The sequence below is a fragment of the Nostoc sp. genome (genome assembly GCF_036917235.1).
GTDB lineage: Bacteria > Cyanobacteriota > Cyanobacteriia > Cyanobacteriales > Nostocaceae > Nostoc.
Map to the genome: position 1 here is coordinate 1 of NZ_JBALDU010000022.1, position 108732 is coordinate 108732.

Here is a 108732-nt window from a genome sequence, read left to right on the forward strand (position 1 = left end):
GGGTCGGGCACTAGAGGCGGTGGATCTCAATACAATTTCACCGCCCCAATCACTGCTGATACTCCTGCCAACTTAAAAACGAAGGTGACAGGTGTAATTGAAGCTAAAAAAGGTTCTGTTGGCGGTGCATACGGTCGCATCTGGTTTGAACCAGAAGATTACCCTTACGCAGCTAGTGGCGAATAATGCTTAACTTGTCTACTCCAGCTATTTGGTATCCTGGGCAGACTGATGAAGACATCCAGGAAGAAATAGATTTGATGATGGTCAGGGCAAAGTATACAGCGTCCTTTATCAAAGGTGAGATTCACGCCGATACTTTCCTTGATTTCTTGGATGAGGCAGGACACGACGTTTTCGATTTAGCTCAACAGTGGAATTTAGGCAATGACATTACAAGTTGACCTCAAAGCTGCCGGAGCGTGGGAACTCACCTACTACCAAAAGCACACAGGCAACTTGAATAACCGCCGCATTCGAGTGCCAATTCTTGAGCCGATTGAATTGCCTTACTTGACGGATAAACATTTATTTTTGGTCGGAGCAACGTCGAGTAAAGCTAAACCCAGTTGGCTCAGAGCCGGGTACTTTTATCAACAAATTGATGGGATTCAAATCAACGACACCATCATTTTTGAGGGATTGGGGGCAGTTCCCAGCACTGAGGTAGACTACACTCGCCGGATGATTAAGCTCAATGCCATTGAGCTTGTCCAATTTCCCAAAATCTCAGACAATTTTCGCCTGCGATTTGAAGCACTCCCTTGGATTGAAGAAATTACCCTTGGGATTTGGGAGTACACAGGCACTGAATCCGACTCAACAGAAGAATTAATTCAGACTGTTAGAGCCAAACTCGAAACTATTGAATTCAAGATTGATAACTTATTATGACGACATTGAGCTTTTCAGCTTTATCTGAAAAATTAGCCGCGGGTGCAATTGAGTTTGTTGGGAATAATCAAGTAAAACTCAATTTCAATTTAGCAACAGCCGATAATTTAACGCTTAATACTTCCTGCGTTAAAGGTATTGTCAAACTGATGCAAGCCTTATCTGCACTTACCGAGCAAGTGAATGAATCAAGGATTGCTGTTAACCTTCCACCGATTCAATTTGCATCTCAGCAAATAACAGGTACACCAGAAGCACCAGAGTTTGAATTTACAGTGCGAGTCAAAGTTGACACGGCATTATTTGTTGATAATCTTGATGACCCCACTGATTAATTATGATTAACAATTCCTCTAACACGATTGAGGTTGCTAAATTTAGCAATTGCCTTCATGGGGACAAAGATTTGACCGCTACTGTTGGCGACACAGTTTTAAATGCCAACAGTAACAGGCAGTATGCAGCTTTTATCAACAATTCTTCTTCTGACATCACTTTGATTTTGGGTGACAAATCTAAAGGTGCTATTGGTAGAGGAATTATTTTAAAGCCCAGAGGAAGCTACGAAATAAATCAGTCAAATCTTTACATAGGTAAAGTATCAGCTATTTCCGCTAATAACTGTAAATTAACTTTCACGGAGTGTATTGAATAATGGGTTTATATAATCCGGCAGCAGTAACAGTTGTCCAGCCGACCAGCGGAACCTCAACACCTACTACTGTCGGTTCTAGCACAGATAGCGATACAATCTTAGCTGCCAATTCCAACCGCAAAGGTGCAACGATTTGGAATAACAGCACCGCTACTCTATATTTAGAATTTGGTGCAACAGCCACAACGAGCGCTTTTACCGCCAAGCTATTAGCAGGTGGATATTATGAAGTGCCATTTCATTACACTGGCGTAATTAGTGGTATTTGGTCAGCGGCTAATGGCAACGCTTTAGTTCGGGAGTTGACCTAGTGCCTTTATTCAATCCAGAATTTTCGGAATTATTACTTCCTACTAGTTTTACTCACTGGCATGATGAAAGTTTTGTTGAGGCGGGCGGACAGATAGAAACTGACACAAATGCTGGACTTGCTTATGGAGCGGAAATTTATCAAAATCCTGCTGCACTTAATGATAGCTTCAGTTTTCGCAAGTTACTAACAGCCGGAAGTTACAATCTTTCTGTACTAACTGTTTTGACTTCTAGTGTCGGAAAGTTAAAGTTGGAAATTGATGGAATTTTGGCTTTTGATGATATGGATCTCTATAGTTCATCTGTTGTCCTGAACGGAATACTTCAAAGAACTATTACCATCCCCACTGATGGGTTACATGAGTTTAAGTTTACTGTGTTTTCAAAGAATGCAGCCTCTAGTAATTACTATTTTTCTGGTCGGAAAATCTGGGCGAGAAAAATATAATCTCAACTCAAATAAATGTCTACCACTTCGTCAACAATAGCCATTACCAATTCTTCTAGCTCCCCAGGAATAACAATAACTCTTGAGACTACAGGAATATTTTTAGGGATTCTTGTTAGTGCTTCGGTTTTGGGAGGCGTGGCGGTCAACGTCATTAGTAAAATGAATCGAATTTCTTCTTCAATCTCTCAGATTGAGGAAGCTTTAAAAGTTTATGCCGGCAATGCTGAAAAAATCAGAGACTTAGATAAAAAATTTGATTTACACATCCAGGAATACATAAATCGGAAAGATGTTGTACAGATGGTTCTTGGTCAGTTAGATCAGAAAATTAATCATAAGTTTAGACGGCTTCTTTTCTACACGCGCGACGTTCAGCAGTTCTTACAGCGCGATACTGCTTTTAAGATCCGTGAATATGAAGAGACGACCCAGCAAGACGAATAACTCATTGGGGATTCAGGGTAACTGAAACTTTTATGGAGCTCTAGACAAATTCGAGATTCGCTCTAACAAGTTAATCTGGGGAGCTAATCTGGGAAATCTAGGGAGTTAATCTGGGGAGTGGGGATTCCAAGCAGCAAAAGCTAAAGCACCCCAACCTGCGAGAAAGGCTGTGCCGCCTAGTGGTGCGATCGCTCCTAAGGATTTAATACCGGTTAAGCTAAGGGCGTACAAGCTACCTGAGAAAATAGCAATGCCAATGATAAACAGCCATCCACTGGCTACAAGTGTGGGTTGAGGGGACTCGGTACGACTAATTAGTATGGCTACTAGAAAAAGTGCAAGAGCATGATACATTTGGTAACGAGCGCCAGTTTCAAAAATTTCTAGCGTAGGCGTAGCCCGCCGTAGGCATCGCTCACTAATCTTTTCCCGCAAGGCATGGGAAGCAAAAGCACCAGCAGCAACCGACAAACCGCCTAAAATGGCAGCTACGCTCAAAAAAATCTGCGTCATTAGACCTAGCCGTAAGTTGGTAAAGTAGTCATTAGTCATTGGTCATTAGTAAATAACAAATGACAAAGGACGAAGGACAAAGGACAAATGACCAATGACAATTAAACATCAAAATGATATGATACAGCCCCTTCTTCGTTCACCTTAAAGTTTGCATTGAATTCTTTAGCTTTTTCATCTAAATATTGTCTGGCGTGGGCTGCGGGTAGTTGTGACTGGATGGCAAAGCCTAAAACAGTTACGCGCCCATTATTTTCTTGTAGCATCTCATAAAAAATCGATTGCAGGCGATCGCTAACTTGTTGATTAATCGCCTTTTTCTCCTGCCGACTTTGACGGTACAATCCCAATGTTAACCACGTGCCCAGTGTTAGGGTAGGGACACCAAAAATTAGACCACCAACAGCAGCATTATTATCTTCATAAGTAGCATTCGGTGCATTAAACTCATACTCCCCCGTGGGTATTATGATGGCTTTACTTGTAGCAAATTTTTCTAAGGTCGCTGTTGCTGATAGAGTTACAAACATGAATCCGAGTGTCAGTAGCCAACCGGCAGCTAATTTTTCAGCAGTTTTCATAGTTTCACTTCAGATTTACACTTTGCTAGCGATTTTAACCTGACTTTCATAAAGGTTCCAATATATCAATCTACTCCCAGCGACAGTTTTTTAGCTTTTACACAATATTTTTTCAGGACTTACGCAACTGGCACAATGCGATGCCTGCGGTGGTCACTGAGCTTTGTCGAAGTGCGGGCTACGCCTACGCTAGTTGATAGTACATCAGCCAATATTTACCGCTCTGATGGAGGTGCAAACTGTGCAAATACCTCTGCCCCTGTTAGGTTCTTGGTTTCATTGGCAAAACAGTAATATTTGGGCTTTTCATCAATGAATATCTGATGATCGAAAACAAGACCTTGACAGCTATCGAATAGTCCAACGGGTATGAAATATTGGTTACTTTGTTTCAATTTGTAAAATAGATGGCTACCACACTTCTTACAGAATCCACGCTCTGCCCATTCTGAAGATTGATAAACTCCGATATTTTCTTCACCAGAGAAGCTAACATCACTTTCACACTCAACTACTAACAAAGGTCCTCCACCCCAGTTGCGACACATACTACAATGACATGCTCCTACCTGATTACTCATACGGGTTGTAGAAACGTTTACTACTCCACACAGGCAGCTACCTTTTGCAATGCTCACATTAGACATATTTTTTTCTCCGCTCCTACAAATGCGCTCCAATTTTAGATTCTTTTTTGTTTCATACTGGAAGTATCTGCACTATTCATTCCAGAGTCTGATACAACTAATCTAGCCGTTTCTTGACACTGATTAAAATCAGCATTGATGTTACATCTCCAATTTAAAAATATGGAGTTTTGTGTTTATCGCGTAGAGTCTAACTCGATGGATGGGCTGAGGTACAAAGCCCATCTACCGTGCTTGAGTGCAAATGTCTTATTTCTGTTTGCAGCTTGCGGTAAGTTCTACATTGTAGAAAGTCCCTGGTTTGGGATTAATTGAACGCAACTCCTGGATAAAAGCATTGAATTTGGTATTGCTTATGCCGAAGCCAGCTTCAGCACAAGCAGATAAACCTCCTTCGATGGGAATAGGAGATCCGACCCTGGGACTATATACAATGAATTTATCGACGGTGCTAGTGCCGACTGCAAACCCGATAACCTGGCGAATTGTTCGCAAAGCGGCATTATCTAAGGGACCACCAATACTGCCAATACTGATATTAACTGCACGACTTTCAGCAAAGGCCGGTGTACTAATCGACAATACTGCCCCGACAATCATGAAACAGGTGAACTTCTTCATTTTCCTCTCCTCCAAAAAATTGAAAAACTAATAATTAGGTTTCGACATGGATCAAGTACATCAGAGACTTTGCCATGTAAGGTTTTTAGACACTAGTACCGCAAGGCGGAATTCAAAATTCAAAATGAATACAGCGCAAGAGTTTCGTTGATTTGGAATAGGTGGTTGATTTACGCCGTGTTCTACTAGGGTGTGTGTAAACTACAAAATCTATGATTCTGAACTTTTGCGGATTACTTCAGCATTAAGTCTTTCGTTTTCTGAAAAATGTTAATTTCTTAAAAATTCTTTATAAATTTGTATCTGCGCTTCCCACCTTTCTAGAAGACGCGATTAATCGCGTCTCTACTCGTTTGGCTCAGACCTTAGTGTAATTTTTGATTACTTTAGCTAAATCTGGCACTGCTTCTTCTACGTGTTTTTTGGCTGACCCGCGAAGTTTTTCATAGGTTCCTCGCACGATTTGGCGGTTTGAGTTCTTGACTCTCGCATCGGTAACACCTAGTAGTGCATCTGCTGTATTAGAGCGATTCGCACTCAGATATTCAACTGGGTCGCCTTTCTCTACGCCTTGACTCCAGATGGGATCGAGAGCTGTAAAACATTGCGGTAATATCTGCTCAACGACATAGGGAATATACCCTGGCTTAACCCCCTTCAAAGCAGCAAAGGCAGTTTTCAAAGCGATGCCGCTCATGCCTGACTTGGATGCAAGCTGGCCTTCAATCATGTTGCAACAATCATCTATGACCATAGCCTTTTTGGTCGGGTTCAAAAGTCCGTCGCTAAGTCCCATTTCACTTTTCCTTATCTAAGTACTTAATTCTATTCGACTAATTTTTTTAGCAAGCAGGAAATTACAGAAAATGGTATCAGAGTTAGAGGATGTTGTGGATAAGCTGATACGCTTTGAACCTGCATAGTTGAGAAGAGGCAGGGGGCAGAGGGGCATGAGGAAAAGACCTCTTACTGCTGCCGTGAATCAGAGCGGAACATGGGTCTGAAGTCCATCCATTTATTAAGAAGTGGCTACGGGAAGCTAGCGCAACAGGTGGGGTTAATCCCTTTTCTGTTTTGTCCCCCCTGCCCCTCTGCCCCTCTGCCCCTCTGCCCCTCTGCTCCCTACCCCCTGCCTCTTTTAAAAGGGTTACTCTACACTTTGCTAGGAGACTGAATGGCAAAAGTTAAGTTATCCCATCCTCCTGAGACCTAAATTGCGTCTCTGGCTGACTTGAGCCAGCTGGTAGAGCTTCATGTCTAGTTCCCGAAGCTCCTGGAGAATCTGGAGGATTTGAACCTCCTCGCTTCCCAGGTAATATAGCCTGAGCTAAACTCTTAACCAAAATATACAAAATTGGCACTAAGAACAAACTCAAGAACGTCGAAAGCATCAACCCCCCAAACAGCGCTGTTCCTAAAGACCAACGGCTGCTGGCTCCAGCCCCTTGAGAAATCACCAGAGGCAAAAATCCTAACAGTGCGGCAAAGGATGTCATTAAGATCGGTCGTAGACGTTCTTGCCCCGCTTTCACCGCCGCCCGCGTGTAGCTCATGCCCTGCTCGTGCAGTTGATTGGCAAATTCCACGACTAGAATCGCGTTCTTGGCAGCTAGACCAATCAAAGTTACCAAACCTACCTGGCAATAGATATCATCCACTACTTTCGGGAAGAGGCTGCCTGCCATGAAAATATTGGAACGCAGCCAAATCGCTGTCATTGCTCCCAAGACTGCTAGGGGAACTGTCAGCAAAATAATAATTGGGTCAATGTAGCTTTCATACTGAGCTGACAGCACCAAAAAGACAATAACGATCGCTAAGGCAAAAATCAAGCCTGTAGCTCCCCCAGATGTTTTCTCTTGGAGATAAGTCCCTGTCCACTCATAACCAAACCCTTGAGGTAAGTTCTCTGCTGCAAGTTGCTCCATTGCTTTAATCGCCTGTCCAGAGCTAGCACCGGGAGCCGGAGCGCCCTGTACTTTGATTGACCTGTACAAGTTGTAATGCGAGATGGTTTTTGGCCCGACAAAGGGAGTAATTTTCACCAAACTGCTCAACGGAATCATCGCCCCACTGGCAGAGCGAACATACAGCTTGCCAATATCATCTGGATTCGAGCGGAACACTCCATCTGCTTGGACATATACGCGATACTGTCGCTGTCCCTGCACGAAGTTATTCACATATTGCGACCCCAAGTAAGTTTGCAACGCTCCAAAGATGTCGTTGATCTCCACATTGAGAGCTTTGGCTTGGTTGCGGTTTACCTGAATGTCAAATTGGGGAGTATCTGCGGTGAACTGAGTGAAGACTCCTTGGAGAACAGGGCTTTTACGTGCTGCCCCAATCACTTTTTGAGCAGCCTCAATTAGGGTTTCAATCGGCGCACTTCCGGTTTTGTCTTGAATGATAAACTCAAAACCACCTGTGCTACTTAATCCTCTCACTGGAGGAGCATTCACTGCGATCGCTCTGGCTTCTGTAATTGTAGAGAGCTTTGCGTTCAATCTCTGAAGTATGCCATAAACAGATTGAGATTCTTCAGTTCTCTCTTTCCAGGGTTTCAGGTTAGCAAAGGCAATGCCTAAATTAGAAGCATTGCCATCGAAACCAAAGCCACTGATCATAAAACTAGCTCTAACTTCGGGAGCCGATGTTACTTCTTTGACCACCTTGTCCATCACAGATTCGGTATATTTCAAAGAAACGCCATCAGGTCCCTGGACAATGACAAAGAAGTAACCCTGGTCTTCTTCTGGAATAAATCCGGTAGGTACTGCTCTGTACATCAAAACCGTTGCTAATAAACCAGTGGCAAAAACCCCAATTACAATCGGCTTGACATGGGTAAGGTAGCTAACAAACCCGACATATCGCCGCGTGAACCAGCTAAATCCCCGATTAAATTGTGTAAAAAACCAGCCTAAAGGGCCTCGTGGAGTCTGAGCAGGGCGCATAAGAATGGCTGCCATACTCGGAGAGAAGGTTAAGGCATTGAAGGTGGAGATGGCAATGGAGCAAGCAACGGTTAAAGCAAATTGTTTGTAAACAATCCCAGTAGTACCCGGAATGAATGCAACTGGAATGAATACCGCCATGAGTACAAGTGAAGTGGCAATAATTGCCCCAGTTAACTCCTTCATGGCTTCGACAGCCGCCTCAAAGGGCCTCATGCCCTGCTCTAGTTTGACTGCAACTGCCTCGACTACAATAATCGCATCATCCACGACGATCCCGATCGCGAGAACGAAACCAAATAAGGTCAGTGTATTAATTTGAAATCCTAAAACCAACAGAGCCGCACACGTCCCAATCAAGGAAACGGGGATCGCTACAGTCGGAATGATCGTGGTACGCCAGTCTTGTAAAAAGACAAAAATTACCAAGACTACTAGCACAATCGCCTCAACCAGAGTGTGCAGAACTTCTTCTAAAGAAATTTCTACAAACGGAGTGGTATCAAATGCCAACTGTGCTTTGAGTCCAGGTGGAAAACTTTTCTCTAATATTTTGATCTGTTCTTCAACAGCATGAGCAACGTTGAGGGCATTACTACCGGGAAGTTGATATATCCCCAAACCCACGGCTGCCTTGGGCGCATTTCCTGGGATGGTGAATTTGGCATCAGCCAGATAGCTCTCTGCTCCCAGTTCAACTCGACCGACATCTCTGACTTTAACTAGAATGCTGCTAGTGGGGTTATTAGTAGCGCTATTAGTGCCAGCTGGACTTACCTTCAGCACCATATCCTCAAATTCAGCTGCATCTTTAAATCGGCTGGTTGCCCGTAAAGCAAATTCAAAGCTTTGATTATCTGGTGCTGGTTCCTTACCAATCGCCCCTGCACCCACTTGAATATTTTGTTGTTGCAGGGCAGCTGTCACATCTTGTGGAGTTAGCTGATGTTGGGCAAGCTTGTTGGGATCGAGCCAGAGACGCATGGCATATTTGCGTTCCCCAAAAACCCTGGCACTTCCTACACCAGGAAGCCGTTTAATCTGATCGAAAATATATAAATCGACATAGTTACTGATAAAAATGTTGTCATACTCATTATTTTCTGAGTAAAACCCATAAACCAGCAGCAAACTGCTCGATGCCGTTTCAACAGTTACACCTGTTCGCTGGACAGTATCAGGCAATTGAGGTGAAGCAAGTCCTTCTTTATTTTGAACGTTTACTTGAGCAATATCGCTATTGACATTAGTGGGAAATGAGACAGTTATATTGCTGGAACCATCATTACCCGTATTAGAAGATATATAAGATACATCTTTAACACCATTAATTTGTCGCTCAATAATGTTGGTGACAGTATTTTCTGTTGTTTGAGCATCCGCACCAATATTGTTGGAGCTAACAGTAATTTGCACTGGGGCAAGGTCTGGTAGCTGAGAAATGGGAAGAATCGGTATACAGATGCTTCCCAGGAGCAAGATAATGAACGTGCAGACCGTCGTCAGGACTGGCCGTCTGATGAAGGTATTGACAAACATAAATCAAGGAATAAAGGAAAAGTTTCAGACTGGTTAGGAACGTAGTAGCTTTTTATTAATATAAGGATTTATTAAGGTTTAATGTCGGCGATCGCACAAGATTGGTCATTGAGTATGGTTATCAACGAAGGCAGGAGGCAGTTTTCCTCCTGCCTTCCTGCCCGGTTGTTGAGCGTAGTCGAAACACTGCCTCCTGCCTCCTGCCTCCTTCAATCCCCTTGTCCCCCTACTCTCCTAGAAAGAGAGCAGAGTTTAGTCTAATCAACTGAAAAATGCGGTAATGAATCTAAATTTCTAATTAGCTTTGCCATTACTCGGAAGATTTAACAACTGATCGTCATTAACCCAAATTGCTTGTTGAGGCACAGAAATCGAAATTCGCGCTTCATCTAAGGCAACTTTCAGGCGGCGGCGAAACTCGCGTGCTACATCCCATTGCTTCAGGGGCAGTGTTTTAATCCAGACACGAATAATCAAACCGCGATCGCCAAATTGATCTATTCCCAAAACTTGCGGTGGTTCCAAAATTTGAGACTGCCATTGCATTTCTTGATTCATCTTATCGGCAATAGTTGCAATCAACTTCAAAGCCTGTTCTGTATCGGCTTGGTAGGCAATGGGAATTGTTAAATCGGCTCGCGACCAACGACTAGAAAGATTAGCAACAACTTTAATTTCACCATTGGGAATCGTGATCAAGCGTCCTTCGGAATCTCGTAGTTGAGTCATCCGCAGATTCAGATTTTCTACTAAGCCTCCTACGTTTCCGACATTAATCACATCGCCTAAAGCATACTGGTCTTCTAGAATGATCAAAAAACCGTTAATCGCATCTTTAATTAAGTTTTGCGAGGCCAAAGACAATGCAACACCAACTAAACTAGCACCCGCTAGCAAGGGAACGATATCTATCCCCAAAGATACCAACGCTAGCAAGAAGCCTACTGCTATCCAGATAGCAGTAGTGATACTTTTAGTCACACCAGAAAATGTAGAAACTCGCAGTTGCAGCCGTGCAGAACTTTCTGGGGTAAGGAAAGCACTACTGCTAATCAGAGTGGAGGCGAAGCGGTCAATCAAGGCATAGGTCAAACGGATGGCTACATAGGTTCCCAGGCAGACGATGCCTAATCGCAAAGGAAATTGGAAAGCATTGAGAATTCCTACCTGAAACCCTCGTGTATAGGGAAATAGACCCAAAATAAAAAAGCTTCCACCTCCCCAAATTCCGGCTTGACCTAGCTGAAACAATCGTCTTTTGACTTCTTTGAGATGGTTCTTTTGCTGTTGATTGAGTTGTGTTGTAATTGGTTGATTTGCTGCTGGTGAAATTGGAGAGTTTAGCAGTTCTCTGGGGAGTTGGGAGGCGATCGGATTGACTGAATCTAAATCTTTTCGGGAACGCCGCTGCCAGCCATATAGCCCCAAACTCATAATCACCATTGCCACTCCGGTACCGGCAGCAATTTTACTTTGGTCGATTAAAGATTGAGTTTGCCTTTCTTGCTTTGCTTGTTGCAAGTCTTCTTGTAAAGATTCGGCGACTTGATTTGCCGATGTCGATATATCTACTTGTCGCAGTCCAGCATCTTCAGAAGTAACGGTCATCAGATATTGGTCGTTGACATAAATTACTGGTAATTCGTTGACTTTCCGAACTTCTACTTTGACTGGTGTTTTTGCTGGGGATTGAAAGTAATTTTGGCCAATTTTCTGCAACTTATTTTGAATATCTTCTGAACGCTCAGGAAAATTGGTTCTTGTTGCTGCTATTTGAAATAACCGACGACCATCTAAATAAATCCAGCCCGAAACAACTCTGTTATCTGAATCATTACTCACACTACTGGGAGCTTGCAATTGCGGTACAAAAGGAATCTGGGCTGTGGCTTTTGGCACAGATACAACGCCTATGGCTACTGAACTGGCGATCGCCAGAAATTGAACGCGCACTCAAACACCTCCTTAAATCGAATCTACTAGTGACTGCTTCTATAACTATCCTCCGCAATAACTTTGGGTAGATGTACCTATCTAAAGTTGAGGTTTTCCTTTTAGATGATGAAATTTTGATGTTTTTTTGTTTGTCTTCTATCTTGAGAGAGATGACAATGTACTGAGAATCAGCAGGTAAGCCGAATAAGAGTCTTGCCCTTACCAAAGATAAAACAAAAAGGAAGAACCTGGAGAGAAAGTTGACATTCCGCCGATCAAACGTCAAGCTAGTTTTGAAGACTATTGACTAGTAATTTGCTTTCATAACAAGCAAAAATCGCCAGTGGTAGAATAACCTAGTAGAGTGCGTAAAACTTACGTAACTTTTTTAATTTTTTGAGGTAACTTTTGATGACCGCAACTTCTCCCCGATTAAAGCACGAGGTTAAAGACCTCGGCCTAGCTGCCTTGGGAAGACAGCGCATTGAATGGGCTGGACGCGAAATGCCAGTTTTGCGGCAAATTCGCGATCGCTTTGCTATCGAAAAGCCCTTCGCTGGTTTACGCCTTGTAGCTTGTGCCCACATTACAACAGAAACAGCACATTTGGCGATCGCTCTGAAAGCCGGTGGTGCAGACGCGCTTTTAATTGCTAGCAATCCTTTATCAACGCAAGATGACGTAGCCGCTAGCCTCGTCGTCGATCATGAAATTCCCGTCTTTGCTCAAAAAGGCGAAGATAACGAAACTTATAACCGCCACGTCCAAATAGCTTTAGATCATCGCCCTAACATTATTGTTGATGACGGTAGCGATGTGGTTGCAACTTTGGTACAACAACGCCAACACCAAATTGCTGATTTGATTGGTAGCACCGAAGAAACCACCACTGGTATCGTGCGGTTACGCGCCATGTTTAGAGAAGGCGTACTCACCTTCCCCGCAGTCAACGTCAACGACGCTGACACCAAGCACTTCTTTGATAATCGCTATGGTACTGGGCAATCAACCCTAGATGGCATTATCCGCGCTACAAATATTTTGTTGGCTGGTAAAAACGTCGTTGTCGTCGGTTATGGCTGGTGTGGTAAAGGTACAGCCCTCCGCGCCCGTGGGATGGGTGCTAATGTCATCGTCACCGAAATCGACCCCATCAAGGCAATTGAAGCCGTAATGGATGGCTTCCGCGTTCTGCCAATGGCTGAAGCTGCACCCCAAGGTGATATATTTATCACTGTGACTGGTAACAAGCACGTCGTTCGCGGCGAACACTTCGATGTCATGAAAGATGGTGCGATCGTTTGTAACTCAGGTCACTTTGACTTGGAACTTGATTTGAAATACTTGGCTGCACAAGCTAAGGAAGTCAAAGAAGTTCGTCCTTTCACTGAAGAGTATAAGTTGAAAAATGGTAAATCAGTCGTCGTTCTCGGACAAGGACGCTTGATTAACCTAGCTGCGGCTGAAGGACACCCTAGCGCGGTAATGGATATGAGTTTTGCGAACCAAGCTTTGGCTTGTGAATTCCTGGTGAAGAACAAAGGTAAGTTGCAACCTGGTTTGCACTCAATTCCTGTTGAAGTTGATCAAGAAATTGCTCGTTTGAAATTGGAGGCTATTGGTATTAAGATTGATAGCCTAACTGCTGATCAAATTGAGTACATCAATTCTTGGACATCGGGAACTTGATACATTGATTAGTTGATTTTTTAAGGGATAGGCTTTTGGGCTTATCCCTTTTTTTGTATTTCGCGCGAAGAGGTAAAGGAAGATAGGTAATATTTTTTATACTATAATTTGCTAATACAATATATTACATCATGCTTAGAAATTTTATTATGAAACAACTTAAGCAAGCAGTCCGGCAAGCCATATCAGAAGGTAATTGGTATTGTGCACTTATAGGTGCACTAATACTACCAGATATTTGTAGCTCATTAGATAACCCTGAAATTAAGGTGGTTCAAACACGCTATGTAAACTGGTATAACAGTTATATAAAAGAAAAGTATACTGGGATTGGAGGCAGTATGATCCATTACTAATGGCATACCTATTAAACGGCTAGATGTGCAGCAATATTCACATCTATATCCAGCTTCATTAATAACTTTTTGACGAATAGATTTAGGGATAGATGACACAGCTATTACTTTACTAGTTGCTCAAAATCTGGAATAGAATAGCCTTTCCATTTTAAAAGTGCATAAGCATAGGCTTTTTTCAGCATTAAATAATCAGCACTTACTCGGAGCGATCGCAACAATAATCTATCTGATTCACTTAATTGATGATTTTGATTTTTTTGTAAAAGTTGTAAATGTAGTTCTTGTTGACTTTCTGGAACTTGAATTTGAGCAATAGTTAATAAATCCCCAATCGTTAATTCTTGCATGGCGATTAATTCCCCTTGTAATTCTAGAGGTGCATAATCAGCAGCAGGAGGAGCATTTGTTTGGTTAGTCATAATTTTTGTAGAAAATGGTTTAGGGCAATATATCAATATATCTTATATTACTATATTCTCACTCGCTTAGAACCTGACCGCCGCTTGTATCTGGCTATTCGTCAAGAAACCTACGCAGAACTATTTCAAGAACCAATTGGTAAAATATTATTAGAAAATCAACGCCTTTGTTTACTTGTCTTTGACTCAAAACGAGAGGTGGTACTGCAATGGATACCTTAGATAATTATCGCCAAATCATTCAAAAAATATTAAACGAATATGCCCAACTACCCTATGCTTATGGAGAACTAGAAAGACAACTAATTATAGACCAAACCGCCAACCATTACCTACTACTAACACTAGGCTGGGAAAATAATCATCGAGTGCATGGTTGCTTAGTCCATATTGACATTATCAACGATAAAATCTGGATTCAAAGAGACGGTACAGAATACGGTATAGCCAACGAACTTGTTAACGCTGGTATTTCTAAAAATCAAATTGTTCTCGCCTTCCAACCAGTCGATGTCAGGCAGTATACTGAATTTGCTGTTACTTAATTAAGCCTAAAAACTAAGCTTTACATAAACTTTATATACTTTTTGTGGTAAGAGATACCCCAAAAAATGAATCTAAACGTCAATTCCTTGTTCTTGTAAACTAATGGTGTCTTGAAGCGTTAGGCATAATTGTTTCTTGAAGATTTACGCCGCTGAGGTTAGCTCCCCGAATGTCGGCTCCTCTAAGGTTAGTTCCTCTGAGATTCGCCCCTGCCAAATTCGCGTCTCTAAGATTAGTCCAACTCAAGTCAGCTTGACTCAAATCAGCTTCACTTAGGTTAGCCCGCAACAAGTATGCACCACTTAGGTGAGCCTTGGTCAGATTCGCTTTGTATAAGTCAGCTTTGTAAAGATAAGCCCCTAAAATTTCTGCTTCGTACAAACTCGCCTCACTGAGGTCAGCCGCAATCAAGTTAGCTTCAATCAGGTTGGCAAAAGAGAGGTTAGCCCGCATCAACTTTGCTGCACCTAAATCGGCATCTCTCAAGTTAGCGCCTTTTAAGTCAGTGCCAATTAGATTAGCGTATGCGATCGCAGCACCTCTAAGATCCACCTGACTCAAGTCAGCTCCAATCAAATTGGCATGACTCAAATCTGCCTGCGTAAGTATAGCGCCACTCAAGTTAGCAACACTGAAGTTAGCTGCACTCAGGTTAGCTTCATTCAGCAAGGCTTTATAGAGGTTGGCACTACTGAGGTCAGCACCACTGAGGTTTGCTCGCACGAGTAAAGCATTACCCAAATCGACTTTTCTCAAATTTACCCCCTGGAGGTTTGCACCTCTAAGGTTATCGCCTTGCAAATTCGCAGCGCTGAGGTCTGGTTCAATCAGGGGATTTTTCTTTCTCCACTCAATCCATTTAACTGCACCTGCTTTGAGTAAAGTTAGATGCTCTCGATTTGCCATTTTCTCTCCTTTACTCCTGACGCCCACCCAGAGAATTTACCCGACCAGCGACACTTTCAATAGCCGTTAATGCTCCTGCTGCTCCTGCTAGAATATCCTGTTCTTGTCCACCCAAGTACAGCCGTCCAAAACTACCTACAGCTTGAACTTCTAGAATGTTAATCCTCGCTGCTTTCTCTGCTTCATTGGCAGCCAGTGCGGCATAAGCAGCAGGCTCCACTTCTAATACATACAGCGTTTGACCCGCTAGTAGTAGCTGTCCGCGGCGCGTGCGATTAATGAGTTGTGTTTGATAAGCATCGATGTTGCGGATAATCTGGCTAGAAATAACACGCGGTTTCAGACATTCCTCTCTTTTGACTCCCAGTGCCGCCAAAATAGCTTGACCAGCAGCTCTGGTTTCGCCTTGGGAGCTAGAATGAACTTCCAATAGTCCGTATAGTCGTTCAACTACCTGTACTCCCGGACGGACAGAGGCAGATTTCAGGGCTATATCCGTAATCTTATTAATTTCGATACCAGGAGAGATTTCAATCCACAGTGATGTATCTCCTGGTAATGGTAAGAAGCCTTGGGCTACTGTTCCCATATATGCTGCATGTTGAGGTTGCAGGTTGTCGAGAAATACGAAACTGCGTAATTCTATGCCCAAGATTTTGCTCTCCAGTCGTGAGGTAAAAGTTATGTATATACTGCAAGATATAAGCGCCTAACTTGACAATATAGGGTATAAAGGAGCGCAAAATCCGTTTAACGGATCTACACCCGTCTGTCAAATGGCAATTATAGAGGCTAATGGTTATTTAAAAGACCATCGTCGTCGTGGGATAAAATCTACTTTGATCGGACGACATAATTTTTGTTTAATACAGCTGCGTTGTAAACACCTTGACTCTTTTACATTACCCCAGTTTTACCCCAAATATTTCCCCAACATCTTCAATCTAATTGAACTACTGCTTCTATTTGGAGGTTTTCAAAGGCTTGACGGACTTTTTCGGCGCGATCGCCCTTCCTCCTGAACAGTGGCGATCGCGATTTTTCTGGTTTATTTATCAGGTACTGGGCAAGTCCCCTTCAGGTAAGACATTATCTATGCTGAGTACCCAAGGTATACCTTTGTCAATTGGAGAACTGACAGTAATTTTAGCTCTGTTGGCAAACTGTTTTAAGTGGTCGGCAAATTGGGGAACAGTTTTCATGATATTGCGATAACTTTTCATATTATTACAAATCACGATCAACGTCAAAACGCCACTATTGATTTGGAAATACCAATGGCAGCTCGATAACAAAATCCGTGTCATGCGATCGCAGGCCAAGAAAAAGCTTTTTTTAGTTGCTTCTTCAAGCTGTCTGAATAGTATTTCACTCAGCTTGATTGTTTGAGGTGAAGGCAAATCATCTGGATGTAGGCATGGTTGATTCATAAGTTTTTAGCAAGCTCCAAAAGTAACGAAGCTGCGGTGAAAATTGGTAATTTTGATTTTTTGCAGATTGGATATTGCAGAAAAATCAGGTTCATTAGGTTATTTTTCTTGAGTGACAATCCACAACAAGTCTAACCACAACTGGGGATAAGCTTGCTTGATATTTGAGAGAGGATCGCGCATCAAGTTATTGGCATTCAAGCAAACAACTTCAACTAGCCCCAAGTATTCTGCTACTTCTTTGAGTAGGTTTTTTTGTTCTACGACAGCACTAACTAGTCTGTCAGGGCAATAAATACCAATATATTTTGCATGGCGGATGCACGTTTTCATATTCACTCTTGTTAAGTGAGGATGAGGATTGATTATCTTCACATAACATTGGCTTAACAGTTTCCATACACGTGGGTGAGTGTGTTCAATAATTACGTTAAATTGCTGGGCTAAGTCTTCTTCTGTAATCATTACTCTCTCCATGACTTTGTTACCATCTGTTGCATACTTTGGTAAATACCTAATTGATTGTGCAAAAACTTAAAACAGCAATTATTTGCTGATGCTATGTGCATATTCACTTTAGTCAAATAGGTAATTTTTCGTCAGGGCAAAATTTACCCCAAAAAGCGAAATTGGTTGGTATGTTTTCTACTGTTTGTATTACTCGTCTATCAAGCATCAAAGCTGAAACTAATCTCTAAAACTGTATTAAATGCTACTGTTTACCAATTTAATTGGTAAAAACTTACTGCTAAATAAATGCTCTGTTTCTTGGAATTTGGGGCTTTTAAGCCAAGATAGCAGGTAAAAAGTAACCATCCGCCAAAATAATTTGCGCTTGGCAAGCAAACTGGCAATTTCTGTGATAGTCTTTTTATATGGGGAATCAAGACAGCGAAAGCACAAAAACTCGTCAAAGAGAAATGATATAAACTCCTAGACCTCACTTTCGCCTTGGCAGATGCAATATTTAAATCCGCTACGGCTTTTTGAAACTAAGAGACAAAGCCAATGAAGCAGGATAGTGACCTCCGTAATAACTTGAAGTCGATTAGAACTCGCTTAGGCATGAGCCAACAAGATTTGGCTAACATCGCTAATGTGACTCGTCAGACAATTAGTGGTGTAGAGTCGGGACTATATGCTCCTTCAGTAGCCATAACACTTCGTTTGGCCAAAGCGCTTGGCTGTCAAGTAGAGGATCTATTCTGGTTAGAGCGAGATTTACCTGAAATTGAAGCAGTTCTTGCCAAACCCGTTCCTAACGGTCAGCAACTGCGAGTTAGTGTGGCTCGTGTGGGCGGACAATGGATAGCTTATCCCTTGATTGGTAAGGATGCTTTTCGCCAAGATATGATTCCGGCTGACGGTGAAAGTACAAGCCAAACAGGGACAAATAAAGTTCGAGTCCGTCTTTTAGACGATAATCTCGACACACTTCACAACACCGTTGTGATTGCTGGTTGTGCCCCTGTGATTTCACTATGGGCAAGAGCCACCGAACGCTGGCATCCTCAACTGCGAGTCCAATATAACTTCGCCAATAGCATGGCTGCATTGCACAGTCTATGCAGAGGTGAAGCGCACATCGCTGGGATGCATCTGTACGATCCTGAAACTGGTGAGTATAATACTCCCTTTGTTCGAGATGTTCTGGCTGGTAGGGAAGCAGTTCTAATTACCCTTGGTGTCTGGGAGGAGGGACTTTTGTTGAAGTCAGGGAACCCAATGGGAATTAGAACAGTTAATGACTTAGTTGCAGGGGGCGCGACTATTGTCAACCGCGAAATCGGTTCTGGCAGTCGGATGCTTTTGGAACAAACACTCCAAAAAGAGCAGATACCGTTCGATGCTGTTCAGGGCTTTGACAATATACTCAAAACTCACCAAGATGTTGCTCAAGCTGTAGTCAGAGGAGTCGCCGATGCTGGTATGAGTACGGCATCTGTAGCTACCGCCTTTGGGCTGGGATTTATCCCTTTACATCGGTCACGATATGATTTGGTGATTCTTAAGGAATATTTAGAAGAAGCACCAGTACAGCAGTTGCTCAGTACTTTGGGACATCGGATGGTTCACTCCCAATTTGAAATTCTTGGCGGTTACGATATCAGCAAAATTGGGGAAGTTGTAGCGACTGTTTAGAGTGGATTGCAATGGTTGGTTGTGTGATTTAGGGAAACTTGGCGTAAATTTCAATCCTGCTGCAACCACTCTTTAGGTATGAGCAACCTTCTTTATGATTACAACAACTGATAATGCTCAATTCGTAATTCGGATTTCAATTTGAGTTTCCGGCTTGGAATCTGTAGCTTTCTTTTTTCCAATTGGTATTACTACCGCTAGAGAAATCATTTGAGTGAGCGGATGGTAATACTTGCAATATTCCTTGAGTGATGTCTTATTGCTCTAGCCATTAGTCGAAAAAACAATGACTAATGACCAACGAAAACTGACCACAACTTGAATATGTTCTTTCTTCGGACTCTTTTTGCTGTAGAACGAGCACCTCCAACGACGTTCTACATAAGGTCACTGCTGTAATTTTACAGCACAAGTACCTCCGGTAGGCACAAAATGCCAACGCCTCATAAACCGACAGACCCACCAAACAAACAATTACAGGATTAATCATCATGTCCGACGGAAAAATTAGACAAATTGCTTTCTACGGTAAAGGCGGTATTGGTAAATCTACTACCTCCCAAAATACCCTCGCTTCTATGGCAGAAAAGGGTCAACGCATCTTGATTGTGGGTTGTGACCCCAAAGCTGACTCTACCCGATTGATTCTGCACTGTAAAGCCCAAACCACCGTGTTGCACCTAGCTGCTGAACGGGGTGCTGTGGAAGATATCGAACTTGAAGAAGTGGTAATCACTGGCTTCCGGGATATCAGATGCGTAGAATCTGGTGGGCCAGAACCCGGTGTAGGTTGCGCCGGTCGGGGTATCATCACTGCCATCAACTTCCTGGAAGAAAACGGTGCTTACTCAGACGTAGATTTCGTATCCTACGACGTATTGGGCGACGTTGTGTGCGGTGGTTTCGCCATGCCAATTCGTGAAGGTAAAGCCCAAGAAATCTACATTGTTACCTCTGGTGAAATGATGGCGATGTTTGCAGCTAACAACATTGCTCGTGGCGTTCTCAAATATGCTCATACTGGTGGTGTACGTTTGGGTGGGCTAATTTGTAATAGCCGTCAAACTGACCGGGAAGACGAACTGATTAGCACCCTGGCAGCCAGATTGAATACCCACATGATTCACTTTGTCCCGCGTGACAATATCGTGCAACACGCCGAATTACGCCGGATGACAGTGAACGAGTACGCACCTGACAGCAAGCAAGCTAATGAATACCGCACATTAGCGGACAAGATTATCAACAATACAACTCTTACAGTTCCCACCCCCATCGAGATGGATGAGCTAGAAGATTTGTTGATTGAATTTGGCATTCTTGAAAGTGAAGAAAATGCTGCAAAAATGATTAGCCAAGCAGACGCTGCTAAAAAGCTAGAAGACGCTCAAGGCGAAGCAGTAGAAGCAGTGAAAAAAGGAAACGTAGAAATAGTTTCCGGTAGCTAAGACTCAAGTGCTAAATACAAAGTAAATATTAGGTGGGCTATTCTCGCCCACTTTCTCACCAATCTTTTAAAATGGAGGTAATCGAATAGCTAATCTTAACCTCTGAGTGTTTTATCGTCACCGTGTTAACACTAATCTACTAAAGCATACACAGCAAAATTAATACTTTAAGAGTTTAGTTCATGTTTTTTCTCCTTCTCTAATCTAGTTGATGTTTATATTTTAGGAAATGATAAATTCTCTCGATCATTCCCTTTTATTCCATGTTTTAGATACATTAATAAATGAAAGTCCTATAAAAGCCTTTGGGAATTCAGTTAACATCTAACAAATTTTACCTATTGTCACCAAACAAATGAATCCCACTCCAGAAAAAACCAACGATTCACTCAGTGACTCCAATCCCGAAGATGCTCGTCAGCAGCAGAAACTACACAAAAAAAAGTCCTCTACACAATTACCCCAACCTGGAACCACTCAAGGGAGTTGTGCTTTTGATAGTGCAATGATTACGCTAGTACCAATCACCGATGCTGCTCATGTAGTTCACGGGCCAAGTGGTTGTGCTGCCAGTATTTGGGGAAGTTACAGCAGTCTCTCTTCTAATTCGATGCTGTACAAAATACGCTTTAGCAGCGACATTGATGAGAACGATATCATCTTTGGTGGAGCCAAAAAGCTGTACAAAGGCATTTTAGAATTAACAAGACGCTACAAACCTACGGCAGTATTTGTTTACTCCACTTGCATCACTGCCTTGATTGGAGATGACATTGAAGGAGTTTGCAAAAATGCCACCGAGAAAACAGGAATACCCACTATCCCTGTACATTGTCCTGGCTTTATTGGGAACCAAAATTTGGGCAACCGTGTTGCTGGTGAAGCGCTGCTAGAACACGTTATTGGAACAGCTGAACCAGATACTAGTACACCTGATGACATCAACCTAATTGGTGAACATAACATCGCAGGTGCAATATGGAATGTTTTACCGTTATTGGAGAAATTAGGTATCAGAGTTTTGGCAAAAATTACAGGCGATGCTATCTATAAAGAAGTTTGCTATGCCCATCGTGCCAAACTTAACGTGCTGCTCTCCTCCAAAGCACTAATTAACATGGCAAAAAGCATGGAGAAAAAATATGGTATCCCCTACATTGAAGAGTCTATTTATGGCATAGAGTCAATCAATCAGTGTTTAAGAAATATTGCTGTAAAGTTGGATAATCCTGATTTGCAGGAACGTACAGAAAAGCTAATTGTAGAAGAGACTGCTGCAATAGATGAAAAACTCGCTCTGTATATTACCCGATTGCAAGGTAAGCGCATGATCCTTTCTATTGGAAGTTTCAAGAGTTGGTTGATTATCTTTGCTGCTAAAAATTTAGGGATGGAAGTTATTGCTATTCTTACTAATAAGAATACTGAGGAGGATAAAATTAGAGTCAAAAGTTTGCTGGGTCAAGATGGCATAATTCTAGAACAAAATAGTTCTGAAGAAATTTTACAGATAATTAACGAAAATCACGTTGATATGTTAATTGCTGATAAACGCCATCAAGACACTTCTCTGACTGCTAGGATTCCATTTCTAGACCTTAATACTGAACGCAACCATCCCTATGCAGGTTATATAGGAATTTTAGAGGTAGCACGAGAATTGTATGCTGCTTTTTACAATCCTGTGTGGGAACAAGTATGCCGACCAGCCCCGTGGGAAGTAGGAGTAGAGTCAGCAGGAAATTCTCAACAGGAGGAAATTTGATGGCGATTATTAGCGTTACGAGTACATCTGTTGCAGTTAATCCCCTGAAGCAAAGCCAAACTGTGGGTGCAGTTTTAGCCTTTTTGGGATTGAAGGGAATCATGCCTTTATTACATGGTTCTCAAGGCTGTACTGCTTTGACTAAGGCGGTATTGGTACAGCATTTCCGTCAGACGATTCCCCTTTCCAGTACGGCGATGACCGAAGTTGCAACCATTTTGGGTGGCGAGGAAAGAGTTGAACAAGCAATCTTGACTTTGGTGCAGAGATCCAAACCAGAAATTATCGGTCTTTGTAGCACTGGACTGGTGGAAACCAGAGGTGATGATATGGGGCGCTTTGTCAAGGAGATTCGCCACCGTCACCCAGAACTGGATTATTTACCAATTGTGCTTGTCTCTACACCAGATTTCAAAGGTACATTACAGGATGGCTTTGCTGGTGCAGTTGAGAGTATAGTCAGGGAAATTCCCCAAAAAGGCTCCAAGCAAGACCCTTGTCCCACACAAATCACTATTTTGGCGAGTTCTGCATTCACACCAGGGGATGTACAGGAAATCAAAGAGATTGTTACCTCTTTTGGACTTGTACCTATTGTTGTACCTGACCTTTCTGGTGTACTAGATGGTCATATAGAAGATTCTTCTAGTGCCATTACAGCTAATGGCACAAATGCAGCACAGTTGCGATCGCTTGGCAGTTCTGTATTCACTTTGGCACTAGGTGATAGTATGCGGGGTGGGGCGCAAATTTTGGAGCAGAGATTCAATATACCTTATGAGGTATTTGGTGAACTGACGGGATTAGCAGCAGTAGATAAATTTCTGCAAGCATTGGCGGATATCAGTGGTGTCAGCGTACCAGATAAATACCGCCGTCAACGCCGTCAGTTGCAACACGTGATGTTGGAAAATCACTTTTACTTTGGGTGCAAGCGAGTTTCTTTGGCGCTGGAACCAGATTTACTTTGGTCAACAGTTTCTTTTTTGCGATCGCTAGGAGTTGAGATTCACTCAGCAGTGACAACGACACGCTTTCCTCTGTTAGAAAAACTTCCGATTAAGAGCGTTACTATCGGCGATTTGGAAGACTTTGAGCAATTGGCGGTTGGGTCTGATTTACTAATTACCAACTCTCATGGAGTTGCGATCGCTCAACGCTTAAAAATTCCTCTCTACCGTCAAGGTATTCCCATTTTTGACTGCTTAGATCATGGTCAGTTTACCAAGGTTGGCTATCGAGGTACTATGCAACTTTTATTTGATATTGGAAACCTGTTTTTAGAGCAGGAAACAAAGGTTAAGGATTAATATTAGTTATCATGCCAATGTTTCCTTCACTGACACAGACATTTTAAATAATGATGAAAAGGTTTGTAGAGTGGTGTGTTGAGTTTTCTCCTTGGTGCAATATTCGCCAAAGTAGAAAGTATTTTTTGTTTATCGTTATGCTTACCTTGAGTGCGATCGCTACGATGATATTATCGTTACCTTTGAACGCTCAAATAAATCTGCCGTCAACGCCAAAATCGGAATTAAGGGGAGTGTGGTTAACAAATATTGATAGTGATGTGTTATTTGAGCGCGATCGCCTCAAGGGATCTTTGCAACGCCTTGACGAACTCAATTTTAACACCATATATCCGGCGGTTTGGAATTGGGGATATACATTGTATCCTAGCAAAGTTGCCCAAAAAGTTATCGGGCGATCGCTCGATCCCACGCCTGGATTGCAAGGACGAGATATCCTCAAAGAAATTGTCGATGTGGGACATCAAAAAGGGTTAACAGTGATTCCCTGGTTTGAATTTGGCTTTATGGCACCAGCGGATTCCCTATTAGCTAAAAACCGTTCCCAATGGCTCACTAGCCGCAGCGATGGTACACGGGTTGTCAAAGATGGGAATGATAATCGCGTTTGGCTAAATCCCTTTCGCCCAGAAGTGCAGCAGTTCATTCAAGATTTAATTGTTGAAATTGTTAGAAACTACAATATTGACGGTATTCAATTAGATGACCATTTTGGCTTACCATCAGAATTAGGCTACGATGCCTATACAGTGGCACTTTACAAAAAAGAACACCGTGGTAAAGCTCCCTCGAAAAACTTCAAAGATCCAGAATGGGTGAGTTGGAGAGCTAATAAAATCACCGAGTTTATGAAACGGGTATTTACAGCCATTAAAGCTACTAAAAAAGATTGCCTGGTTTCTGTTGCTCCTAATCCTCAACGTTTTTCCTACGATTTCTTTTTAGCAGACTGGCAGAAGTGGGAACGGCTGGGAATTGTTGAAGATTTAGTTTTGCAGATATATCGTGATGACTTGAATGTTTTTATCAGCGAATTAGAGTATCCAGAAGTGAAAGCAGCCAAGAGTCATATTCCAGTGAGTGTGGGTATTTTGGCTGGGTTGAAAAACAAAACCGTATCGATGCAGCAGATTCAAACACAAGTGCAAAAAATCCGCGATCGCAATTTCGCTGGAGTCTCTTTCTTTTTCTATGAAACCCTCTGGAATATGAGCAAAGAAAAGCCACAAGAGCGTCAAACTGCCTTCCAGAAAATTTTCCCCACACCAACGGCTTACCCTAATTTGCTGGCAGGTTGGAAACCGTTGAGTTAATTTTCCTAGCAATCTGTTGGTGAACACATCACTTAATTACAGTGAAGGTTCACTGACAATAATTTAAGAATTTGTCTTGAAAGGAACTAAGTTTTTTAGTAAAAAAGCAACTGATTGGAGAATACCTGTATTTTTTAATTTCAGAGTTAGTTAAATTGGTAATACTTGTATTGTGTTGGTGGGGCATTTTACTACACTGTTTATATATTCTGGGTGAGAGGGTACACGTCCATAACTTTCTTTATTTCGACAGACAATACTTATCATTTTTAGTTGCTTGTTCCCATTAATACGAACAGCAAAGACCGTTCCAACATACCACCTAACTTCAAAACCAAACATACCACCGCAGTCGTCTTGAACGGCATAGCTATAAACAGCATCAATAGTTGTTTGAGAGAAAACTTTAGTATCTGTTTCAGTATAGTATCGATAACATCTTTGTGTTCCAAAAATTGGTGGAAACGAGCCATAGTGAGTTGCTGGTTCGTCAGGAGATTTAAAAAAGGTTTTGTGCTTTAAGAAGTAGTTATTTTGAGTCTGAACTTTAGATATAATATTTTTTTCTGCTTCTTTCTCCAGTCTTGATATTTGCTTTTCCTGCACCTTATATTCATCTTCCTTCTCACACCCACCAATAAGGAAACTTAGCAAAATAATGCTAAAAAATAATAATTTTAGAGAAAGATAAATAAATGGATTACTAGAATTACAAATCGGGCTTAATTTTTCTAAGTATCGCATGTGGTTCACTTCTAACTCCTGCACAGACGCGATTAATCGCGTCTGTATTCCTAATTCAGCACTATCCTATTCCCAAACGCCCAGCCAAGCCAGGAGTTAGGGGTAGAAGCGTAGTAATCATCAAGAATAGAGCTAAAAGCCCCAAAGCGGCTCTAGCATCATCGGGTTCAGTAATTTCATTCAAGCTGGGGCGTTCTTGATCGCGTTGCAAAAAGAAAATCACGATCGCCCAGTACATGGCAATCATATTACCGAGAGACACTAACGCCAGTAAAATTAAAGTTGCTACTGTTGCTCGTCCTGCGGTTTTGCGTCCATAAATCGCCTGAACAATCCGCCCACCATCTAGTTGTCCTGCGGGCATTAAGTTCAAAGCGGTAATTACTAACCCCAACCAACCAATCACCACTAGGGGATGAACGCTTACTAAGGGTGACTGCAATGCCGAACCAAGGACAACTCGCGCCAAACTTCCCACCAAAATCGACCCTTGGAAAAACTGATTTGGCAATTGAAATAAACTACCTGGGTGGGAAAGCAGCAAGCCCGTCACCAGCATTAACAAAGAGACAATACCACCTGCGGCTGGGCCTGCCAAGGCAATATCAAATAATACCTTGCGGTTGGGCAACAGAGACTCGAAGCGAGTAATTGCACCAAAAGAGCCAATTTGCACTGCGGGTAGAAAGAATGGCCAGCTAAGGCGAATTTGGTGACGCTGTGCAAGTAACCAATGACCAATTTCGTGAGCTACTAAAATCGAAAATATTCCAGCGCCTATGGGCAAAGCTTCTTGAAACCGCCCTGGATTGCCAAAAAAATCAAAATTCAGCAGTAATCCCGCAGCTTCTAAACTTGTGGCAATGGTCGCTATCAACAGAATACCTGCAAAAGCTTTTTGCGATCGCAACATCGGCTTGGGATCGTTACGGCTGGGTAGGACAATCATCACGGGTCTACCGTCTGTGTTTTCCACTAAAAACAGACGATAGCGATCGCCAAGGCGTTGCTGTAAACTTGCAGTTAGACGGTTGTGAGTCTCTTCTGGTTCTCCCCGCAAATTGCCTTTAAAAATGGCTCCATCTTGGTAAGCGATCGTTTCTGTGGCAAAAAATGTATCGATACCAAAAATGCCTTTAATTGCATTCAAGTCATCTTCCGGTATTGGTGGAATTTCCGCTTTCAGTTCTGCGACTGCTAATTGTGGGGAATTTGCTGCAAGCGAGGAAGCAGCAGCGAGTCTTTCGGTTGCGCGTTGCTTGAGGATGTCATCTTGCCCAGCGGCGCGTAACTGTCTGCCCAAATAAACGTACAATCCGGCGGATGTCACCACCAAGAACAATATACCCGCTATATTGATGTAAATCCCTGCGGCAAACAATCCAAAAAACAGGAGCCAGGGAGTCATCAACACCACCGACTGTAACCAGGCTAAGATTCCCAGCTTACCAAAAGGTCTGGCGCGATAAAAGCCCCAGCCTAAAATGCCTAAAGCTACCAGTAGGATTGCCGCCAGGATAGAAGTTTCTGATAAAGTAAACATCTCCAAACCTTTGCTATTGAGACTAAGCCAGAACAAGTCCGGTATTGCAGATACACTTATTAATGTATAACGCCGCCTGTAATCTGCCCAAATTATCCCACTTTGTATAGAGCTATCGTGTACACACAAGTCTTTTAGAGTTACTGCCTAGCATAAGATAGGTTAATTTTTGCAGATCGATGCAACAAAGGTGCAGGTCGATGCAACAAAGGTGTAGGTTGATGCAACAAAGGTGTAGGTTGATGCAACAAAGGTGCAGGTCAATGCAACAAAGGTGCAGGTCGATGCAACAAAGGTGCAGGTCGATGCAACAAAGGTGCAGGTCGATGCAACAAAGGTGCAGGTCGATGCAACAAAGGTGCAGATCAAGAGACTTGCTTGTGTGTACACCGTAGCCTTACTACGGGGGGAGGGGCTGCTCTTGAGAAGTCACGCAGGAATTACAACTAATTTACCGGATATAATATGAGTAGATGAAGAGTTCAAACTGCATTTGAGCGAAGTGGTCTTCTAAGTCCAATAAAGAATTTCAGCATTTGGAAAGCGCCTACTAATCTCACTCTCAAAAAAGCTACGCAACGCCTTCATTATGTCTTTCTCATAAACGTACTTCGTCCCACCAAACTTATTACGCTTGACGCTGCGTTTTGCCTCATCCATCTCTAATTTTGATTGCGGATACCAAGTTTGTAACACTTCTTTTGATCCAGGTGTGAACCGATGGGAGATTAACTCAAAGGTAAGGTTACAGTCAAAATCCAGTGCCTCGTTTATCTGGTCAAACAAACAACTATAGTGCATTTGCCAGTCATCTATCGGCATAATTGGCGCGATAACCAAGCCTACTGGATAACCGCCACCGCCACGCTCTTGTGGTAACGCCAACCGTCGCAATGCATTCAGTCTGGATGCTACGGATGCCGTGCCACCTTCAAACTTACCAGAAATCGGTGCAGCATTAACGCTCATCCGACAGCGAGTATGCCCATTGTGTGGTAAGTCGAGTAATCCATCCACAGCATCAAACTTCGATACCCAACGTAGATGTGCATTGCTACGAGTGCCAAAGTAACGGATACATTCAGCAAGACTTCCAGTTAAATGCTCAATACCCAATGGATCTGTGTAGCAGCTAACTTCAAAACTTGTGGTTTTCCCCTGTTGCTCGTAGTTAGCTGAATTCTCTAATATCTGTGGTAAGTTGGCAAAAACGCGGATGACAGGTGGCCCCGACAAGCTACCAGCTAGGTAGCAGTATTGACAGTGAGCGGGACAACCTTCGGCAAGATGAAACTGCCAATCCGCAGAAGGTGGGATGGGACTCAGTTTAAAAGAACTGGGTGGTGCAGTAACCACCGCTAAGGTACGCTTGGCAATGTTGTAAGTATCCCGCTCAGATTCACCACGCAGACCCTTCAGGCGGTTTTGTGATAGTTCTTCTATTGGTAAGTTGAGTGACTGCACACGTTTAAGAATCTGCTGCCCCCAATCTTCATCTAGAGCAGCAGGTGTAAACAGTACCCGTTCAGGTATCCACAACCTTGGCGATCTTGTTTGTGTATCTGATACTGAAACTTGGTCTGTAATGGTATTCAGCAATATCGTTCTCCGTTATGAAAGTTTGCTGATTTCTGCAATTAATTTTCCAGGACTTGCTTAATTCGTCGCTCTAACAAATCAAGATCCAAACTGCCTTCATCACGGTTAATTCGGCGCACAGTGGAATTAACATTAGCTAAATTAACCAATAAATCTTGAAGAATTTCCTGCTGCTGACGGGCTTGAGTAACTTCACGTGGTTCCTGTACTAAATCACGCACGATGGTATCTTCAGCGCGAGAGGCGATAATTGGATCGTTTTGCCCTTGAACATGAACAAAGGTTCGTCGCCCTGGGCCTCGCTCCTCTTCTATTGGTATAACTGCTGTCACTTGGTCAGAACGCACATATTTGCCAAATCCCAAATGGACTAGTTCTGATGAGAGTATTTTCATATAATTGAAGCGTTATTTTTATGTCTTACTTATATTGTAAAATCTACAAAAGTGACTTGAAGCCATAGAACATACGGGTTATACCCAATTCAAGGTAGTAGTTTCCTTTCCCAATTGCTGCTTAATATCTCTATGTCAATCACGCTATTTTTACCAGCTTTCGGGCTTGTTCTGGGGTTTAATAAACTCAAGTTTTAGGTTGCAGTTCTAACCTAAGGGAGATTTTTAACATTAGTTCCTTTTTGGATATCTGCGAAATCTAACAAAGCTGCCTTTGTCCAAGCAAGAGTAAAACCCTCTACTATGATTGGAGGCAGATTATCCGGTACAGTGAAGGCTTGGGTAAATCTCTTGACAAGCTTGATTTGCCCTTGCTGAATATAAAAGGTATCTGAAACTAAATTATCATCAGTTTCTTCTTCTTCAAATAAATCTTCTTCCAATTCCATTTCATTATCAAAATTGTCGGTCATTTTTACATCTCCAATAGTGTTGAAAAATCATTGAAACCGTCTTCTTCATCCGTCAAATCTTGTGAATTAGCTAATTCATCAGGGTAAATTACTCCTTGAATGCGCTGTAAAGGTGTTAGAAATGCCCCGTAAAGTTATTGATAAATTTCCCGAATTACAGGATCGGGATGGTTGACACATTCTTCTAAAATGATTCGCATCTGCACCAGCATACTATCTCGCCCAGAATCGGGTTTATCTTCTGCTGATTTTTTAGCCCAAGCTGCATCCTAAATGAGTTGTGAAAATGCGCGATGTCCAGATCCCCGACAACTTCCGCGAAGTCGGGGATCTAATTTTTCACGAATGATTTAGGATTGCTATAAAGCGATCGCAATTCGAGGATATCTTGCCATTCGAGATCGGTAAATGGTTGGGTAACTAGTTCTATGCCAAAGTACTGTTTTGCCGTCTCTGTCAGTGTATCCACAATCTTTACAATCCAGCCATCCTGTTCCTGTGTGTTACAAAGCGAGGTATTCCACGGAGCCGGTTGTTCAAAGATTTCCTGAAATAAATCTTTGTCCGTAGACAAAATCATTGAGCCGTGTTGAAGAATGGTATTTCTTCCCTTGCGTTGGGCACTACCAATAAATTTACTTCCATCGGCTGTAACCAAGTCAGCTGCTGTTGCTGTGTTGAAGCAACTGGGATTATGAATGTAACCTCGTCCAGCAGAACCATAACTTAACTCAATACCCAAGGTTTGCCAGCCTTGGATTAAAAAGTTACAGATTTTTTCATAAGTACCCCAGCTTTTTCCAGTAATAGCTGAGGTAATCAGGGCATAGGTTAAGTTGCCTTGGTGGAGAACAGCTCTACCTCCCGTTGGACGGCGAACTAAATCGAGTGGCTGTCCCTGGTAAGTCAGATTATGCCACTCGGTAGGCCATTGTTTTTGCAGATGTCCCAAGGAGAGAGCATAGGGACACAAAGTATAAAAACGCAGCGTAGGCGGGTGCTGTCCCTTTTCACATTGCTTGAACAACCAAGCATCGATCGCCATTTGCACTGCTCCTGATGTCTGAAGCATTGGGATGAAACGCCAGGTGGATGGTGATTCCATTGCTAGTTGTTTCATCGGTTTTTTAGGAGAGGGATATTACTGGTAAGGGCCTGAGCAAGAATATGTAACTATGAACAAAGATAAACATATTTTTTCATAATTTTGATGAATAAAGGTAGTACCTAAAATTTCGTGATGACAAAATCATATAATTGATGTGCCATTTCTAATTTAGAACAAGGTGCAATTTCTACCTGATTTCCTTGACTATCTAAAAATATGGCTTGATTATTATCACTCCCAAAACCACTATCAGGTTGATCGATGGGATTAGCAACGATCGCATCTAATTTTTTATTTTGTAATTTTTCTAACGCTGGCTTGACAATATCCCCAGTTTGTGCGGCAAAACCAATTAATATTTGATGCGGCTGTTTATGTTCTGCTAATTGGGCGACTATATCCGGTACGGGTTCCAAGGGTAAAGCTTCGGGAAGCGATCGCTTGGGCAATTTCTCTGTACTATAATCTCGTGGCTTCACATCGGCCACGGCTGCTGACATGACAATGATATCAGCGTTGGGTAAACACTCTACCATGACGTGCTGCATTTCGTCTGCACTAACAACGGGAATTGCTTGTACTCCTAATGGTACATTCCAATTCGCTGGGCCATGTACCAGAGTGACATTTGCCCCTCGGTGAAATGCTGCTTGCGATAGCGCCAATCCCATTTTACCTGTAGAAGGATTACCAATAAACCTTACTGGGTCAAGATACTCTCGCGTTCCCCCGGCGCTAATTAACACTCGCTTACCTACTAAATCTCGTTTACCTTGAGTGTGTAACAACGATTGGATGTGAGCCAAAATTTCTGGAGGTTCTGCTAATCTACCAGCACCGATGCGATCGCACGCTAATAACCCTGATGCTGTATTCATCCCATGATATCGGCTATCGATCAATAGCTGTTGCCAATTTCGCTGCACTGATAGCTGTTCCCACATATCCGTATTCATTGCGGGTGCTAACAGCACGGGACAAGTAGAAGCCAGCACGGTATTTGTGAGTAAATTATCCGCCATCCCGTAGGCTAACTTGGCTAATGTATTAGCTGTCAAAGGGGCAATTACCATGACATCTGCCCATTCACCCAACTCAATATGCAACGGACGAGAGTGAGTTGGTTGCCAGAAATCATCATCTGTGTAGGCGGGATGACGAGATAGAGTGGCTATTGTCAGAGGGGTGATAAACTTTTGCGCCGAACGGGTGAGGATAACTCGGACTTCCACCCCAGTTTTAAACAGCGTCGAAACCAATTCACAGATTTTGTAGGCGGCGATACCGCCACCTACACTAATGAGAACCCTGTTCAATTTTGGATTTTGGATTTTGGATTTTGGATTTAAGGGAAATTGCATTGGTACTTTGAGATTAAGCAAGTGATACATTAACCCTGATAATCTCTGATTGTAGCCAGTTGACCCAATCTAAAATCTAAAATTTACAATCTAAAATTGCTATGCTTCATCATAGGGTTCCAAGTCTAAGAGGTAGATATAGGGTTCAACTAACTCTGGACGCTGAAATGCGATCGCTCGCAATAGATGCCAATCATTTAAACCCTCAAAAGCATTACTATAATTATCCAGTTCCAGACGTGTAGCTAGTTCTTCTACTTCTACTGCACTCATGGCAGCAATTTCTTTTTGGGAAATGCTTAGAGTTGTCATAATACTTGCCCCTCCCTTATGCAGCACTCGCCTTCAGCATGGGTTAAGTTGCGCTGAACGCAGCCACCCAATATATATTACTCATTAGAAGTCATTAAGTTCGTGAAAATTGTCAGAATTTGTACCAGAATTTATAAAAAATTTGTAATCCTGACTAAGCAATTGTATTTACAACGAAATTTCGTAGCACTTCTAACGTTTTTGGATCTATTTCATGTCCCATATCAAATTCGTGGTATTCTACTGCCACTCCTAGAGACTTGAGAGTTTCTCGTGCCTTCAAAGCAGCTTTCAGGGGCACAACTTCATCATATCTACCGTGAGTGATTAAAGTCGACGAAATCCCACTTTTAGCTGCCGTTAGCGCGTCAGGATGTAAATACCCGCTCATGACAACTAAACCTGCTAAGGGCAATTTTGAGCCGACATCTAAAGTCATTGCTCCGCCTTGAGAAAATCCACTCAAAATGGTACGTGACAAAGGTATGCCAGTGGTACTTTCTAAAGATTCCAAGAAATCTGTTAGCAGTTGCCGACTTTCTGCCAAACCTTGATACATATTTTCCCCCCGCAGATCATACCATGCCCTCCCTATCGGGGAATAGGGATAAGGATAAGGTGCATTGGGCAATACAAACTGGTAATCGGGTAAGTTGAGCAATGGTAACAAAGATGCTACATCCTCAGCATTAGCACCCCAACCATGCAAAGTGACAATTAAGCCTGTTGGGGGTTGAGAAGTTGCTGTGGGAACGGTGATAGCTTGTAAAGACAGAGGTTTACTCCTAAAATTCTACTTTTATACATAGATCCTATCTCTTCAAGGAGACTTAGTATTTTACGGCATTTGCTGCTTGCCTAAAGAATACCGACATCGTATGGTGCTAGCAAGTTAACAGCGTATATTACCTATTTGTTCTCTGCTTCATCTTCAAGCAAGATTGTATTAAGAAGATTCAATTCGCTGGATGCCATAAAGTAGCGATCGCTAAAAACAGTTTCTAATTGTGTAAAAATCCGTCTACCTGCCACAGCTACCCAAGGAAATGCTCGATAGTGAGGCACTACAGGGATAATTAAGCCTTGAGGAGTTAAAGAACGTCCTAGCGCACTTCTCCAAGCTTGGGGATCTTCTAATACTTGCTGGCGGGTATCATCTTCTGATTGTTCATTCCAGAAATGGGGATAGTCGAGGGGTAAACCTACAACTATATTTTTAGTTTTCAACGCTTGACGTGTGGAAGATTCAATCACAAATCCCTCTTGTTCTCGACTCAATAGTTTATACAGTTCGTTGGCAGGACGCTTGAGTTTTGAGGGAAATTTGAACTTCTTGCTTTCGGCAATTTCTTTTAGCGATCCTAAAAGACGACTGCTATTTTGTTTAACATCAGCTTTCCATGCTTCAAAGCTAAATATTTCTTCAGTTTGGCGATCGCTCCAATCTTCGATCCAGAAAGGGCCGATACAAGTTAGACTATTTGGTATCTGTAGCTCGTCATTGTCTAAAGATGGCAATAATCGGCTCGAAATTCTAGAAACAGTTTTGGTCAAAGCTTGTAAAGTTTGATAATTTGCATAGGATTTGGCATTTATCTCTGATGATTGACCTCTTAAGTCAAAATGTTTAAAGATGTTTGCAGTTAATAGCTCTGCTCTTTTCACAATTGCTTTTGCTTCTTGAGGGTGACTATCACTGATAAAAATTTTGGCTTCACGCAAGAAATCTAAGACATCATCAGACATTAAACGCAGCAATTCTTCATCGCCAACAGAGCCAACTGGGACAAATGCAATTCGGTTTTTATTGAGTCCGGCATCACCTTTGATGCGGGTGTGAATTGTAGAGCGCAACATTACCAGCAAAGTCAATAAATCGCTGGACTGACGCAACCATAGTCTTTTGGGATCAATATCCTCTCTTTCAATGATGAAATCATTGATTAGCATAACTAACCGTCTATCTTTGTTATCTCCAGAAACTTCCATTCCGGTTTCTGGATCTGTATACATTCCTCTACCACGGTAAATTAATTGCGCGACTTCCATTAAAGCGGCTTCGATATTAAATCGGGGAATTGCAGCTATGATGCAATCTGTTTTCGGGAAAGAAACACCTCTTGCGCCTGAAGAAGTCATGAGAAAAACTCGGACTTCATCTCGTCGTGGCGGCTTTACTAATTGCAATCGTCGATCGGGTGATACACTTTGATCCAAAACCTCCACCTGTTCTCTGTTTACCAGAGCTTCTTTACCAGTGGTTAATTTTTCCTGCAACTGACGTAGAAAAGCTTTATCCTGAGCAAAGAAAATTAACTGCTCTGCTCCCTGTTGTAACCCAGCCTTGATTTCTAAATAGGCGTTTGTTAGGGATTCCTCTTCTGATTTTTCTCGAATTGCTTGTCTAATTGTCTGCTCTGTGCCGTCACTGTTTTGACCTGGTTTAATGGGCGACAGCCTAATACTGTAGTCAATAGTGAGTTTACTGGCGGGATAGCTATTTGTCATAACGTGTAGCGTTGGGTGTTTTCTGAGGCCAATTTTTGTATGAGTACCTGTCACCCGAAAGGGCGCTTCACCTCGACTTTGACTTATTAGAACTTTATCAGGAGCGCGATCGCCTGAGTTTAAAAAGCTATCCAACACAACTTCATTGCTGAGTGAGGCATCGGCAAGAATCAGCACAATTTTAAACGGAGATTGATTTGTATCAAACGGTTGAATAAACTGTTGTTGCAACCATTCTGCTAACTTACGGACAAAGGGCGCTCCTGCACCATCACCAGCAAGTTCATCTACCATCACAACTATAGTGGGAATCCGCGCTGCAAATCCTGAACGTTCCTTTTTTCCAGGCTTAGTATCAGCTTTTTTTGCAAACAAATTATTGAAGGCATTAACTGTGGTTGATTGATCGTTGAGCGTCCGATAACCTTGGATAGCAGCAGTCATCACCAGTTGATTAACCTTGGGATTGGCTTCGAGCAATTTTCGGGCTGACTTTGCTATAGTACCCAATACACCAGGACTGTTAAGGGATTCTACGCTGTAATCCCGTTCGTTAAGACGGCGTTTAAATCGAGTCGAGCCGACTATATTGCAATCAATATCATGTTCTTGTTCTGGATTGAGAAAGAAGATATTGCTATCAGGAAGTGTGAGTTTTTCAATACCATCGATAACAACGGCACTCTCGATCAAGCGAGGTGGAAAATTGTTTTCCTGAACCTGTTGTTTATACCATTCGGGAGCCGCAACAATCAAATTTTTATTGCTGGTGATGGTTAATATCCCAGTGGGGCGATTGTTGTCTCTAGCAAGTTTGTCGGTAACATCTCGATTAATTACAACTCGCGGACTGAGATACAAAAATAAGAAACCTTGAGACTGCTGTTTGAGAAATTTCATCACAGCAGTGGTTTTACCAATACCCGGATTTCCTTCTAAAGCTAGGACGTTAATTTTACCGACTTGAGCAGAAGTTATACCAGCAAATACTGCTGCCTGGTGTAGTTGTCGCAGAGGGATTGTTGCTTTATCGGGATTGATTTCATTGATACAATCGGCAATTCGTGTAACAGGGTTGCCTCCAAAGAACTTATGTAATGCGTCGTTGTCTTCAATAGATGCGATCGCCTCAGCTTTACTAATTTCACCCATTGGGTTGTAGAAGTCCGTCACATTCTCCTGAAAAAGAAAGTGCAGATATTGCCCTGAAGCTGGTTTTTCAGCTAGATGTTGTGCTTGTTCTTTAAAAGCAGACGGTAGCGATCGCACTAACTTTCTGAACACTAAACCAATTTCCACGTCTAGATCGAGTGGCTCATCATCCTTTGAATGTTTAGCTTTGCAATATGCTTTTCCCAATGATTGCATTAACTTGGCTTTAGTATCTGGTTCAGGTTCCACACCCCAGAATTGAGCCGTAAGACTTTCAATACCATTGGATGTGACAGCGATCGCTCTAGCATGACAACTTCCTTCTAATCGCTTACGTGCGCGTAACACTTTAATCAGCTGATCGGTATATGATGATGCCTGACAGAGCTTGAATAATGGTTTATCTTGACCACTAAATGCTGAAAGAAAATTTTCCAACCTTTTAGAAAGTGAAAATTCTTCACCTTCAACCTCTGCACAAACTCTAGAGAAAACCCCCCGTGATTCCATGTAACGGGCATAGCGACTCATTTCTTCTCTATGAGAGGCTTCTTTTTGAAAATCTGCAAATTTGAGGGGTGCGTTATAGGAAAATTCCAGACAGATAATTAAGTTCTCAATTTTTTTGCGTTTTGGATCTTTTGGCTGGGAGAAGTCAGTTTTGCCATCTTTAGGCGGACTAGATTCGTTGGAAAGCCATAAAATAAAATCGGCTCTGGCTGGTTGTCCACGCTTGACTAAGTTCTCGTCTGGTTTTCCTGGTAGTTTGAAAGCTTCTTGAAATGCTTTTGCTGTCTCTTCTTTTTCTTCATCCAGTTGCATTTGCTGGTCTGGGAGTGTCAACGGACACCAAATTGCTTCTAGTTTAGGTTGTTTAATTTGACTGTGCTTGGGGTTGAGACACTCACGCATTGCTGTCCAACCTAAACCATAGCCGAGTACCAGCAGATGACGCAGCATTGTTTCCACCCATTCTTTGTTATTGGGATCTGTTATTTTGAATACTTTCACTAGTTGGTGGAAGACATCTGCATTTTTGTGAGATTGCCAAGGCTGGAGAACAGGATGATCGTTCAACAGTAAGTTTCTGTGAATCAACTGTTGTAAAACACCGCGTTTAACAGCAATTTCAAATACCTGCCCCCAAATAGAGGCTTGTTGTAGAAGGGATGATTCCATTACTTCCTGTGCAGAACTTGAGAAACGTGGGTAAGTACAGCGCGATAATTAAGTAATACCTGTCCTTTGCGGCGGGTATGAAGAACTTTGACTTCACCAGCCTCTTCAACTGTATTAGGCGATATCCAACTAAATGGATCTAGTACTGGGATCAGTTGACCTTTTTGCACACCTCGTTCAGCTTCAATAAAATGCAAGCCGCGCAGTACAGCTAGTAAGCAAGGATGAATCCGAGAGTCTGAATCAGGATTAATCAAATGCTGACGAGCGCGTTCAGTCCAGTTAATATTGCTAACTTTTCCATCCGATACTAAGAAATAAATGCAGAAACCAGATTGTAAGCGCTCTTCTGCTTGAATAGCATAAAGTGTGGCAAAAGTATAAACCGGAATTAAATTACGAAAGTAGTCTGCTCTAACAGAGCGCTGAAAATCTGAATGATCTCCTGCTTGCAAAATTTCAAATGCTGCTTCACTGTAACCGCGATCGCGCAAGCGTGTAGCCGGAAATACATCCCGCACCATTGGGTAAATGTTGATATCAGGAAACGTTTGAAAGACTTCTTCTAAAAATTCTGTAGGTATTAAAGAAGAATTGTAATCTGCGGCTCGATTAATGCGGCGATCGCCATAGGCATGAGCTAATAAAATAATGTGCTGACATCCTTGGGCTTTAAGATAACGAATTTCTTCTTGAACTAGGCGTTGCGTTTTCAGCTGTTCTGGAGAATCAAGAACATCAGACTGCATCCGTTCTCTTTTAAGTTCATAACCGATAAACGGTTCACTAACAGATGTAGCAATATAACTTTGAGTCAGAAAAAGATAAGCCTTTTCACTATCATTGGGAAAATTTCCCTCGTTACAGGGACGGCTTGCATAAGAAATTAAACCAATCTTGGGGGCTGAATGAGAATCTGGGCTACTAATGCAAAGTGGAAACGCACTTAAAAACGCCTTAAAAGTACCAGATTTTATTAAATCTTGCGTTTTTTTGGATTGTTTCACCAGATTATCTAGAATAAGTCCCTGCATTCGGATCGGGGTATCTTCACCTAGTATCGCTTCCAATGTTTGGGCGGCTGCGTAAACGTAAGCATCGCCGCTCTTGTCTTTATCATCATCTAGTTGTCTTCCTGTTTCTTGGAGTCGCAGCATTAAGGTTGTAAAGTCAACCAATTTTTCCTTCTGGCCACGTTTTTGCAATCGTGTAATGATTTGCCACAAACAGCAGTAAACTAGCACAGCAAAGGCTGTAACTGCGGCTGCATGATACTGCTTGTTTTCCTCAGATTCTCTTGTATTTGCTCGCCGTTTCACAGTTTCAACATCGTATTCCACGATGATTGCAGCTGATAATGCCCACCCAGCAAATCGAGAAGAATTTGTAGATAGCTCATAAGTCCATTGACGATCTTCTCCCTTCTGCCAAGAACGAGGAACCCAACAAACTTGGAGGAGTTTCTGTGGCAATAAACGCTTTGCCCGTAATTGACTTAGTGTATCTTTAGTTTTTAAGTCATACTCCGAAAGCTCGGCAGTAACTTTAACCGAAAATAGAGATTTTGCTGGTTGCTCACAAATTTCAATATGTTTGAACCATTCAACCTTTTCGCTAGTATTTTCTTGTGGCTCTACAAGCAACTTTCTCACACCTAATGTTGCCCCTTCTAGCCGATCCCAATTAATGATGCTGCTTTTTACACAGATGAATTGTTGTGAGGAGCGATTTTGAACTTGAGATATGACTTTTTGATTCTTGTCGCGCAATACTTCCTTCAGAGCCTTGGCAATAGACTTCATTGACTCAGAGCGTTCCTGTAATTCTTCTAAAGTCTGGCGAATAGCTTCTGTACCCTGCGATTTAAAATTTGCTAGGAGTTGATTCACCATATCTGTTAGTGATTCTTTAGTTAGCGGTTTCTCGTCCTTTTTGGGAACAACGACCGCCAAAAAGATCAGTTGAGCTAAACGACGACAAATTTCCCAAGGTTTTTGTAAGGAAGATTCATCATTACTCAGTAAATATTCTCTAATTTGATCGAGTCGTACTTCAAAAGCAGGTTTGCCTAATTCTGGATTTTGCCCATTGACTCGAAAACGATAACTTACTTCACGCTCTACTTGATTTTTAGTCTTTTGCTCGAAAATTTGAGTTTTCCACTCAGGCCAAACAGCTAGACAATAATAAAAGGTCGCTTTGCTAAGTTCATCTGCCAAGTCGAACTCAGCTGCACTACCGAAATGAGCCGTTAAATCAACCGTATAGCCTTCTTCTTTAGCAGATTCAACTAGAATGAGTATTCGATTGACATACTCTACTAAAAGTTGGTAATCTGGCTCATTACTCGATCGGGCATTTTCTGCGATCGCTTCCATAATCCGAAAGCTAATTGTCAATCGGACGCGTGACAATGCTTCGTCATCTATAAAGTTTAAAAAACGCTGGATTTGGCTATCATATCGATTTTTTTCTTCTTTCAAAGTTGCGATCGATGAATCCACATCATCTTCATCACTTTTTAGTTCGTTTTCTAAATATTCTGTGGCAGCACTGCACATTTGCTCAAAATAATCAGTATTTTCAACTCGTTCGCGCGCACAAATAACCGTCGCCACAGACTTGTTATCTTTATTATCTCCAGATTGAAATGCTAGATGTACGAGGTTGGCAGTATTGGGTATATTTTGGAAAGACGTACCTGCCTTTTTAGCAAGATGTTTGAGTTGCTTATCAGAGTCATCTAACAGCAATGTTGATAATAAGCTGTCGGAAGGCACAGCAGTATTGAGTGCTTGGTCAATAGCAGCCATTAATCTGTCTATGGCACCAGGTAACTTTGTAGCATTACCATCACTCAAACAGCCGCCAACGCGCGACCTATTACCGTATGCTGGCATGGATAAGTTTTGAATAAACCCACCGCCAGGAGCAGGTTTCAAAGCTTCTTTAAATTTAGGTTGTGCAAATAGCCGATACATAACGGCTGAAGTACTTATTCTCAGGCGTTTATTTTGCTTGTCATCAAATTCAAACAGCTGCATCCCTCTAGGGTTTAGCTGGTCAGTATTTGCCTGATTACTGCTAGGAGAAATAGCTTGAGTAAGTAGCTCTATGACTGTAGCGAGGTCAATAGACGGCTTAAGCAATCGCGGGTCAACGTTAGCGCCAGTACCTTGTGAAGGCATAATTATTTCCTTTGTAATTTTCAGTCTTACGACTGCTTCATTTGCCTGAACTTTACAGTCTCAGCAAATGGACTCTATATTTTTTCTATCTTAAATGTGTCTAATCTGTCAAGATAGGGAGATTTTACGTTTATAATACTTTTTTTAAGAATTCTTACACAAATATTTTATTTACATGATAATGTATATTTCTGAAAAGATGGAGAGGAAACTTAATGAATATAAATTTACAAACAGAAATAATGTAAATTTTAATTTTTTATAAAAAGCAACAATGGATAAAAATAATTTTGAAGCATTTACTAACTTACCAGCATTGAAAAAAAATGCTATTCAAGTCTGTGGCCAAGAATTTATTGATAGCTTGACTAAAAAAGGTATATACGCGAAAGATAGTGACTTCTGGGAAAAGGTTAATAATAAGCTAAATATTCCTGATGATGCTTATGAAAGTAAACAGGCTAGAGAACAAGCAGAAAAGGAACAACTATTGCTAGAAAAAAAAGTTAAAGAACAATCAGAAAAACAAAGATTGCTGGCAAATAAAAAAGAAATCCGTAGTAAAAACAGAAAAGATTGGAAAATTACTGTTTTTGAACTTCCAGAATCAGAGACTTTTGGCAAAAATTTTATAGCTGAGTGTACAAAAGAACCAGACTTAATAAAAACTACTTGGTTTTGCAAGAATCAAGAAGAAGCCTATAGTAGAGCTTGTAATCTTGCAGATGAATTTGAAGTCCAACAAGAAAGTTTAAGGATTTTTATGGAGCATTACGCAGTAATGAAAGATTTATATCTAATGATTATATACCTTTCGAGTGGAGATCAACATAATAGTTATCTTAATAATAATCGTGAAAACTATAAAGAAAATTTTACTGGCGTTAGCTGTTGGAATGGATTTGATTTTGCAATAATTAATGCTTTAGTGGCAGAAGGATTATTAGAACTATCAACAACTAAAAAAAGTATGGTGATGAATAAAAAAGGTATGAAAGCTGCAAGAGAGGTTTTACAAAAAATTAATATTGATGGAGTAGACAGGCTACTAGAACAGCGAGAATATCATGAAGAATATATTAATTACAAGAGTCAATTAGATATTATGGAAGAGCAAGAAGAAGAGGAATAATAGATATCATCCCGGTACAATGCCTGTTATCTGTAGCAGTCTTAATTGAGAAAGGTGATGCCAGATGATTAGTAACGCTATTATTTCTCATGGTCTTGAAGTAAACCAAGGCTTATGCAAAACTTGATTTGCTTCTCTTCTAGCCTACTTTTAAGGAATCGATCAATGGCGCGTCTAGCCCTGCTGAGTGTATCTAACAAAACTGGTATAATTGACCTAGCCCGTAGCTTGGTTGAAGAATTTGAATTTGATTTAATCAGCAGTGGGGGAACAGCCCAAGCCCTCAAAGATGCGGGACTCCCTGTCACCAAAGTTGCAGATTACACAGGTTCACCAGAAATTTTAGGTGGCCGAGTCAAAACGCTGCATCCCCGAATTCACGGCGGAATTTTGGCGCGGCGAGATTTTCCCGAAGATATTACAGATTTAGAAAATAACCAAATTCGCCCGATTGATTTAGTGGTAGTGAATCTATATCCTTTCGAGGAAACGATCGCTAAACCAGGGGTAACATTAGCTGAAGCTGTTGAACAAATTGATATCGGTGGCCCTGCTATGCTGCGGGCATCATCGAAAAACTTCGCTCATCTTGCTGTATTATGCGATCCAGCCCAGTATGACGAGTATTTACAGGAATTACGCCAAAATAACGGCGTAGCATCCCTAGAGTTTCGGCAAAAGGCAGCATTAAAAGGATTTTCGCACACTGCAAGCTACGATCGCGCGATCGCATCTTACCTCGCACAAGCACAGCAGTACACCCTTAGCGGCACACAATTACAATCTCTGCGTTACGGCGAAAACCCTCATCAACCCGCCGCCTGGTATCAAACTGGTGCTACCCCAACAGGATGGACAGCCGCAACGAAACTGCAAGGTAAAGAACTTAGTTACAATAACTTAGTTGATTTAGAGGCTGCACGCCAAATTATTGCGGAATTCACTGATACCCCAGCAGCAACGATTATCAAACATACAAATCCCTGTGGTACGGCACTCGGAAGCACTATTTCCGAAGCTTACAAAAAAGCTTTCAATGCTGATTCTACTTCTGCCTTTGGTGGTATTGTCGCCCTCAACCGTCCGATTGATGCGGCTACGGCTAGCGAGTTAACCAAAACATTTTTAGAATGCGTGGTTGCACCAAGTTATGATGCGGAAGCGCAAGAAATCCTTGCTAAGAAATCTAACGTGCGGGTTTTGACTCTACCAGATTTGAGCAGTGGTCCTAAGGATACAGTGAAAGCGATCGCAGGTGGTTTCCTTGTCCAAGCTAGTGATGATGTAATTGCTGACGCCAGTCAATGGCAAGTTGTAACTGAACGTCAACCTACACCCGACGAATTAGCCGAATTGTTGTTTGCTTGGAAAGTTTGCAAACACGTTAAATCTAATGCGATTGTTGTAACTAGCGATCGCACTACACTAGGAGTAGGTGCTGGTCAAATGAACCGTGTCGGCTCAGTTAAAATTGCCCTAAAACAAGCTGGAGAAAAAGCCAAAGGTGCAACTCTCGCCAGCGATGGATTTTTCCCCTTTGATGATTCTGTGAAAACAGCCGCAGCCGCAGGAATTACAGCCATTGTTCAACCAGGCGGAAGTTTGCGCGATAAAGATTCTATCATTGCTGCTAACGAACTGGGTTTGCTGATGGTCTTAACTGGTGTACGTCATTTTTTACACTAAATTATTGACCGTAAGGTGTACACTTGTGAAAGTGTCACATAATTTACTTGCCCTTTGATAGAAGCGGTGATATAGTAAAGTCGTGTGTGAGGAGCAAGTTATAAATAAAAAGCGTTTGGGGTGGAAACACGGCAACACTCCCAGGCGCTTTTTAATTTATCAGCAATTAGATTGCTTGTGGGATTTTAAAATGTCACTCAATATACTTGCCATTTAATAGAAGTAGTGATAATATCTATTTGTGTGTGAGGAGCAAGTTAAGAATAAAAAATGTCTGGGGTGGAAACACGGCAACACTCCCAGGCATTTTTTAATTTGTATATATAAATTATAGAAATTAACACTTCCAAAATAATTTCATATTTTTACTTCCAGTTAAAGATACGAATATTGTTAAAGTTAGTCACGTCAACTTCTACACTCTGAAGATAACTTGCTAGCTTGAAAGTTAATTAAACTACTAGCAGATAAATTTGATGTACCCAAGTCTCATATCAGAATTAAGTCAGGTTTCTCCTCTCGGCAAAAGCTGATGGAAATTGATACGAATACCTAACTGCTGCTTAATAATATCTTTTGTGAAGACTTTGCTACCTTCTGAATATGAGCTACATTCCACCCAGCACATTCTCTACTAGAGACAAGAAACGAGAGATAGAAACTTGCAAAATCTAATTTTTATGAAAAAAATGCAGGTTTAAAACCTCACCCCTTGTGAGCGAAAGAATCCTTGTTTCCCAAGTTAGGTAGAAACCCCACCCCTTGTGGGTGGCTGAATTGAATTTTGAATTTTGAATTGATTCATGCCTGTGTAATACTGATATACCTTGGTTGAGTTTTGACTCTTTCTATCCAAGCTTGGATAGCAGGATATTGTGTTAAATCAAACCCACCTTCATCAGCTACATGAGTGTAAGCGAACAAAGCGATATCAGCAATCGTGTAACGTTCTCCCACAAAAAAATCTTGAGAAGTTAAATATTTATCCATCAAGCTAAGTGCTGCATAGCCTGGTTCGCGTTTTTGTTTGATAGCTTCACTATATTCTTCAGTTTTACCTAAAATAGAAATCCAAAATCTTGATGTAGCAATAAAAGGCTCATGGCTATATTGTTCAAAGCATAACCATTGCAGCACCTGCGCTCGTAAAAAGCGGTCATAAGGTAAAAACTCTGTACCTTCACTTAGATAAACCAATATAGCATTTGATTCTGCCAAATATTTCCCTGCCTCGATTTCCAGAACAGGTATCTTACCGTTAGGATTTTTACTTAAAAATTCTGGTGTTCGAGTCTCGCCTTTCAAGATGTTAAGCTCTATCCTCTCGAAAGGCATACCTAGTTGTGTCAATAAAAGACGTATCTTATAACCATGACCAGAAGGTAAAAAATCGTACAGATGCAGTAGTTCCATGTTAAAATGCAGTTAGGAATATGTTGAGAAGTAAAGGTTCAAAATACAATATTTTACCAAAATATTTTCCCAAAACCGGATATTTTTTTTGTATTTAGTATCTGAACGTACTACAGGAAATTATTCGAGAAAATAAAAAAAAGCATTATTTATTTCTAGATTGAGATTCTAGATTGAGACATTTAATGTAGTTAGTGGTCGAAAATAAAACTATGTGTGGAAGATTTACTCTAAATCAGTCGGCAGCAGGATTATCTGAAGTTTTCCATGTCGAGTCTGTTCCCGATTTGGTAGCCGAATATAACATTGCGCCTACGCAAATGGTGGCGACAGTGTTGCAAAATCCCGAAAGCGAAAAGCGGGAATTTAAGCAGTTGCATTGGGGATTAATTCCGTCATGGGCGAAAGATGCAGGAATGGGGGCAAAGCTGATTAATGCTAGGGCAGAAACTGTTGCCGAAAAACCCGCTTTTCGTTCGGCTTTTAAGCACAGACGCTGTTTAGTGCTAGCTGATGGCTTTTATGAGTGGCAACGTCAACAAGGTAAGAAGCAGCCATTTTATTTTCGTCTTCAAGATGGGCAACCCTTTGGTTTTGCAGGTTTGTGGGAGAAATGGCGATCGCCTGCTAACGAAGAAATAATCTCTTGTACAATTTTGACAACGGCAGCTAACGAATTACTCCAACCCATCCACGAGCGGATGCCAGTGATTCTGGAACCACAAGATTACGATTTATGGCTAGATTCCCAAGTGCAAACAGCCCAAACCCTACAGCAGCTATTGCGTCCCTATCCAGCGCCAGCAATGATTGCATATTCAGTTAGCACCTTGGTAAACAACTCTCGACATAATAGTTCAGAATGTATCGTACCCCTCAGTGAGAAGAATGCTCCCGCAAATCAGTTAAATTAGCTATTGAGTGAACTATGGAATTGGAGAGATGAGGGAGCAGGGGGAGCAGGGGGAGCAGGGGAAAATAAAACTATTGATTATTGCCCAATGCCCCAATACCAATGCCCCAATACCAATCCCCCAATATCAATGCCTAATACCCAGAGACAAATATGCCAAGAACACAAAAAAACGATAATTTTATTGACAAATCCTTTACTGTAATGGCGGATATCATTCTGAAGATCCTGCCAACCAACAAAAAAGCTAAAGAAGCGTTTGTTTATTATCGAGATGGTATGTCGGCCCAAGCGGAAGGGGAATATGCTGAGGCATTGGAATACTATGAAGAAGCTCTAACACTAGAGGAAGATACCAACGATCGCGGCTATATTTTCTACAATATGGGGCTAATCTATGCCAGCAATGGCGACCACCACAAGGCTTTAGAACTATATCACAAGGGAATTGAGTTGAACCCACGTATGCCCCAAGCCTTGAACAACATCGCTGTGATTTACCACTATCAAGGCGAAAAAGAAAAAGAAGCTGGAGATAACGAGGCTGGCGAAGCACTTTTTGACCAAGCAGCAGACTATTGGATTCGTGCGATTCGCATGGCCCCCAATAACTACGTCGAAGCCCAAAACTGGCTCAAAACCACTAAGCGATCGCAAATTGACGTATTCTTTTAGTTATTAGTCATTAGTTCTTTGTCATTTGCTAAGGACTAATGACCAATGACCAATGACAATTTACAAATTACAAATGACCAATGACCAATGACAATTTATGATTGACCAAGAACAAGTTCACAAAGTAGCTAATCTTGCTCGTTTAGAATTGACTCCAGAAGAAGAGAAACAATTCACTACCCAGTTGGGAAGTATTCTGAACTATATCGAACAATTGAATGAACTTGATGTCAGTAATGTGCTGCCAACAACACGTGCAATTGATGTCAGTAATATCACACGAGAGGATGAATTACAACCCTATCCTGACCGAGAAAGTATTCTCAACAGTGCGCCTGAACAGGAAGGCGAATTTTTCAAAGTACCAAAAATCCTCAATGCTGAATAGTCAAACAATTTGGGATTTTAGATTTGCAATTTTAGATGAACGATAGCGCAGCGTAAAGTCTTCTCTTCTCACAAAGGGAGACGCTATGCGTAACTTGCTTCCACAAAATGCTACGAGAGGCTTGTCTGCGACACTTGCAAGAGTACGCCAACGGCATAGCAACTCTTAGTGATGCTACTGCGTAGCTAGCTTCTCCGTAGTAGTACGCTTAGAGCAAGTCCTAACAACCTATACTTAAATTTGTTTCACGCACAAGGGGCGGGGAAGCAAAAGATACATAAGTTATGTTGAACATTTATTTACATTATTGGCAACTATTAAAATACTTGCTCGTACTGCCAAAGTATGTTGTATGTCTAAATCTGTAATCACCGTTACCGTCAAATTGTTCGCTGCTTATCAAGAAGCCTTTAGGGTTTCGGAACTAGTGCTGGAATTTCCTAATAGTATGCCAGTCAAAGCAGTATGCGATCGCCTCATAGCTGAACACCCTGAACTCTCCCAATGGCGTGATTTAACCCGTTTTGGGGTTAATTTGATATTTGTCGAACCAGATACCCTACTACAAGATGGGGATGAGGTTGTGTTGATTCCACCAGTCAGTGGCGGCTAGGAAAAGAGTTGGGAGTTAGGAGTTAGGAGTGATAAATTAAAGATTCAAAACTTCTAACTCATAACTATTTAAAGAGAATTGGTCTGAGCAGTTAGCTTTATTAAGTTATCTAACTCTTGCTGCATCTGACTAACAACTAATTCATAACATTCATTGACATAGTAGCGATCGCTAGCTGCTTCACGGCCGTAGCGTTCAAATACAATTGGCGGACAAACCCGCGTATACATGGGCACTGGCAATGGAATATTGGGTAATGGGCCAATTGCTAATCCCCAAGGCAGTCCGAGATAGATTGGAAAAACTTCCGGATCGATACCTAATAGCCAAGGCATCCCCCACTCGTGGAGTTGCTGTACAACTTTGTAGCAGTCAGCGATAACAATGAGTGTATCGTGAGCGCCCCATGAAATCACAGGCACAATCGGCACATTTTCCCGTAACGCTAACTTGATAAATCCTTGTCGCCCCGCAAGGTAGATTTTGTTACGTAAATAATGCGGCCGGAAGACATCTTCGGCTCCACCGGGATAAACTAGCACACTTGCTCCAGAGCGCAAGGCAGTGTAAGCCATTTTCGGATGAGCGATGATTGCTCCAGCCTTGGCTACTAGTTGCGCTAGTGGCGGGCTAACCTGCCAAGCCTTGGGATGCATCAAACCATAAATGGGTTTCTCTACACCAAATCTTCGGAACCAATCGTACATCATCATTGCCATATCAGGGGCTGCGAGTCCACCATTGTGCGAACCAACAAATAAAACTTTTTGCTGGGGTGGAATATTATCCCAGCCACTAGTTTGAACTCGGAAATAGTAGTGATACAAAAAGCCAAACAGGGGCATCAGAGATTCTATGAACTTTGGATCTCGCTCATCCAAAGACCAACCGAGTTTTTTGTTTAATAAATGTTGCTTTTGTGACATCGAGGCATTCTAACAGCATTGGCAAAGTTCAAACAATCCCTTGTTTAGATATAACTCAATACGGTTGGATTAAAGCTAAAACTCTGTATTAAAGTCAATATAGACGCGTAGCAGTTGATTTTATTTAATTGCGATCGCTTCATCATTAGATATTTGGTGTTAAATATGCGTTATCCATAACCCTTGTAGAGACATAGCACTACTAAGTAAGTCGGTGTGAATATTTATCATCAGTTTCAGGCAGGAGGCAGATCGCTTTTAGCGTCTCCCCTTCTCCCAAAGGGAGAGGCTAGCGCCAAGGGAGAAGGCAGGAGGAAAGAGGGTTTTAGTCCACTTTACCTTTATTAACATAGTTTGGTTTTTCCCACCTGTTCTACTTACGTCTCTAAATTACTTTCCACTCATATTTCTATTGCCACATCGCGGCGATTAATTTGGTGATCTCTATGGAGTAGTTGCTGGTTTTGAACGCTGCTGTTGGTAAAAACCCACAACTTTTTGAAGATATGTAGCAGTAAATCCGCTGTTGTAGCCTGTATAGCTGCCAGTCATCCACCAGCAACCGGCGCCACGCACAGCAGCGATTTCATTATTATTGGTGGCGATAAATTGCTTGTTAAACTCACGGCGCGTGATGCAAGATACAACTTGACGTGCCTTCACGGGGCTATTTTCAAACTGCGTTGGTGTTAGTTCTTGTTTGAGACAATATTTCGACCAGCCTTTTAAGGTTTCTGGTTTAACTTGCCATTCGGTGTAATTGTCGTAGCCACAACCAACCTAAAACAGAACCCAATACATAATGAGGAAAATCCCACCAAACAAAGGTCGTACCAAGCAACAATTTACCTATCAAGGTGGCGCGAATTTGCTCTAATAGTGGCGGATGCCAAAGTTGCAAGAATTCTAATATACAGGTGATGACAAAAACCCATATAGGAATTTGGATTACCGCTGCCCGACTTCTGAAAAACCAAAATGCGAACAGACACCAAAATATTTCGTAAAATACAGCTGCTCCGTAGTCATTAAACCAGTGATGGGCAGGCCCATTATAATACTTAAGCAAAAATCCCATCGGTACAACGATGAGTACAGAAATAAGAATAAATATTGTTTGGTTACGGTATCGAAGCATTTTCTATAGACTAGAGACTAGAGACTATGCAAGATTTTAGCAACGGAACGACTATAAGTCTCGGCTGGGTACTAGAGAAGACAATATTAAGTAAAATTTGGTTAGGGTCTGAATCGCCATTCAAATTTTCAATAGTCCTCAATTTACGCCTTCTGGTTTGGCTTCAGTCTCCTATTGATCTATAAGAAAGCAATATATAACTAAATATTCATATTTATCATTCTACAGCATAAATAAATGTTATTTTGTAATTAAACATAATAGTTTTTTAACAAAAAAATGATATTTAAGCCTAACTTTATGACAAACGCCATCAAGCTAAAAAGCTGGCAACATCAACATTAATCAAACAAATCACTAGATTTTAAAAAATATTTAATTTCAGGTTTACAAACATATATTAATTTATTATAAATCGGATTTATTAAGGATTTTTAAGATTTGATAAAAAAGTTAGTGTAACCTTATACTTCATGGTAGTTAAATAATTACAGCATGGGTTCAAAAAGTTGGAGAAAAACCAAATATTCGACCTAATTACTTAATATTTTGCGTAATCAATTAATGGGCTTTCAGAAAATAAATTATCTGATTTTGTAGAGCAAGCGTTTCGCTTGCAACAAAGGGCTGGCTTTTTGTATCAGCCCACAGTAAGTAGTTGGATATTTTTTCTTGAGAAGTTCCTAATTAAATAGTTAATGTTTTTTAACATGAGATTATGCAAATTACAAGTAATCTACATTGAACTGATAAATAGTTCTTTGATTGATGCTGAACTTACATATTTAGTGAGAAATTTAGGAGAGATAATATGGCTTTCGGTACTACAAATCCTGACACGATAAATGGGAGTTTGGGAAATGACACCATAGTTGGTTGGGCTAGTGGTGGTAACGCCAATAGTGCCTCCGGTAACGATATCTTGAATGGCTTGGCTGGTAACGATTCCCTCGCAGGTGGCACGGCGAACGACAGTCTCAGTGGTGGAGATGGTAATGATACACTTGATGGGGGCACAGGAAACGACACTTTAAAAGGTGGTGCAGGCAATGACACCTTTAAAGGCAGTCAGGGTAACGACAACATTGATGGTGGAGATGGCATTGATACCGCAGACTACACTCAACTCGGTCAAACTATTACCTTATCAGGTGTTGGAACGATTCAAAAAGCTGGGGGATTGGGAAAAGACCTACTCTTTAAAGTCAAAAAGGTTATTGCTAATCCTAATGTTGCCAACAACACCATCGATGCATCCCAATCTTTGCCTGGGGTATTTATTACCGCTAACCTACAAACCCAAAGTTTAGCTGCCAACAAGGTTCCTGGTTTAGGAACATTGTCATTTACCGCAGTCAACTTTGATAATGTCATCGGCACAAATGCAAATGACATCATTGTTGGCGATAACCAAAATAACCAATTATCCGGTAATAATGGCAATGATACACTTGATGGGGGTGTAGGAAATGACACTTTAAAAGGTGGTGCAGGCAGTGATACCTTTAAAGGCAGTCAGGGTAACGACAGCATTGATGGTGGAGATGGCATTGATACCGCAGACTACACTCAACTAGGTCAAACCATTACCTTGTCAGGTGTCGGAACTATTCAAAAAGCTGGAGGATTGGGAAAAGACCTACTCTTTAAAGTCGAAAAGGTTATTGCTAATTCTAAGGTTGCCAACAATACCATAGATGCATCTCAATCTTTGGCTGGGGTATTTATTACCGCTAACCTGCAAACCCAAAGTTTAGCTGCTAATAACGTTCCTGGTTTAGGAACATTGTCATTTACCGCAGTTAACTTTGATAATATCATCGGCACAAATGCAAATGACAGCATTACTGGCGACAACCAAAATAACCGATTATCCGGTAATAATGGCAATGACACACTTGATGGCGGCTTAGGTATTGACACTTTGAATGGGGGAGCAGGTGACGATACTTACGTCGTTGACACTACTCTTGATACCATTACAGAGGCTGCAAATTCAGGTACAGATAACGTCCGGTCTTCTGTCAGCTACACACTAGGAGCCAATCTGGAGAACCTAAGGCTGACGGGAGATGGCAACATTACCGGGATAGGTAACAGTTTTAACAACTTTCTTTTTGGTAATACTTCTAATAACACTCTAAATGCGAGAGCAGGCGATGATACGCTAGACGGTAATAATGGCAATGATATCCTCAATGGTGAGGACGGCAATGATAGCCTACAAGGCGGGCCGGGCAATGAAATACTCAATGGGGGATCTGGAAACGATATCCTCATCGGTACTTTTCCTGGTAGTCCGCTTCCACCTGGATTAGGGGAAACCGATACCTTAACTGGCGGGACTGGGGCAGATAGATTTATTCTGGGGGACGCTGTAAATATTTTCTACGACGACAACAACAGCGCAAATCCTGGTTTTGGGGACTACGCTACTATTACTGACTTCGACTCTAGCCAAGATCGAATTGAACTCAAAGGATCTTTACAAGACTACCGCCTGCAAGTTGTTGGCAGCAACACACGAATCTTCTCAAACAAACCGGGAGCAGAACCAGATGAGATCGTAGGTATTGCGCTAGGGAAAAACAATCTCAAACTTGATAGTGATGACTTCCTTTTCTTTGAGGGGGAAAATGCTGGAGAAGGTACAAACAACACACTAGCTACTGCTGAAGGGTTAGGTTCCTTATCATCAGGCTCAAACATTAATCTTTCAGCCCAAATTGCCACAGTTCAACCAGGGGACAATCCCGATTTCGACTTTTTTAAATTTTCTTTAGCAAATCCAGGAACTGTCACTATTAAGACAGTGACATCGGGAGATACAGTTCTCGGACTGTTTGAAGATACTGGGATTGGGACTTTACTGGAAACAAACGACGATAATGGCGGTAGTAATTCTTCATTGATTACCCGTTCTTTGAGTGCAGGTACGTACTACATTTCAGTGAGTAAATATGCTTTCTTGCCTGAAGATGGCGGAACTTTCTCTGGTAGCAGTTCTAATCCTGATTTTTCTTATACACTAGGAGTCAGTTTTGCATAAAAACGTTGCCAACTTAAGAAAGTACTAATATCACAAGGCAGATTCAAGGATACTTTTTCTTGTGGCTAGGGGAACACGGCTGCGTGTTCTCCTTTATCCGACATGAGACTATTTACAAGCCAGTACTTATCTTCGGGGGAAACACATCTTAATTCTTTCTAATTGATTAACGTTCTAAAATTATCTTGATAATTGCAATTTTGGGTAAATGATAATCAAAACTAACGCTCTTCTATGACTCTGGAGAGAGAATAATCCAAGCGATTAGAAATCGCGGCTACACAAACAAAGTCCGCCTGCGCGGACTAACGCCAAAATAGGGTTTCAAATTTAATCTGACGAGAGTAATAAAAGAGCGCTAATCACCTAGACAAATTGAATCGTCAATAGTTGCAATAAAACCGATGAAATCCCTCAAAAGTCCCTCATCCAGCTTTTCTAATTCCCAAGCACCAGAACAAACTTCTCAATTGGCCCATAGACCATTTGGTGGCCAAACTCAAAAAGCATCTTTTACGCCTGTGACACAAACGGACGTAGAGAATGAAGCTTTTGCAGAAGAAAAGATGGAAGTAACTGGGTTGGAATTACAAGCCAAGCATCGGACGATTACGCCAGAGGGACAAGAACGGCTGACTGTATTGCAAGCCAAGATGGATCGATCTTTGAATTCTCGAATGGAAAAAGCAACTCTATTGGGTCATAACTTTGCCAATATTCCAGTCAGAAGACCAGATACACCAGCACCAATTCAGGCAAAACTGACGATTGGGGAGCCTGGAGATAAGTACGAGCAAGAAGCTGACCAAACAGCACGTCAGGTGATGCAAAGGATTCATCAGCCAGAGAGTGAGAAACTCCAGCGAGAAGAATTACCTGATGAAGAAGAATTGCAAATGAAACCAGAGAGCAGTATCCAGCGCGAGGAACTGCCAGAGGAAGAGGAAGAAGAAGTACAAATGAAATCTTTGGGAGAAACTCCCTCGCTGCAACGGGAGGAACTACTAGAAGAAGAATTGCAAATGAAGCCGCTTGGTACTTCATCCCAGGCAGTGAATGAGGTAAAATCCCCAAGCAAACCGCTTGGACATGACATTAGTCGAATATCACTCCGGCGTCCACAAACAAAACTGACAGTTAACCAGCCTGGAGACATTTATGAACAGGAGGCTGATAGCGTCGCTCAGTTGGTGATGCAGAGGATGAGCGAGCCTGTAAGTCGGCAGTCTATCCAACGGGAGGCATTACCAGAGGAAGAAGACCAATTACAAATGAAATCCTTGGGGGATTTTATTACTCCTTTGGTGCAGCGTCAGGGTGGAGGAAGAACAGCAGCAACATCTGAGCTAGAAAATTCAATCCAACAAGCGCGGGGAAATGGGCAGCCGCTTGCAGATGATATCAAGCAACCAATGGAGCAAGCATTTGGGGCTGATTTCGGTAGCGTTCGGGTTCATACTGATGCTCAATCTAATAAGTTAAATGAATCTATACAAGCTCGTGCTTTCACCACAGGGCAGGATGTGTTCTTCCGTCAAGGCGAATACTCTCCTGGAAGTAATGCAGGCAAGGAATTACTGGCCCATGAGTTGACGCACGTTGTCCAGCAGAATGGCAGTGCAGTGCAGCCGAAATCTCTTCATCTAGCACCAAAAGAAAACAAACTCCAGACAAAAGGGTATCAGCTATCTATCCAACTGCGGGAGAATTTCCAAAAACCAACTGACGAAGATAACCACAAAAATTTAGAATCTGTAGAATCCAAAACTGATACGGAAAACGGCGAACAACAAAATCAGGCTACAACAGAAAAACATCAAGCTACCCCGACACCCCCAGATGAGAGTGGGAACGCGGCAACAGATCCACCCCCGACAAAAAAGGTTGGTGCAGCAGTAACTCAGAAACAGGTTGAGGTTGAGGGAAATCAACCAAAAGAGCTTGAGTCAAAAGATACCAAAGCTAGTACAGAAAAGGCCGATTCTCAACAGCAAGGTCAAAGCAAAGGAGGATTACCAGGAGCAGATTTACCTGGAGGAAACGCAGGGAAAGCGATCGCTGGATTACCAGGAACAAATGTAGCCATTACAGCAGATGATGGTAAAAAGGCTCCCACTTCCCCTGAAGATGACCCAGCATTTCAAGCGGTAGCCGGCACAACAAAAGAGGTTGCAGGACTTGAGAAAAAACACCCACCTGCCAATAGCAAAGCCCAAGAAGCCCAAGCGGCAGCCCAACCCCCAGGTAATGAAGTAGACAGCAAAGCGCAAGCCAATCAAGTTGGGGAGATGCAACAAGCCCCAACACCAGGATTTGACGCTGCCGCCTTCAAAGCCAAATTGATGGAGCGCATTGCTGATATGGCTCCCAAGAACTTGGAAGAGGCGGACAACTTTAAAAATAACAACAAACTTGACTCTGTGAAAGGCGATTTGAGTGGTCAGGTTAAAGAAGAACAGAAAAGCTCTCAGGGTCAGCTAGAAGAGAAAACTAAAGAAAAACCTGATGCCAGTGGTATTGAGGCTAAACAAGTAACACCACTGCCTAAGAATGAGCCAGGGACAACGCCAACAGGCGTTGATGCAGATAAAGCTGCACCCAAATCTAAAGGACAAGGTGAAGTCGAGGCACCACTGCAAGATGACAGTAAAAAACTTGACCAGCAGATGAAAGAGGCGGATGTTACCGAGGAGCAATTGGCAAACTCTAATGAACCGGAGTTTCAAGGGGCACTTGCAGCCAAGAAAGATGCTCAAACCAATGCACAAGAAGCGCCGCCACAATATCGCCAACAAGAGCAAGGCATACTAGCAACCGCTCAAGCTACGGCAGAAGCTACAGCCCAGCAGCATTTGCAAGCAATGCACGGTATCCGTACCCAAAACCTGGGTCAGGTAGGGGAGCAACAGGTTGGAGCCAAGAGCAAGGATGAGCAAGCACGGGCAAAAGTTGCTGGTGATATTAATAAGATTTATGACAAGACCAAAGGCAAGGTTGAGAAAACCCTCGGTGAACTAGACGGGCAAGTTATACAAGCCTTTGATGCTGGTGCTGCTGACGCCAAAAAAGCCTTCGAGGATTACGTTGGCAAGCGGATGGACAAATATAAGAGCGATCGCTACAGTGGCATTTTAGGGCCAGGAAAATGGGTGTGGGACAAATTGTTTGGTATGCCCTCAGAGGTGAACGCTTTCTATCAAGAGGGACGGCAGCTTTATATTAATCAGATGGATGGTGTCATTAACAATGTCGTCGCCATTATCAGTAAAGGACTGACCCAAGCCAAAGCAGAAATTGCCAGTGGTAAGCAGGAGATTCAAAATTATGTTAACCAACTGCCGCAAGACTTAAAAGGAGTTGGTCAACAAGCCGCCGCAGATATTGACAGCAAATTTGAAGAATTGCAACAAACTGTTGACGATAAGCAAGATGAGTTAATTGACACCCTAGCCCAGAAGTATAAAGAAAACCTGGAAGCTGTTGATGCCCGCATTGAAGAGATGAAGGCAGCAAATAAAGGTTTTATTCAAAAAGCTTTCGACTTCATCGTGGGAGTGATCAAGACGATCATTGAACTGACCAAAATGCTTTTGGAAGTGCTAGCGCGAGTTGCTGGCGTAATTGGGCAAATCCTCAAAAACCCGATTGGTTTCTTGACTAATTTGATCCAGGCGCTGAAGCAAGGCTTCCTCAACTTCATGAATAATATCGGGAAGCACCTCCAGCAAGGATTAATTGGCTGGCTGACCGGTACTATGGCAGAAACTGGTATTCAAATGCCAGAAAACTTAGACCTCAAAGGGATCTTTAGCCTAGCCATGCAGCTTTTGGGCTTCACTTATGAAGCAATTCGCGCCCAAGCTGTGAAACGATTGGGTGAAGAAAAGGTCTGCCGATTGGAACAAACTGTTGATGTATTTCAGGTCTTAGCCAGTCAGGGAGTGGCTGGGATTTGGGAGTTTGTCCAAGAGAAGATGGGCGACCTCAATGCCTTGGTAATCGAACCCATCAAGAACTTTATCATTGAAAAAGTGATTACAGCCGGGATTGAGTGGATTCTTAGCCTGTTGACTCCGGCTTCAGCATTCATCAAAGCTGCTAAGGCGATTTATGAGATTGTCAAATTCTTTATTGAACGCGCCCAGCAGATTGCTGATTTAATTAATGCTATTTTAGATGCCATTGGTGCGATCGCTAGTGGTGCGATCGATCAAGCAATCAAAGGTGTTGAAAATGCCCTAGCGAAATCTTTACCAGTCGTCATCAGTTTCCTAGCAAGTCTTTTGGGCTTGGATGGAATTGCCGGCAAGATTCAAGCAATCTTCCACAAACTGCGGAAACCGATGGAAAAAGCAGTTGATTGGGTAATTGATAAAGGTGCGAAGGCGTTTAAGAAAGTTGGTAACAAGGTTAAGAATAGCAAGTTTGGTAAGAAGGCTGGAAAACTGAAAGATTCGGCGAAGGAAAAATATAAAGCCGGTAAGCAGTGGGTTGAGGATAAGAAGGAAGCTGGTCATAAATGGGTTGAGAAGAAGAAAAAATCAGTTAAGGATAAGTTTGACAAGTTTGGCAATAAAGTCAAAGATAAGTTTGGGTTTGGTAAAGATAAACAGAAAGGAAAGAAAGATCAGAATAGTAAAGACAATACATCACAAGATCAACGAACTCATGAGGTAAAGAAGAAGGATTTAGAAGCAGCTCGAAAAAGATTACAGGGAATTATTGCCAAATCTGAGAGTACAAAACAAGTCGAACAACATTTTCCTGCTATTCAAAAGAATTTTGGACTTAAGAAGCTTGAGTGGGAAAAACTAGGAACGCCCTCGGCTAGTGTAATCATAGAAGTTAATCCCAAAGCAATCATTGATCTTTCTGGCTCCGATCTAATACTTAACGAAGGAGATACAACACATAGCAACAAATTTAAGCAAGAGGTTACTTTTGAAACAGGTAATATTGATAGCAAATACTTGGTTGGAAAAAAGATGGAAGCTACCAAGCTAGGGCCAAATCATCCACAAGGAAGTCCTCCACTTGGGGGCGCACTAAATCTGCTAATGAAGAAGTTACAAACTAATCCTCGTTCAGGTAATCACGAAAAATATATAAAAGGACACTTGCTAAATGATAACCTTGGTGGCCCAGGAAGCGCACAAAATCTTTATCCTATAACTGCTGATGCAAACAGTAAACATGTACGACAAGTTGAAAGTATAGTTAAGAATTGGGTTAATATTCAGGGCTATTGGGCTTATTACAAAGTTGAAGTTGCTAATGAGAAAGTTGATCTGGCAAATGGAGTGATTAATGCTGATTTGGTTTGTGAAGCAGCTAAACTTGATGTTGATGGTAAAAAATCCTTTAAAGGTGCTATCAAAACAACTATCCATTCGGAATTAGGAGAGAAGAGAAAGGATACAAAAAATGAAATTAACAAGGATGAATTTAGTGATAAAGACGGAATAAAAGACCCATTATTTGAACCTACAAAAGTAGAAGTTTCATCTACTAAGAAACGAAAACGTGGTGAAATGGAAGAAGAAGTAGAGCCATCATCTTCTACTGATAGTAAAAACTTAGAAGCTTCATCTACTAAGAAACAGAAACTTAGTGCGATTGAAGAAGAACTAGAACTGTCAGGTAAAAAATAGAAATAAAATGAAAAAAATAAATATCGTACAGAAATTTCATTTAATGGTAGATGATCTGAGAAATAACCAAGCTATTGATGTCGACATCGACAGTTGCGAATTTAATCCTCCGGCAACAGAGGAAGAACTAAATGCAGCCCAAATCAAGTTCAAGCTGACTCCAGCGATGATTGATTTTTATAGCAAGGCAAATGGAATTAATATTTTCTGGGAAAGAGCGGAGCAAGCAGAAATTCCTGGAGGAGGATTAGCGGCTGGATATATTGATTTGTTACCTGTTCAGGAAGTATTTAAGGATTGGAAAAATATTATTTATTTTGATGAAGATGATCCTTGTAAGCCTTTACATCCCATAGATTTTTTCATTGGTAACGCTTGTGCAGCGCTTTATTTAAATGGATCAGATAACCCAGAAGTCTATTATTATTATCGTGGCGAAAAAATGAGACCGCTAGGTGTAGATTTTGAGGGATATTTGGAACTGTTACTGAAATCACGTGGTTTTTGGTATTGGCATCTAGCTATTGCTGGGCCTGAAGATGTTAACCCTGATGCTCCGATTACAACTGAAGAAAGAAACTTTAGAAAAATTATGCCTCAGCTTTTTGCAGACTTTGATGGATCGGATTTTCAAAGGTTGAATAAGGAATAAAATTATTAAATGACTAACTCTGCATGACAGCAAAAACAGAAAATCATCAAATCAACACTGACTTAACCCTACACGACTCCTCCCAATCTCCCTTAACCGTTCGTGCCATTACCCTCACCCTCACCAAACAAAACAACGAACTCATCGAGTGTCGCCTCACCTTCCAAGTCAACCCACAACTCTACCAACGCATCGACACCACCGCCTTATTCAATCTCAAACCAGATGCGCGTAACCCCCTATCATCTGGTAAATTTCTCAGCGAACCAGACATCACCATCGAAACCAGTCTTAAACCCGATTTATTACCACTCTTCGCAGAACACGCCGTCAATATTGATGAAACTGCAAAATATATCGTGAATTTAAGCCAAGAACAACCCGATAACCAAATCCTTTTGACCGAAAGTTGGTTAGGTTTATCTGTTAAACAGCAACAAGAATCAGGCGAAATCGGCTATCGTACTCTTTGGTCTTATATTAGTCCAGAAAATATTACTCAAACAAGCACGAATGGTGAAGGAATTGCTGAAGGTATTGTCAACTTTTTCAAAGATTGGACTGAAGCTAATTTATCTGTAAAAACTCAGAAAGCATCTGCCAAAATGCTGGAAGGAATCGAGAAGTTTTTGACAGAATTAGCTGATATTAACCTAGATGATATAACACAAAAAATAGAGGCAAATATTCCCTCACCTCCTACAAATGGTAATATTTTTGAAGAAATAATCAATTTTTTCCAAGCTGATAATTGGCCGTTTGTACAACTTCCAGGACAGCCAGCTTTACAAATACCGTTCCAAGGCGAAAATGGCAAATGGAATTGTTACGCTAGAGCCAGAAGCGAACAAAATCAATTCGTTTTTTATTCAATTTGTCCAGTCAATGCACCAGAAAATAAGCGGCTGGCTGTAGCTGAGTTTATAACTAGAGCTAATTCTGGCATGATGATCGGCAATTTTGAGTTAGATTTAACCGACGGGGAAATTAGCTACAAAACTAGCATTGATGTCGAAGGTGACAGACTCAGTTTTGCACTCATTCAACGGGTGGTTTACGCCAATGTGACGATGATGGATGAATACCTACCAGGAATTATGTCTGTTATTTATGGTAATGTATCGCCAGAAGAAGCGATCGCCAAAATTGAAAGGTAGTTAATCAGCCCTTATTCGTAATGATACCGACAAGCTAAAAAATCAATCTGAGTGTTTCCCACCCGATATACAAGCCGATGTTCTAAATCAATTCGCCGCGACCAAATATCTGCATCCATATATTTTAATGGTTCTGGTTTACCAATCCCCTCAAACGGGTCTTGCATTACAGCCGTAACCAAATCTAATATTTTTGATGCTTTCTGAAAATCCTGCTTAAACCACCAAGCTAAATCTTCTTTAAATTGAGAACTAAAACCAGGACTGCGATTAACAATAACTGGTTTAATTTCAATAGGTTCAGCTTTCTTTTTCTTCTTCTTGCTCAATCCCTAACTCCTGCTGAAGTTCTGCTAGCGTTTGAGATTGGATTTTTCCTGTTTTTGACTCCTCTATCGCATCCAGTAAACGACGCCCATTAGCAGGCGATCGCAAAAGATAAACCGTCTCAAGTAAACTCACTAAATCTGATTCAGCAATCAAGGCTACATTTTCACCATCACGACGGTTGATCATATACACCTGATGATTTTCTACCACCAGCTCTAATAACTTAAAAAAGTCATTTCTCGCATCGGTTGGGGATGTGATTTTGTAAAACAACATTAGTTAATGTACATAAAGTTGTACATAAATTATAAACTATGCGGTTCGTGGGTAGTTGAATATTTCTTTTTTGCTAGTCCCTAAGCAGAAGTCATAGTAACAATTGCCACTATGACTTCTGCTGCGGTTGAGTATTTCTGAGTCTTGATTTAAATTCCCAACTAAACCTTTGCTTCCAAAGATTTGAGTAACTCGGTATTCACGCCTGATTCACGAGTCAGGGCAATTTTGCCAGTGCGGGCGATTTCTTTCAAACCAAATTTTTGTAATACTTGCACGATCGCTACCATTTTACCTGGATCTCCCACAACTTCTAAGGTGAGAGAATCTTCCGCCACATCCACGACTCGCGCCCGGAAAATCTGAGACAATTCGATCACTTCTGAGCGATTGCTGCTACTAGCATTCACCTTCAAAAGCATCAATTCTCGCTCCACACAAGGGGTTTCGGTAATATCCTGGACTTTTAGGACATTGACTAACTTGTACAGTTGCTTGGTGAGTTGCTCGATAATGCGATCGTCACCAGGGACAACCATTGTAATTCGGGAGACTCCTCCTTGTTCAGCAGGGCCAACAGCAAGGCTTTCAATATTAAAGCCGCGACGCGCAAATAAACTAGAAATGCGGGAAAGAACACCCGCCTCATCTTCTACAAGAACCGAAAGGGTATGTTTCATCTTCGCCAACAGAGGCTAGAGCAGGAATTGAGCAACGCAGACACTAGCAAGGGCAACGCTAGACCTACTACCGCACTAAATTTTCAGTGCGACCTCCTATTGTAAACTTAAGAGCTGCACTCGTTGCATTCTCAATCGAGAAATTGTCTAGAAATCATACCGCAAGCAAGAATTTCATTGAATATATCTTTTTATTGGCAGATGCAGCATTTGTTTAAAGCTTTTATACTCAGATTTGATAACCCTCTAATAGGAGAAAAGTTTTATGGGTTGGTTAAAAAGATTGTTTGGAATGGAAAAACCTGAAAATGCAGAAGTAAATCCGGCTCCACAGGCTGTACAGCAAGCGCCCAGTGCTAATGTTGCTACTGCTACGCAATCGATACCCCCAGAACGTCTGGGTTTAAGCGGAGAATATGACCAAAGTGGTTTAGCAAAGCGGGTAGCGTTGGCATTCGATCAAGACCCCCAACTCGACGATGTTGATACCCTTTGGGTGGCTCAGACGGGTAGCACTGTGGTGTTGAAAGGAAAAGTCCCCAGTCAAGAAATTCTCAACAAAATGGTTTCTGTGGCGAGTTCTGTAAATGGTGCTACAGATGTTGACACTAACCAAGCGACGATTGGCTAGTTACTGCTGATGCGATCGCACCCCCATTACATAATATTTAGGGAATAACCAATGGTTGGCGATGCCTGCGGCGGGCTTCGCCTACGCCAACCCATCTCTCAATCCAATCTAAAATCGCTTGGTTAACTTGTTCTGGACATTCATCATGGGGACAATGCCCGACATCTTCCAGATTCAGCAATTCCAACTTCTTGTTATATTGGGCAAATTGGCTAGCTAGGGCTGGCGGCACAAACCGATCTTTTTGTCCCCAAATTAAAAGCATCGGAATTGTTAAGGTTGGTAATACTGTCTTGACACTAGGACTAAAATTAATTCCGATCGCAGCTTTGAATAAAGCACTAAACGCCCTCGCAGAACCCCGGTCTTGGGGAGGCCCTGCTAAAATTTCGATGAGTTCATCGGTAATCGCCCCTGGGTTAGCGTAGGCAAGACGTGCCCAGCGACGCAGCACCCCAGGACGGCGCACGAAGTTAAATACAGGTTTAAGTATCAACGGCGAAGCAACAACATTTTTAATTGCTGTGACGAGTGGGCGCAGCAGAGGAGGAATTGCTTCTTGTTCTAATGACGGGTCTGGTAAACTCATCATCACCATACCCAGCACCATATCAGGGTGGGTGGCGGCGGCGGCCATAGATATTAGTGAACCGTTGGAATTGCCTATTAATATTGCTGGTTGACGGATAAATGTTTTCCAGAAATCGTAAACCTGTTCAACCCAGAGTTCGATGCTGTAATTAGCAGCGGCTTTTTCAGAAGCGCCAAAACCCAACATATCTATGGCGTAAACTGTGTGATACTCACTCAACACCTCTAAATTATGTCGCCAATGACCAATGGAAGCGCCAAAGCCATGTAACAGAATTAGCGGTGTTGTATTGTGGTGATTTTGACTAGGGCGAATGTAAGTGTAGCGAGTTTGCCAGCCACGCCAAATCCAATCTCTTTGATTACCAACTCGTTCCTGCCAGTGTACCGTAGTGGTCACACTTACCTCCGATTTATCAGCGTTGAAATCCCATTATAAGAATTAGGGATTGAGGATTGGGAATTGGGTAAGCTGTTACGTATACAACTTGCATTATCAGGGCGGGCAAGATGCCCACCCCACAATCATATTTGAAAAATATTAGTGCAAATTAAAGGCGCAATAGCTTATTCCTAGTCACCAGTCCCCATTCCCTATTTACCTAACAAATTGTGGCATAATTTCAGCTGCGGTGAATATTCCATAAATGCCGCGTTGGTGCAATTGTCTACCAGCTTTGAGATAGCCGAAAGCAGGGCCACAGACATTTGCTGCCATGCTGGTTTCATCTCCGAGAGTAAATGTATGGGTAGAAATCTTCCCTTCAAAGGTACGTCCTGTTACCTTCACATTAGTGCTGAGAGGCTTTTTGGGATTGCGGGTATCGACTACACCACCAACTGTAACGCGATCGCGCCCTACTATCCCGGCTACTTCTAACATCACATCATCAGCGTGTTCCATATTTTTCAAGGTAAGCACGCCGTTAGTTTTATCTAGTAGTGCTTCTATTTGGGCGTCAGTCATCGCTCTAGCAGCTTCTACTGTGTAACCAGGCATGTGGCCGATGTCTTCCCGAACAGTGGCGCGGTAAGCTTCCCAGTTAGCAATTCCCACCCCAAAGGTAATTTCAACTTGATGAATTTCGGCGTAACTTTGGGCGGCTAAAGCTGCTGCTGCTGTTAATAGTCCAGGGGTAGCACCGCATCCTGTCATGTAGGTAATTCCGGCGGCTTGCAGTTCCTCTTTCATCGCTAGGAGTTGTTCTACAGCAGTGGTGCGTTTAATCGCATCTACTAATACCCCACGCCAACCAGATTTGATAAATTCCTTGGCGACATTGGGAATAAAGTCATTAGGTAGGTTGGGTAAAGCCAGAAAATACCCATCTACTTCAGCTATTTCGATTAAATCCTGAATACTTTGATTTGTTAATGTACCAATTGGCTCTAAATAACCCACCGAACCTTGAGACTGATAGGTTGCAATGGATTTTTCAGTATTTAAACCTTCAGCAGCATAGGCGTAGCCTTTTTGATCTGCTGCTGCGACTAAAATCATTTCTCGTTTACCAGCAACTACCTTGGCGGCTGCTTGTCCGAGTCCGCCGAAACCCAGTACTCCCACACGTATCGCTGGCGAAATATTTAGAGAATTTTTGATTTGTTCAGAATTCATAGTCAATTCGTTAAGTTGAATCAAAAGCCTTGATTATTTAGCATCTCAGCTTCCGGCTAGTAACTGGTGGCTGATGGCTGATAACTCAAAGCTATAGAGATTAATTATGATTCATTATCCTGGGTTCTTTGGCTGGATATTGCAGATATTTATCTACTAGCGATCGCTTTTGAGTTTTTTGACTGGGAATATACCAGATTTAAAGCATGGACGCAACTGGCAACCCCGAAGAAAGCTTAAAAAGACTGGCTAAACTCGATGTTCTGACAGGATAAAGTTTGTGGCGCGATGATGCAAACCTTTATGGAGGCGATCGCTTATTGAGGAATATGCGCTTTTAGGCATCCCTGAATATTGCATTGTCGATTATCGAGGATTAGGCGGTATACTGACCACTTCCTCCTAAATAAACGATCCAAGCGTTGTAACCAATTGCTAATATATTGCTAGCGATAAAAGCTTGTTGCCAATCTTGGGTGTTTATTTCTGGGGTCATTTCGATTAAACTCATGAATTGATAACTGCCAGAGTTGAATTTCATAACATAAATAGCTCTCAAAAATTGCACGTGCTGCTAATCCCTCGACAACTAACTTTTCTAGCCAGCGCTTAAATGCCCAACGACCGAGTGAGTATAATGGAGGGAGTGCTTCGGCGTTTCGCCGTAGCGCTTCGCGATCGCCACAACATCAGCAATATATTTAACTGTAGTCAGCCCAAAAGTACGGAAGTTATCAACACACAAGTCAATCGTTGGTGCAATATGGGTTGAAATGTCTTTAGTCTTGATTAACTTGAATCCAGACTGTGACAACGCCGCTTGGAGTTCACTGGCGATATGACAATTAGAAAAAATACCTTTTTGGTATTCGGCATCAAAACGCATCATATCTGCAAGCAGCAGGTAGCCACCACTATCCAGTAAACGTGTATTTGTAGGGTGAGTAACTTTAGTATCCACATCACAAATAACAACTCCCCGCCCAAATAATTGAAATCTTTTCCATCCTGTATAACCGATTACCAATATATTGTTATGGATAAAGCTGTTTTGCCAGTAGCCGAAATTTCCTTGCCAAACACTATTGGATGGTCGCATTGACTTCCTCCCCCAACACTAATGACTCAATGCGAACTTGATCGAGTTCTCGTCCAATCAACACTAATCGCGTTTGACGGGGTTCGTGGGGTTGCCAAGTCCGATCGTAAAAGTAGTCAAATCGATTACCGACACCCTGTAATACCAGACGCATGGCTTTGTTTGGAACTGCTACAAATCCCTTAATTCAGCAACGCCGAAAGAAGTTTTAACCGCAGATATCATGCAATGTTGCCAGCGTTAAAATCCAAATATTCATAACTAGCTGCGATCGCTACCTAACCAAGCTTGAGGGATTTTGGTTGGCAAGGTTTCTGTCCATCAATTCTGTGCGTGAGTTCGCCCGCACAGCCCGGAACATTCCAAATCGGCACAGAAGAGCACCAAACGCCAAACGCATCAACAAAAACGTCGGCATCTCGCGCAGAGATTTAATGAAACCAGATAGACCAAAACACACTAATCCCTTTGGTCGAACCACTCCTTGCCAGATGGAATCTAACCAAGAAGGAAGGGTTTCTTGCGTCCAGTCTGCCGTAATTACCTCCCCCTCAACTAAGGAAGTCTCTGCCAAAAATTAAATGAATTAGTACAGAAGAAAGTTAAAAAAAAGTTACACGATAAATATGCAATTTATCTAATAGATTCAACAATTATTACTCTCACCAGTAAATTATTATGGGTATTAGGACACCATCAAGTAAAACTTTTCAGTTCTCTAAATCTAGCTACTGGAAGTCCATCAGATAACTTCATAAACTTTGGACATGACCATGACTATAAATTTGGTTCTAAAATGATGTCTAGTCTACCAACTAATGCTGTTGTTGTAATGGTGCTTAGGTTTTGCTGGATTAAAATTTATCCAAGAATTAGTCCAAGAAAAGAAATACTTTGTTTTGCGGGTAAAAAATAATTGGAAGTTAGAATTTGAGGAGCAAACTGGATTAATTAAAGTTGGTGCATCTGATGATGCTCAAGCCTATAGAGTGATTAATTTTTGTGATTTAGAAACGAAAACTGAGTTTCGATTAGTAACCAATTTACCAACATTAGGAGAGGCTGCCGTTAGTGATGATGAAATCAGGGATATTTATCGATTACGTTGGGGAGTTGAATGGTTGTGGAAGTTTTTAAAGATCCACTTAAAACTTGACAAGTTAATTACCAAAAATGTTAATGGTATCACCATACAAATTTATGTTAGTTTAATAGCTTATCTAATTTTACAGATATTATCTATCCCACAACAATGGGGACATACGCTATTAGATAAATTCCGCTATTTACAATCTTGTATGTGTCAGAAAATCAGTTATGTTCATTGGTTTTAAGAGATGATGTCATGTTGACTATTTTAGGCTTTTTAGAGTTAGTGTAACTAGATATGTAAAGTTTTGTATTAGGATTCAACATTTCTGGTAGAAATCAGCAATCCTCTCACCCAGGCATGCTTTTTATAGATAGCCTTCGCTACAACTAAATTGACTTGTTTTTGTGTCCAGTTGCTCCTTTGTAAAAAGTTATCTATTGCTAATTCATCATCTAAATCTATATCTACGTTAGATTCTGAAAGTATTTCCGAGATATCTGTATTTTCTAGCAACAGTTCGTACCATTCTTGAAATGTTTCGGGACTAAATAGTTTTCTCGCTTCTTCAAATGAAATTTTCTCCCATCCAGCATCTGTAACTATTTCGTTACCAGTCTTTGTAATGAATAGATTCTCTTCTTCTACCATCCAAGGGAAGGATGTTTTCTGATGTTTTCTCTTTCGTTTACCCATTGAGCCATTGCAATGTCTATCGCCTTGCCGCCTAAACGTCTACGCACTCAACTTTAATGCTATCGTTGATTATTTGGTAGGCTTCTTTACCAAAGAACAACTCCTGTTTGTGACAGTACGTACACCACAGGAGCAACGTATTCTTTTTTGCCTATGTTTACCAGGAGTATCACCCACAAAAATCATCCACCCGGATATCCCGCCAAATGTCAGAAATCTGCCAGCCAGAGTTGCCAACAGACTGTACTGGAGGATTGTCAAGGAATGGAATATAGTCAGAAACTCTAGCCACTGGAATTGCTGCTGGTTGCTCATCAACCACAGGGGCTGAAGAATTGACGGTATCAGCTTGAAGATTTTGGTCTTCAGCGTGTTGGATTTCCATCATTTTCTTCAGAGTCAGCTTGTCGGATTTTTTGATGATCTTCATATCTATCTATTAAAAGTTTTCATTCACTGTTCCTCAAAGGCATTGGCTGAAAATCTGGATGACAGCAAAGTTGGGAGAAATTGGATGTTAATAATTGCACGGAATAAGTAAGATACAGCAAATCTATGGAAAATACGAGTCTCTTGCTGAGGAATTTATCAATTGGATACACATAATGTATTAAATTAGACATTTTGCCTACTACTTCAATTTATACAAATAAAATGAACCTTGAGAGTATTCGTATAAAAACATCAAATTACAACAAAAAACTCTCTTACATGGAAGTCGCCGTGAACATTTGTGGCATTTACTACAGATAGGCATGGGTTCGACATCTGTACCAAAAACTGCGGTGGATTTATCTTTGGGTGCGGCGGCTGTGGTGGCATCGCCCTCGAAATCTGACAAACCACCATCTCAAGCGAAACGGACTCGTAAAAAGCCTGTCAGTTCAAGCACTGATGAAACGGCTCAGGGCACACGCAGCTGAGCCGACTATTACGTAAAAGCTGTCCCATTCTGTGAACTCTGGCATGTTCACCTCGTCTTCTGATGACGCTTCTTGTGCCTTCTAGAACGAGTCGTTTGTTGTTATTCAAATGGGTTATATCCTGGTTTTTTGTATAGCTTGTCCGGGTTGTTAAGAATGTCCGGTTTATAGACCTTCTCTGCCCAATCCGCTGGTTTGATTTCTTCAATAGCTAACGAAACCGATGAGACTGCAATCGATGCTCAGCGATCAATCATTTGCTCCATCTTTTCGGGGTATCTCGCCCCTTGTACCGTGATTCTTGAGGCAACGTCATTGATGTTACGCAGATCGTCAGGCGTGAGTTCAACCGAGGCTGTGCCGATGTTTTCCTCTAGACGATACAGCTTTGTGGTGCGCTGAAACTTCTAAATTGCTGTTTCCAAGTTTTCTTTTCTGCATTTGCTTTTCTTCCTAAATTATTTTAGAGACCTGATTTAAAGCGATTGCTTGATATCCTCCGTCCTGGAAGTCCCGTTGTCCGATGATGTCGTCGGGTAATCGTTGGTGGCTTTAGCATCCGCACGACGACAACTCCAGCGCTCAATACAACCAGCGTGCTGACGAGGAACACCGCGCTCAAGCTGCCCCCGCTTGCGACCAATCCTAATGCAGGGCTGGCAAGTCCCAGCGACAGGTCGAGAAAAGCGGTGTAGGCTCCCATCGCAAGTCCACGACTTTCCGCCGGGACACGACGCAGTGCTTCTACGCCTAAAGCAGGGTAAACGAGCGAGTAGCCAAGACCAGTGAGGGTCGCCCCAAACAAGGCCAATGTAGCCCCAGGCGCAAGCCAGATCAGCGCTTGACCGATCGCTTCGATTAGGATGCAGACCAACGCGACCTTAGCACCACCAATCTTGTCCGGCAAGTGACCGAAGGCAACGCGCCCAACGATGAAGGCGATGCTTAGAAGGGAAAAGGCGAGCCAGGCTTGTCCCCACCCATGTTGTGCAAACAGCAGCACAATGAACGTTGCGATCGCGCCGAAGCCAACGCCACTGAGTGCCAAACCGAGACCCGGCACCCAAACAGCACTCATTACTCTGGTGAATGCAGGGCGGGTCTGGGGCATCGATGGAACAGCTTGGCACCGCGCGACGAGCAGCAGGGTGACGAGCGGAATTACGGTGGTGGTAATCGCGATCGCCACAAAACCGTATTGGGCGTATAGAATAGTGCCAACCGGAGCGCCGACCGCAAACGCTGCATAGAGGGCCGTTCCAACCCATGCCATGACTTTGCCTGTGTTCTGCGAACCCAAGAGCGCAAGTCCCCAACTCAGCGCTCCTGTGATGATGAAGCTCTCCGCCACACCGAGCAGCGCCCGACCCATTAGTAGAATTGTGACCGAAGTTTCAGGCTTGCCAACGAAGCGAAGCGATAGCAGGTAGAACAGCCCGGATGCGACTGCAATCAGCAGTCCACTAACAACAGCGCGTTTGGCTCCCCGGCTGTCGGCGTAGTAGCCTGCCCACATCCGCGAAAGCAGCGATGCCGTAAATTGGCTACCAGCAACAAGACCGACTACGAAGGTGCTGAGTCCTAGTCCTTGGTGGACGTGAAGTGGGAGTACTGGCAGCGCCAGACCAATGACGAGGTATGCAATGAAGACCACTCCGATAATCGGTAGCAGTACTGCCACGGTGGGAGGAGTCGTAGATGTCCGAGAAGCTTTATTGAACATAGAACTGGGCACGTTAAGGGCTGGGGTATAGTTTGGAGCCTTTATTGAGACCTATTTAACTTAAAACCTTATTCAGTATTTCAGCAGCATTATCGGCTTCAGGCTTGCCGACTTTGGACTTGAGAACGGATACGAGACTGTTCATCTGTGCCTTGGTCAGTCCAGTATTCATACCGATTCTAAAATGTGCTTGCAGTTGGGAGTTGACACCTTTCATGCTCGAAAGAGCTGCAATGGTCGCAATCTCCCTACTTTGAAAGTCCAGGTTGTCGCGCCCGAAGATATCTGCGAACAGGTGACTTTTCAAAAACTGATCGATGGCGGGAGCAAAAGTATAGATTTCCCCAGCAACCGGACTTCCTGAAAGGCGCGTCTGAATTTCTGTTCCAAGCCTTCTGGACGTGTTCTATTCAGAAATTGGGGTTTACGATATCTAGTTTTCCTAGCCCGTCTACCGCGCCGTAATTGTTGCCTAGAAGTTAAAGCATCTCTAATTGTAAAACCTCTATGTTTTAGTTCTGCTGCAAATACAACTTCCCCTGTAGTATCGTTTACTAATGCAATCCCTGTTACTTTTGCGCCAGGATCAAGCTTTAATCGCAGTGGTGTAAAGAGTGAATCTGGACGTGATTCTTAAAGTGCCAGCCAAGGAAATCAAACCCATCTGTCGCGGCGGTAACTTTAGTCTTCTTTTGGCTTACATTCATTCCGCGTTGGCGGAGAAATTCGCTGATTCTATCAAGTATCTCTGTCGCATCATCTTTGGGTCGGAGTATAATAACCATGTCATCCGCGTATCGGATTGATGGTTCAGAGATATCCTTGTTTCACCGTGGGAACTCCCTGTTAGCGCCAGTGTCAGCCCGCAACGGCTGTCTGATTGCGCCCTGTTCCCAGCTTCACCCTCCAGAAACCGAGTCTGGTCAGTGTGGGCAGATAAGGAGTCAATTCTGAGTCTGAATGACAGGACTTGCACCTGCATCAATCCGAGAGTTCAGCCTTTAGTGTCAGTAATCTGCTGACGGGCTGGATTAGTTATGTACGGACTGATTACCGTGATTCTCTAATCAACGAATCGCACCTACGCATTCCCTGGTAGGTCTTGAACTCTTGCCTCTAACGTAGCCATTTAAGGCTTAATCTGGTCAGATGTGGGCTTTTTCAAGCCCCGCCCTTTAAGGCTGGGGTTTCTGACTTCGCGCCGAGCGAAACGGGATCGGTCTCCACAAGTTTGAGGGACTTAACCATTTCCTGGGTATTGGTCTTGTATTTTTTGAAATGAGGCGATTTGATGTGCGCTTTGTACGCATCCACATCAGCATACGTCTCAAGAATTCTTATGCTGGTGGGGCTATCCCTTAGAGAGACGGCGTATAAGGTCAGCACCCCCGGCTCCAGGCGAATGGAAGCCTCGATTTCCTCCCTAAGTTCAGCTTTATAATTTTCTAACTGTGCTGGATCGATCTCAATTTCCGACAGTCGTACCATGCGTCCTTGGGTCTGTTCGGCAGGGGCACGCCCGCACGCGCATAACAGACATAACATCAGCACCGACGCGCCAAGGATTGGAAATCGTCTAGCTTTCATGTTGACCTCCTGGTCGGTTGTTGAAGAAGCCCATCTGCGATCGCTTCCGGCAGTGAAACGTCCTATCATTTCGGCGCGATAGATGTTTTATCAAGCTCAACCGTCGCTTTTAAAGAGCCTGGCACATTGAAAGCTTCTAGGTCAGAATCGATCTTGCCTATGACAATGATTCCGGGTTTAGGGATTTCCTGGTCGTCGTGGCGATAAAAGATCGCCACATCGGGGCCGGGAGACCAGTAAACTATCTCCCCGACTTCATAATTCTGCGTTCGCTGTCCCTCGTCCGAAATCGCTCTTGGCAGGTGGGCGAACTTTTCTCTTCTAAACAAATCGTTCATTGTCAGCGTTAATGGCAGCAGAGAAATAAAATCCTGAGTGGTTTTGCTGTCGATCAAGGTGGCTGTAACGGTTTTGTCTTCAACTTTTATGCTTATCTTCATAACGAATTGTTGTTTTTTGAAGTTCGTCTTTTCATTGGAACCGAATTATATTTGGTACAAAATAAAGCACTGGAACGAGAAGAAAACAAATCGATAACAAGAAAAGGTTGTTCAACCAGACAAGTCCGAGCAGCACACTGTGTAAATGGCGGAAAAAATAATGATGTGCTTTCATACACGATTCCTTTTGTTACAACTGAAATGGCATAACCCCGACTCCCAAACACGTTTCGTTCTTAGACGTATCTTCAAAGTGTTTTGCGCGAGGTGGCTGCCGTTCACCGGCCAGTTAGCTGTTCATGAAATTCCGAATACCGGGCGCCTTCTACCTTGATGTTTGAGGAGACACTTTCGATGGCGCAAAGATCGTCTGGCGTAAGTTCAATGTCCACCGCGCCGAGGTTTTCTTCAAGGCGATGCAGCTTCGTTGTACCGGGAATCGGAACGATCCACGGCTTCTTTGCCAGCAGCCACGCGATCGCGATCTGAGCAGAGGTCGCTCTCTTTTGTTTTGCGAATTTAGTGAGCAGATCAACCAACGCCTGATTCGCTTTACGATTCTCTGGATTAAAGCGGGGGACGGTGCTGCGGAAATCCGTATTATCGAACTTCGTATCTGCGTCGATCTTGCCTGTGAGAAAGCCCTTCCCTAGCGGGCTAAAGGGAACGAAGCCGATGCCCAATTCTTCTAGGGTCGGCAGCACTGAGGCTTCAGGGTTTTTCCACCAGAGCGAGTATTCGCTCTGAAGTGCAGTCACCGTCTGAACTGCATGGGCGCGACGGACGGTCTGCGCCCCGGCTTCCGAAAGACCAAAGTGCTTCACCTTGCCTTCTTGGATGAGGTCACTCACCGCTCCCGCTACGTCTTCAATCGGCACGTTCGGATCGACACGATGTTGGTAGAACAGATCGATAGCCTCGACCTTGAGTCGCTTGAGCAATGCCTCAGCGACCTGCTTGATGCGATCGGGCCGACTGTTTAAGACAGTCCACCTGTTCCCGTCGTTAGGTCTAGGTGCTCAACCGAACTTAGTGGCGATCGCCACTTGTCCGCAGAACGGAGCGAGGGCTTCACCCACAAGCTCTTCGTTCAAGAACGGACCGTAAACCTCGGCGGTGTCGAAGAAGGTGACACCTCGTTCGACGGCAGCACGGATAAGGGAGATCATCTCCTGCTTGTCTTTGGGCGGTCCGTAAGACCAGCTCATGCCCATGCAGCCGAGTCCGATCGCCGAGACTTCCAGATTGCTGTTTCCAAGTTTGCGCTTCTGCATTTTTTGAACTCCTGTCTTTAAGTTAAAGGTCGTAACTGTCTTACTTCACGGTTAGCTTTGGTATTGTTCGTCGCTGACATGCTCCATCCAATCCACATTCTTGCTATCAAGATGTTCCTGAATGGCGATGTGCGTCATCGCCGTGGTTGGTGTAGCACCGTGCCAATGCTTCTCACCTGGTGCAAACCAGATCGTGTCCCCCGGTCGAATTTGCTCGATCGCACCACCCCAGCGCTGTACAAGACCGCAACCTGCCGTCACGATCGGGGTTTGTCCCAACGGGTGGGTATGCCATGCGGTTCGAGCGCCCGGCTCAAACGTGACACTGGCTCCAGATGTGCGGGCTGGATTGGGTGCTGAGAACAGGGGGTCAATGCGAACCGTGCCGATAAAATACTCAGCCGGCCCTTTGGCAGAAGGCTGTGAGCCACTTTGTTTGATGTCCATTTGCTTAATTCCTTCACTTAATGTCATGTCAGTTGCCAGTCCAATCGGAGAAATTGAGCACTTATCACCTGCTCTATGTAGTAGGGATGGAAATTTTTGAGGAAGCAAGGTTAGCCTTGATATGTTTTTGATCGTCAGTCGGCGAATCTCTTGCCCAATAAAACCTGAGTTGTCTCTTGGAGAAAAATCCAGATGCTTACAAGAAGCCGGAATCGTTTTTCATTGCTTTAGTTTCATTCTATGAATTCTAGAGAGCAAGCAATAAAACGATCGTCTAAGATTGTTGTACAATCCTGCAAACTTACACCTGTTTGGATTCAAGTAGCGATAGATTCTGTATAGGCTTGGCACTGCCAATCCTTTTCTAGAGCTTGATGTGTCCTAATCTTGCCAGAAATCGTTTTTAATAGTACAAAAATACTATTTATCAACTCATGTATGCGTTGCCACTTCTCTTATGTAATTTGTAGCGTTCGGCTGATGAATTACAATCAAAGTCTTCAAAACAGGGTCTTGTTTTAAGTTTTCCCTCCACAATAGCTTTTCTAACACAAAAGCTCCTAAACCGAATCTTCCCGCCAGATTTCCCCCCAACACGCCACTGATCGCTCCACTAGCCCACATCAGCAGGACTTTCGGCAATAAAAGAGAAAATCGATTGAGGAAGCGATGGACTGCCCAGCCTAGCAATGTCTACTTTAAGGAGCTGTGACGCTCCAGCATCGTTAACGCTACGCTATCGCTGTCGCAAAATTTCTTTATCCCCAGATTCCCTCTGATCAGCACCATGACCAGCAACCATGTCCTGTGCATCGTACTTGGTTGCTCTGGCAGCGATCGCAGCATATAAGCGATATACTTCAATTCACCACGGTTTTATGCCAAGCTAGTTTTTACCATCCTATTTCACCTATCTGATCTGCATCGTCTGCTACTCCATTGCGAAAGCGTACTTCTAAGCCGTGTTCTGGGTTCCAGTCACACTCAGCTATCAACTTAAAGGTAGCAATATCTAGGTCATACTCAACGTGGGGCGGCACATAGATATATGAGAAAGTGACCTGATCCCAGACCTGAATGGGATTAGCCAGCAAAGGCATTGACTCATCTCCAATCATGTCACGATATACATCGTAATTTTGCAACACCAGAGGAGCAGTGATGTGCAACACATCGGGTGGCAAGGTTAAAGCTTGCCGAATAGCTTCACGCTGAAGCGATGAAAGTTCACCAATTTGCCCATGTTCAAAATTCACACAAATCGGTACACGGCGATCGCCCAAAACAGCACATTGTGCTAAAGTCCAGTGGTTATCTTCGATTATAATCTGTCCAAATTCAGCATCGTAGTAACTCTTTTGGGGTTTCATCATCGAATGGTACTACCTTTATTCATCAAAATTATGAAAAATATGTTGATCTTTGTTCGTAGTTAGCTGATGACAGTACTGGCACCTATCCTTGAACAAACTGTGGGTAAGATTCGCTTTTGTGTAGATGATGTCAAAAGCACACAGGAGCGATTACCTGTAAAAAGTGCGAAATTTCAGTTAGAGAAGCAATTAGGGAAACAACTGCTGGCATTTAGCCACAATGATACGTTTGAGGTAATTGCAGACCAAGGTATTCATTCGCTGGCGCTTGCTGTTCACACTGCCTTTAGCGAACACCGCCCGTTATTGTTAACACCTGACATTATTTGGATAACATTATCACAAGGATTTGCTCAACATATCAACAATCATGCAGAAAGTTTGCGATCGCGCTTGGTTAATCACCAGGGGAAACAACAACTGATAGTTGAAACTCGACAAATACCCAGCCATCCCCAGCACTGGAGTCAAGCAGTTCAAGAATGGGCATTGCATATCCGCAATTATGTAGGAGCGGATCTATATCGATTGCTAGAGTGTAACTTCAGTACTACAACACCCATCACCCACACAGCTAGTCATGTCGTAATGATGAATGCCTTCCAAAAATATTTTGACTATGTAATGTACTGTGTATGTGGCATTCCTGAGATTACGCTGTTGGGTACTGTAGAAGATTGGCAAAGTATTAGCGATCGCGTTCAAATGATGGCTGAGTATGATTTAGACTGGTGGACTGCTCGTTTAATGCCAATTTGTCGAGAATTTGTGGAAACAGCTTCAGGCAGACCATCACTCTTGTTTTGGCGCTGTATCTACAAACCTGAACCTGTTTATGGTGTTGAACTAATTACTGGCTGGTTGACAGATTTGTTCCCTTATATTACGCATTCAGTAACTAAAGCTCCCTCGGTGAAGAATCCCGTTCTGGAAATTGATCGCTGCGAACTGGAGAACGCGTCATTATCTGAACCATTATTTTTCAAACAAATTGCTCATGGTATTTCTCCTGAATGCTTGCCTTTGGGACTCTCTCAAACTCCATTCCAGCTGATAACGCCAGATGGACAAGAACATTCTCTAGAACTACTGGCTGGTTTCATTGGCGTTCATCAAGATTCCAAAGAGCAAACTTTACAACCCGAAATTGGCTGGGCTGTGCGTGAACGTAATAATAACTTTGCAGAGTTACTCGACAAAATTCAACAGCAGCACATCACACAAGCACCTATTAATTGGTCGGAATTTTATACAAACTTTTATGATGCAGTTCCCAAAGAACACATTCAAATCCTGGAGCGATTTGATGGAGCCATACTTTATGCTAATAGCGGTCATTCTTGGGAAATTTCAAAGTTTAATTCTGGTAAAACCTACGAAATCCCTGAGCCAAATTCTTTCTGCTCTGATGCAACCCACCTAATTGATCTCGAAGATGGGCGCTGCATTGCCTATGTCTTTAACTCTCGCAAGAGCGAATGTTTGATTTTTTTGGGCAAGCAGACTTTAGATCGTAATCAGCTTCAAAATCCCATAGTTATTGCTAAGAGCATTCCAGAACTCTTTGAACGCATATTTCAAGTTCAGGGGCGATATTATTTTGATGATTCCAATTTCGTCTGGGAGTCTTGAAACAGCTACATGAGAAACTCAGAGATTTTGCATCAATTATTTAGAGTCGAGTTTATGAACAACCAACCAGATCAAAAAAGCTACACACCACAAGAAACGCCATGTCCAATCTGCGGTTCACAAAATTTTGTTTGGGGTCGTACCGTTGCAGAATCAGTAAGTCAGTGGGTATATTTCCGTGCTGATGGGGCTGGGTGGGGGGAAGGCGAAAAGCTGCGGACGCGTAAGTGCCTTGATTGTAACAACGTTCAGTTATTTACGTATGATTAACTGATGGTTAGCCATCAGTTATTTAATTTGCCAAATATGTATAGTGCTATCCTCATTACTACTAGCGAGGGTTTTACCATCCAGGCTCAGAGCAAGCCCTAAAACAGAACTGGAACCATCTCTCCATGTATGCAACAATTTCCCCTGCTCTAAGCTCCACATTTTAATACTGCCATCATAATTGCCGCAGATTAGAATTTTTCCATCGGGGCTAATCACAAGAGATTCAACTGAATTAAAATTATCAGCAAACTCATGCAGCAGTTTTCCAGTTTGAAGATTCCATAACTTCAGAGTACTAATTGCACGATTTCGAGAAACTAGCTGACCAAAACTACCAGTAACAAGCTTTTTACTATCTGGAGTAATGGCAATAGCATCAACTCCGGTTTTGTGACCTTTGAGAATATAGCGCGTTTTTTTAGTTTGCAAATCAATCAGCTTAATTGTATTGTCATCGCCACCCCCAGTACTCACAAGGGTTTGCATATCAGGACTAAATGCAACATTACTCACGTATGCTGAATGTGCAGCAATAGTATTAAGCTGTTTAAGCGTGTGTAAATCCCAAAGCTTGATTGTGCGATCGTCACTGCCACTAGCAATCAATCTACCATCTGAACTAATCGCAACAGTTTCTACTGGTTGAGTATGTCCACTTTCGCTATCAAGCATAAGGAAAGTGCGTAAATCCCAAACCTTCATTGTTGGAGTGGTTATCCCACCGCTTACAATCCGCTTGCCATCTGGACTAATCGCAATTGAAGTAACACCATCTGAGTGAGCGTCTAAACTACGCAACAATTTCCCGGTACGTAAATTCCAGAATTTAATTGTATCATCTCTACCTCCACTAATCAGGGTTTGCCCATCTGGGCTAATCACAACTGCTCGAACACCAAAAGTCACTTTTTTATGCCCAGTTAGTGTATGAACAAGTTGAATCTGTGTTTGGGACTGAGTAATTGTACTCTTGCCTATGGGAAGATTTGAACTAGAAGAATGTACATCAATAACAGTGATATTTACTGCGATAGCTATTGCTATAATGACTGGTTTGGATTTGAGAAAATTCAATAATTTCATGGTGGTGAAGAATACAATTACATAACATGGTTCCCATTAGATGGACGCCATCGCACCCAATCTGATAGACCACAGTCAAACACTAGGTATAAGTTAATAATATAAATACGGGTTCCTAGTGATTAGAAAAATCATCATTTATCATTGTTTCAATCACAATACCGCCAAATCGAGCTTCCTCAGCCCAGCACCTCACTCCCTCAATGTAGCAAATCTGGCTTTCATACTTCTCTTTAGTTTCAGTAACAATTCCCTCAAATCCTCCACTCATTGAGGTATTAAAGAAACTCAACTTTCGTCCCTGAGTATCACTTGCTTTGCTATAGCAAGTATTACAAACTGCGCGTGGATATCTTGAAAAATATCGAGTTGGGGTCGAACAGATTGGGCAAGGATGAAATTCAGTATTACTCATATATCTTTTACTTGAAAAAACTTCATCTTCTGACTTGGAGATTACTTAGTATGTATAAAAATTAGACAACTACGGTTACTGCACATTACTCCCCAAATCAGCACGAATTTCACGGTCTCTTGTGTCCCTGGGCAAATAACTGAGCCGCATAAATCCCCGCTTATTCGCAGACTTGCTTGCCAGAGCATCTGCTAAAAGTCGCGTTTTGTAAAGCTTTAAGTATCTCTACGTTTAATAGAAACTAAACGTAAAACGGGTTCATTTTTATTCACCTTTAGCTTTTTTTTAAGTTTTACTTGTGGACGAAATAATTGTATTCCTCTTGATTGAGTTAATACATAAAATCCTCTATACACTTTTCTAAATTTTTTCAGTAATAAACTCATATATTGTGCTATTCCCTCTTCAGTGATACCTTGAAAAATCGTTCCAGAGGATACCCCTGCTAAACCTCGGACAGCGCCTGCAAGAATTCCATATTTACATTCTGCTGTGTTTTTAGGATTGAGGAAGTATTCTACTGATTGGGATAAAGCACTTAGTTCTTTACGGTTCGCCTTTTCTTCTTTCCAATAATCATACCAACAACCGTGTACCTGCCAGGGATATCCTAAGCTGTTAAAGAAAACTGAATCTCCGTTACCATTTGTATGATAATAAACAGCTTTCCCACATTTTTTACATTTAGTTGGGTAGGTCTTTGTTTGTACTTTGTCCTTTGATTCTTTGCATTGTGTTTCATTACTATTAAGTAAGCTAGATATATTTCCATGAATATAAACACCAACATCTCCTCCAAAACCACAATTACAATCTGAGGGGTGATTCCAAGCATTACATGGCATATTATTAGGGTTTAAAAGGTCAAATACGCAGTAAGATGTTAAAACAGCATCATTGAGTGCGAAGTTAATCTATCTCCAATCACTCTTCTTCATCTGTCACATCGCTGAATGCTGAATCATCCACAGCCAAGATTGGTTTGCCCATAGCAGCTTCAATTTTGCCAAGTATCATCCGTTGACGCGATGCCATGAAACCCTCAAAGTCGTCTTGTCGAAGTTTTATTGCATCGATTTGGTGAGTTGCCAGAATTGCATTCATACCTGCATCGTCTAGCTGAACACTGTCATGCTTTTGAAGCTGAACCAGATATTCACTTGGAGCTTTCCCACCAATCATGCGATTTGCTTTAAAAGATATTGGGGTTTTGTTGAGGATAGAGTTATAGCGAGATGGGGGAATATCGTTCTTATCACACCAATTCCTGGGGAAAATGTGATGAATATCGAGTTTGCGCTCCTCCCAATCGGTTTCATCCAAATCTCGTATAGCAACTTTCCAGAAGAAGTCCTGAGCGCCTTCACGCTGAACTAAGACATTGATCCCTTTGTATGCAGCGCTATTGCGGGAACGTAAAGTACCTAAGCGCGTAGGCTGGAAGTTAGCATCTATAACAGGCGAAGGTTCTTCCTTGCCACCCTCAATCCAATAGACCTCTTGCAAAAGTCCCAAATACGTGGGACAACTAGGTTAGAGTTGGGTAGCATTGATGACTTACGAACAAGTAAAAAGCTTAAAGCCAGAAGACTTTAAACGCTTGTGTGGTATACGCCCAGAGACTTTTAACCAGATGCTAGAGGTAGTGCGATCGCCCAGTCAATCAAAACAGAAAACAGGACGGGCCTTGTAAACTCACCTTGGAAGACCAATTGTTGATGACATTGGAATACTGGAGAGAGTACCGTACCTACTTCCATATAGGTCAATCTTGGGGAGTCAACGAGTCTACAGCTTACCGAATTATCCGAAAAATAGAAGATACACTGGCTAAATCTAGGGCGTTTACACTTCCAGGGAAGAAAAAATTGGCTAGTTCTAATTATCAGTTAGAAGTAGTAGTGGTTGATGTTACAGAAAGCCCAATTGAACGTCCTAAAAAAAACAAAAAAAGTTTTACAGTGGAAAAAAGAAATAGCATACACTTAAGTCACAAGTAGTAGTAGACCAAGCAAATGGTAAAATCATCTGCACCGCTCTTGTCTTGGGTAGAGAGCATGATTTTCGGATATTTAAAAATAGTCGAGTTAGGTTGAGAGAAGATATAGAGTGCTTGGGCGATAAAGGTTATCAAGGTATTCAAAAACTGCATAATAATAGTCGGATTCCCAAGAAAAAACCTAGAGGGGGTAAATTAAGTTGTGAGGATAAAAAGAGTAATCAAGAATTAGCCAGAATTAGAGTTCTAGGTGAGCATGTAAATCGGAAGTTAAAGGTATTTAAAATTTTGTCCCTTACTTATAGAAATCGCCGAAAAAGATTTAGTTTAAGGTTTAATCTGATTGCTGCTCTCTACAATTATGAGCTTTGTCTCCCCAAAATCAAATCTTCCTAAGTGACTTTTGCAAGAGGTCTATTGTATCCGGGTAATTACCTGCATCTTCTCTCAAGCGCTCGTAAAGACCACTAACAGAGTAATAGCGTGTATAAACTGCATCTTGATACATCAGTCCCCGGTCTTCAGCGTAAAGCAAGAACACCAACCGCAGCAGAATAGTAATCAATCCACCGTAAATATGCTGGGGTAAAGTAGAATAAATATCACTCAACAACTGGCTATTGGTGGCTTGCTCTGCTGCTTGGAAGCCACGCAGTAAATCCCATAATGCCTCTAGTACCTGTTCTGCTAGCTTGATAGAGACATCGTTTTGATATTTCCGGCTTTTTATCCAGGATTGCAGACAAACGGCGATCGCTAGGGACATTAAACAGTCGGTCAGCCGAGAGTAACATCTCCATTGCACCCAAAATCAGCCGCCCAGATACCTCACACATTGCCTGTACAGGAAAGGTGAGATGTCCCGATGACTCACCAAGTGGTGCATAAACCAAACGCAATTCTGTACCGTTGCACAATAGCCCGGTGTAAACTTTTGTTTCTTTTAAAAGGCGCTCAAACTTAGACTGGGGGCTGGCGTGCCAACCAGTAGATTTACTATCCTCCGCACCTGCATTGTCGAGTTCAGTACCAGGATTCAGCACGTGTACCAGCATCATCCAGCCGCCATTGGGTTCGGGTACTGCATAAGTGGGTGTCAAGACTTCGTTGTAATCTGGGAGTGCGATCGCTAATGACTCTGGACTGACAACTAAATCTTCTGGTTGCCAACCTAAAACATTGATAGTAAAAGCAGGAAAGTCGTCAATTCCAAAGGTTTCCTTGCTATCACCGGGCAGAGGTTCGCGTCTGGCAACTGTAGTGAGTGTTTGTTGCAGTTCCACCACATTGCGGTTAACCACAGCTTGGGTTGCTGACAATGCCGGGAGAGACACCACCAACCCCACAGGCTGGAGAAAGCCTAACCATTCTTTATGTAACCGGATTTCTGGATCGTTTGCCATTGTTTACACTCCCTCTAGCCGGAAATCGGCCATAAATAAATTACGCCGACTGGCTCAACCCGCACTGCTTTCACTTTGTAAGCAGCTTCAATGCGGTCTGGTTCTGAAATTAGTTCGGTTGCGATCGCTTGAAGGCGTTTTTCCCAATGGCGACGGTCTGCATCCAATTGACGCTGTTCTTCTATAAATGAGACATCTCCAAAATAGTAATATTCTCTGGTAGAAGAACATTATAATAAGTTTTTGACATAAAAAGATGAGTGACATACTGAAGTATTACGAATTAAAGCGCTAATATTACCATTAAAAATATCGCCTATATCATCAGGTTTAAATTACCGCATATAACTAAATATTTTTGCTTAATTATTAACAGCAAATATCTCAAAGTCTGATTTTATCGTACAGACTAGCTATTTTAGCATGATTGCATTTACGGACTATAGCCTAGCCACACAAAGGCTTTGAGTATTTTCGGAGATGTCTCTTCTGCATTAATTTGCCTTGTACTCATCTTGATATGCTCCTTTAGGGTGAGATGGCGAGTCGCATTAGGGAATACGCTCGCCCTTGGTGAAAATGGTTTAGGAGTGGAATGTCGAGGGTTGAGTTAGGGGAGTATGGGGCGGGATTTTTCCTTTTTGGGAACTTGCAGGCGATCGTCTTGAAAGACTAATCTGAACTACCATTAATACCAAATCCGCATACTCTGGGGTTTGGGGTTGCCGTTTTTTACTTAATTGTTGTTTTTATATAACTCATGTCAAAGATTTTTTGTTTATAACACTCGTGCAAGAAGTAACGAGTCAGTGCCGGATATCTCCAAGGAATGTCATTAGATACTTCTGGAAATATACTTTTAGCTATTAATGAGCAAAAAGTCGGATTTTTTAATGTTTTTTTAGATTCTTCTTCAACATTGAAAAACTGAACCTCTTTTAATGCAAAGTCAGTTATTTCCTTATCATTTATTGGTGTTTTCAACATAGACTCCACCAGATTATTTATCGATTCTTTCCCCATACCATACATAGTATTATTAGGTTGGTATTCAACTTTATCTTTAAGAATCGTTTCACCTACAAAGTTTTCACACCATAGATTTTTATAATCTATTTTACTAATGTGTTTAAAAAGACTATCAAAACGATCACGAATTATCTCCGTTTGTATACCATAAGAATGTATTTCATATCCCTTGTAATTCTTCTGAAAAAACCAAAAAATCTTGCTCTGTAATAATTATGTAAACTCCTGAGCGATCAATAATAAGATTATTGTAAGACACAAAAACATGGGTTGTTTCTGAATATTCAAAACCCCTCTTATGTTGAAGAATTTGAATAAACTTTTGAAAAGTAGTCAAGGGCTTTAAAGGTTGTGTACAATGAATATAAACAGTATCTTTTTAAAAAACGATGTATTTAATTTAGAACTTGCTGTTTTGGCTAAATCTTTTGAACTTTCCATGATGACTACTTTGATAGTGTATTCACAAATAACTTAAAAACATTTACAGTATGACCTGAAAAGGCTTTAATTTTCGTTGTAAATAACGGATTTTTTGACTTTGATGTAGCAAATTTTAAAGCTCATATGAGGTAAGGTTTTTAAACCATATTGCCGAAAATTACAAACATCTCAGCTTGATACCTAGAAGGGATTGTGTCAATAATGCGCTCGTCAGAATAGACAATTTTTCCTGATGGCAACTTCATTGATGGCCCTGTCTTACTACTTTGTGACCCACTGCTTAATTGCGGTTGATCAGTACTTCCCTGATGCTTTTCTAAAATCTCAAGCAGCGATGATGCAGTGGTTGATCCGAGTGTATCAGGATGCTCTAGCCAATGTTCTTTTTTGTATTTGGTGAAAGCATCTAATGGGGAGCATCCCACTTTTTTGCCTGTCATTGCGAGCGCAACGAAGTGGAGCGTGGCAATCCCATCAACTGGTGCTTAGTAGGAGATTGGGGGATTGCTTGTCTGCGACACGCACTTGCGTTCGTCGTCCCTCCTCTCTACGAGACGCTGTTCGCGTTCGCAATGACAAGTTATTCTCTGATCGCAAAGTAAAAACTGGGATGCACCCCATCTAATGTTCCATTCCCTACAATACCGTCCACTTCTCCGGTATAGTATTTACTAATTTTTAGCAGATTCTGGATTGCTTGAACCAAATCTTTATCAGCCACTGCCAGCTTTTTTTCTGCCTTACTATTTGCAAAGTTTTTCAGCGCTTCAACATTTATATCTGCCATTTTTATCCTTCCGTAAATTCGAGATAAAAGTAACTGTTTTCAGGCGACATACAGCTACATTGAATATCTTTTAGAACAGGTGATGAGGGTGTAATTATCTTTAAATTCCTGCTCAACAATCGCCATTTGCATTTCTATTAATCAAGCCATCTCCTAGCTAAATAAATTGTCAACGAATTGCTAGAGAGATTGAACGAGATACATCGGTCAGAGAGCATCTGTTTGTCTCCCTGACTGATGTTTATTACTTACCTACACTAATTGCCTTGGCAGTTATGCCGGGAAAGTTTTTGTTGACATTACCATCAACATCACGCCAGTGGACACTGCCATCTGGATTAATGAAGTAAGAAGCACTCGGCGTAGAGGGATCAGCAGCTATTTCCGAGACATTTTCACTGAAGATATCCCACCGACTATACTCTGCTGCCCAACGTGCCCAAACGCCATTTTCTTGGATAGCCCAAAGTCGGTTATTTCCTCCGACACTGATTGCCTTAGCAGCAATGCCAGGAAAGCCCTCGTTGGTAAGAGCGTACTTTGCAAAGCCCCCCTCGTTGACATTACCATCGACATCGCGCCAGTGGACACTGCCATCTGAATTGATGAAGTAACAAGCACTCGGCGTGGAGGGGTCAGCAACTATTTCCGAGACATTTTCACTGAAGATATCCCACCGACTATACTCTGCTGCCCAACGTGCCCAAACCCCATTTTCTTGGATAGCCCAAAGTCGGTTATTTTCTCCGACACTGATTGCCTTGGCAGCTATGCCAGGAAAGCCCTCGTTGACATTACCATCGACATCGCGCCAGTGGACACTGCCATCTGAATTGATGAAGTAACAAGCACTCGGTGTGGAGGGGTCAGCAGCTATTTCCGAGACATTTTCACTGAAGATATCCCACCGACTATACTCTGCTGCCCAACGTGCCCAAACCCCATTTTCTTGGATAGCCCAAAGTCTTCCTGATGGCGAGTTGCTCATATTGAATCATCCTCTGTTGTAAGTAAGATTGACTAGAACCACTGTTTCCGATCTATACCTTTAAGACGATTCCAGAGTTAGATTTCTGAATTTTTCGAGTAAGAGTCTTTTGTTTCTAACTCGCTCCCCATAAAAGCAGCATCAAGAACCAGAATCCTTTTGCGCCTTAGGTGATAACCGTTTTAAAGCATCTTCAACCTCACGACGAGCAGGATAGAGCAACTGCTGACTCAAAGCACTTCGATAAGCCTCGATCGCACCGCTCACATCCTCTAACCCCTCCAAGGCTCTCCCTTGCCAGTAACAAGCCATAGCTGGATCTAACTCCATTAATTCCTTTGTTAACTGACAAGCCTCTTGCCACCACTGCCGACTCGCCGCATCATTCCCCAGCACCCGATAACTCTCCCCCAGCCACACCGCTGCAGATACAGATGGCAGATAACTCCCTGCTTCCGGCAACAACTGGCATCCTCGTGACAAGGCCTCCACGGCTTCCTGGTGTTTCCCCGCCAGCGCCAATACCCGCCCATGACGAAACCAGCTATCCGCCAAATTGGGTTGAAGTTGTGTCCCCTTTGCAGAGACACTACACCCCCGCTCAATTTCCTGAAAACCTTCCACCAGCACTCGCCCCTATGTGGGTTTGCACATAAGATGAAATTTGGACAACGCAGTTACAAGGGTTTGGGGCGACTATATTCGCACATAAAGTGTGGGTTTGCACATAAGATGAAATTTGGACAACGCAGTTACAAGGGTTTGGGGCGACTATATTCGCACATAAAGTGAAATTGAATGTGGAGTAAGGGTTTGAGCCAAATAGTAAATTCGCAGATAAAGTGAAATTTCCGAATCACAACTTCAATACATCAGGCAAAACTATCATTTGAGGCATCTTGTAGTTTCTGTTGATGCTGACTTACTTGCACAGTAGCAAGGCTTTTCTGCAATGAGGATAAGTATGCAGACAAATTAACTTGCTCAGAGGTGGCTATTTCAACTTGCCCAGAACGAAAATCGAAACCACATCGACATCTTGTGACTGCGGGTCTAGACCACTGAATACCTTTGTGACAATTAGGACATTTTTTAATCAGTACACACTGATGTAAGTAACAAGCTTTTACTAGATCCCAATCCCAAATTTTGCGACAATAAGCAGATTCGGTCAAACAATAAGGACACAGTTTTATAGCAAATTTATAAAGGGTGTATTGCTGGGAAGTAATCTCAGAAAGCAATTGATAAGTGAGAGAAGCCATTAGTATTAGCTGCTCATCGGTCATTTAAATAAGTTGACTAAGTTGGGAAGGTTTATAGGGATTTTTGACAATAAGAATTCCTCGATTGATATGTAAGCCAGCTAGCTGCAAAATCCAATTAGAAGAATAATAATAATTACTTTCACTTAGCCGAATTAGATAACCAGCTAAACTTTCATCTTCATAGGGAGTTGGAGTTCGTAAAAGCACTTGATGAGAGTATATTTTGTTCAAGAGTTCCTTAATATTTGAGTAGCTTTTAAAAGTTTAGATTTAGACTTAAGCCGTTTATTAGTTGCGCCAACTTCTAAGTCTATAGTTGGAGAATGAACTGTCTCAATTTCAAATTTATCAGTGATGAAAGGATTATTTTTGTCAGGTTTATCGGCTCGAACAGATTTTTCAAAAGCCGTTGCTAAAATATTTAAGTCAAGTTTTTCTTGATTTTGGTTAAGAGCTAAATAAGCTCCATACCGAACTAGCTTCATTATATGAGCAACGACTCCATCTGAAGCGTAGTAAAGTCTTCTTGCTGTATATACTTCGGATAAATTTGAAGCTTGAGCTAGAGGAAGCTTTGACTCTAATAAATGTAAAAAAGTCCGAAATTCTGCACCACCATCTGCCTGCCATTCAAAAGACGAGAGATAATGACGGTTGGCAAAGCGGCGACTGAGTTGAGAATGAGATTTAAGTTTAAGAACTTCTTCAGCTTCAGGCAAACCAATTAAAATAATTGGCAAGTTTGTATCTAAAATTAAAGTCTTCAACCAATCCGAAACTGTTTTGAGAACTCGCTCTGAATCCCGGTCAATAAAGTGTTGGAATTCGTCTAAAATAATTAATTCAACTTGACAATCTTTGAGTAGACCAATTAAACGAATTGTTTGATTACCAATTGTACCTTTGTCATAAGCGGGGTCGCCAAGTTTCCATAACAATTTCGTTACTACTGTCTTAACAGTCGCTGGGGAAGGAATGGTAACAGCTAAAATAGGAACAAATGTACCACTTCTTGTAACAAGCTTTGGATATTTATTAGCGTAAGCTTTATAGATTGTAGTTTTTCCAACTCCTGTATTACCACTAAGAAACATACATTCTGGTTCAGCCTTACCTGAAGAGAAATGATGGCAATACTCTATAGCTTCTAAGATTTCCTGAAGCCGAGGGTAAAGAACGTAAATGTTATTAATAATTTGAAATTTTTCAGGTAAAGTCATTTTTAATAGAGATGTTAAGCTTGTGTCCTCAAAAATTTCCTTATTTTGGTAGACCAATGCTTACCTCCCAGCCAGTTAAATCAGGCTTCCAATCATCAGATGCAATAACACATTGTTCAAGAGGAGAAACATCAGTTATTTCTGGAGTATTAACTGATATTTCATTTATCTGAGGTTTCGGATTATTTAAGATTTTATGATTAGAATTATTTGGTAATTTTGGTTTTTGTTCATTACGTTCTAGATGTTGATTATCTAATAAGTTGATTAAGGTATTCTCAGCATTACCTAAGTCAGAGATTCCTGTAATCTCACTACTTGTATTGAACAAGCTTGCTAACTCTTTATCAGTCATTGTACTAATATTTTGGCACTGGCACAACGTAAAGCCCATCGATAAAATCGAAAATCATCAGAGCAACAAAGCTCATAACAATAACTTCAATAGCTTGGGTGAGTGTAGATTGAATATCCATTGTATTTTTCCGAAATTTTTAATGTTCACAAAAGTCACGCGAAGCGCTAACAGCCTCGTAATTAAGTACGATCTGAATACAAGAAGTTTTAAAAAGGAATATCTTCAAAGAAATTCATGGGTTGACTGAAGCTTGAAGGGGCGCTTAAGTCTCGGACTATTCTATAGTTTTCTGGATGCCAACAAGTATCACTCAAGGAATTATTTAGCCATTGGTCAAGTTGATTTTGTAGCTCTGAATCGTTCTGAATAAACTCTTTTTCTTCAATTGTCCAAACTCTTGTAATCGCGTTAGAGACAGCTTCCAAAATGGAGTCTTCTAATTGTTTTGGATTCATTTGGATTATCAGTTCAAGAATTTTCACTCTATTCCTCGCAACGCGAGTGCCTAAGCCTGGGCACTCAAGGCATTGCACAGAAACTTGTGTAGAATACAAAGCAACACACGCGTAAAACTTCTGCTAATGCTCGATTACGTCAGTGCAGCAATGGCATTTTATATCACAATGCTTCCAGTGCAGGAGTGGATATTGGAACTCCGCCTTGGTTATCTTGGTCGCTACTGGAGCCTGATAAGTGTTGCTGGCTTATTAATCGGGTTTTTGCTCTGTGCGCTGATATTTGTGCCACTGATCATTAATATGACACTAGATCCGTTCAGATATCCAGATCATTTGGTTATGAGTGCGATCGCGTACTCGCGTGCCGGAGGCAATCGCCTCTGTCATTTTTGGTGCAATACTCTGGCTAGGACAGTGGCTAATACTGCGACAGACTGAGATAACACCCAGAATTTTCGCTCTTATCAATACTATAGTTGGAATTTCTGTCTATTCTTTGCTGGTGTGGTTCAATCAGAAAAGTTTGGAGTGGAGTGGTGGCCCAATCCGAGGCTGGAAAACTGGACTCATTTTTCTAGTGGGTGGTGCAGTCACCGGAGCCGCGACAGGCAAAGCTTTGGATTTCTACTGTTGGCGAATCGAGCAGCGATTAATCAGAATTGAGAAGGAGAGGGTAGACCAAGAAACCCAAGAGCGAGAAAGGCTGGAGCGAGAAAAGTTTGAGAAGGCAAAGTTAGAGCAAGAAGCAATAGAGGCGGAAATTGCAGAAATAAAAAGAATACAGCGAGAGGCGGCTATTGAAGAAGAACGCCTCTGGTACGAAGAACATGGTCAAGACTATGCTGATTATGCAGATTATGAGGAGGAGGAAGATGAAGAGGATGAAGAGGACGAATGAACTTTTTGACTATGAGTGAAGAAAATTTTAGCTACGAAGATTTCAAGAAAATGTCCGACCTATGGCTCGAAAAAAATAGACAGCAGCAAGCAAAAGATTCTTCTGAGTCAGCCAATTTGATTTTTGATAAGCAATACGAAACACTCTTTGCTGAATATCAAAAATCGGTTACTCAAAAAGATTACTAGCAAGCTATTTAACAATTTTTAAAAAAAGAAGTAAAGCAACCAATTTTAATTACTTAGTCTTAATTATAGCAGTTGATTAATTAAAACCAAAATTAAGGTATAAAATTTATCAAGCAGATATAGGCTTGATGAACGAATTAAAGATAGAATCACAGAAATTATCCCAGTTTCCAGCTATCCATTGGCATCGAAGATGTAACATAATTTCAGCATTAGTTTTTAACCAAAATTTACCGTTTCCTTTCATGCGTAAATTAACGACTTGACGAATTAAACTTTCAACTGCACCACTACCAAGAGGGAGCTTTTGAGACACAACTTCATTATATTTTAAAAGCCGTCATCGATGAGCTTTTAAAATGTAGTTTCGTTCTCGCACTAAAATTTTACAGCGTTCTCCAGTAGCTGATAATATAAACTCACTCATATTTCTCATTAAATCCAGTGCTTGACCTTTTTTTAAAATTTTATGAGCCTTTTTAAACCATTGTTGACGCTCATTATTTGTACTAAAAGCAGCATCGGCAAAGTCTTGTAAATGTGATGCTGCGTGATAAAAATTTAATAACTGATAAGTTTGGTCGGGACATTGTAGTTTCTTTAATAAAGGAGGGATATGTATCCAGATCCACTCTGCACCATCCCCAATTAATAAAACTTGTTTTGCTTGGCTTATACCCAAATTTAATAAATACATTTCTAAAATCTGGATGAACCCTTGATAACCTGAATACGTCCCCTCATTAGTAATAAGAATTACTGATGTCCTAATTTTTTGACCTTGTTCATTTACTACATAAATTGTTAGTAATTTTGGCTCCATCTATTCACCTGCAAAGCCATAACGATTTGTTTTAACCTTACGCTTTTCTTTTTTCGGTATCCGTATACGGGTACGACCACCGTCTACAGCGATTACAACACGTTGGTCTTTAAGAATATTTAAGGTGGATAAATTACCAGATTTTAAGTCATTTAGCTTGTGATTACGTAAACCTATTCCCAACTGACCAAAATAATATGTTAGCCGTTCTATTCGTTTTAAACTAATCTTTATACCCCAATCAATTAGTGTTGTGTGTGCAGCTTCAAACGAACCAGAAATTGCACCATATTGAACAACCATTGATAAAACATAAGGGGTTACACCCTCGGTCATTCCTAACCATCTTAAGAATGGGCAAAATCCTTCTTGCTTAATATTTTGATTTTTATTTGGTTGGTTTTGACGTTCAACCACATACGGTAATTTTAAAGTTACTTCGACATTTCCAATTGTTAATATTTGTCGTTTTTTATAACCATGCTTTTGTGTTTTTTCATGCCACCATCCCTGTGTCTGTTGCATTGCTTTATCTAGAAACTCTTGAGAGTTCGACAAATCATTAAGCAACAAGGCAATGCATTCTCCTGCTAAAACTAATGCCGATTCCCTAATTTTCTCCTCACGGGATTTGAAAACTTGTACATCAAACTCTGAGATATTTGTTAATTCTAAAAGTTTCGTAACTTTTTCTTGAAACTGTTCTAATGATTTGCTTAAATTAAAAGTAGAATATATACTATTTTTCATCGTAGGCATTCCCTGTTTTTGTTTTGATGTCAGATATCAAAACCTTTACTTCAAAGGGAATCCTACCTTTTTTTGTCCCCAAAAAAACGAATTATCTTCAGATACTAAAATATTAAGTCAATTTTAGACAGTATTAATACGTAATTTAGTGTACTTTAAATAAAATTTATACTGAAACTAGTTTTTAGCGATCGCACCTTTTTTGGCCGATCTCACCAAATCGCGTTGCTCCCTGTTAAACTCCTTGAGACAAGTAAAATTTAAATATCTTAAAACTACACCCTACACCCTGCCCTGAATAGGTTTCAGCTTTTCTTAGTGCCATTCGTCCGAATGACAGATGTTGGTATAGGCTTAGATGGTTTGTTCGCAGTTGATCATCCACGGTGTCCCAAACTGATCGGTCAACATGCCTTCACCGCGATGACCAGAACGTTTGCGCGATCGCCATCTTCACCTTGCCGTTTTCTGCAAGAGCGTGAAAAAGCCGTTCTGCCTCAGCGATTTCAGGAACGCTAATTTGTACGTAGAAACCTTGCGGAGTTTCAAAGTATCCTGGTGGGCAGTCAGATCCCATCAGGAGGCGATCATCTAGTTCAAGGCAAGCGTGCATGATTTTGTCCTGCCATTCCGGTGAGACATTTTCTGTAGAAGGTGCTTCTTTGTGTGTCATCATCATAGTCATCTTGCCACCCAGACATTGTTCATAGAACTTGAACGCTGCCTCACAGTTGCCGTTGAACATCAGGTAAGAATTGAGTTTCATTGATTTCTCCTTTTGTAATCGATTCTGCGTTTTGATGAGCGGATCGTTCGCACATGAACATCATTTGCGCGGTTGCTGATGACGTTACTCTTGCTGCTGCGTTTCAACCTGAGCGCGAATGCGGTCTTCCTGCTCCCTTAAGGCGGGTGTCAGGACTTCACCAAAATCCTCTGCCTCGAATACGGGACGAATCTCAATCTCGGAGTCTCCTGGCATAGGGTTAGGGCAGCGCTTTACCCAAGCAACTGCCTCTTCCATTGAGTTCACCTGCCACAGCCAGTACCCTGCCACTAGCTCCGGCGCTGGAGTGAAAGGTCCCTGGGTGACGGTGCGATCGGTTCCTGAAAAGTGAACTCGCACCCCTTTTGAGCTAGGATGAAACCCCTCAGCGGCGAGCAAGATACCTGCCCTGGCTAATTCTTCGTTGTACTGCCCCATTTCAGTTAAAAGCTGTTCGCTCGGCATGACCCCAGTTTCGGAGTCTTGGGTTGCTTTGACAAAGACCATGACTTTCATTGTGAAATCTCCTGTTGAATGGTTTTGAGTTAGATTGCGAGGGGTTGGGTGTGCTGAGTTGCGCTTTGCGCAACTCCGAAGGAACCGCTAATCAGCAGCGACACGCTTGAGTTCATCAATCTCGATCTTCTTCATTTGCAGCATGGTAGTGGTCACTTTTTGAGAGGTTGCCGCGTCGGGGCAGTTGAGTAACTCAATCAGAATGCGAGGAATAATTTGCCAGGAGACGCCGTATTTGTCTTTGAGCCAGCCGCATTGCTGTGCGGTTTCATCCCCACCGGCAGACAATTTTTGCCAGTAATCGTCCACGTCCGCCTGGGTATCGCAAAAGATTTGGAAGGAAATCGCCTCGTTAAATTTGAAGGTCGGACCACCGTTGAGTGCTGTGAACGGCTGACCATCAAGTTCAAAGCTGACAGTCATGACGGCTCCGGCTGGTTTTCCGTGAATTTCCTGTCCAGCGTCTCCATATCGACTGACGTGGACAATTTTGGAATTGCGAAAAATCGACGTATAAAACTGAGCGGCGGCTTCGGCTTGATCGTCAAACCATAAACAGGGAGTGATTTTGGAATTGTTTTGCATGAGGGTTCTCCTTGAGTTCAAGCGGTTAAGGACGGTCAGAGCTGTGCTGGTAGTCCCGCAACTTCGATGACAGGACGGATTTCGACGGTGCCGACTTTTGCACCTGGGATGCGGGTGGCGATCGCAATGGCTTCATCCAAATCCTGAGCATTAACGAGGAAGAATCCACCCAATTGTTCGCGGGTTTCGGCAAATGGTCCATCGGTCACAAGTGATTTGCCATCACGGACTTGGACACTGGTTGCGGTTGCAACAGGATGGAGTGGAGCCGTCGCCAGAAATTGTCCTTGAGTATGCAAGTCCTGGGCGAGTTGGGCAGATTCCCCATAGCAATGCTCCCGCTCAGTATCGCTCATGGCGTTTTCGTCCATATAAATCAGCAGCAAATATTTCATTCGGTTGCCTCCTTTGTGATTAAGTCGAACGGGAATTGTCCAAATCGACACCTGAGTGCAAAAATTTTGTCTAGTACAATTGAACTTATCTCCCTTTATCAGTCAGTCGAACGGCAATTGCTCAAATCGACACCTTGCCCAAAATTCTTTATGTCTTTTTGTCAAAGGTATGGCTTCAATCCCAAAAACAGATGTGGCTCAAGCAATTACTGCCCTCTATCGAACTGAATGGGGGCGCATTGTCGCTATTCTGATTCGGCTGGTCGGAGATTTTGATGTAGCTGAAGAAGCTGCACAGGCAGCATTTACAGCGGCAGTGAATCAGTGGGAAAGCGACGGTATTCCCGATCGTCCCCGTGCCTGGATTATCCGAACTGCCCGGTACAAGGCGATCGATCGCCTCCGACGACGCACGAAACTGACCGAAAAACTGGAGTGGTATGCGGCATCTGGCTTAATTCCATCCACTGAAGAACCAACCTATGACAGTGATGAAATTGGAGACGATCGCCTGCGATTAATCTTTACCTGCTGTCACCCGGCACTGGCAACGGAAACTCAAGTAGCGTTGACCCTGCGAATGTTGGGTGGACTGGAAACCGACGAAATTGCCCGCGCCTTTCTTATACCGACTGCAACAATGGCACAGCGCTTAGTTCGTGCTAAACGCAAAATTCGAGACGCAGGCATTCCTTACAAAGTACCTGAGACAACCGATCTCGCTCCCCGGATAGAGGCAGTCCTGAAAGTCATCTATCTCATCTTCAACGAAGGCTATGCCGCAACCAAAGGAGATGCGATCGTGCGGGCTGACCTCTGCATCAAAGCGATTCGCTTGGGGCAACTGGTGCGGCAATTGCTGGCACCGCAACCCCCATCTGAAGTCACAGCACTGGTGGCGCTGATGTTATTGCACGATTCGCGGCGCAATGCGCGTCTAGATGAGGCAGGCGATTTGATTTTGCTAGAAGATCAGGATCGCAGTCGTTGGAACCATCTACAGATTGCTGAGGCGTTACCTCTGGTAGAGGAAGCGTTGCTCTTTGGAACCGGAGTGTATGCCCTGCAAGCGGCGATCGCCGCCCTCCATTGTCAGGCAACCCGCGCCGAAGAAACAGACTGGGCGCAGATCGTGCGGCTCTATGAGGTGTTGGAGGGCTTGCAGCCCTCACCCATTGTGGCCTTGAACCGAGCAGTGGCGATCGCAATGGCAGACAGTCCTCAAGCCGCATTTGGACTGATTGATAGCCTTGCTCCAGAACTGGACAGCTATCATCTCTTTCATGCCACCCGTGCAGATTTATTCCGGCGTGTTGGAGCATTAGAGGAAGCGACCCAGAGCTATACACGGGCACTAGAATTAGTGACAAATGACAGTGAGCGTCGTTTTCTGGAACGTCGGCTGTGCGAAGTTCAACCTAACATTCAGTCCGGCTAAGGGTTTACAACAGTTTAAAGCGCCAGGCATCCATGATGCCGTTGAAAAGAAGTAAACTACCTACACCGAGAAAGGAGTACCAAATGCGGAGTAGGCTTTGTCCCAGATTTCGCCACCAGTCGGAAACAAACTAAGTTGTCCTACGCCAGTTCCTTCAACGGAGGGAACCTCCGCAACGGACTGGCTTTCCAACAAGCAAGCAATCCCCGGAACTTCAGGGTTGTTTACGGAAACCCCCAAGGCTGCAATGTTTAGCGCTGCGTTAATATCAGCGTCATGCTCAAAACCACAATGCCCACACTTGAAAGACTTGTTAGAACGATAAGATTTACCTTTAACGGGGTGTACATGGTAACACCGCGAACAAGTTTGACTCGTGTAGGCAGGCGGAACAAAAACAACCGGAACACCAGCGATATTTGCCTTGTAATCAACAAACATCCGCAATTGGTAGAATGCCCAACTATTGGTTCTACGGCGTTCAGTCTTGCTTCTAGGTTGCTGGTTGAGCGATTGTCTGATATTGGTCAAGTCTTCAAAAGCCAAAGCAGAATTACTTTGTTTGGCATCTTGAACCAACTGTTTCGAGATATTGTGATTCAACCACTTTTGGAACCTTTGTTCTCTGCCAGAGAGCCTTCGCAACAATTTCCTAGAACTGCGCGTGCGTTTGCTTTGAACATTGGATCTGACTTTACTGTATCGGTCACGAGTGTTTTGAATCTGCTTACCACTCCAAGAATCAGCACTGGAAGTGGTGGCTATATCGCGCCTGCCCAGATCGACCCCAATAACCTTGGGTGTTTTACCTGTGGGATTGGTGGGCAAGTCAACACAGATATTGATGTAGTAGTCGCCATGTTTGGTTTTGTTCAACGTTGCTGCTGTTGGTGCTTGCCCTTTCAGCAACGCCAACTGATAGTTACCAACACTCAACTTGAACTTAACCCGACCACACATCAAAGTAACGCCCACGGTTTGCAGTTCTTCCAAGTACTGAAAAGTCCGAGCATCCAAGTTAATGGATGTTGGTCTGAACTTGTGAATTTGCTTAACTGCTTTAGCGTTACCAATCACGTGGCGAATAGCTTGGCAGACATGGTTTGCCTTAATACCTGTAGATGCGCGTACTGGCTTGTAAACCAAGTGGTGAAGCTTGGTCGTATTCCAGCATTTTTCACGCTTTGCAACCTCCAATATCTGATTGCAAGCATCAGCAAATCCCTGCAAAGTGCGGTCTATTTCAGAGCGCAACTCCACAGGGACTTGAATCTTGCATTTTACCGATATTGTTTGCATTGTACTAGTATCAAAACTCATCCAATCATATCAGAAAACACAATGCACAAGCTAGTGGCTGACAAAGTATTTGTTAATTGTTCAACTGTCCCCATCAAAGTTTTAGCTAACGCACGAAAACACTCAAGGGACGTTTCACAATTAACCCTCCATTCCTCCCGCCACCAATCTGAGTACAGATTTGGTGGCGGGAGGAATGGAGGTTTAGATGAAAAATCTTCTAACAGGGTGAACTTGTAACTTAACAAAAGGCAAAAGAAGACAAGTCGGCTTAGTACTTTAGTACTGTTATAATCCAATCGTTTCATCAAGTTGTGTTAGGGTGCAGCAAATCACCGATCGGCTCTCTGGCACATTCACATCCACCTCAACTGATAGAGGATTCCGACATGGATAACAATCCCAGCATTCTCTCGCATGTTTCGATTGGTACTAATGATTTTGAACGAGCGATCGCCTTCTATGATGCTGTGTTGCCAACATTGGGCTGTAAGCGATTTATGGAGCATCCGGGGGCGATCGCCTATGGCAAACAGTATCCCGAATTTTGGGTGGGAACTCCCTTCGACGGGCAACCTGCAACGGTTGGCAATGGAACTCACATTGGTTTTATTGCTCCTACAAAAGAAGCAGTCCACGCCTTCTATGAGGCAGCATTAGCGGCAGGAGGCAAAGACGATGGTGCCCCCGGTGGCAGACCCGACTATAGTGAGCCGTATTACGGCTGCTTTGTGCGCGATTTAGATGGACACAAAATAGAAGCCGCCTTCTGGGATGAGCAGCTTGAGCAGCAACTCAACCAGAACAATGGTTGACCAGAGAATGACTCATTTTTAGAGGCAAGATAACACTATGGAATTCCATCAAGGTCGCCTGATTGACCATGTTCATCTACAGGTTGCTGATGTTGCTGCCAGCAAACGGTTTTACCGGGCAGTGTTGCGATCGCTCTTTACGAGATTAGGGTTGCATATGAGTGAGTTGACAAAGCTAGTAACATTCTCAACAATAAAATAGCTCTTGATGCTGCTGGAGTTAAACAAAGTTATCAGCAACTGTTAACAGGAATGTCCCTCTCAATTGCAGAAAGCTGGCACACTTAATACCGCGATCGATAACTTTATAAAAACCACTCATAACTACTGGTCTGGACTTTTTCATTGTTATGAAATTGAAGATTTTCCCAGAACTAATAATGGCTTAGAACATGCTTTTGGTATGCTACGTCATCATCAACGTCGTTGTACTGGTCGTAAGGTTGCCCCCTCATCCCTCGTTATTCGTGGTTCTGTCAAAAAGAGCCTGTGCAATCGCTACTAAGCTTCATTCTTTTACCGCATCTGATTTAGCACAACGTGATATTTATACTTGGCTCCAATTACGCTCTCAATTGCAAAAACACCACGCATTGCCAGAATTGAACAGTATCGATTTCGCAGAGACCCCAAGGCTTACTTGGCTAATTTAGAGAGTCGTCTTCTCTAGTAAGTTTTACCACACTAGGATAAAAGTTAGTTCTTTTTGCTTGGGAGGAACTGACCTTTTAGCGATCGCTTTCTGTGCCCAACTTTCTCACGCCATCCATTCAATCCATTGCGGCGCATCTGTCACCAGTTGAGCAAATAAGTCTTGGCAAGCATCCTCAAACTCCAGCATCACGCCTCGACGCTCACCATTCTTGTCCAAAGTATTGCCCATCTTCTCTTTTGAGCGATGGCGCGATCGCTAGATTAGGTATACGAAAGAATAGGGGTTTGAGCATAAATTACGGCTAAATTATCAGTTGAGGGGCAAAAATCTTGGTGGAAGTAAAATTTATTTTCTACCAAAAAATTAAATGTTAATAGCTAGTGAAAGTAAACAATTAAGCCGTAGCCCCCATTTGGAAAGAGCTTTCTGAGCAGAACAGCACAATAGATGATGCCTACCAATGGATATCGCCTTGTCCAGTGCAGCGATAAGATTCTTCGGGTTACTGCCAGAGTAGTTGTAACAGTTTCCAGCACTATCCCGATAATTGTTGACAATGACGAAGGGATTAACTCGATATTCACCAACGAGTGATAAAACATACTTCACATCTGTGTCGGAAACATCGGCGCTTGAGAGATAAATCTTTCCCTGACTGCTGCCCAAAACATTCTGTACCAGTTGTTTGAGGTTTTTGAGAACGGACACACGCCGCTTTTGCACTTCCGTACCAGAGTTGAGCAAATGCCAGAATACTTGGTCGCATTCATCAATAATAATGACATCATTTGACCAGTCGTTAGGGTTGAATCGCGCTTGACTTTCTTGATGCAAAGAGTCTACACAGACCCCGTATCCTAATAATGTGCCTGTTTCATTTGTGCGGACTTCGGTAACATAGTTAACACCAAATCGATTACACAATGCCTCACCTAATTGGATACAATGGGTGATAATTAATACCCTCTGCCCAAGGTGATGTGCTTTCGCTACCTCCGTTGCCAGCCATTCGGTTTTACCAGTGCCTTTGGGAGCTTTGAGGATAATCAGTTTTTCACCTTCGGGGACGAGAAGCTGTCCGAGGAATCTTTGGTTAAGTGCGATCGCTGGCGGGTAAGTCAACAAGGTAAACAGCTTAATCTCCCACAACTCCAGTGCAACGGCAGTGTTGTAAAGTGCGTCAAATGCTGGCTGACCTTTGGCAACGATAAAATCATCGACTCCCTTCTCTTGGCCAAAAGGTAAATCAATCACTCGTAGCGAACAACCCTCATTTACCAGCAGCCGTCCCATGCGACTGATAGCGGTTCTGACTCGCTGGATTGTCTCAGGTTTGTTGTCCTGGTCAAAGCAGATGTTAACCTGTCTACCCTGTGTTGCGAAATGTTTCAGGTCAGGGATTAGATTTGGCTTACCAATAGCAGTACCGTACTCATCATGGGGTGTGCGATAACCAGCGTTTACTCCCGGAATTGCGATCGCTGCATAACCAGCTCTTAGTAACGCTCCCGCTTTCTTGACCCCTTCGACAATCGTGACAGGGATATTGTGCTGCCAAACCCAGTGCCAGAAGCCGCCGGGATGCTTTAGGTCTTCTTCACTAATGGGGATAAAGTGCCAGCCGAGGAAATCAAACCCATCTGTCGCGGCGGTAACTTTGGTTTTCTTTTGGCTTACATTCATTCCGCGTTTGCGGAGGAACTCGCTGATTCTTTCAAGTATCTCTATCGCGTTATCTTCGGGTCGAAGTATAATAACCATGTCATCCGCGTATCGGATTGATGGCTCGACAATTTTCACTGCCGAGGTTTTAGGTGTAATCCTGCCCCCTTCTTTGTATCCAAGGTGATATCTGTGGATACTCTCAATCCCGTTAAGTGCGATGTTGGCTAGTAGTGGGCTAACTACTCCCCCTTGAGGCGTTCCTTGTTCGGGGAATTCTGGGTTAACTCCTGCCTTGAGGCATCGGAAGATACCGAGTTTTAAGCCTTTGGGGGAGATGAGTTCGTCCATTATTGCTGAGTGGTTAATCAGGTCGTTGCACTTCTCAATATCGAGTTCAATAACTCGTTTCTCTATTCCGTTGACTCGGGAGTTGAGGTTGTTAAAGATGTACTGTTGTGCATCATGGGCAGAGCGCCCAGTTCTAAACCCGTAACTCCTAGCGTGGAAAGTGGCTTCATGTGCTGGTTCAAGTGCATATTTTGCAAGGCATTGCCAAGCCCTATCTGCTATGGTTGATATTTTGAGCATCCGGGTAGTACCATCCTTCTTTGGTATTGGTATTTCCCTTAACCCTTGATGTCTCCACTTGCTGCTGTCTTGGGCTAGTAGTGTTTCTAGTTCAAAGCGTTCCTCGAACGAGAGAGATTTTTTACCATCAATACCAGCCGTCTTTTTACCAGCATAAAGCTTAGATACTTGTCTTATTGCAAGAAATCGAGCCGAGGTTGATTTTAGAATAAGCTTCTGAAGTGACCTAGCTTTCCGCTTGTCGCCAACAAGAACCGCTTTAAATACGCGCTTTTGAAGGCGAAAGAGAGTCTTGCGGAATTTCTTCCACGGTAGCCCTTGCCAAGATTCACTAGTTTTTACACTGTGTCTAATCATTCTCTTCTCTGGTTTGTATTTTCTGAACACCTCAGTCCAATTACGGACTGTCCTACCCGACTTGTGAGGGTTCCGCTTCTCGTCTAGCCTACTCAGGGTTCGACTTCCCTGAGACTCACAAATCGTTTTTATTCGTTCCCTCGGAGAGATTGATGAGCCACTACGTTGCGGGGGTTCCCCCCGTTGTAGCATGTGGCGTTGTTCCGTTAGATGTAGCCACTTTGACCACTGGATTCCCTGGACTCTTGTCGTTTCTAGGTAGATGAACGGCGGGAATGAATTCCAGTGAAGTCAGGGATTTTGTGTTACGCCCTGCTTTTGAATAGGTGACTTTTCTAGGCTCTGTTTTCATCGTAGGAACTCCCTGTTAGCGCCAGTGTCAACCCGTAACGGCTGTCTGATTGCGCGCCCTGTTCCCAGCTTCGACCTCCCGGAACCGAGCCGGGTCATCGTGGGCAGATAAGGAGTCAATTCGGAGTCTGAATGGTAGGGCTTTCACCTACATCAAACCGAGAGTTCAGCCTTTAATGTCAGTAATCTGCTGACGGGCTGGATTAGTTATGTACGGACTGATTACCGTGATTCACTAATCAACGAATCGCACCCACCTAATTCAATGTGCTGGTACTTCTTTAAATCGCGATCGCGCAATCGTCCATCGTTGCGGCGGGAGATTTTGGGACTGTAGAGCAGATACTCGTAAGGAAAAGTGAAGAAGAGCGATTTGACATTTAGGTGAAAGATTTCTTCGTCAACACAACTGTTGAGCCATTCAGTTAAATGCTGGTTTTCTGAACTAATTGTAGCCATATCCCCTCCATAAATAGACACATGAAAATGGAGCGGCATTGCATCCATACCGCCGATTAAACTTTTTGTGTGAGTTGATGCTGGCTATGAAATCCTCAATAGCCAGCTACAGCGTTATTTAGTGCCTCCGGTATGCGGTCGAAATGTGAGATTAATACGGGTGCTGACGACTTTGTTGGTCTTCGGAACCTGATGCAGATGTGTCGATTGACAACCGGGGTGCATCACAAGTAAGCTCCCGTGTTCGAGCCAGAAGTCCGTTGGTCTGCCGCCGATGGGTTTTATCTGAAACTTTCGACATGACCCCAGACTGATGGAAGCGATCGCTGGGTTAAGTCCCATCGATGGCTCATTATCAGAGTGCCAGCCGATTGAATTTTGTCCACTGCGGTATTGATTGCCGATGACTATACGGAACTTATAGCCAGTTAAAGCAGTAGATTCTGTCCCGCAAGTTAGCCAGATTGTCTGTCCAAATCAGGGGTTTTAAAAATACGCACTTTGAGTAAAGATAATCACATCCGGTATCACCGTAAATACATTCAAGGCGGGGGACAGGCATTGTTTTAGCCGCGAAACTGAATTGATTTTGCTGCCACTCCAGTTTCAAACAGTGTTGGTAGAGTTCGTTTGCCTGTTCAAGGCTTAAGAAATCGGGGTAATAAGTGATGGGTAAAACTGGGACTGATTCAGAGAAGAGTGTGAGTTGTTGCATAATACGAGAGTTGTTATTTTTGATGGATGAAAATCTAAAAACCTGCTTCCGATTTCGAGTGATGAAGCGAAAACTGATACCATAGACTTAGCATTCATCACGTATGTAATCAGGCAATCGCATTAGACTAAGGAGTGCGATCGCGTTCATTTTTTGACCAACACCCGTGGCCTCTTGGTACTAAAAGCCCCCACAATCCCAGGGCAAACGCATCTAAATATTGATGAGCATAGATAAAAGTAGAAAGCATTGCCGAAGGCATCGCAGACTTTACCGCTCCAGTCACAAGACGTTTGAGGAATACTGCCGCGTTCGCCCTTGGCGTTGGCGAAGCCATCGCTTTGCTCATAGTCGGCAACAATCAAATTATTTAATTGCCGCAGCCGACGTTTACGAAAATTTGACAACCAATGGATCACAAATTCTGCCAACTAACGAACGTCAAGTCAGACCGATGACAAAGCTTGAACCCCAAGAACAGCAGGAAGTGTGGGTAAAAGCAGTGGAGCAGGCAGGGGATAAAGTGCCACCAGCTAGAATTGGCAAACAATTTTAAAATGAATCAATAAGTGAGAGAAGACAGTGATGCAAAGTATCAAACTAAATACTCATGTGGGGTCTGATGGGATTTTACACCTTGATATCCCATTGGGAATAACAGACAAAGAGATAGAAGTAATGGTGATTTATCAACAATTAAAACCGTCAACAACCGCAAAAACACCAGAAGAATTGGGATGGCCGCCCAACTTTTTTGAGCAGACTTATGGTAGCTGTCAAGACGATCCAATTGTTATCGACTCTGAAGGTGATTTTGAGACAAGGGAAGAAATTGTATGAAGTATTTATTAGATACTAATGTTTGCGCTCGTTATCTCAATGGTAGGTCATTGGTAATTAGAGAACGTTTACAGTCAACAAATGTAGAAGATACTGCTGTCTGCTCAGTGGTAAAAGCAGAGTTGTTTTATGGTGCGATGAAAAGCAATAATCCCCAAATTACTTTAGCTCGACAACAGCAGTTTCTTACTTTGTTTGTTTCTTTGCCTTTTGATGATGTTACTGCCCTCACCTACGGTAGAATTCGTGCAGAATTAGCAGCAAACGGTACTCCAATAGGCCCCAATGATTTTCAAATAGCTGCGATCGCTTTGACACATAACTTAACATTAGTCACACACAACACCAGAGAATTCAGTCGTGTTAGTGGGCTGGTGATTGAAGATTGGGAGCTTGAGCAATAAATAATATCTTTTGTAGACTTGAATGAAAACCAATGCTGCTCGACTACTTGATAAACTAGGTATTCCCTACCAAATTCTCACTTATGAAGTAGATCCTGCTGATTTGGCTGCCGAGAGTACAGCACACAAAGTTGGTCTTCCGCCAGAGCAAGTTTTTAAAACTCTAGTAGTTAGAGGGGACACAACAGGTATCTGTTTTGCTATTATACCGGGAAATGCTCAGTTGGACTTAAAAGCTTTCGCGCGGATTTCAGGAAACCGCAAGGTTGAGACAGTTGCCCTAAAGGAAGTGCAGCCACTAACAGGATACATCCGTGGCGGTGTGACAGCTTTAGCCTGTAAAAAAGATTATCCTGTTTACCTTGATGAAACGGCAACCTTATTCGAGCAGATCACTGTTTCTGGTGGGATGCGAGGGATGCTGCTTCTGCTATCGCCATCTGACTATTTACGTGCTGTCAGTGGTACTTTGGGAGCAATTGTACAAAATTAGTATTAAACGAGTTCTGAACAAGCATACTTAAGTAGAAGTTGCGTTTATTACATAGAACCATTAAAGTTGCAGTAAATAAATAACAGTATATTAGCGGGTTACAATCTAGCGTGAGCCTCACTAGGATATAGCGAATAACACATTATTTGCTACTTAAGAAGTGGGTTTTGAGCTAATGACTATCAAAAGACCTTTGGTAATCTAACAACCAGAACTGGGGCGGCTCATACATGAACTTCGCACTGTAACGGGTTTAATTAACCCAAGAACAATTTGCAACACATTTGGGCGTTACTTATTCCACAGTTAATCGTTGGGAAAATAAACGCTCTAAGTTATCACCAATGGCTATGCAGAGGGTTGAAAAACTTCTGCAAGAGATGGGTGATCAGGGGCAAAAACTGTTAACAAAATATCAATCAAATTAGTTTTGACTAAAAAGTAAGCAGGTTTGTTTAGGTAAGTAGTATTGCTTACTTAATTTTAATGTGGCGATAGTTGCAACGGGCTGTTTGGTGTCGCAATTTCATAGGACATTCGCAGATTTAATCTGCTTTCTTCAGATTAATTAAGGTCGATACACCGCAAGGGTTTTTAATAAAAAATCTTGGCATCTTCAGTACTTGTTATGCTAAACTAATAATTAAAATGCCAATTCAATAAACATCTTGCTCTAAAATTATTAAAGTTTCTAAACCCATAAGCTGAACGCTTAATTAGCTTGAGTTTGTTATTGATGCCTTTCCTTCGGAACGCTACGCGAACAACAGCACCACTTGTTGTCTTATTATCAAAGTAAGCTATTATCTCATCAAACCAGCGAATAAAAGTATTGTTGCTATTTGCAATATGTCGATGATTTTGATGTAATTTCTGACTTTTTGTGCCACACCTGGGGCAAATACTATATAATTTTTTTGATTCGGTTTGTAAAATAATTCCAATTCCATCGTGAAGGCGATGTGATATAACTTTTATATCTTCTAAATCAATAAGTTCTGTTAGAATTTTAATATCTCTTTTGCTAGTCATGACTGTAAATTTATATAAAAATAGTTGGAGTACTATTTACAGTTAATAAGAAATATTCTTTATATGTCAATCCTTATAGTACTTTTAACAGATTATTGATACATTTTTTGACATTGTTTGATATCTATATCTTAATAATTTGGCATAACAAGTACTGAAGAGCCGTAAATTATATGGGAGACAATTAGCGTTGTCCCCAGTTTATCCATAGTAAATACCGTTATATAATACTATTCACCTCAAGTTTCGTGCTTTACGCAAAAAACTTTTCATCGCCACTCTCCTTTTAGTGTAATCAAGTCAAATTTGGCACAAGCCTGTCATAAAAGAATAAAATTTTTTGCTTGATTACTTTTATACTACAAAATGTGTCGCCAACTTTTCAGGGTTAGCATTAATAAACCCAGAGGCGATCGCAACGCTTTATATGTGATCGCTCTTACGAGGTGTAATCCATCTCGACAAGAATCGATTTTCTCTCTTACTGCCGAAAGTCCTTCTAATGTGGGCTATTGCAGTGGTGTGTTGGAGGAAAGAAATCTAGCGTGAAGATTAGGGCGTGTCATCAATTAAGCCAAATAACAGAGGCAACAAGATAAATTGCACCCAGAAAGCTGGTAGCGCGTTTATCGTAGCGTGTCGCAATCCCTCGATACTGCTTGAGTTTGGCAAAAAAGTTTTCAATAAGATGACGGGCTTTGTACAAATCCCGGTCGTAGTCACGAGGACTAGTACGGTTGCGTTTGGGAGGAATCACTGCGGTTTTGCCCAGAGACTCAAGTCGCTCAATGACTCGTTCATCGGCATCATACCCTTTATCTGCTGGTACTGTGTCTGCCACAATATTAGGTAGCAGTTGGTCGGCTCCATCAAGGTCGCAAGCTTGCCCTGGTGTCAGGTGAAGACTTAGAGGGTTGCATAAAGCGTCCACCACAGTGTGAATCTTAATACTCAATCCACCAATGCTTGGACTAATGGCCTCTGTGGATGGCTCACCCCTTTTGCACCCGCACTATGCTGGTGGGCGCTGACAATTGTCGAGTCAATCATCGCATATTCATTATCGGCATCGTCTGCTAACTGCTGAAACACCTTCTCCCAAACCCCTGTTTTTGACCATCTGCTGAAACGAGTATGAATCACCCGAAAATCTCCAAAGCGCTCCGGTAGGTCACGCCAAGGGATACCTGATAGACTAGAGCCTTAACTGGTTTTGCGATCGCCAATCAATAGTCTCACAAAGTTTAAGCCCTGCCCCGATTCTCTAATTAGGTTTAACCACTGAGGACGAAGGGATAAATCCGCCAAAACCCCCATTAGAACGCTTATGGAGAGTAAGATTGGCAATCAATCTTACCCAAATTCGTAGCCAAGGAAATGCCCAAATCTTCAGAGGTTGAATAGGACGCGGGTCAGATAGAGGCTTGTAACTGAGTAAGAGGTTGGCTTTTTGCCAAGTGTTTAATATATAAGTCAAATCGCTAGCAAATTTGCGATCGGATTGGCGAACAACAATCACACTATTAATACGTTGTTCAGTGAAAAAATTTACACTAGGAAAATCTGTAATAAAAACTACAGAACGATTGTCAAATAAATTTTCTGGAACAATGCGAAAAGCTAAAGAATTACCTTGACGATTAGCATCTAGCAAGAAGGCGGGGGGTGCATTGTCGGGCAAATCGAGTTGGTGCAAGCTCTCACAGCCCTGTACCAATGTTGCCAAAATGGATTCTACATCTACTCTCGTCAATTTTTTCGTTGCTTCTAGAGATAAATTTCGTTCCTGAACAAATGCAGTTGGCAAAGGGCAAGAATTAAATAAAGGTACGGGTCGATATCCTTTTTTAGCTAATGCTAATCCGAGAAACACGGAATCCACTCCAGCTAAATCAACTACAATCGCCTTACCTTGTCCAACAGGTGGAACCCAGCTGAAATCTGGCGTTGGTAATTGGGTAATTATTGGCAATCTTCTGGGCAAGTGGGCAAACAATACTGGTTTCACCCAAGGTGACCAAATGCTATCTGCGGGAGACCAAAGGTCAAAAACAGTTGATTCATCCATCTTGAATTAGTACGGCAATATCAATAGCGGCAAAATTAATTAGTGGCTTGGGGGCAATGCGCCCATAAATACCAGCAGCTTTACCGTTGACCGTATATACTCCTATGCAAGGATACATAATTCCTAGAGGTGTTGTCAGGGGTAAGGTTTGGAAATAACGTTGGGCAATCCAGTTGTTAGGGTCGAGTAAAATATTACAAATTGTCGGGATGTAATTGGTGCGGTCGCTCATGCCGAGCATAGTCACTGTATCCCCATTGTTACAAAAAGCTGATTTGAATAGCCAATGGCGATTTGTAACCCAATTGACACGGCGGGGGTCATGAGTCTCAGCTAACAAAGCTTTCCAAGTATCCAGGGGCGAATTAATCTGGTTCCAGACAAGAGGAAAGCGCTTGCTTTCAACAAGCAACATAGACCCAGGATTACATATAGGAGTTTGACTGCTGTGAAAAAAGTATGACCAATTGCAATCTAGAGGTAACTTAGTTAACCATTCACCTTGATAGAAGCGCATTACTGCATCTAGAGAACCACGATACCACTCACTGTTGAGATGAGCAAAACCATTGTGCCAAACTATTTGCTGAGGAGTTGCTAAGTAAGCATTACATCCTCGCTGACGCAAGAGTTCAGCTAAGTAAGCAGTAATTTGCTGGTCTTCCATATACCCAGCAGCAGACAGTAAAGCAATATGTCCTTTTGGTGGTATTGTCTGTGTCAAAGCATCAACAAGTTTATTCGCTGGGTTACCTGCCAATGTTGTACCAGGAAACTGTTGCACCATCAATTTTGAGAAATTTGAAGCTTCGGTGTAACCTCCGGGAACATCATAATTTGCTTCGGAAATCCGCCAACCATCAGATGTCGGATGAAAGTCAAATCGTACAACACGGGCTGCGGCTGGTGATGGTTGTACGGATTTTTCGGAAAGTATTTTGACAATTTGACGAGGTAAACCCAATTGCTTCATCAGTTCGGGACGCTGCAATATTTGCAATTCAACAGTATTCGCTTCAGATGTCAGTTTTTCAGCAAGTGTTGCTAATTGCTGCCAAACCAATGTTGGTAGGATTAAAGCAAAGGGAGCCAGGGTACTAACATCACCGATTTGGGCATCCCACTTAAAGCATTTAAGTGCCAAGTGTCTGCGAATCTGAGTAAATGTTTTTTTATCTAGTTGAGGTGAACATTGCCATTGTTCAAAGTAGCAATTGAGATCCAATTTAGTGCCAACCGTAAGTTATAACTCGTAATTATGCTGGGCTGCTTGTTAAACCCAATTTTTCGGTAAGATGTTATATACCTCCCTTTTGTTGGGAGCTTTTGAGTAAATGACCAACCATAATATAGTAATCCTATAGCCGCAAATCTCGACGAAACCACAGAAGGTGCATAGTTTAATTTTCTCAGTCTACAATACATCTGTACCACTAATTTCCTTGCGAAAGTTTTTGTGACTTGAGCGTTACACTTGATTGGATAGCATTTTTTCGTCACATTGCCAATGCACGGCAACAGAGGGAGCAAGAGCATGACCATTGGTGTTTGGGTTCTCGGAGATCAACTTTGGTTACAGCAGTCAGCGCTACAAAGTTGCTTGCTTCCAAAGCAACAGACTCCTGTAATTTTTATTGAATCCTTAACTCACGCTCAAGAACTTTCTTACCATTTGCAAAAATTGGTACTGGTCTGGTCAGCTATGCGTCACTTCGCTGATGAACTATTCAATGAAGGTTGGGCAGTAACATACACTCAAAGCCAAGACTTCAAAACACCCTTACTTGAATGGATTGAACAGCACCAAATTAACGAATTGCGGGTGATGACTCCAACAGATCGCCTTTTTGCTGCGTTGATTCAAAAACTAAAACTTCCAATTCAAGTCACTTTTACACCCAATAATCGCTTCATCTGGAGTGACCAAGAGTTCCAACAATGGGCCTTGAAGCTTTCAAAGCATCACTTGCAGAAAACAAAAATCGCCGAGATTTTAGTGCCTTAGAAGATTTAGATGGCACTTTGAAACTCCTTTCTTTATCGATTGAAGGGACTGTTGAAGAAGCTATAAGTCTGCTGTACCAAATAGATAATCTCAAACGTCGCTCAGGTCTCAAAAACGTTTTAGAGCATCCTAAGTTTGACACGATCCAAGTGGTCTTTGGATTTTGTGGTGGAATTACATGGGAATCTTTTGTCAAAACTAGGCTTCCCTTGTTAAAAAAACCTCAAGAAATTCTGGAAGCTATTCGCCAAGGAAAAATTGAATACACCAAAGGTCTAGAGATCGCTAAAATTGACAACTCTACCGTTAGGCAAGAACTCTTATGGGAAGCGATCGCCAACAATCTTTCACTCGCTGAAATCAAGAAACGGGTAAAAGTCATTAAACCCAGTTCAGAAAACCCTATCCAAACTAGACTTGATAGTGCTTACAAGCAATTTAAAAAATCCCTGAAAAACATTGAAAAAGATCCAAAACAACTCCAAGAAGCAGAAAGTTTACTATTTAAAATAGAAGAATTTTTACAAAAAAAGTGACCCAAAATGTTTTGGGTCATTTAGTAAAGCACAGGACTTACGCAACTGGCACAGTGCGATCACTAGACAGTAGTACATACGTATTTAATTAGCGAGAATCTGTTTGATTGGCTTTACTCGAATTA

120 protein-coding genes and 11 pseudogenes are annotated in these 108732 nt (G+C 42.3%); 48 read left to right on the forward strand and 83 right to left on the reverse strand.

The window, feature by feature from the left end; all coding sequences use genetic code 11:
- The 8 genes from V7K44_RS07285 to V7K44_RS07320 form a co-directional block, all read left to right on the forward strand.
- Nucleotides 1-186 (forward strand): hypothetical protein (locus V7K44_RS07285; RefSeq protein ID WP_334930050.1); only part of this gene is annotated, 186 nt, incomplete at its 5' end.
- Nucleotides 186-404, forward strand: coding sequence for a hypothetical protein (locus V7K44_RS07290; RefSeq protein WP_334930052.1), 219 nt, complete (start codon nt 186-188; stop codon nt 402-404). The genes V7K44_RS07285 and V7K44_RS07290, both read left to right, overlap by 1 nt.
- The gene (locus tag V7K44_RS07295) at nt 388-894 is read left to right on the forward strand and encodes a hypothetical protein (RefSeq protein WP_334930054.1); all 507 of its coding nucleotides are present in this window, start codon (nt 388-390) and stop codon (nt 892-894) included. Before V7K44_RS07290 ends, V7K44_RS07295 begins: the two co-directional genes overlap by 17 nt.
- A complete protein-coding gene (locus V7K44_RS07300) occupies nt 891-1229 on the forward strand; it encodes a hypothetical protein (protein WP_334930056.1) in 339 nt (112 codons plus the stop codon). The genes V7K44_RS07295 and V7K44_RS07300 overlap by 4 nt, the downstream gene beginning before the upstream one ends.
- 2 nt (nt 1230-1231) lie before the next feature.
- Nucleotides 1232-1549, forward strand: coding sequence for a hypothetical protein (locus tag V7K44_RS07305; protein WP_334930058.1), 318 nt, complete (start codon nt 1232-1234; stop codon nt 1547-1549).
- The gene (locus V7K44_RS07310) at nt 1549-1860 is read left to right on the forward strand and encodes a hypothetical protein (RefSeq protein WP_334930060.1); all 312 of its coding nucleotides are present in this window, start codon (nt 1549-1551) and stop codon (nt 1858-1860) included. Before V7K44_RS07305 ends, V7K44_RS07310 begins: the two co-directional genes overlap by 1 nt.
- Nucleotides 1860-2309 (forward strand): hypothetical protein, encoded by a 450-nt coding sequence (locus tag V7K44_RS07315; RefSeq protein WP_334930062.1) that lies wholly within the window; start codon nt 1860-1862, stop codon nt 2307-2309. The genes V7K44_RS07310 and V7K44_RS07315 overlap by 1 nt, the downstream gene beginning before the upstream one ends.
- Before the next feature lie 15 nt (nt 2310-2324).
- Nucleotides 2325-2756 carry a hypothetical protein gene (locus tag V7K44_RS07320; protein ID WP_334930064.1) on the forward strand — a complete coding sequence of 144 codons (432 nt, stop codon included), beginning with the start codon at nt 2325-2327 and terminating at the stop codon, nt 2754-2756.
- Between the two features lie 105 nt (nt 2757-2861).
- On the opposite strand, the gene V7K44_RS07325 is transcribed toward V7K44_RS07320, so the two are convergent.
- The 7 genes from V7K44_RS07325 to V7K44_RS07355 form a co-directional block, all read right to left on the reverse strand.
- Nucleotides 2862-3269: a DUF423 domain-containing protein gene (locus V7K44_RS07325; RefSeq protein WP_334930268.1), complete on the reverse strand. Its 408-nt coding sequence runs from the start codon at nt 3267-3269 to the stop codon at nt 2862-2864.
- A gap of 101 nt (nt 3270-3370) precedes the next feature.
- A complete protein-coding gene (locus V7K44_RS07330; protein ID WP_334930066.1) occupies nt 3371-3850 on the reverse strand; it encodes a hypothetical protein in 480 nt (159 codons plus the stop codon).
- Between the two features lie 215 nt (nt 3851-4065).
- Nucleotides 4066-4497: a GFA family protein gene (locus V7K44_RS07335; protein WP_334930068.1), complete on the reverse strand. Its 432-nt coding sequence runs from the start codon at nt 4495-4497 to the stop codon at nt 4066-4068.
- Between the two features lie 249 nt (nt 4498-4746).
- The gene (locus V7K44_RS07340; RefSeq protein WP_334930070.1) at nt 4747-5118 is read right to left on the reverse strand and encodes a hypothetical protein; all 372 of its coding nucleotides are present in this window, start codon (nt 5116-5118) and stop codon (nt 4747-4749) included.
- Between the two features lie 358 nt (nt 5119-5476).
- Complete coding sequence (locus V7K44_RS07345) at nt 5477-5914, reverse strand: DUF6918 family protein (RefSeq protein WP_334930072.1); 438 nt, start codon at nt 5912-5914, stop codon at nt 5477-5479.
- Nucleotides 5915-6302: 388 nt separating this feature from the next.
- Complete coding sequence (locus V7K44_RS07350) at nt 6303-9614, reverse strand: efflux RND transporter permease subunit (protein ID WP_334930074.1); 3312 nt, start codon at nt 9612-9614, stop codon at nt 6303-6305.
- Between the two features lie 294 nt (nt 9615-9908).
- Nucleotides 9909-11567, reverse strand: coding sequence for a mechanosensitive ion channel family protein (locus tag V7K44_RS07355; RefSeq protein ID WP_334930076.1), 1659 nt, complete (start codon nt 11565-11567; stop codon nt 9909-9911).
- Nucleotides 11568-11960: 393 nt separating this feature from the next.
- Between V7K44_RS07355 and ahcY the strand changes: the two genes are divergently transcribed.
- The gene (ahcY, locus tag V7K44_RS07360) at nt 11961-13238 is read left to right on the forward strand and encodes an adenosylhomocysteinase (protein WP_334930078.1); all 1278 of its coding nucleotides are present in this window, start codon (nt 11961-11963) and stop codon (nt 13236-13238) included.
- Nucleotides 13239-13698: 460 nt separating this feature from the next.
- Here ahcY and V7K44_RS07365 read toward each other — a convergent pair whose 3' ends face one another.
- Nucleotides 13699-14016 (reverse strand): hypothetical protein, encoded by a 318-nt coding sequence (locus V7K44_RS07365; RefSeq protein ID WP_334930080.1) that lies wholly within the window; start codon nt 14014-14016, stop codon nt 13699-13701.
- On the opposite strand from V7K44_RS07365, the gene V7K44_RS07370 reads away from it, so the two are divergent.
- Entirely contained in the window at nt 14005-14238 is a 234-nt protein-coding gene (locus tag V7K44_RS07370) for an element excision factor XisH family protein (protein ID WP_334930082.1), read from the forward strand. The two genes, V7K44_RS07365 and V7K44_RS07370, sit on opposite strands and share 12 nt — an antisense overlap.
- Entirely contained in the window at nt 14226-14561 is a 336-nt protein-coding gene (locus tag V7K44_RS07375) for a XisI protein (RefSeq protein ID WP_334930084.1), read from the forward strand. Before V7K44_RS07370 ends, V7K44_RS07375 begins: the two co-directional genes overlap by 13 nt.
- Nucleotides 14562-14661: 100 nt before the next feature.
- On the opposite strand, the gene V7K44_RS07380 is transcribed toward V7K44_RS07375, so the two are convergent.
- Both V7K44_RS07380 and V7K44_RS07385 read right to left on the reverse strand, forming a co-directional pair.
- A complete protein-coding gene (locus V7K44_RS07380; protein WP_334930086.1) occupies nt 14662-15468 on the reverse strand; it encodes a pentapeptide repeat-containing protein in 807 nt (268 codons plus the stop codon).
- A 10-nt stretch (nt 15469-15478) separates the two neighbouring features.
- The gene (locus V7K44_RS07385; protein ID WP_104908762.1) at nt 15479-16120 is read right to left on the reverse strand and encodes a hypothetical protein; all 642 of its coding nucleotides are present in this window, start codon (nt 16118-16120) and stop codon (nt 15479-15481) included.
- A 124-nt stretch (nt 16121-16244) separates the two neighbouring features.
- Here V7K44_RS07385 and V7K44_RS07390 point away from each other — a divergent pair, with 124 nt between their 5' ends.
- Nucleotides 16245-16490 (forward strand): hypothetical protein, encoded by a 246-nt coding sequence (locus V7K44_RS07390; protein ID WP_334930088.1) that lies wholly within the window; start codon nt 16245-16247, stop codon nt 16488-16490.
- A gap of 33 nt (nt 16491-16523) precedes the next feature.
- On the opposite strand, the gene V7K44_RS07395 is transcribed toward V7K44_RS07390, so the two are convergent.
- A complete protein-coding gene (locus V7K44_RS07395) occupies nt 16524-16898 on the reverse strand; it encodes a hypothetical protein (protein WP_334930090.1) in 375 nt (124 codons plus the stop codon).
- A 99-nt stretch (nt 16899-16997) separates the two neighbouring features.
- Complete coding sequence (locus V7K44_RS07400) at nt 16998-17363, reverse strand: hypothetical protein (RefSeq protein WP_334930092.1); 366 nt, start codon at nt 17361-17363, stop codon at nt 16998-17000.
- 543 nt (nt 17364-17906) lie between these two features.
- Here V7K44_RS07400 and V7K44_RS07405 point away from each other — a divergent pair.
- The 5 genes from V7K44_RS07405 (at nt 17907) to V7K44_RS07425 (ending at nt 24876) form a co-directional block, all read left to right on the forward strand.
- Complete coding sequence (locus V7K44_RS07405; protein WP_334930094.1) at nt 17907-19040, forward strand: substrate-binding domain-containing protein; 1134 nt, start codon at nt 17907-17909, stop codon at nt 19038-19040.
- 491 nt (nt 19041-19531) lie between these two features.
- Nucleotides 19532-20488, forward strand: coding sequence for a nitrogenase iron protein (nifH, locus tag V7K44_RS07410; protein ID WP_334930096.1), 957 nt, complete (start codon nt 19532-19534; stop codon nt 20486-20488).
- 355 nt (nt 20489-20843) lie between these two features.
- Nucleotides 20844-22253, forward strand: a complete 1410-nt coding sequence (nifE, locus tag V7K44_RS07415; RefSeq protein WP_334930098.1) for a nitrogenase iron-molybdenum cofactor biosynthesis protein NifE — start codon at nt 20844-20846, stop codon at nt 22251-22253.
- Nucleotides 22253-23563, forward strand: coding sequence for a nitrogenase iron-molybdenum cofactor biosynthesis protein NifN (nifN, locus tag V7K44_RS07420; RefSeq protein ID WP_334930100.1), 1311 nt, complete (start codon nt 22253-22255; stop codon nt 23561-23563). The genes nifE and nifN overlap by 1 nt, the downstream gene beginning before the upstream one ends.
- A 53-nt stretch (nt 23564-23616) precedes the next feature.
- Nucleotides 23617-24876, forward strand: coding sequence for a glycoside hydrolase family 10 protein (locus tag V7K44_RS07425; RefSeq protein ID WP_334930270.1), 1260 nt, complete (start codon nt 23617-23619; stop codon nt 24874-24876).
- Between the two features lie 150 nt (nt 24877-25026).
- Here V7K44_RS07425 and V7K44_RS07430 read toward each other — a convergent pair whose 3' ends face one another.
- The 11 genes from V7K44_RS07430 to V7K44_RS07480 form a co-directional block, all read right to left on the reverse strand.
- Nucleotides 25027-25620, reverse strand: a complete 594-nt coding sequence (locus V7K44_RS07430; protein WP_334930102.1) for a hypothetical protein — start codon at nt 25618-25620, stop codon at nt 25027-25029.
- Nucleotides 25621-25681: 61 nt separating this feature from the next.
- Nucleotides 25682-27163 (reverse strand): site-2 protease family protein, encoded by a 1482-nt coding sequence (locus V7K44_RS07435; protein WP_334930104.1) that lies wholly within the window; start codon nt 27161-27163, stop codon nt 25682-25684.
- 510 nt (nt 27164-27673) lie between these two features.
- Nucleotides 27674-28696 carry a spore photoproduct lyase family protein gene (locus V7K44_RS07440; RefSeq protein WP_334930272.1) on the reverse strand — a complete coding sequence of 341 codons (1023 nt, stop codon included), beginning with the start codon at nt 28694-28696 and terminating at the stop codon, nt 27674-27676.
- Between the two features lie 104 nt (nt 28697-28800).
- Nucleotides 28801-29157, reverse strand: a complete 357-nt coding sequence (locus V7K44_RS07445; RefSeq protein WP_104900334.1) for a hypothetical protein — start codon at nt 29155-29157, stop codon at nt 28801-28803.
- Between the two features lie 212 nt (nt 29158-29369).
- The gene (locus tag V7K44_RS07450) at nt 29370-29630 is read right to left on the reverse strand and encodes a hypothetical protein (protein WP_334930106.1); all 261 of its coding nucleotides are present in this window, start codon (nt 29628-29630) and stop codon (nt 29370-29372) included.
- A 331-nt stretch (nt 29631-29961) separates the two neighbouring features.
- The gene (locus V7K44_RS07455; protein WP_334930108.1) at nt 29962-30750 is read right to left on the reverse strand and encodes a biotin/lipoate A/B protein ligase family protein; all 789 of its coding nucleotides are present in this window, start codon (nt 30748-30750) and stop codon (nt 29962-29964) included.
- A 107-nt stretch (nt 30751-30857) separates the two neighbouring features.
- Nucleotides 30858-32099, reverse strand: coding sequence for a bifunctional phosphopantothenoylcysteine decarboxylase/phosphopantothenate--cysteine ligase CoaBC (gene coaBC / locus V7K44_RS07460; RefSeq protein WP_334930110.1), 1242 nt, complete (start codon nt 32097-32099; stop codon nt 30858-30860).
- A gap of 99 nt (nt 32100-32198) precedes the next feature.
- Nucleotides 32199-32411, reverse strand: a complete 213-nt coding sequence (gene isiD, locus V7K44_RS07465) for a protein IsiD (protein ID WP_094351471.1) — start codon at nt 32409-32411, stop codon at nt 32199-32201.
- Between the two features lie 154 nt (nt 32412-32565).
- A complete protein-coding gene (locus V7K44_RS07470) occupies nt 32566-33171 on the reverse strand; it encodes an alpha/beta hydrolase (protein WP_442940668.1) in 606 nt (201 codons plus the stop codon).
- A gap of 149 nt (nt 33172-33320) precedes the next feature.
- Nucleotides 33321-37250, reverse strand: coding sequence for a helicase-related protein (locus V7K44_RS07475; RefSeq protein WP_334930112.1), 3930 nt, complete (start codon nt 37248-37250; stop codon nt 33321-33323).
- On the reverse strand, nt 37250-40438 hold the full coding sequence (locus tag V7K44_RS07480; protein WP_334930114.1) for a hypothetical protein: 3189 nt from the start codon (nt 40436-40438) through the stop codon (nt 37250-37252). Before V7K44_RS07480 ends, V7K44_RS07475 begins: the two co-directional genes overlap by 1 nt.
- Before the next feature lie 274 nt (nt 40439-40712).
- Here V7K44_RS07480 and V7K44_RS07485 point away from each other — a divergent pair, with 274 nt between their 5' ends.
- The 3 genes and pseudogenes from V7K44_RS07485 to V7K44_RS07495 all read left to right on the forward strand — a co-directional run.
- On the forward strand, nt 40713-41570 hold the full coding sequence (locus V7K44_RS07485; protein WP_334930116.1) for a DUF6429 family protein: 858 nt from the start codon (nt 40713-40715) through the stop codon (nt 41568-41570).
- A 165-nt stretch (nt 41571-41735) separates the two neighbouring features.
- Entirely contained in the window at nt 41736-43256 is a 1521-nt protein-coding gene (purH, locus tag V7K44_RS07490; RefSeq protein ID WP_334930118.1) for a bifunctional phosphoribosylaminoimidazolecarboxamide formyltransferase/IMP cyclohydrolase, read from the forward strand.
- A gap of 445 nt (nt 43257-43701) precedes the next feature.
- A pseudogene (locus V7K44_RS07495) lies at nt 43702-43812 on the forward strand (DUF167 domain-containing protein); the annotation flags it as partial.
- 245 nt (nt 43813-44057) lie between these two features.
- Here V7K44_RS07495 and V7K44_RS07500 read toward each other — a convergent pair.
- The gene (locus V7K44_RS07500) at nt 44058-44669 is read right to left on the reverse strand and encodes a glutathione S-transferase family protein (protein WP_334930120.1); all 612 of its coding nucleotides are present in this window, start codon (nt 44667-44669) and stop codon (nt 44058-44060) included.
- Between the two features lie 212 nt (nt 44670-44881).
- Between V7K44_RS07500 and V7K44_RS07505 the strand changes: the two genes are divergently transcribed.
- The 4 genes from V7K44_RS07505 to V7K44_RS07520 all read left to right on the forward strand — a co-directional run bounded on the left by V7K44_RS07505 (nt 44882) and on the right by V7K44_RS07520 (nt 47258).
- Entirely contained in the window at nt 44882-45583 is a 702-nt protein-coding gene (locus V7K44_RS07505) for an SOS response-associated peptidase (RefSeq protein WP_334930122.1), read from the forward strand.
- 152 nt (nt 45584-45735) lie between these two features.
- Nucleotides 45736-46257, forward strand: coding sequence for a photosystem I assembly protein Ycf3 (locus V7K44_RS07510; protein WP_334930124.1), 522 nt, complete (start codon nt 45736-45738; stop codon nt 46255-46257).
- Nucleotides 46258-46354: 97 nt separating this feature from the next.
- Nucleotides 46355-46645, forward strand: coding sequence for an Asp-tRNA(Asn)/Glu-tRNA(Gln) amidotransferase subunit GatC (gene gatC / locus V7K44_RS07515; RefSeq protein WP_334930126.1), 291 nt, complete (start codon nt 46355-46357; stop codon nt 46643-46645).
- Nucleotides 46646-46997: 352 nt separating this feature from the next.
- Nucleotides 46998-47258, forward strand: coding sequence for a MoaD/ThiS family protein (locus V7K44_RS07520; protein WP_334930128.1), 261 nt, complete (start codon nt 46998-47000; stop codon nt 47256-47258).
- A 68-nt stretch (nt 47259-47326) separates the two neighbouring features.
- On the opposite strand, the gene V7K44_RS07525 is transcribed toward V7K44_RS07520, so the two are convergent.
- The 3 genes and pseudogenes from V7K44_RS07525 to V7K44_RS07535 all read right to left on the reverse strand — a co-directional run bounded on the left by V7K44_RS07525 (nt 47327) and on the right by V7K44_RS07535 (nt 49322).
- Complete coding sequence (locus tag V7K44_RS07525) at nt 47327-48184, reverse strand: lysophospholipid acyltransferase family protein (protein WP_334930130.1); 858 nt, start codon at nt 48182-48184, stop codon at nt 47327-47329.
- Nucleotides 48185-48628: 444 nt separating this feature from the next.
- A pseudogene (locus V7K44_RS07530) lies at nt 48629-48943 on the reverse strand (hypothetical protein); the annotation flags it as partial.
- Nucleotides 48924-49322: a ribosomal maturation YjgA family protein gene (locus V7K44_RS07535; protein ID WP_334930132.1), complete on the reverse strand. Its 399-nt coding sequence runs from the start codon at nt 49320-49322 to the stop codon at nt 48924-48926. The gene V7K44_RS07535 and the pseudogene V7K44_RS07530, both read right to left, overlap by 20 nt.
- Nucleotides 49323-50133: 811 nt before the next feature.
- Here V7K44_RS07535 and V7K44_RS07540 point away from each other — a divergent pair.
- From V7K44_RS07540 to V7K44_RS07555, 4 genes are all read left to right on the forward strand, one after another.
- Entirely contained in the window at nt 50134-52371 is a 2238-nt protein-coding gene (locus V7K44_RS07540) for a beta strand repeat-containing protein (protein ID WP_334930134.1), read from the forward strand.
- A 404-nt stretch (nt 52372-52775) separates the two neighbouring features.
- Nucleotides 52776-58022 (forward strand): eCIS core domain-containing protein, encoded by a 5247-nt coding sequence (locus tag V7K44_RS07545; protein ID WP_334930137.1) that lies wholly within the window; start codon nt 52776-52778, stop codon nt 58020-58022.
- A gap of 7 nt (nt 58023-58029) precedes the next feature.
- Nucleotides 58030-58674 (forward strand): SMI1/KNR4 family protein, encoded by a 645-nt coding sequence (locus V7K44_RS07550; protein ID WP_334930139.1) that lies wholly within the window; start codon nt 58030-58032, stop codon nt 58672-58674.
- Nucleotides 58675-58697: 23 nt separating this feature from the next.
- Nucleotides 58698-59831, forward strand: a complete 1134-nt coding sequence (locus tag V7K44_RS07555; RefSeq protein WP_334930141.1) for a YbjN domain-containing protein — start codon at nt 58698-58700, stop codon at nt 59829-59831.
- Nucleotides 59832-59842: 11 nt separating this feature from the next.
- Here V7K44_RS07555 and V7K44_RS07560 read toward each other — a convergent pair whose 3' ends face one another.
- The 3 genes from V7K44_RS07560 to ilvN form a co-directional block, all read right to left on the reverse strand.
- Entirely contained in the window at nt 59843-60160 is a 318-nt protein-coding gene (locus tag V7K44_RS07560; protein ID WP_334875978.1) for a Txe/YoeB family addiction module toxin, read from the reverse strand.
- Nucleotides 60132-60437: a type II toxin-antitoxin system Phd/YefM family antitoxin gene (locus V7K44_RS07565; RefSeq protein ID WP_334930144.1), complete on the reverse strand. Its 306-nt coding sequence runs from the start codon at nt 60435-60437 to the stop codon at nt 60132-60134. The genes V7K44_RS07560 and V7K44_RS07565 overlap by 29 nt, the downstream gene beginning before the upstream one ends.
- A gap of 161 nt (nt 60438-60598) precedes the next feature.
- Nucleotides 60599-61117: an acetolactate synthase small subunit gene (gene ilvN, locus V7K44_RS07570; protein WP_104905365.1), complete on the reverse strand. Its 519-nt coding sequence runs from the start codon at nt 61115-61117 to the stop codon at nt 60599-60601.
- A gap of 265 nt (nt 61118-61382) precedes the next feature.
- On the opposite strand from ilvN, the gene V7K44_RS07575 reads away from it, so the two are divergent.
- Nucleotides 61383-61748, forward strand: a complete 366-nt coding sequence (locus V7K44_RS07575) for a BON domain-containing protein (RefSeq protein ID WP_334930146.1) — start codon at nt 61383-61385, stop codon at nt 61746-61748.
- Nucleotides 61749-61785: 37 nt separating this feature from the next.
- On the opposite strand, the gene V7K44_RS07580 is transcribed toward V7K44_RS07575, so the two are convergent.
- The 6 genes and pseudogenes from V7K44_RS07580 to V7K44_RS07605 all read right to left on the reverse strand — a co-directional run.
- Nucleotides 61786-62739 carry an alpha/beta fold hydrolase gene (locus V7K44_RS07580; protein WP_334930148.1) on the reverse strand — a complete coding sequence of 318 codons (954 nt, stop codon included), beginning with the start codon at nt 62737-62739 and terminating at the stop codon, nt 61786-61788.
- A gap of 198 nt (nt 62740-62937) precedes the next feature.
- Nucleotides 62938-63957: a (S)-8-amino-7-oxononanoate synthase BioU gene (bioU, locus tag V7K44_RS07585; RefSeq protein WP_334930150.1), complete on the reverse strand. Its 1020-nt coding sequence runs from the start codon at nt 63955-63957 to the stop codon at nt 62938-62940.
- A 376-nt stretch (nt 63958-64333) separates the two neighbouring features.
- Nucleotides 64334-64498: a hypothetical protein gene (locus tag V7K44_RS07590; RefSeq protein WP_334930152.1), complete on the reverse strand. Its 165-nt coding sequence runs from the start codon at nt 64496-64498 to the stop codon at nt 64334-64336.
- A gap of 57 nt (nt 64499-64555) precedes the next feature.
- Nucleotides 64556-65056, reverse strand: a complete 501-nt coding sequence (locus V7K44_RS07595; RefSeq protein WP_334930154.1) for a hypothetical protein — start codon at nt 65054-65056, stop codon at nt 64556-64558.
- Nucleotides 65040-65243 (reverse strand): annotated as a pseudogene (locus V7K44_RS07600) (GTP-binding protein); the annotation flags it as partial. The pseudogene V7K44_RS07600 and the gene V7K44_RS07595, both read right to left, overlap by 17 nt.
- Nucleotides 65244-65330: 87 nt before the next feature.
- Nucleotides 65331-65630 (reverse strand): annotated as a pseudogene (locus V7K44_RS07605) (SAM-dependent methyltransferase); the annotation flags it as partial.
- Here V7K44_RS07605 and V7K44_RS07610 point away from each other — a divergent pair.
- Nucleotides 65628-66390, forward strand: a pseudogene (locus V7K44_RS07610) (IS4 family transposase); the annotation flags it as partial. The pseudogenes V7K44_RS07605 and V7K44_RS07610 overlap by 3 nt on opposite strands.
- A 68-nt stretch (nt 66391-66458) precedes the next feature.
- Here the strand turns inward: V7K44_RS07610 and V7K44_RS07615 are convergent.
- The gene (locus V7K44_RS07615; RefSeq protein WP_334930156.1) at nt 66459-66842 is read right to left on the reverse strand and encodes a hypothetical protein; all 384 of its coding nucleotides are present in this window, start codon (nt 66840-66842) and stop codon (nt 66459-66461) included.
- A gap of 169 nt (nt 66843-67011) precedes the next feature.
- Entirely contained in the window at nt 67012-67272 is a 261-nt protein-coding gene (locus V7K44_RS07620) for a hypothetical protein (RefSeq protein WP_334930158.1), read from the reverse strand.
- A 325-nt stretch (nt 67273-67597) separates the two neighbouring features.
- Here V7K44_RS07620 and V7K44_RS07625 point away from each other — a divergent pair, with 325 nt between their 5' ends.
- A complete protein-coding gene (locus V7K44_RS07625) occupies nt 67598-67765 on the forward strand; it encodes a hypothetical protein (protein WP_334930160.1) in 168 nt (55 codons plus the stop codon).
- 463 nt (nt 67766-68228) lie between these two features.
- Here V7K44_RS07625 and V7K44_RS07630 read toward each other — a convergent pair whose 3' ends face one another.
- The 10 genes and pseudogenes from V7K44_RS07630 to V7K44_RS07675 all read right to left on the reverse strand — a co-directional run bounded on the left by V7K44_RS07630 (nt 68229) and on the right by V7K44_RS07675 (nt 74609).
- Entirely contained in the window at nt 68229-69488 is a 1260-nt protein-coding gene (locus tag V7K44_RS07630; protein WP_334930162.1) for an arabinose transporter, read from the reverse strand.
- A 55-nt stretch (nt 69489-69543) separates the two neighbouring features.
- Nucleotides 69544-69867, reverse strand: coding sequence for a carboxymuconolactone decarboxylase family protein (locus tag V7K44_RS07635; protein WP_334930276.1), 324 nt, complete (start codon nt 69865-69867; stop codon nt 69544-69546).
- 11 nt (nt 69868-69878) lie between these two features.
- Nucleotides 69879-70100, reverse strand: a pseudogene (locus V7K44_RS07640) (RRXRR domain-containing protein); the annotation flags it as partial.
- A gap of 20 nt (nt 70101-70120) precedes the next feature.
- Nucleotides 70121-70309: pseudogene (locus V7K44_RS07645) on the reverse strand (reverse transcriptase domain-containing protein); the annotation flags it as partial.
- A gap of 340 nt (nt 70310-70649) precedes the next feature.
- Nucleotides 70650-71075, reverse strand: a complete 426-nt coding sequence (locus V7K44_RS07650) for a putative quinol monooxygenase (protein WP_334930164.1) — start codon at nt 71073-71075, stop codon at nt 70650-70652.
- A gap of 65 nt (nt 71076-71140) precedes the next feature.
- Nucleotides 71141-71515 carry a cyclophilin-like fold protein gene (locus V7K44_RS07655; RefSeq protein WP_334930166.1) on the reverse strand — a complete coding sequence of 125 codons (375 nt, stop codon included), beginning with the start codon at nt 71513-71515 and terminating at the stop codon, nt 71141-71143.
- Between the two features lie 278 nt (nt 71516-71793).
- Nucleotides 71794-72789: pseudogene (locus tag V7K44_RS07660) on the reverse strand (aldo/keto reductase).
- Nucleotides 72790-72840: 51 nt separating this feature from the next.
- Nucleotides 72841-73263: a (R)-mandelonitrile lyase gene (locus V7K44_RS07665; RefSeq protein WP_334930168.1), complete on the reverse strand. Its 423-nt coding sequence runs from the start codon at nt 73261-73263 to the stop codon at nt 72841-72843.
- 405 nt (nt 73264-73668) lie between these two features.
- Nucleotides 73669-73926, reverse strand: a complete 258-nt coding sequence (locus tag V7K44_RS07670) for a hypothetical protein (RefSeq protein ID WP_334930170.1) — start codon at nt 73924-73926, stop codon at nt 73669-73671.
- Nucleotides 73927-74129: 203 nt separating this feature from the next.
- Nucleotides 74130-74609: a DUF6985 domain-containing protein gene (locus tag V7K44_RS07675; protein WP_334930172.1), complete on the reverse strand. Its 480-nt coding sequence runs from the start codon at nt 74607-74609 to the stop codon at nt 74130-74132.
- A 66-nt stretch (nt 74610-74675) separates the two neighbouring features.
- Here V7K44_RS07675 and V7K44_RS07680 point away from each other — a divergent pair, with 66 nt between their 5' ends.
- Complete coding sequence (locus V7K44_RS07680) at nt 74676-76241, forward strand: DUF4419 domain-containing protein (protein WP_334930174.1); 1566 nt, start codon at nt 74676-74678, stop codon at nt 76239-76241.
- Nucleotides 76242-76295: 54 nt separating this feature from the next.
- Entirely contained in the window at nt 76296-76511 is a 216-nt protein-coding gene (locus V7K44_RS07685) for a hypothetical protein (RefSeq protein WP_334930176.1), read from the forward strand.
- 18 nt (nt 76512-76529) lie between these two features.
- Here V7K44_RS07685 and V7K44_RS07690 read toward each other — a convergent pair whose 3' ends face one another.
- The 4 genes from V7K44_RS07690 to V7K44_RS07705 all read right to left on the reverse strand — a co-directional run bounded on the left by V7K44_RS07690 (nt 76530) and on the right by V7K44_RS07705 (nt 79518).
- Complete coding sequence (locus V7K44_RS07690; RefSeq protein WP_334930178.1) at nt 76530-77597, reverse strand: WD40 repeat domain-containing protein; 1068 nt, start codon at nt 77595-77597, stop codon at nt 76530-76532.
- A 115-nt stretch (nt 77598-77712) separates the two neighbouring features.
- The gene (locus tag V7K44_RS07695) at nt 77713-77868 is read right to left on the reverse strand and encodes a hypothetical protein (protein ID WP_334930180.1); all 156 of its coding nucleotides are present in this window, start codon (nt 77866-77868) and stop codon (nt 77713-77715) included.
- Nucleotides 77869-78227: 359 nt separating this feature from the next.
- Nucleotides 78228-78857 (reverse strand): hypothetical protein, encoded by a 630-nt coding sequence (locus V7K44_RS07700; RefSeq protein WP_334930182.1) that lies wholly within the window; start codon nt 78855-78857, stop codon nt 78228-78230.
- 79 nt (nt 78858-78936) lie between these two features.
- A complete protein-coding gene (locus V7K44_RS07705; RefSeq protein WP_334930184.1) occupies nt 78937-79518 on the reverse strand; it encodes a hypothetical protein in 582 nt (193 codons plus the stop codon).
- A gap of 46 nt (nt 79519-79564) precedes the next feature.
- Between V7K44_RS07705 and V7K44_RS07710 the strand changes: the two are divergent.
- A pseudogene (locus V7K44_RS07710) lies at nt 79565-80407 on the forward strand (IS5 family transposase).
- Here the strand turns inward: V7K44_RS07710 and V7K44_RS07715 are convergent.
- The 13 genes from V7K44_RS07715 to V7K44_RS07775 all read right to left on the reverse strand — a co-directional run bounded on the left by V7K44_RS07715 (nt 80394) and on the right by V7K44_RS07775 (nt 87963).
- Nucleotides 80394-80621, reverse strand: a complete 228-nt coding sequence (locus V7K44_RS07715; protein ID WP_334930186.1) for a hypothetical protein — start codon at nt 80619-80621, stop codon at nt 80394-80396. The pseudogene V7K44_RS07710 and the gene V7K44_RS07715 sit on opposite strands and share 14 nt — an antisense overlap.
- Nucleotides 80622-80628: 7 nt before the next feature.
- Nucleotides 80629-81414 (reverse strand): hypothetical protein, encoded by a 786-nt coding sequence (locus V7K44_RS07720; RefSeq protein WP_334930188.1) that lies wholly within the window; start codon nt 81412-81414, stop codon nt 80629-80631.
- A 14-nt stretch (nt 81415-81428) separates the two neighbouring features.
- Complete coding sequence (locus V7K44_RS07725; RefSeq protein ID WP_334930190.1) at nt 81429-81581, reverse strand: hypothetical protein; 153 nt, start codon at nt 81579-81581, stop codon at nt 81429-81431.
- Between the two features lie 565 nt (nt 81582-82146).
- Entirely contained in the window at nt 82147-82401 is a 255-nt protein-coding gene (locus V7K44_RS07730) for a hypothetical protein (RefSeq protein WP_334930192.1), read from the reverse strand.
- 623 nt (nt 82402-83024) lie between these two features.
- Nucleotides 83025-83327, reverse strand: a complete 303-nt coding sequence (locus tag V7K44_RS07735) for a hypothetical protein (protein WP_334930194.1) — start codon at nt 83325-83327, stop codon at nt 83025-83027.
- Nucleotides 83328-83467: 140 nt separating this feature from the next.
- Nucleotides 83468-83674 (reverse strand): hypothetical protein, encoded by a 207-nt coding sequence (locus tag V7K44_RS07740; protein ID WP_334930196.1) that lies wholly within the window; start codon nt 83672-83674, stop codon nt 83468-83470.
- Nucleotides 83675-83918: 244 nt separating this feature from the next.
- The gene (locus V7K44_RS07745) at nt 83919-84662 is read right to left on the reverse strand and encodes a hypothetical protein (protein ID WP_334930198.1); all 744 of its coding nucleotides are present in this window, start codon (nt 84660-84662) and stop codon (nt 83919-83921) included.
- Between the two features lie 141 nt (nt 84663-84803).
- Complete coding sequence (locus V7K44_RS07750) at nt 84804-85286, reverse strand: hypothetical protein (protein WP_334930200.1); 483 nt, start codon at nt 85284-85286, stop codon at nt 84804-84806.
- Between the two features lie 248 nt (nt 85287-85534).
- On the reverse strand, nt 85535-85927 hold the full coding sequence (locus V7K44_RS07755; RefSeq protein ID WP_334930202.1) for a TniQ family protein: 393 nt from the start codon (nt 85925-85927) through the stop codon (nt 85535-85537).
- A gap of 24 nt (nt 85928-85951) precedes the next feature.
- Nucleotides 85952-86161 (reverse strand): hypothetical protein, encoded by a 210-nt coding sequence (locus V7K44_RS07760; RefSeq protein WP_334930204.1) that lies wholly within the window; start codon nt 86159-86161, stop codon nt 85952-85954.
- Entirely contained in the window at nt 86158-87150 is a 993-nt protein-coding gene (locus V7K44_RS07765) for a TniB family NTP-binding protein (protein WP_334930206.1), read from the reverse strand. Before V7K44_RS07765 ends, V7K44_RS07760 begins: the two co-directional genes overlap by 4 nt.
- Nucleotides 87151-87190: 40 nt before the next feature.
- Complete coding sequence (locus tag V7K44_RS07770) at nt 87191-87505, reverse strand: hypothetical protein (RefSeq protein WP_334930208.1); 315 nt, start codon at nt 87503-87505, stop codon at nt 87191-87193.
- Nucleotides 87506-87714: 209 nt separating this feature from the next.
- Entirely contained in the window at nt 87715-87963 is a 249-nt protein-coding gene (locus tag V7K44_RS07775) for a hypothetical protein (protein ID WP_334930210.1), read from the reverse strand.
- 126 nt (nt 87964-88089) lie between these two features.
- Here V7K44_RS07775 and V7K44_RS07780 point away from each other — a divergent pair, with 126 nt between their 5' ends.
- From V7K44_RS07780 to V7K44_RS07790, 3 genes are all read left to right on the forward strand, one after another.
- Complete coding sequence (locus V7K44_RS07780) at nt 88090-88404, forward strand: hypothetical protein (protein ID WP_334930212.1); 315 nt, start codon at nt 88090-88092, stop codon at nt 88402-88404.
- A 64-nt stretch (nt 88405-88468) separates the two neighbouring features.
- Nucleotides 88469-88864 carry a hypothetical protein gene (locus V7K44_RS07785; RefSeq protein WP_334930214.1) on the forward strand — a complete coding sequence of 132 codons (396 nt, stop codon included), beginning with the start codon at nt 88469-88471 and terminating at the stop codon, nt 88862-88864.
- 11 nt (nt 88865-88875) lie between these two features.
- Nucleotides 88876-89052: a hypothetical protein gene (locus V7K44_RS07790; protein ID WP_334930216.1), complete on the forward strand. Its 177-nt coding sequence runs from the start codon at nt 88876-88878 to the stop codon at nt 89050-89052.
- Between the two features lie 109 nt (nt 89053-89161).
- Here the strand turns inward: V7K44_RS07790 and V7K44_RS07795 are convergent.
- The 5 genes and pseudogenes from V7K44_RS07795 to V7K44_RS07815 form a co-directional block, all read right to left on the reverse strand.
- Nucleotides 89162-90625: pseudogene (locus tag V7K44_RS07795) on the reverse strand (ISLre2 family transposase).
- A 415-nt stretch (nt 90626-91040) separates the two neighbouring features.
- Nucleotides 91041-91391, reverse strand: a complete 351-nt coding sequence (locus V7K44_RS07800) for a VOC family protein (protein WP_334930218.1) — start codon at nt 91389-91391, stop codon at nt 91041-91043.
- Nucleotides 91392-91475: 84 nt separating this feature from the next.
- Entirely contained in the window at nt 91476-91907 is a 432-nt protein-coding gene (locus tag V7K44_RS07805) for a YciI family protein (protein ID WP_334930220.1), read from the reverse strand.
- Between the two features lie 87 nt (nt 91908-91994).
- On the reverse strand, nt 91995-92492 hold the full coding sequence (locus V7K44_RS07810; RefSeq protein ID WP_334930222.1) for a VOC family protein: 498 nt from the start codon (nt 92490-92492) through the stop codon (nt 91995-91997).
- A gap of 35 nt (nt 92493-92527) precedes the next feature.
- Nucleotides 92528-92938, reverse strand: a complete 411-nt coding sequence (locus V7K44_RS07815; RefSeq protein ID WP_334930223.1) for a YciI family protein — start codon at nt 92936-92938, stop codon at nt 92528-92530.
- Between the two features lie 118 nt (nt 92939-93056).
- Here V7K44_RS07815 and V7K44_RS07820 point away from each other — a divergent pair, with 118 nt between their 5' ends.
- The gene (locus V7K44_RS07820; RefSeq protein ID WP_334930225.1) at nt 93057-94325 is read left to right on the forward strand and encodes an RNA polymerase sigma factor; all 1269 of its coding nucleotides are present in this window, start codon (nt 93057-93059) and stop codon (nt 94323-94325) included.
- A 60-nt stretch (nt 94326-94385) separates the two neighbouring features.
- On the opposite strand, the gene V7K44_RS07825 is transcribed toward V7K44_RS07820, so the two are convergent.
- The gene (locus V7K44_RS07825) at nt 94386-95624 is read right to left on the reverse strand and encodes an RNA-guided endonuclease InsQ/TnpB family protein (protein ID WP_334930227.1); all 1239 of its coding nucleotides are present in this window, start codon (nt 95622-95624) and stop codon (nt 94386-94388) included.
- Nucleotides 95625-96013: 389 nt separating this feature from the next.
- Between V7K44_RS07825 and V7K44_RS07830 the strand changes: the two genes are divergently transcribed.
- Together V7K44_RS07830 and V7K44_RS07835 are read left to right on the forward strand one after the other, a co-directional pair.
- Nucleotides 96014-96439 carry a VOC family protein gene (locus V7K44_RS07830; RefSeq protein ID WP_334930229.1) on the forward strand — a complete coding sequence of 142 codons (426 nt, stop codon included), beginning with the start codon at nt 96014-96016 and terminating at the stop codon, nt 96437-96439.
- A gap of 37 nt (nt 96440-96476) precedes the next feature.
- A complete protein-coding gene (locus V7K44_RS07835; protein WP_334930231.1) occupies nt 96477-96641 on the forward strand; it encodes a VOC family protein in 165 nt (54 codons plus the stop codon).
- 18 nt (nt 96642-96659) lie between these two features.
- On the opposite strand, the gene V7K44_RS07840 is transcribed toward V7K44_RS07835, so the two are convergent.
- The 7 genes from V7K44_RS07840 to V7K44_RS07870 all read right to left on the reverse strand — a co-directional run bounded on the left by V7K44_RS07840 (nt 96660) and on the right by V7K44_RS07870 (nt 101578).
- Nucleotides 96660-96785, reverse strand: coding sequence for a hypothetical protein (locus V7K44_RS07840; RefSeq protein WP_334930233.1), 126 nt, complete (start codon nt 96783-96785; stop codon nt 96660-96662).
- Nucleotides 96786-97196: 411 nt separating this feature from the next.
- Entirely contained in the window at nt 97197-97322 is a 126-nt protein-coding gene (locus V7K44_RS07845) for a hypothetical protein (RefSeq protein ID WP_334930235.1), read from the reverse strand.
- Between the two features lie 135 nt (nt 97323-97457).
- Nucleotides 97458-99704, reverse strand: coding sequence for a DUF3854 domain-containing protein (locus tag V7K44_RS07850; RefSeq protein WP_334930237.1), 2247 nt, complete (start codon nt 99702-99704; stop codon nt 97458-97460).
- 573 nt (nt 99705-100277) lie between these two features.
- Entirely contained in the window at nt 100278-100514 is a 237-nt protein-coding gene (locus V7K44_RS07855) for a hypothetical protein (RefSeq protein WP_334930239.1), read from the reverse strand.
- Between the two features lie 114 nt (nt 100515-100628).
- Nucleotides 100629-100979 carry an alpha-ketoglutarate-dependent dioxygenase AlkB family protein gene (locus V7K44_RS07860; RefSeq protein ID WP_334930280.1) on the reverse strand — a complete coding sequence of 117 codons (351 nt, stop codon included), beginning with the start codon at nt 100977-100979 and terminating at the stop codon, nt 100629-100631.
- Nucleotides 100933-101229 (reverse strand): hypothetical protein, encoded by a 297-nt coding sequence (locus V7K44_RS07865; protein ID WP_334930241.1) that lies wholly within the window; start codon nt 101227-101229, stop codon nt 100933-100935. Before V7K44_RS07865 ends, V7K44_RS07860 begins: the two co-directional genes overlap by 47 nt.
- A gap of 127 nt (nt 101230-101356) precedes the next feature.
- Nucleotides 101357-101578 (reverse strand): hypothetical protein, encoded by a 222-nt coding sequence (locus tag V7K44_RS07870; protein WP_334930243.1) that lies wholly within the window; start codon nt 101576-101578, stop codon nt 101357-101359.
- 51 nt (nt 101579-101629) lie between these two features.
- Between V7K44_RS07870 and V7K44_RS07875 the strand changes: the two genes are divergently transcribed.
- The 5 genes from V7K44_RS07875 (at nt 101630) to V7K44_RS07895 (ending at nt 103394) form a co-directional block, all read left to right on the forward strand.
- Nucleotides 101630-101785 (forward strand): hypothetical protein, encoded by a 156-nt coding sequence (locus V7K44_RS07875; protein ID WP_334930245.1) that lies wholly within the window; start codon nt 101630-101632, stop codon nt 101783-101785.
- Between the two features lie 29 nt (nt 101786-101814).
- Nucleotides 101815-102069, forward strand: coding sequence for a hypothetical protein (locus V7K44_RS07880; protein WP_334930247.1), 255 nt, complete (start codon nt 101815-101817; stop codon nt 102067-102069).
- On the forward strand, nt 102066-102473 hold the full coding sequence (gene vapC / locus V7K44_RS07885; RefSeq protein ID WP_334930249.1) for a type II toxin-antitoxin system tRNA(fMet)-specific endonuclease VapC: 408 nt from the start codon (nt 102066-102068) through the stop codon (nt 102471-102473). Before V7K44_RS07880 ends, vapC begins: the two co-directional genes overlap by 4 nt.
- 22 nt (nt 102474-102495) lie before the next feature.
- A complete protein-coding gene (gene ybaK / locus V7K44_RS07890; protein ID WP_334930251.1) occupies nt 102496-102966 on the forward strand; it encodes a Cys-tRNA(Pro) deacylase in 471 nt (156 codons plus the stop codon).
- Between the two features lie 284 nt (nt 102967-103250).
- The gene (locus V7K44_RS07895) at nt 103251-103394 is read left to right on the forward strand and encodes a hypothetical protein (protein ID WP_334930253.1); all 144 of its coding nucleotides are present in this window, start codon (nt 103251-103253) and stop codon (nt 103392-103394) included.
- Nucleotides 103395-103602: 208 nt separating this feature from the next.
- On the opposite strand, the pseudogene V7K44_RS07900 reads toward V7K44_RS07895, so the two are convergent.
- Nucleotides 103603-103818: pseudogene (locus V7K44_RS07900) on the reverse strand (transposase); the annotation flags it as partial.
- 546 nt (nt 103819-104364) lie between these two features.
- On the opposite strand from V7K44_RS07900, the gene V7K44_RS07905 reads away from it, so the two are divergent.
- The gene (locus V7K44_RS07905) at nt 104365-104547 is read left to right on the forward strand and encodes a hypothetical protein (RefSeq protein ID WP_334930256.1); all 183 of its coding nucleotides are present in this window, start codon (nt 104365-104367) and stop codon (nt 104545-104547) included.
- A gap of 16 nt (nt 104548-104563) precedes the next feature.
- Here V7K44_RS07905 and V7K44_RS07910 read toward each other — a convergent pair whose 3' ends face one another.
- The 4 genes from V7K44_RS07910 to V7K44_RS07925 all read right to left on the reverse strand — a co-directional run bounded on the left by V7K44_RS07910 (nt 104564) and on the right by V7K44_RS07925 (nt 107291).
- Nucleotides 104564-104953, reverse strand: a complete 390-nt coding sequence (locus V7K44_RS07910) for an IS5 family transposase (protein ID WP_334930258.1) — start codon at nt 104951-104953, stop codon at nt 104564-104566.
- Complete coding sequence (locus tag V7K44_RS07915; RefSeq protein ID WP_334930282.1) at nt 104950-105183, reverse strand: transposase; 234 nt, start codon at nt 105181-105183, stop codon at nt 104950-104952. Before V7K44_RS07915 ends, V7K44_RS07910 begins: the two co-directional genes overlap by 4 nt.
- Nucleotides 105184-105262: 79 nt before the next feature.
- Nucleotides 105263-106066: a hypothetical protein gene (locus V7K44_RS07920; protein ID WP_334930260.1), complete on the reverse strand. Its 804-nt coding sequence runs from the start codon at nt 106064-106066 to the stop codon at nt 105263-105265.
- Nucleotides 106059-107291 carry a glutathionylspermidine synthase family protein gene (locus V7K44_RS07925; protein ID WP_334930262.1) on the reverse strand — a complete coding sequence of 411 codons (1233 nt, stop codon included), beginning with the start codon at nt 107289-107291 and terminating at the stop codon, nt 106059-106061. Before V7K44_RS07925 ends, V7K44_RS07920 begins: the two co-directional genes overlap by 8 nt.
- 309 nt (nt 107292-107600) lie before the next feature.
- On the opposite strand from V7K44_RS07925, the gene V7K44_RS07930 reads away from it, so the two are divergent.
- Both V7K44_RS07930 and V7K44_RS07935 read left to right on the forward strand, forming a co-directional pair.
- The gene (locus tag V7K44_RS07930; protein WP_334930264.1) at nt 107601-108071 is read left to right on the forward strand and encodes a cryptochrome/photolyase family protein; all 471 of its coding nucleotides are present in this window, start codon (nt 107601-107603) and stop codon (nt 108069-108071) included.
- Nucleotides 108005-108607: a hypothetical protein gene (locus V7K44_RS07935; RefSeq protein WP_334930266.1), complete on the forward strand. Its 603-nt coding sequence runs from the start codon at nt 108005-108007 to the stop codon at nt 108605-108607. The genes V7K44_RS07930 and V7K44_RS07935 overlap by 67 nt, the downstream gene beginning before the upstream one ends.
- Nucleotides 108608-108732: the final 125 nt, after the last annotated feature.

What these genes read in the sequence shown, in the direction of transcription:
- V7K44_RS07290 (WP_334930052.1), top strand. Translation starts at nt 186, where the DNA reads ATGCTTAACTTGTCTACTCCAGCTATTTGGTATCCTGGGCAGACTGAT.
- V7K44_RS07295 (WP_334930054.1), top strand. Translation starts at nt 388, where the DNA reads ATGACATTACAAGTTGACCTCAAAGCTGCCGGAGCGTGGGAACTCACC.
- V7K44_RS07300 (WP_334930056.1), top strand. Translation starts at nt 891, where the DNA reads ATGACGACATTGAGCTTTTCAGCTTTATCTGAAAAATTAGCCGCGGGT.
- V7K44_RS07305 (WP_334930058.1), top strand. Translation starts at nt 1,232, where the DNA reads ATGATTAACAATTCCTCTAACACGATTGAGGTTGCTAAATTTAGCAAT.
- V7K44_RS07310 (WP_334930060.1), top strand. Translation starts at nt 1,549, where the DNA reads ATGGGTTTATATAATCCGGCAGCAGTAACAGTTGTCCAGCCGACCAGC.
- V7K44_RS07320 (WP_334930064.1), top strand. Translation starts at nt 2,325, where the DNA reads ATGTCTACCACTTCGTCAACAATAGCCATTACCAATTCTTCTAGCTCC.
- V7K44_RS07325 (WP_334930268.1), bottom strand. Translation starts at nt 3,269, where the DNA reads ATGACGCAGATTTTTTTGAGCGTAGCTGCCATTTTAGGCGGTTTGTCG.
- V7K44_RS07330 (WP_334930066.1), bottom strand. Translation starts at nt 3,850, where the DNA reads ATGAAAACTGCTGAAAAATTAGCTGCCGGTTGGCTACTGACACTCGGA.
- V7K44_RS07335 (WP_334930068.1), bottom strand. Translation starts at nt 4,497, where the DNA reads ATGTCTAATGTGAGCATTGCAAAAGGTAGCTGCCTGTGTGGAGTAGTA.
- V7K44_RS07340 (WP_334930070.1), bottom strand. Translation starts at nt 5,118, where the DNA reads ATGAAGAAGTTCACCTGTTTCATGATTGTCGGGGCAGTATTGTCGATT.
- V7K44_RS07345 (WP_334930072.1), bottom strand. Translation starts at nt 5,914, where the DNA reads ATGGGACTTAGCGACGGACTTTTGAACCCGACCAAAAAGGCTATGGTC.
- V7K44_RS07350 (WP_334930074.1), bottom strand. Translation starts at nt 9,614, where the DNA reads ATGTTTGTCAATACCTTCATCAGACGGCCAGTCCTGACGACGGTCTGC.
- ahcY (WP_334930078.1), top strand. Translation starts at nt 11,961, where the DNA reads ATGACCGCAACTTCTCCCCGATTAAAGCACGAGGTTAAAGACCTCGGC.
- V7K44_RS07365 (WP_334930080.1), bottom strand. Translation starts at nt 14,016, where the DNA reads ATGACTAACCAAACAAATGCTCCTCCTGCTGCTGATTATGCACCTCTA.
- V7K44_RS07375 (WP_334930084.1), top strand. Translation starts at nt 14,226, where the DNA reads ATGGATACCTTAGATAATTATCGCCAAATCATTCAAAAAATATTAAAC.
- V7K44_RS07380 (WP_334930086.1), bottom strand. Translation starts at nt 15,468, where the DNA reads ATGGCAAATCGAGAGCATCTAACTTTACTCAAAGCAGGTGCAGTTAAA.
- V7K44_RS07390 (WP_334930088.1), top strand. Translation starts at nt 16,245, where the DNA reads ATGGCAATTATAGAGGCTAATGGTTATTTAAAAGACCATCGTCGTCGT.
- V7K44_RS07395 (WP_334930090.1), bottom strand. Translation starts at nt 16,898, where the DNA reads ATGAATCAACCATGCCTACATCCAGATGATTTGCCTTCACCTCAAACA.
- V7K44_RS07400 (WP_334930092.1), bottom strand. Translation starts at nt 17,363, where the DNA reads ATGATTACAGAAGAAGACTTAGCCCAGCAATTTAACGTAATTATTGAA.
- V7K44_RS07405 (WP_334930094.1), top strand. Translation starts at nt 17,907, where the DNA reads ATGAAGCAGGATAGTGACCTCCGTAATAACTTGAAGTCGATTAGAACT.
- nifH (WP_334930096.1), top strand. Translation starts at nt 19,532, where the DNA reads ATGTCCGACGGAAAAATTAGACAAATTGCTTTCTACGGTAAAGGCGGT.
- nifE (WP_334930098.1), top strand. Translation starts at nt 20,844, where the DNA reads ATGAATCCCACTCCAGAAAAAACCAACGATTCACTCAGTGACTCCAAT.
- nifN (WP_334930100.1), top strand. Translation starts at nt 22,253, where the DNA reads ATGGCGATTATTAGCGTTACGAGTACATCTGTTGCAGTTAATCCCCTG.
- V7K44_RS07425 (WP_334930270.1), top strand. Translation starts at nt 23,617, where the DNA reads ATGAAAAGGTTTGTAGAGTGGTGTGTTGAGTTTTCTCCTTGGTGCAAT.
- V7K44_RS07430 (WP_334930102.1), bottom strand. Translation starts at nt 25,620, where the DNA reads ATGCGATACTTAGAAAAATTAAGCCCGATTTGTAATTCTAGTAATCCA.
- V7K44_RS07435 (WP_334930104.1), bottom strand. Translation starts at nt 27,163, where the DNA reads ATGTTTACTTTATCAGAAACTTCTATCCTGGCGGCAATCCTACTGGTA.
- V7K44_RS07445 (WP_104900334.1), bottom strand. Translation starts at nt 29,157, where the DNA reads ATGAAAATACTCTCATCAGAACTAGTCCATTTGGGATTTGGCAAATAT.
- V7K44_RS07450 (WP_334930106.1), bottom strand. Translation starts at nt 29,630, where the DNA reads ATGACCGACAATTTTGATAATGAAATGGAATTGGAAGAAGATTTATTT.
- V7K44_RS07455 (WP_334930108.1), bottom strand. Translation starts at nt 30,750, where the DNA reads ATGAAACAACTAGCAATGGAATCACCATCCACCTGGCGTTTCATCCCA.
- coaBC (WP_334930110.1), bottom strand. Translation starts at nt 32,099, where the DNA reads ATGCAATTTCCCTTAAATCCAAAATCCAAAATCCAAAATCCAAAATTG.
- isiD (WP_094351471.1), bottom strand. Translation starts at nt 32,411, where the DNA reads ATGACAACTCTAAGCATTTCCCAAAAAGAAATTGCTGCCATGAGTGCA.
- V7K44_RS07475 (WP_334930112.1), bottom strand. Translation starts at nt 37,250, where the DNA reads ATGGAATCATCCCTTCTACAACAAGCCTCTATTTGGGGGCAGGTATTT.
- V7K44_RS07480 (WP_334930114.1), bottom strand. Translation starts at nt 40,438, where the DNA reads ATGCCTTCACAAGGTACTGGCGCTAACGTTGACCCGCGATTGCTTAAG.
- V7K44_RS07485 (WP_334930116.1), top strand. Translation starts at nt 40,713, where the DNA reads ATGGATAAAAATAATTTTGAAGCATTTACTAACTTACCAGCATTGAAA.
- purH (WP_334930118.1), top strand. Translation starts at nt 41,736, where the DNA reads ATGGCGCGTCTAGCCCTGCTGAGTGTATCTAACAAAACTGGTATAATT.
- V7K44_RS07500 (WP_334930120.1), bottom strand. Translation starts at nt 44,669, where the DNA reads ATGGAACTACTGCATCTGTACGATTTTTTACCTTCTGGTCATGGTTAT.
- V7K44_RS07505 (WP_334930122.1), top strand. Translation starts at nt 44,882, where the DNA reads ATGTGTGGAAGATTTACTCTAAATCAGTCGGCAGCAGGATTATCTGAA.
- V7K44_RS07510 (WP_334930124.1), top strand. Translation starts at nt 45,736, where the DNA reads ATGCCAAGAACACAAAAAAACGATAATTTTATTGACAAATCCTTTACT.
- gatC (WP_334930126.1), top strand. Translation starts at nt 46,355, where the DNA reads ATGATTGACCAAGAACAAGTTCACAAAGTAGCTAATCTTGCTCGTTTA.
- V7K44_RS07520 (WP_334930128.1), top strand. Translation starts at nt 46,998, where the DNA reads ATGTCTAAATCTGTAATCACCGTTACCGTCAAATTGTTCGCTGCTTAT.
- V7K44_RS07525 (WP_334930130.1), bottom strand. Translation starts at nt 48,184, where the DNA reads ATGTCACAAAAGCAACATTTATTAAACAAAAAACTCGGTTGGTCTTTG.
- V7K44_RS07535 (WP_334930132.1), bottom strand. Translation starts at nt 49,322, where the DNA reads ATGCTTCGATACCGTAACCAAACAATATTTATTCTTATTTCTGTACTC.
- V7K44_RS07540 (WP_334930134.1), top strand. Translation starts at nt 50,134, where the DNA reads ATGGCTTTCGGTACTACAAATCCTGACACGATAAATGGGAGTTTGGGA.
- V7K44_RS07545 (WP_334930137.1), top strand. Translation starts at nt 52,776, where the DNA reads ATGAAATCCCTCAAAAGTCCCTCATCCAGCTTTTCTAATTCCCAAGCA.
- V7K44_RS07550 (WP_334930139.1), top strand. Translation starts at nt 58,030, where the DNA reads ATGAAAAAAATAAATATCGTACAGAAATTTCATTTAATGGTAGATGAT.
- V7K44_RS07555 (WP_334930141.1), top strand. Translation starts at nt 58,698, where the DNA reads ATGACAGCAAAAACAGAAAATCATCAAATCAACACTGACTTAACCCTA.
- V7K44_RS07565 (WP_334930144.1), bottom strand. Translation starts at nt 60,437, where the DNA reads ATGTTGTTTTACAAAATCACATCCCCAACCGATGCGAGAAATGACTTT.
- ilvN (WP_104905365.1), bottom strand. Translation starts at nt 61,117, where the DNA reads ATGAAACATACCCTTTCGGTTCTTGTAGAAGATGAGGCGGGTGTTCTT.
- V7K44_RS07575 (WP_334930146.1), top strand. Translation starts at nt 61,383, where the DNA reads ATGGGTTGGTTAAAAAGATTGTTTGGAATGGAAAAACCTGAAAATGCA.
- bioU (WP_334930150.1), bottom strand. Translation starts at nt 63,957, where the DNA reads ATGAATTCTGAACAAATCAAAAATTCTCTAAATATTTCGCCAGCGATA.
- V7K44_RS07590 (WP_334930152.1), bottom strand. Translation starts at nt 64,498, where the DNA reads ATGAAATTCAACTCTGGCAGTTATCAATTCATGAGTTTAATCGAAATG.
- V7K44_RS07595 (WP_334930154.1), bottom strand. Translation starts at nt 65,056, where the DNA reads ATGCGACCATCCAATAGTGTTTGGCAAGGAAATTTCGGCTACTGGCAA.
- V7K44_RS07615 (WP_334930156.1), bottom strand. Translation starts at nt 66,842, where the DNA reads ATGGGTAAACGAAAGAGAAAACATCAGAAAACATCCTTCCCTTGGATG.
- V7K44_RS07620 (WP_334930158.1), bottom strand. Translation starts at nt 67,272, where the DNA reads ATGAAGATCATCAAAAAATCCGACAAGCTGACTCTGAAGAAAATGATG.
- V7K44_RS07625 (WP_334930160.1), top strand. Translation starts at nt 67,598, where the DNA reads ATGGGTTCGACATCTGTACCAAAAACTGCGGTGGATTTATCTTTGGGT.
- V7K44_RS07630 (WP_334930162.1), bottom strand. Translation starts at nt 69,488, where the DNA reads ATGTTCAATAAAGCTTCTCGGACATCTACGACTCCTCCCACCGTGGCA.
- V7K44_RS07650 (WP_334930164.1), bottom strand. Translation starts at nt 71,075, where the DNA reads ATGAAAGCTAGACGATTTCCAATCCTTGGCGCGTCGGTGCTGATGTTA.
- V7K44_RS07655 (WP_334930166.1), bottom strand. Translation starts at nt 71,515, where the DNA reads ATGAAGATAAGCATAAAAGTTGAAGACAAAACCGTTACAGCCACCTTG.
- V7K44_RS07665 (WP_334930168.1), bottom strand. Translation starts at nt 73,263, where the DNA reads ATGACATTAAGTGAAGGAATTAAGCAAATGGACATCAAACAAAGTGGC.
- V7K44_RS07675 (WP_334930172.1), bottom strand. Translation starts at nt 74,609, where the DNA reads ATGATGAAACCCCAAAAGAGTTACTACGATGCTGAATTTGGACAGATT.
- V7K44_RS07680 (WP_334930174.1), top strand. Translation starts at nt 74,676, where the DNA reads ATGACAGTACTGGCACCTATCCTTGAACAAACTGTGGGTAAGATTCGC.
- V7K44_RS07685 (WP_334930176.1), top strand. Translation starts at nt 76,296, where the DNA reads ATGAACAACCAACCAGATCAAAAAAGCTACACACCACAAGAAACGCCA.
- V7K44_RS07690 (WP_334930178.1), bottom strand. Translation starts at nt 77,597, where the DNA reads ATGAAATTATTGAATTTTCTCAAATCCAAACCAGTCATTATAGCAATA.
- V7K44_RS07695 (WP_334930180.1), bottom strand. Translation starts at nt 77,868, where the DNA reads ATGAGTGGAGGATTTGAGGGAATTGTTACTGAAACTAAAGAGAAGTAT.
- V7K44_RS07700 (WP_334930182.1), bottom strand. Translation starts at nt 78,857, where the DNA reads ATGCCATGTAATGCTTGGAATCACCCCTCAGATTGTAATTGTGGTTTT.
- V7K44_RS07720 (WP_334930188.1), bottom strand. Translation starts at nt 81,414, where the DNA reads ATGGCAAACGATCCAGAAATCCGGTTACATAAAGAATGGTTAGGCTTT.
- V7K44_RS07730 (WP_334930192.1), bottom strand. Translation starts at nt 82,401, where the DNA reads ATGTTGAAAACACCAATAAATGATAAGGAAATAACTGACTTTGCATTA.
- V7K44_RS07735 (WP_334930194.1), bottom strand. Translation starts at nt 83,327, where the DNA reads ATGACAGGCAAAAAAGTGGGATGCTCCCCATTAGATGCTTTCACCAAA.
- V7K44_RS07740 (WP_334930196.1), bottom strand. Translation starts at nt 83,674, where the DNA reads ATGGCAGATATAAATGTTGAAGCGCTGAAAAACTTTGCAAATAGTAAG.
- V7K44_RS07745 (WP_334930198.1), bottom strand. Translation starts at nt 84,662, where the DNA reads ATGAGCAACTCGCCATCAGGAAGACTTTGGGCTATCCAAGAAAATGGG.
- V7K44_RS07755 (WP_334930202.1), bottom strand. Translation starts at nt 85,927, where the DNA reads ATGGCTTCTCTCACTTATCAATTGCTTTCTGAGATTACTTCCCAGCAA.
- V7K44_RS07765 (WP_334930206.1), bottom strand. Translation starts at nt 87,150, where the DNA reads ATGACTTTACCTGAAAAATTTCAAATTATTAATAACATTTACGTTCTT.
- V7K44_RS07770 (WP_334930208.1), bottom strand. Translation starts at nt 87,505, where the DNA reads ATGACTGATAAAGAGTTAGCAAGCTTGTTCAATACAAGTAGTGAGATT.
- V7K44_RS07775 (WP_334930210.1), bottom strand. Translation starts at nt 87,963, where the DNA reads ATGAATCCAAAACAATTAGAAGACTCCATTTTGGAAGCTGTCTCTAAC.
- V7K44_RS07780 (WP_334930212.1), top strand. Translation starts at nt 88,090, where the DNA reads ATGCTCGATTACGTCAGTGCAGCAATGGCATTTTATATCACAATGCTT.
- V7K44_RS07790 (WP_334930216.1), top strand. Translation starts at nt 88,876, where the DNA reads ATGAGTGAAGAAAATTTTAGCTACGAAGATTTCAAGAAAATGTCCGAC.
- V7K44_RS07800 (WP_334930218.1), bottom strand. Translation starts at nt 91,391, where the DNA reads ATGAAACTCAATTCTTACCTGATGTTCAACGGCAACTGTGAGGCAGCG.
- V7K44_RS07805 (WP_334930220.1), bottom strand. Translation starts at nt 91,907, where the DNA reads ATGAAAGTCATGGTCTTTGTCAAAGCAACCCAAGACTCCGAAACTGGG.
- V7K44_RS07810 (WP_334930222.1), bottom strand. Translation starts at nt 92,492, where the DNA reads ATGCAAAACAATTCCAAAATCACTCCCTGTTTATGGTTTGACGATCAA.
- V7K44_RS07820 (WP_334930225.1), top strand. Translation starts at nt 93,057, where the DNA reads ATGGCTTCAATCCCAAAAACAGATGTGGCTCAAGCAATTACTGCCCTC.
- V7K44_RS07825 (WP_334930227.1), bottom strand. Translation starts at nt 95,624, where the DNA reads ATGCAAACAATATCGGTAAAATGCAAGATTCAAGTCCCTGTGGAGTTG.
- V7K44_RS07830 (WP_334930229.1), top strand. Translation starts at nt 96,014, where the DNA reads ATGGATAACAATCCCAGCATTCTCTCGCATGTTTCGATTGGTACTAAT.
- V7K44_RS07835 (WP_334930231.1), top strand. Translation starts at nt 96,477, where the DNA reads ATGGAATTCCATCAAGGTCGCCTGATTGACCATGTTCATCTACAGGTT.
- V7K44_RS07840 (WP_334930233.1), bottom strand. Translation starts at nt 96,785, where the DNA reads ATGAAAAAGTCCAGACCAGTAGTTATGAGTGGTTTTTATAAAGTTATC.
- V7K44_RS07845 (WP_334930235.1), bottom strand. Translation starts at nt 97,322, where the DNA reads ATGGGCAATACTTTGGACAAGAATGGTGAGCGTCGAGGCGTGATGCTG.
- V7K44_RS07850 (WP_334930237.1), bottom strand. Translation starts at nt 99,704, where the DNA reads ATGATTAGACACAGTGTAAAAACTAGTGAATCTTGGCAAGGGCTACCG.
- V7K44_RS07855 (WP_334930239.1), bottom strand. Translation starts at nt 100,514, where the DNA reads ATGGCTACAATTAGTTCAGAAAACCAGCATTTAACTGAATGGCTCAAC.
- V7K44_RS07865 (WP_334930241.1), bottom strand. Translation starts at nt 101,229, where the DNA reads ATGCAACAACTCACACTCTTCTCTGAATCAGTCCCAGTTTTACCCATC.
- V7K44_RS07870 (WP_334930243.1), bottom strand. Translation starts at nt 101,578, where the DNA reads ATGAGCAAAGCGATGGCTTCGCCAACGCCAAGGGCGAACGCGGCAGTA.
- V7K44_RS07880 (WP_334930247.1), top strand. Translation starts at nt 101,815, where the DNA reads ATGCAAAGTATCAAACTAAATACTCATGTGGGGTCTGATGGGATTTTA.
- vapC (WP_334930249.1), top strand. Translation starts at nt 102,066, where the DNA reads ATGAAGTATTTATTAGATACTAATGTTTGCGCTCGTTATCTCAATGGT.
- ybaK (WP_334930251.1), top strand. Translation starts at nt 102,496, where the DNA reads ATGAAAACCAATGCTGCTCGACTACTTGATAAACTAGGTATTCCCTAC.
- V7K44_RS07905 (WP_334930256.1), top strand. Translation starts at nt 104,365, where the DNA reads ATGTGTCGCCAACTTTTCAGGGTTAGCATTAATAAACCCAGAGGCGAT.
- V7K44_RS07920 (WP_334930260.1), bottom strand. Translation starts at nt 106,066, where the DNA reads ATGGATGAATCAACTGTTTTTGACCTTTGGTCTCCCGCAGATAGCATT.
- V7K44_RS07930 (WP_334930264.1), top strand. Translation starts at nt 107,601, where the DNA reads ATGACCATTGGTGTTTGGGTTCTCGGAGATCAACTTTGGTTACAGCAG.
- V7K44_RS07935 (WP_334930266.1), top strand. Translation starts at nt 108,005, where the DNA reads ATGGGCCTTGAAGCTTTCAAAGCATCACTTGCAGAAAACAAAAATCGC.